Origin of the sequence: Micromonospora sp. DT53 (genome assembly GCF_049841535.1) — a bacterium.
Lineage (GTDB): Bacteria > Actinomycetota > Actinomycetes > Mycobacteriales > Micromonosporaceae > Micromonospora.
Genome location: NZ_JBNCKM010000004.1, coordinates 308,664 through 420,159, shown reverse-complemented (window position 1 = coordinate 420,159; position 111,496 = coordinate 308,664). Strand labels below are relative to the sequence as shown.

111 protein-coding genes and 3 pseudogenes (1 of these 114 running past the window's edge) are annotated in these 111,496 nt (G+C 71.8%); 54 read left to right on the top strand and 60 right to left on the bottom strand.

From position 1 onward, the window contains the following. A protein-coding gene (locus ACLQ3B_RS16175; RefSeq protein ID WP_425781710.1) for a PP2C family protein-serine/threonine phosphatase crosses the window boundary here: on the bottom strand, positions 1 to 399 show its 5' end (the start). 801 nt of this gene lie to the left of the window's left edge; 399 of the gene's 1,200 nt are visible here — the first part of the coding sequence; the start codon lies at positions 397 to 399; its stop codon lies beyond the left edge, outside the window. A 289-nt stretch (positions 400 to 688) separates the two neighbouring features. Between ACLQ3B_RS16175 and ACLQ3B_RS16170 the strand changes: the two genes are divergently transcribed. Then, on the top strand, positions 689 to 3,109 hold the full coding sequence (locus ACLQ3B_RS16170; RefSeq protein WP_425781492.1) for a M28 family peptidase: 2,421 nt from the start codon (positions 689 to 691) through the stop codon (positions 3,107 to 3,109). 60 nt (positions 3,110 to 3,169) lie between these two features. Here ACLQ3B_RS16170 and ACLQ3B_RS16165 read toward each other — a convergent pair whose 3' ends face one another. Beyond that, positions 3,170 to 3,658: a hypothetical protein gene (locus tag ACLQ3B_RS16165; RefSeq protein ID WP_425781490.1), complete on the bottom strand. Its 489-nt coding sequence runs from the start codon at positions 3,656 to 3,658 to the stop codon at positions 3,170 to 3,172. A gap of 281 nt (positions 3,659 to 3,939) precedes the next feature. Between ACLQ3B_RS16165 and ACLQ3B_RS16160 the strand changes: the two genes are divergently transcribed. After that, positions 3,940 to 6,099 (top strand): tetratricopeptide repeat protein, encoded by a 2,160-nt coding sequence (locus ACLQ3B_RS16160; protein WP_425781488.1) that lies wholly within the window; start codon positions 3,940 to 3,942, stop codon positions 6,097 to 6,099. 4 nt (positions 6,100 to 6,103) lie between these two features. Here ACLQ3B_RS16160 and ACLQ3B_RS16155 read toward each other — a convergent pair whose 3' ends face one another. Both ACLQ3B_RS16155 and ACLQ3B_RS16150 read right to left on the bottom strand, forming a co-directional pair. After that, complete coding sequence (locus tag ACLQ3B_RS16155; protein WP_425781486.1) at positions 6,104 to 7,045, bottom strand: threonine/serine dehydratase; 942 nt, start codon at positions 7,043 to 7,045, stop codon at positions 6,104 to 6,106. Positions 7,046 to 7,061: 16 nt separating this feature from the next. After that, positions 7,062 to 7,862, bottom strand: a complete 801-nt coding sequence (locus ACLQ3B_RS16150) for an L-gamma-glutamyl-L-propargylglycine hydroxylase BesE (RefSeq protein ID WP_425781484.1) — start codon at positions 7,860 to 7,862, stop codon at positions 7,062 to 7,064. 192 nt (positions 7,863 to 8,054) lie between these two features. On the opposite strand from ACLQ3B_RS16150, the gene ACLQ3B_RS16145 reads away from it, so the two are divergent. Continuing rightward, a complete protein-coding gene (locus tag ACLQ3B_RS16145) occupies positions 8,055 to 8,303 on the top strand; it encodes a hypothetical protein (protein WP_425781482.1) in 249 nt (82 codons plus the stop codon). Between the two features lie 149 nt (positions 8,304 to 8,452). After that, positions 8,453 to 9,079: a hypothetical protein gene (locus tag ACLQ3B_RS16140; RefSeq protein ID WP_425781481.1), complete on the top strand. Its 627-nt coding sequence runs from the start codon at positions 8,453 to 8,455 to the stop codon at positions 9,077 to 9,079. Positions 9,080 to 9,115: 36 nt separating this feature from the next. On the opposite strand, the gene ACLQ3B_RS16135 is transcribed toward ACLQ3B_RS16140, so the two are convergent. Then, positions 9,116 to 10,264: an ATP-binding protein gene (locus tag ACLQ3B_RS16135; RefSeq protein WP_425781479.1), complete on the bottom strand. Its 1,149-nt coding sequence runs from the start codon at positions 10,262 to 10,264 to the stop codon at positions 9,116 to 9,118. A 126-nt stretch (positions 10,265 to 10,390) separates the two neighbouring features. Continuing rightward, complete coding sequence (locus ACLQ3B_RS16130) at positions 10,391 to 10,888, bottom strand: NUDIX hydrolase (protein ID WP_425781477.1); 498 nt, start codon at positions 10,886 to 10,888, stop codon at positions 10,391 to 10,393. A 134-nt stretch (positions 10,889 to 11,022) separates the two neighbouring features. Here ACLQ3B_RS16130 and ACLQ3B_RS16125 point away from each other — a divergent pair, with 134 nt between their 5' ends. The 3 genes from ACLQ3B_RS16125 to ACLQ3B_RS16115 are packed head-to-tail and all read left to right on the top strand — an operon-like array spanning position 11,023 to position 12,774. Continuing rightward, positions 11,023 to 11,625, top strand: coding sequence for a DinB family protein (locus ACLQ3B_RS16125; RefSeq protein ID WP_425781475.1), 603 nt, complete (start codon positions 11,023 to 11,025; stop codon positions 11,623 to 11,625). Next, a complete protein-coding gene (locus tag ACLQ3B_RS16120; RefSeq protein ID WP_425781473.1) occupies positions 11,622 to 12,248 on the top strand; it encodes a class I SAM-dependent methyltransferase in 627 nt (208 codons plus the stop codon). Before ACLQ3B_RS16125 ends, ACLQ3B_RS16120 begins: the two co-directional genes overlap by 4 nt. Positions 12,249 to 12,279: 31 nt before the next feature. Further along, complete coding sequence (locus ACLQ3B_RS16115) at positions 12,280 to 12,774, top strand: GNAT family N-acetyltransferase (protein ID WP_425781471.1); 495 nt, start codon at positions 12,280 to 12,282, stop codon at positions 12,772 to 12,774. A gap of 526 nt (positions 12,775 to 13,300) precedes the next feature. Here ACLQ3B_RS16115 and ACLQ3B_RS16110 read toward each other — a convergent pair. The 3 genes from ACLQ3B_RS16110 to ACLQ3B_RS16100 all read right to left on the bottom strand — a co-directional run bounded on the left by ACLQ3B_RS16110 (position 13,301) and on the right by ACLQ3B_RS16100 (position 15,008). Further along, on the bottom strand, positions 13,301 to 13,555 hold the full coding sequence (locus ACLQ3B_RS16110) for a Smr/MutS family protein (RefSeq protein ID WP_007465523.1): 255 nt from the start codon (positions 13,553 to 13,555) through the stop codon (positions 13,301 to 13,303). 155 nt (positions 13,556 to 13,710) lie between these two features. Continuing rightward, a complete protein-coding gene (locus ACLQ3B_RS16105) occupies positions 13,711 to 14,079 on the bottom strand; it encodes a tetratricopeptide repeat protein (RefSeq protein ID WP_354973982.1) in 369 nt (122 codons plus the stop codon). 158 nt (positions 14,080 to 14,237) lie between these two features. Then, entirely contained in the window at positions 14,238 to 15,008 is a 771-nt protein-coding gene (locus ACLQ3B_RS16100) for an ROK family protein (RefSeq protein WP_425781469.1), read from the bottom strand. Positions 15,009 to 15,070: 62 nt separating this feature from the next. Here ACLQ3B_RS16100 and ACLQ3B_RS16095 point away from each other — a divergent pair, with 62 nt between their 5' ends. The 3 genes from ACLQ3B_RS16095 to ACLQ3B_RS16085 all read left to right on the top strand — a co-directional run bounded on the left by ACLQ3B_RS16095 (position 15,071) and on the right by ACLQ3B_RS16085 (position 17,882). Beyond that, positions 15,071 to 16,708 carry an ABC-F family ATP-binding cassette domain-containing protein gene (locus ACLQ3B_RS16095; protein WP_425781467.1) on the top strand — a complete coding sequence of 546 codons (1,638 nt, stop codon included), beginning with the start codon at positions 15,071 to 15,073 and terminating at the stop codon, positions 16,706 to 16,708. Positions 16,709 to 16,746: 38 nt separating this feature from the next. Beyond that, positions 16,747 to 17,055, top strand: a complete 309-nt coding sequence (locus ACLQ3B_RS16090) for a hypothetical protein (protein WP_425781465.1) — start codon at positions 16,747 to 16,749, stop codon at positions 17,053 to 17,055. A 101-nt stretch (positions 17,056 to 17,156) separates the two neighbouring features. Then, a complete protein-coding gene (locus ACLQ3B_RS16085) occupies positions 17,157 to 17,882 on the top strand; it encodes a methyltransferase domain-containing protein (protein ID WP_425781463.1) in 726 nt (241 codons plus the stop codon). 185 nt (positions 17,883 to 18,067) lie between these two features. On the opposite strand, the gene ACLQ3B_RS16080 is transcribed toward ACLQ3B_RS16085, so the two are convergent. Continuing rightward, on the bottom strand, positions 18,068 to 19,570 hold the full coding sequence (locus ACLQ3B_RS16080; protein ID WP_425781461.1) for an amino acid permease: 1,503 nt from the start codon (positions 19,568 to 19,570) through the stop codon (positions 18,068 to 18,070). Between the two features lie 202 nt (positions 19,571 to 19,772). Here ACLQ3B_RS16080 and ACLQ3B_RS16075 point away from each other — a divergent pair, with 202 nt between their 5' ends. Both ACLQ3B_RS16075 and ACLQ3B_RS16070 read left to right on the top strand, forming a co-directional pair. Beyond that, positions 19,773 to 21,434 carry a family 10 glycosylhydrolase gene (locus ACLQ3B_RS16075; RefSeq protein ID WP_425781459.1) on the top strand — a complete coding sequence of 554 codons (1,662 nt, stop codon included), beginning with the start codon at positions 19,773 to 19,775 and terminating at the stop codon, positions 21,432 to 21,434. 176 nt (positions 21,435 to 21,610) lie between these two features. After that, positions 21,611 to 22,147: a phospholipase gene (locus ACLQ3B_RS16070; RefSeq protein WP_425781457.1), complete on the top strand. Its 537-nt coding sequence runs from the start codon at positions 21,611 to 21,613 to the stop codon at positions 22,145 to 22,147. A gap of 155 nt (positions 22,148 to 22,302) precedes the next feature. On the opposite strand, the gene ACLQ3B_RS16065 is transcribed toward ACLQ3B_RS16070, so the two are convergent. Continuing rightward, positions 22,303 to 25,143 (bottom strand): ATP-binding protein, encoded by a 2,841-nt coding sequence (locus tag ACLQ3B_RS16065; protein WP_425781455.1) that lies wholly within the window; start codon positions 25,141 to 25,143, stop codon positions 22,303 to 22,305. A gap of 152 nt (positions 25,144 to 25,295) precedes the next feature. Further along, positions 25,296 to 25,502, bottom strand: coding sequence for an FmdB family zinc ribbon protein (locus ACLQ3B_RS16060; RefSeq protein ID WP_425781454.1), 207 nt, complete (start codon positions 25,500 to 25,502; stop codon positions 25,296 to 25,298). A 55-nt stretch (positions 25,503 to 25,557) separates the two neighbouring features. Here ACLQ3B_RS16060 and ACLQ3B_RS16055 point away from each other — a divergent pair, with 55 nt between their 5' ends. The 3 genes from ACLQ3B_RS16055 (at position 25,558) to ACLQ3B_RS16045 (ending at position 31,451) form a co-directional block, all read left to right on the top strand. Further along, positions 25,558 to 26,991: a lytic murein transglycosylase gene (locus tag ACLQ3B_RS16055; protein ID WP_425781708.1), complete on the top strand. Its 1,434-nt coding sequence runs from the start codon at positions 25,558 to 25,560 to the stop codon at positions 26,989 to 26,991. Between the two features lie 72 nt (positions 26,992 to 27,063). Beyond that, positions 27,064 to 28,080, top strand: a complete 1,017-nt coding sequence (locus tag ACLQ3B_RS16050; RefSeq protein WP_425781706.1) for a GNAT family N-acetyltransferase — start codon at positions 27,064 to 27,066, stop codon at positions 28,078 to 28,080. Positions 28,081 to 28,172: 92 nt separating this feature from the next. Further along, complete coding sequence (locus tag ACLQ3B_RS16045) at positions 28,173 to 31,451, top strand: lamin tail domain-containing protein (protein ID WP_425781452.1); 3,279 nt, start codon at positions 28,173 to 28,175, stop codon at positions 31,449 to 31,451. 228 nt (positions 31,452 to 31,679) lie between these two features. Here the strand turns inward: ACLQ3B_RS16045 and ACLQ3B_RS16040 are convergent. The 6 genes and pseudogenes from ACLQ3B_RS16040 to ACLQ3B_RS16015 form a co-directional block, all read right to left on the bottom strand. Further along, positions 31,680 to 31,883 (bottom strand): annotated as a pseudogene (locus ACLQ3B_RS16040) (helix-turn-helix domain-containing protein); the annotation flags it as partial. A gap of 268 nt (positions 31,884 to 32,151) precedes the next feature. After that, positions 32,152 to 33,135, bottom strand: a complete 984-nt coding sequence (gene hemB, locus ACLQ3B_RS16035; RefSeq protein WP_425781450.1) for a porphobilinogen synthase — start codon at positions 33,133 to 33,135, stop codon at positions 32,152 to 32,154. A 21-nt stretch (positions 33,136 to 33,156) separates the two neighbouring features. Then, complete coding sequence (locus tag ACLQ3B_RS16030) at positions 33,157 to 34,737, bottom strand: uroporphyrinogen-III synthase (RefSeq protein ID WP_425781448.1); 1,581 nt, start codon at positions 34,735 to 34,737, stop codon at positions 33,157 to 33,159. Next, positions 34,734 to 35,702 carry a hydroxymethylbilane synthase gene (gene hemC / locus ACLQ3B_RS16025; protein ID WP_425781447.1) on the bottom strand — a complete coding sequence of 323 codons (969 nt, stop codon included), beginning with the start codon at positions 35,700 to 35,702 and terminating at the stop codon, positions 34,734 to 34,736. The genes ACLQ3B_RS16030 and hemC overlap by 4 nt, the downstream gene beginning before the upstream one ends. Then, a complete protein-coding gene (locus ACLQ3B_RS16020; protein WP_425781445.1) occupies positions 35,699 to 37,096 on the bottom strand; it encodes a glutamyl-tRNA reductase in 1,398 nt (465 codons plus the stop codon). Before ACLQ3B_RS16020 ends, hemC begins: the two co-directional genes overlap by 4 nt. Next, positions 37,093 to 37,863 carry a redox-sensing transcriptional repressor Rex gene (locus ACLQ3B_RS16015; protein WP_425781443.1) on the bottom strand — a complete coding sequence of 257 codons (771 nt, stop codon included), beginning with the start codon at positions 37,861 to 37,863 and terminating at the stop codon, positions 37,093 to 37,095. Before ACLQ3B_RS16015 ends, ACLQ3B_RS16020 begins: the two co-directional genes overlap by 4 nt. A 368-nt stretch (positions 37,864 to 38,231) precedes the next feature. Here ACLQ3B_RS16015 and ACLQ3B_RS16010 point away from each other — a divergent pair, with 368 nt between their 5' ends. Both ACLQ3B_RS16010 and ACLQ3B_RS16005 read left to right on the top strand, forming a co-directional pair. Beyond that, entirely contained in the window at positions 38,232 to 39,536 is a 1,305-nt protein-coding gene (locus ACLQ3B_RS16010; RefSeq protein ID WP_425781442.1) for a sensor histidine kinase, read from the top strand. Between the two features lie 117 nt (positions 39,537 to 39,653). Further along, the gene (locus ACLQ3B_RS16005) at positions 39,654 to 40,307 is read left to right on the top strand and encodes a response regulator transcription factor (protein ID WP_030329744.1); all 654 of its coding nucleotides are present in this window, start codon (positions 39,654 to 39,656) and stop codon (positions 40,305 to 40,307) included. Here ACLQ3B_RS16005 and ACLQ3B_RS16000 read toward each other — a convergent pair. The 3 genes from ACLQ3B_RS16000 to ACLQ3B_RS15990 are packed head-to-tail and all read right to left on the bottom strand — an operon-like array spanning position 40,288 to position 42,909. Beyond that, complete coding sequence (locus tag ACLQ3B_RS16000; RefSeq protein WP_327042033.1) at positions 40,288 to 40,950, bottom strand: HAD family hydrolase; 663 nt, start codon at positions 40,948 to 40,950, stop codon at positions 40,288 to 40,290. The genes ACLQ3B_RS16005 and ACLQ3B_RS16000 overlap by 20 nt on opposite strands. Positions 40,951 to 40,970: 20 nt before the next feature. Beyond that, a complete protein-coding gene (locus tag ACLQ3B_RS15995; protein ID WP_030329740.1) occupies positions 40,971 to 41,225 on the bottom strand; it encodes a glutaredoxin family protein in 255 nt (84 codons plus the stop codon). Next, positions 41,215 to 42,909 carry an AMP-binding protein gene (locus tag ACLQ3B_RS15990; protein ID WP_425781440.1) on the bottom strand — a complete coding sequence of 565 codons (1,695 nt, stop codon included), beginning with the start codon at positions 42,907 to 42,909 and terminating at the stop codon, positions 41,215 to 41,217. The genes ACLQ3B_RS15995 and ACLQ3B_RS15990 overlap by 11 nt, the downstream gene beginning before the upstream one ends. A gap of 499 nt (positions 42,910 to 43,408) precedes the next feature. On the opposite strand from ACLQ3B_RS15990, the gene ACLQ3B_RS15985 reads away from it, so the two are divergent. From ACLQ3B_RS15985 to ACLQ3B_RS15975, 3 genes are all read left to right on the top strand, one after another. After that, complete coding sequence (locus ACLQ3B_RS15985; protein ID WP_425781439.1) at positions 43,409 to 44,365, top strand: ECF subfamily RNA polymerase sigma factor, BldN family; 957 nt, start codon at positions 43,409 to 43,411, stop codon at positions 44,363 to 44,365. 289 nt (positions 44,366 to 44,654) lie between these two features. Continuing rightward, positions 44,655 to 45,524, top strand: coding sequence for a DUF5667 domain-containing protein (locus ACLQ3B_RS15980; RefSeq protein ID WP_425781437.1), 870 nt, complete (start codon positions 44,655 to 44,657; stop codon positions 45,522 to 45,524). A gap of 126 nt (positions 45,525 to 45,650) precedes the next feature. Further along, complete coding sequence (locus ACLQ3B_RS15975) at positions 45,651 to 46,520, top strand: HAD family hydrolase (protein WP_425781435.1); 870 nt, start codon at positions 45,651 to 45,653, stop codon at positions 46,518 to 46,520. A 31-nt stretch (positions 46,521 to 46,551) separates the two neighbouring features. Here ACLQ3B_RS15975 and ACLQ3B_RS15970 read toward each other — a convergent pair whose 3' ends face one another. From ACLQ3B_RS15970 to ACLQ3B_RS15920, 11 genes are all read right to left on the bottom strand, one after another. Next, a complete protein-coding gene (locus ACLQ3B_RS15970; protein WP_425781704.1) occupies positions 46,552 to 47,433 on the bottom strand; it encodes a lysophospholipid acyltransferase family protein in 882 nt (293 codons plus the stop codon). A 188-nt stretch (positions 47,434 to 47,621) separates the two neighbouring features. Continuing rightward, entirely contained in the window at positions 47,622 to 48,698 is a 1,077-nt protein-coding gene (locus tag ACLQ3B_RS15965) for an NAD-dependent epimerase/dehydratase family protein (RefSeq protein WP_425781433.1), read from the bottom strand. Positions 48,699 to 48,820: 122 nt separating this feature from the next. Continuing rightward, on the bottom strand, positions 48,821 to 48,922 hold the full coding sequence (locus ACLQ3B_RS15960; protein ID WP_007465623.1) for a 30S ribosomal protein bS22: 102 nt from the start codon (positions 48,920 to 48,922) through the stop codon (positions 48,821 to 48,823). A 270-nt stretch (positions 48,923 to 49,192) separates the two neighbouring features. Further along, on the bottom strand, positions 49,193 to 49,402 hold the full coding sequence (locus tag ACLQ3B_RS15955; RefSeq protein WP_007465625.1) for a helix-turn-helix domain-containing protein: 210 nt from the start codon (positions 49,400 to 49,402) through the stop codon (positions 49,193 to 49,195). 211 nt (positions 49,403 to 49,613) lie between these two features. Beyond that, positions 49,614 to 50,798 (bottom strand): ABC transporter permease, encoded by a 1,185-nt coding sequence (locus ACLQ3B_RS15950; RefSeq protein WP_425781431.1) that lies wholly within the window; start codon positions 50,796 to 50,798, stop codon positions 49,614 to 49,616. Further along, positions 50,795 to 51,742, bottom strand: a complete 948-nt coding sequence (locus ACLQ3B_RS15945; protein WP_425781429.1) for an ABC transporter ATP-binding protein — start codon at positions 51,740 to 51,742, stop codon at positions 50,795 to 50,797. Before ACLQ3B_RS15945 ends, ACLQ3B_RS15950 begins: the two co-directional genes overlap by 4 nt. Continuing rightward, entirely contained in the window at positions 51,739 to 53,130 is a 1,392-nt protein-coding gene (locus tag ACLQ3B_RS15940) for an efflux RND transporter periplasmic adaptor subunit (RefSeq protein ID WP_425781427.1), read from the bottom strand. The genes ACLQ3B_RS15945 and ACLQ3B_RS15940 overlap by 4 nt, the downstream gene beginning before the upstream one ends. A gap of 40 nt (positions 53,131 to 53,170) precedes the next feature. Continuing rightward, positions 53,171 to 54,460 carry a hypothetical protein gene (locus tag ACLQ3B_RS15935; RefSeq protein ID WP_425781425.1) on the bottom strand — a complete coding sequence of 430 codons (1,290 nt, stop codon included), beginning with the start codon at positions 54,458 to 54,460 and terminating at the stop codon, positions 53,171 to 53,173. A gap of 69 nt (positions 54,461 to 54,529) precedes the next feature. Continuing rightward, a complete protein-coding gene (locus ACLQ3B_RS15930; RefSeq protein WP_425781423.1) occupies positions 54,530 to 55,105 on the bottom strand; it encodes a TetR/AcrR family transcriptional regulator in 576 nt (191 codons plus the stop codon). Continuing rightward, entirely contained in the window at positions 55,098 to 55,898 is an 801-nt protein-coding gene (locus ACLQ3B_RS15925) for an alpha/beta fold hydrolase (protein WP_425781421.1), read from the bottom strand. Before ACLQ3B_RS15925 ends, ACLQ3B_RS15930 begins: the two co-directional genes overlap by 8 nt. 106 nt (positions 55,899 to 56,004) lie before the next feature. After that, positions 56,005 to 56,925 carry a proline dehydrogenase family protein gene (locus tag ACLQ3B_RS15920; protein ID WP_327033823.1) on the bottom strand — a complete coding sequence of 307 codons (921 nt, stop codon included), beginning with the start codon at positions 56,923 to 56,925 and terminating at the stop codon, positions 56,005 to 56,007. A 106-nt stretch (positions 56,926 to 57,031) separates the two neighbouring features. On the opposite strand from ACLQ3B_RS15920, the gene ACLQ3B_RS15915 reads away from it, so the two are divergent. Genes ACLQ3B_RS15915 through ACLQ3B_RS15905 form a run of 3 tightly spaced genes read left to right on the top strand, consistent with a single transcriptional unit; the run spans position 57,032 to position 59,078 of the window. Next, positions 57,032 to 57,304 carry a hypothetical protein gene (locus tag ACLQ3B_RS15915; protein WP_307788271.1) on the top strand — a complete coding sequence of 91 codons (273 nt, stop codon included), beginning with the start codon at positions 57,032 to 57,034 and terminating at the stop codon, positions 57,302 to 57,304. A 1-nt stretch (position 57,305) separates the two neighbouring features. Further along, entirely contained in the window at positions 57,306 to 58,472 is a 1,167-nt protein-coding gene (locus ACLQ3B_RS15910; RefSeq protein ID WP_425781418.1) for a glutathionylspermidine synthase family protein, read from the top strand. Positions 58,473 to 58,490: 18 nt separating this feature from the next. After that, complete coding sequence (locus tag ACLQ3B_RS15905) at positions 58,491 to 59,078, top strand: CGNR zinc finger domain-containing protein (RefSeq protein WP_327042044.1); 588 nt, start codon at positions 58,491 to 58,493, stop codon at positions 59,076 to 59,078. Positions 59,079 to 59,109: 31 nt separating this feature from the next. Here ACLQ3B_RS15905 and ACLQ3B_RS15900 read toward each other — a convergent pair whose 3' ends face one another. Beyond that, a complete protein-coding gene (locus ACLQ3B_RS15900) occupies positions 59,110 to 59,916 on the bottom strand; it encodes a sugar phosphate isomerase/epimerase family protein (RefSeq protein ID WP_425781417.1) in 807 nt (268 codons plus the stop codon). A 75-nt stretch (positions 59,917 to 59,991) separates the two neighbouring features. After that, on the bottom strand, positions 59,992 to 60,936 hold the full coding sequence (locus ACLQ3B_RS15895) for a Ppx/GppA phosphatase family protein (RefSeq protein WP_425781415.1): 945 nt from the start codon (positions 60,934 to 60,936) through the stop codon (positions 59,992 to 59,994). Between the two features lie 79 nt (positions 60,937 to 61,015). Here ACLQ3B_RS15895 and ACLQ3B_RS15890 point away from each other — a divergent pair, with 79 nt between their 5' ends. Both ACLQ3B_RS15890 and ACLQ3B_RS15885 read left to right on the top strand, forming a co-directional pair. Continuing rightward, positions 61,016 to 61,813: a hypothetical protein gene (locus tag ACLQ3B_RS15890; RefSeq protein ID WP_425781702.1), complete on the top strand. Its 798-nt coding sequence runs from the start codon at positions 61,016 to 61,018 to the stop codon at positions 61,811 to 61,813. A 21-nt stretch (positions 61,814 to 61,834) separates the two neighbouring features. Beyond that, complete coding sequence (locus tag ACLQ3B_RS15885) at positions 61,835 to 61,960, top strand: hypothetical protein (RefSeq protein WP_425781413.1); 126 nt, start codon at positions 61,835 to 61,837, stop codon at positions 61,958 to 61,960. A gap of 293 nt (positions 61,961 to 62,253) precedes the next feature. On the opposite strand, the gene ACLQ3B_RS15880 is transcribed toward ACLQ3B_RS15885, so the two are convergent. Continuing rightward, complete coding sequence (locus ACLQ3B_RS15880) at positions 62,254 to 62,937, bottom strand: response regulator transcription factor (RefSeq protein WP_030329696.1); 684 nt, start codon at positions 62,935 to 62,937, stop codon at positions 62,254 to 62,256. Positions 62,938 to 62,961: 24 nt separating this feature from the next. Continuing rightward, positions 62,962 to 64,245, bottom strand: coding sequence for a sensor histidine kinase (locus ACLQ3B_RS15875; protein ID WP_425781411.1), 1,284 nt, complete (start codon positions 64,243 to 64,245; stop codon positions 62,962 to 62,964). 203 nt (positions 64,246 to 64,448) lie between these two features. On the opposite strand from ACLQ3B_RS15875, the gene phoU reads away from it, so the two are divergent. Then, positions 64,449 to 65,102, top strand: coding sequence for a phosphate signaling complex protein PhoU (gene phoU, locus ACLQ3B_RS15870; RefSeq protein ID WP_425781409.1), 654 nt, complete (start codon positions 64,449 to 64,451; stop codon positions 65,100 to 65,102). Positions 65,103 to 65,165: 63 nt separating this feature from the next. On the opposite strand, the gene ACLQ3B_RS15865 is transcribed toward phoU, so the two are convergent. Then, on the bottom strand, positions 65,166 to 65,933 hold the full coding sequence (locus tag ACLQ3B_RS15865) for a phosphoglyceromutase (protein ID WP_425781407.1): 768 nt from the start codon (positions 65,931 to 65,933) through the stop codon (positions 65,166 to 65,168). 152 nt (positions 65,934 to 66,085) lie between these two features. Here ACLQ3B_RS15865 and ACLQ3B_RS15860 point away from each other — a divergent pair, with 152 nt between their 5' ends. Both ACLQ3B_RS15860 and ACLQ3B_RS15855 read left to right on the top strand, forming a co-directional pair. After that, a complete protein-coding gene (locus tag ACLQ3B_RS15860; protein ID WP_425781405.1) occupies positions 66,086 to 67,366 on the top strand; it encodes an MDR family MFS transporter in 1,281 nt (426 codons plus the stop codon). A 74-nt stretch (positions 67,367 to 67,440) separates the two neighbouring features. Further along, entirely contained in the window at positions 67,441 to 68,733 is a 1,293-nt protein-coding gene (locus tag ACLQ3B_RS15855) for an MFS transporter (protein WP_425781403.1), read from the top strand. A 365-nt stretch (positions 68,734 to 69,098) separates the two neighbouring features. Here ACLQ3B_RS15855 and ACLQ3B_RS15850 read toward each other — a convergent pair. After that, positions 69,099 to 69,494: pseudogene (locus ACLQ3B_RS15850) on the bottom strand (hypothetical protein); the annotation flags it as partial. On the opposite strand from ACLQ3B_RS15850, the gene ACLQ3B_RS15845 reads away from it, so the two are divergent. Next, a complete protein-coding gene (locus ACLQ3B_RS15845) occupies positions 69,406 to 70,332 on the top strand; it encodes a hypothetical protein (protein WP_425781714.1) in 927 nt (308 codons plus the stop codon). The pseudogene ACLQ3B_RS15850 and the gene ACLQ3B_RS15845 overlap by 89 nt on opposite strands. 147 nt (positions 70,333 to 70,479) lie before the next feature. On the opposite strand, the gene ACLQ3B_RS15840 is transcribed toward ACLQ3B_RS15845, so the two are convergent. Next, positions 70,480 to 70,995, bottom strand: coding sequence for a YbjN domain-containing protein (locus tag ACLQ3B_RS15840; protein WP_425781401.1), 516 nt, complete (start codon positions 70,993 to 70,995; stop codon positions 70,480 to 70,482). Between the two features lie 57 nt (positions 70,996 to 71,052). Next, entirely contained in the window at positions 71,053 to 72,417 is a 1,365-nt protein-coding gene (gene mshA / locus ACLQ3B_RS15835) for a D-inositol-3-phosphate glycosyltransferase (RefSeq protein WP_425781399.1), read from the bottom strand. A gap of 193 nt (positions 72,418 to 72,610) precedes the next feature. Here mshA and ACLQ3B_RS15830 point away from each other — a divergent pair, with 193 nt between their 5' ends. After that, complete coding sequence (locus ACLQ3B_RS15830) at positions 72,611 to 73,378, top strand: SDR family oxidoreductase (protein WP_425781397.1); 768 nt, start codon at positions 72,611 to 72,613, stop codon at positions 73,376 to 73,378. A 64-nt stretch (positions 73,379 to 73,442) separates the two neighbouring features. Then, entirely contained in the window at positions 73,443 to 74,231 is a 789-nt protein-coding gene (locus ACLQ3B_RS15825) for a class I SAM-dependent methyltransferase (protein ID WP_425781395.1), read from the top strand. Positions 74,232 to 74,394: 163 nt separating this feature from the next. Here ACLQ3B_RS15825 and ACLQ3B_RS15820 read toward each other — a convergent pair whose 3' ends face one another. Beyond that, positions 74,395 to 75,477 carry a UDP-N-acetylmuramate dehydrogenase gene (locus ACLQ3B_RS15820; RefSeq protein ID WP_425781393.1) on the bottom strand — a complete coding sequence of 361 codons (1,083 nt, stop codon included), beginning with the start codon at positions 75,475 to 75,477 and terminating at the stop codon, positions 74,395 to 74,397. Positions 75,478 to 75,546: 69 nt separating this feature from the next. Between ACLQ3B_RS15820 and ACLQ3B_RS15815 the strand changes: the two genes are divergently transcribed. From ACLQ3B_RS15815 to ACLQ3B_RS15790, 6 genes and pseudogenes are all read left to right on the top strand, one after another. Further along, positions 75,547 to 76,305 carry a maleylpyruvate isomerase family mycothiol-dependent enzyme gene (locus tag ACLQ3B_RS15815; RefSeq protein ID WP_425781391.1) on the top strand — a complete coding sequence of 253 codons (759 nt, stop codon included), beginning with the start codon at positions 75,547 to 75,549 and terminating at the stop codon, positions 76,303 to 76,305. 144 nt (positions 76,306 to 76,449) lie between these two features. Then, positions 76,450 to 76,536: pseudogene (locus tag ACLQ3B_RS15810) on the top strand (carbohydrate ABC transporter permease); the annotation flags it as partial. Continuing rightward, positions 76,533 to 77,945, top strand: a complete 1,413-nt coding sequence (locus tag ACLQ3B_RS15805; protein WP_425781389.1) for a GH1 family beta-glucosidase — start codon at positions 76,533 to 76,535, stop codon at positions 77,943 to 77,945. The pseudogene ACLQ3B_RS15810 and the gene ACLQ3B_RS15805, both read left to right, overlap by 4 nt. A gap of 19 nt (positions 77,946 to 77,964) precedes the next feature. Then, on the top strand, positions 77,965 to 78,972 hold the full coding sequence (locus ACLQ3B_RS15800; RefSeq protein WP_425781387.1) for a LacI family DNA-binding transcriptional regulator: 1,008 nt from the start codon (positions 77,965 to 77,967) through the stop codon (positions 78,970 to 78,972). Between the two features lie 341 nt (positions 78,973 to 79,313). Beyond that, positions 79,314 to 79,727 (top strand): RidA family protein, encoded by a 414-nt coding sequence (locus tag ACLQ3B_RS15795; RefSeq protein ID WP_425781385.1) that lies wholly within the window; start codon positions 79,314 to 79,316, stop codon positions 79,725 to 79,727. Position 79,728: 1 nt separating this feature from the next. Further along, entirely contained in the window at positions 79,729 to 80,625 is an 897-nt protein-coding gene (locus ACLQ3B_RS15790; protein WP_425781383.1) for a GNAT family N-acetyltransferase, read from the top strand. Positions 80,626 to 80,771: 146 nt separating this feature from the next. Here the strand turns inward: ACLQ3B_RS15790 and ACLQ3B_RS15785 are convergent, their stop codons facing one another. Then, on the bottom strand, positions 80,772 to 81,563 hold the full coding sequence (locus ACLQ3B_RS15785) for an EI24 domain-containing protein (RefSeq protein ID WP_425781381.1): 792 nt from the start codon (positions 81,561 to 81,563) through the stop codon (positions 80,772 to 80,774). A 200-nt stretch (positions 81,564 to 81,763) separates the two neighbouring features. Here ACLQ3B_RS15785 and ACLQ3B_RS15780 point away from each other — a divergent pair, with 200 nt between their 5' ends. Genes ACLQ3B_RS15780 through ACLQ3B_RS15760 form a run of 5 tightly spaced genes read left to right on the top strand, consistent with a single transcriptional unit; the run spans position 81,764 to position 86,329 of the window. Continuing rightward, positions 81,764 to 82,672 (top strand): ABC transporter ATP-binding protein, encoded by a 909-nt coding sequence (locus ACLQ3B_RS15780; RefSeq protein ID WP_425781379.1) that lies wholly within the window; start codon positions 81,764 to 81,766, stop codon positions 82,670 to 82,672. Positions 82,673 to 82,684: 12 nt separating this feature from the next. Continuing rightward, positions 82,685 to 83,419: an ABC transporter permease gene (locus ACLQ3B_RS15775; protein ID WP_425781377.1), complete on the top strand. Its 735-nt coding sequence runs from the start codon at positions 82,685 to 82,687 to the stop codon at positions 83,417 to 83,419. 11 nt (positions 83,420 to 83,430) lie between these two features. Beyond that, entirely contained in the window at positions 83,431 to 84,699 is a 1,269-nt protein-coding gene (locus tag ACLQ3B_RS15770) for a sensor histidine kinase (RefSeq protein ID WP_425781375.1), read from the top strand. Beyond that, the gene (locus ACLQ3B_RS15765) at positions 84,696 to 85,337 is read left to right on the top strand and encodes a response regulator (RefSeq protein ID WP_091402812.1); all 642 of its coding nucleotides are present in this window, start codon (positions 84,696 to 84,698) and stop codon (positions 85,335 to 85,337) included. The genes ACLQ3B_RS15770 and ACLQ3B_RS15765 overlap by 4 nt, the downstream gene beginning before the upstream one ends. Positions 85,338 to 85,360: 23 nt before the next feature. Beyond that, on the top strand, positions 85,361 to 86,329 hold the full coding sequence (locus tag ACLQ3B_RS15760; protein ID WP_425781373.1) for a helix-turn-helix transcriptional regulator: 969 nt from the start codon (positions 85,361 to 85,363) through the stop codon (positions 86,327 to 86,329). Here ACLQ3B_RS15760 and ACLQ3B_RS15755 read toward each other — a convergent pair. From ACLQ3B_RS15755 to ACLQ3B_RS15735, 5 genes are all read right to left on the bottom strand, one after another. Beyond that, positions 86,320 to 87,234 carry an SDR family oxidoreductase gene (locus tag ACLQ3B_RS15755; protein ID WP_425781371.1) on the bottom strand — a complete coding sequence of 305 codons (915 nt, stop codon included), beginning with the start codon at positions 87,232 to 87,234 and terminating at the stop codon, positions 86,320 to 86,322. The genes ACLQ3B_RS15760 and ACLQ3B_RS15755 overlap by 10 nt on opposite strands. A 66-nt stretch (positions 87,235 to 87,300) precedes the next feature. Continuing rightward, positions 87,301 to 88,188: an alpha/beta fold hydrolase gene (locus ACLQ3B_RS15750; protein WP_425781369.1), complete on the bottom strand. Its 888-nt coding sequence runs from the start codon at positions 88,186 to 88,188 to the stop codon at positions 87,301 to 87,303. After that, a complete protein-coding gene (locus ACLQ3B_RS15745; RefSeq protein WP_425781367.1) occupies positions 88,185 to 88,499 on the bottom strand; it encodes a DUF2516 family protein in 315 nt (104 codons plus the stop codon). Before ACLQ3B_RS15745 ends, ACLQ3B_RS15750 begins: the two co-directional genes overlap by 4 nt. Before the next feature lie 71 nt (positions 88,500 to 88,570). Next, positions 88,571 to 89,209: a hypothetical protein gene (locus tag ACLQ3B_RS15740; protein ID WP_425781365.1), complete on the bottom strand. Its 639-nt coding sequence runs from the start codon at positions 89,207 to 89,209 to the stop codon at positions 88,571 to 88,573. Then, positions 89,206 to 89,817 (bottom strand): helix-turn-helix domain-containing protein, encoded by a 612-nt coding sequence (locus tag ACLQ3B_RS15735; RefSeq protein WP_425781364.1) that lies wholly within the window; start codon positions 89,815 to 89,817, stop codon positions 89,206 to 89,208. Before ACLQ3B_RS15735 ends, ACLQ3B_RS15740 begins: the two co-directional genes overlap by 4 nt. A 112-nt stretch (positions 89,818 to 89,929) precedes the next feature. On the opposite strand from ACLQ3B_RS15735, the gene ACLQ3B_RS15730 reads away from it, so the two are divergent. Next, positions 89,930 to 90,727, top strand: a complete 798-nt coding sequence (locus ACLQ3B_RS15730) for an alpha/beta fold hydrolase (RefSeq protein ID WP_425781362.1) — start codon at positions 89,930 to 89,932, stop codon at positions 90,725 to 90,727. A 7-nt stretch (positions 90,728 to 90,734) separates the two neighbouring features. Here the strand turns inward: ACLQ3B_RS15730 and ACLQ3B_RS15725 are convergent, their stop codons facing one another. The 4 genes from ACLQ3B_RS15725 to ACLQ3B_RS15710 all read right to left on the bottom strand — a co-directional run bounded on the left by ACLQ3B_RS15725 (position 90,735) and on the right by ACLQ3B_RS15710 (position 94,177). Continuing rightward, positions 90,735 to 91,694, bottom strand: coding sequence for an asparaginase (locus tag ACLQ3B_RS15725; RefSeq protein ID WP_425781360.1), 960 nt, complete (start codon positions 91,692 to 91,694; stop codon positions 90,735 to 90,737). A gap of 94 nt (positions 91,695 to 91,788) precedes the next feature. Beyond that, complete coding sequence (locus tag ACLQ3B_RS15720) at positions 91,789 to 92,616, bottom strand: 3-keto-5-aminohexanoate cleavage protein (protein ID WP_425781358.1); 828 nt, start codon at positions 92,614 to 92,616, stop codon at positions 91,789 to 91,791. 23 nt (positions 92,617 to 92,639) lie between these two features. Next, positions 92,640 to 93,752, bottom strand: coding sequence for a YgfZ/GcvT domain-containing protein (locus ACLQ3B_RS15715; RefSeq protein ID WP_425781356.1), 1,113 nt, complete (start codon positions 93,750 to 93,752; stop codon positions 92,640 to 92,642). After that, positions 93,749 to 94,177 carry a Fur family transcriptional regulator gene (locus tag ACLQ3B_RS15710; protein WP_091402843.1) on the bottom strand — a complete coding sequence of 143 codons (429 nt, stop codon included), beginning with the start codon at positions 94,175 to 94,177 and terminating at the stop codon, positions 93,749 to 93,751. The genes ACLQ3B_RS15715 and ACLQ3B_RS15710 overlap by 4 nt, the downstream gene beginning before the upstream one ends. Positions 94,178 to 94,246: 69 nt before the next feature. Between ACLQ3B_RS15710 and ACLQ3B_RS15705 the strand changes: the two genes are divergently transcribed. Continuing rightward, positions 94,247 to 95,125 (top strand): aminotransferase class IV, encoded by an 879-nt coding sequence (locus tag ACLQ3B_RS15705; RefSeq protein ID WP_425781354.1) that lies wholly within the window; start codon positions 94,247 to 94,249, stop codon positions 95,123 to 95,125. Positions 95,126 to 95,148: 23 nt separating this feature from the next. On the opposite strand, the gene ACLQ3B_RS15700 is transcribed toward ACLQ3B_RS15705, so the two are convergent. Beyond that, positions 95,149 to 95,736 (bottom strand): FABP family protein, encoded by a 588-nt coding sequence (locus ACLQ3B_RS15700; protein WP_425781352.1) that lies wholly within the window; start codon positions 95,734 to 95,736, stop codon positions 95,149 to 95,151. Between the two features lie 114 nt (positions 95,737 to 95,850). Continuing rightward, positions 95,851 to 95,955: a small membrane protein MtfM gene (gene mtfM, locus ACLQ3B_RS15695; protein WP_030327764.1), complete on the bottom strand. Its 105-nt coding sequence runs from the start codon at positions 95,953 to 95,955 to the stop codon at positions 95,851 to 95,853. Between the two features lie 12 nt (positions 95,956 to 95,967). On the opposite strand from mtfM, the gene ACLQ3B_RS15690 reads away from it, so the two are divergent. The 3 genes from ACLQ3B_RS15690 to ACLQ3B_RS15680 all read left to right on the top strand — a co-directional run bounded on the left by ACLQ3B_RS15690 (position 95,968) and on the right by ACLQ3B_RS15680 (position 98,853). Next, a complete protein-coding gene (locus ACLQ3B_RS15690; protein WP_124820325.1) occupies positions 95,968 to 96,342 on the top strand; it encodes a DsrE family protein in 375 nt (124 codons plus the stop codon). Between the two features lie 79 nt (positions 96,343 to 96,421). Continuing rightward, a complete protein-coding gene (locus ACLQ3B_RS15685) occupies positions 96,422 to 96,802 on the top strand; it encodes a hypothetical protein (RefSeq protein ID WP_425781350.1) in 381 nt (126 codons plus the stop codon). Next, positions 96,799 to 98,853: a glycogen debranching N-terminal domain-containing protein gene (locus tag ACLQ3B_RS15680; RefSeq protein ID WP_425781348.1), complete on the top strand. Its 2,055-nt coding sequence runs from the start codon at positions 96,799 to 96,801 to the stop codon at positions 98,851 to 98,853. Before ACLQ3B_RS15685 ends, ACLQ3B_RS15680 begins: the two co-directional genes overlap by 4 nt. A gap of 19 nt (positions 98,854 to 98,872) precedes the next feature. Here ACLQ3B_RS15680 and ACLQ3B_RS15675 read toward each other — a convergent pair whose 3' ends face one another. The 7 genes from ACLQ3B_RS15675 to ACLQ3B_RS15645 form a co-directional block, all read right to left on the bottom strand. Continuing rightward, complete coding sequence (locus ACLQ3B_RS15675; RefSeq protein ID WP_425781346.1) at positions 98,873 to 99,736, bottom strand: hypothetical protein; 864 nt, start codon at positions 99,734 to 99,736, stop codon at positions 98,873 to 98,875. Between the two features lie 79 nt (positions 99,737 to 99,815). Further along, positions 99,816 to 100,286 carry a winged helix-turn-helix domain-containing protein gene (locus ACLQ3B_RS15670; protein WP_425781344.1) on the bottom strand — a complete coding sequence of 157 codons (471 nt, stop codon included), beginning with the start codon at positions 100,284 to 100,286 and terminating at the stop codon, positions 99,816 to 99,818. Between the two features lie 169 nt (positions 100,287 to 100,455). Then, complete coding sequence (locus tag ACLQ3B_RS15665; protein WP_124820321.1) at positions 100,456 to 100,776, bottom strand: DUF1416 domain-containing protein; 321 nt, start codon at positions 100,774 to 100,776, stop codon at positions 100,456 to 100,458. A 2-nt stretch (positions 100,777 to 100,778) separates the two neighbouring features. Beyond that, positions 100,779 to 101,627, bottom strand: a complete 849-nt coding sequence (locus ACLQ3B_RS15660) for a sulfurtransferase (RefSeq protein ID WP_425781342.1) — start codon at positions 101,625 to 101,627, stop codon at positions 100,779 to 100,781. A gap of 206 nt (positions 101,628 to 101,833) precedes the next feature. Next, positions 101,834 to 101,911, bottom strand: a complete 78-nt coding sequence (locus ACLQ3B_RS15655) for an Ms5788A family Cys-rich leader peptide (protein ID WP_310503780.1) — start codon at positions 101,909 to 101,911, stop codon at positions 101,834 to 101,836. A gap of 105 nt (positions 101,912 to 102,016) precedes the next feature. Next, positions 102,017 to 102,805: a DUF2993 domain-containing protein gene (locus ACLQ3B_RS15650; protein ID WP_425781341.1), complete on the bottom strand. Its 789-nt coding sequence runs from the start codon at positions 102,803 to 102,805 to the stop codon at positions 102,017 to 102,019. Positions 102,806 to 102,909: 104 nt separating this feature from the next. Beyond that, complete coding sequence (locus ACLQ3B_RS15645; protein WP_425781339.1) at positions 102,910 to 103,968, bottom strand: hypothetical protein; 1,059 nt, start codon at positions 103,966 to 103,968, stop codon at positions 102,910 to 102,912. 241 nt (positions 103,969 to 104,209) lie between these two features. On the opposite strand from ACLQ3B_RS15645, the gene ACLQ3B_RS15640 reads away from it, so the two are divergent. The 7 genes from ACLQ3B_RS15640 (at position 104,210) to pstB (ending at position 111,344) form a co-directional block, all read left to right on the top strand. Continuing rightward, positions 104,210 to 104,929 carry a winged helix-turn-helix transcriptional regulator gene (locus ACLQ3B_RS15640; protein ID WP_357808010.1) on the top strand — a complete coding sequence of 240 codons (720 nt, stop codon included), beginning with the start codon at positions 104,210 to 104,212 and terminating at the stop codon, positions 104,927 to 104,929. Positions 104,930 to 105,083: 154 nt separating this feature from the next. Next, complete coding sequence (locus ACLQ3B_RS15635) at positions 105,084 to 105,953, top strand: polysaccharide deacetylase family protein (RefSeq protein WP_425781337.1); 870 nt, start codon at positions 105,084 to 105,086, stop codon at positions 105,951 to 105,953. 58 nt (positions 105,954 to 106,011) lie between these two features. Continuing rightward, positions 106,012 to 106,938, top strand: coding sequence for a mycothiol synthase (mshD, locus tag ACLQ3B_RS15630; RefSeq protein ID WP_425781335.1), 927 nt, complete (start codon positions 106,012 to 106,014; stop codon positions 106,936 to 106,938). 290 nt (positions 106,939 to 107,228) lie between these two features. Continuing rightward, on the top strand, positions 107,229 to 108,335 hold the full coding sequence (pstS, locus tag ACLQ3B_RS15625) for a phosphate ABC transporter substrate-binding protein PstS (protein WP_425781333.1): 1,107 nt from the start codon (positions 107,229 to 107,231) through the stop codon (positions 108,333 to 108,335). A gap of 38 nt (positions 108,336 to 108,373) precedes the next feature. Next, complete coding sequence (pstC, locus tag ACLQ3B_RS15620; protein ID WP_425781331.1) at positions 108,374 to 109,465, top strand: phosphate ABC transporter permease subunit PstC; 1,092 nt, start codon at positions 108,374 to 108,376, stop codon at positions 109,463 to 109,465. Next, on the top strand, positions 109,462 to 110,550 hold the full coding sequence (pstA, locus tag ACLQ3B_RS15615) for a phosphate ABC transporter permease PstA (protein WP_425781329.1): 1,089 nt from the start codon (positions 109,462 to 109,464) through the stop codon (positions 110,548 to 110,550). The genes pstC and pstA overlap by 4 nt, the downstream gene beginning before the upstream one ends. Before the next feature lie 17 nt (positions 110,551 to 110,567). Next, positions 110,568 to 111,344, top strand: coding sequence for a phosphate ABC transporter ATP-binding protein PstB (gene pstB, locus ACLQ3B_RS15610; RefSeq protein ID WP_112584183.1), 777 nt, complete (start codon positions 110,568 to 110,570; stop codon positions 111,342 to 111,344). Positions 111,345 to 111,496: the final 152 nt, after the last annotated feature.

Here is a 111,496-nt window from a genome sequence, read left to right as displayed (position 1 = left end):
GCGCAGCGCCCGGGTCAGCAGCACCCCGTCCACCTGGCCCTTGACCAGGTAGTCCTGTGCACCCTCGGCGACCGCCACGACGCCCAGGTGCTCGTCCGTGCGGCCGGTCAGCACGCAGACCGCGGCGCCGCTGGACATCTCCAGCACCTGGCGCAGCCCGTCCAGCCCCTGCGCGTCGGGCAGGCCCAGGTCGAGCAGGACGCAGTCGACGTCGCTGATCCGCTGCCGCGCCTCCCGGAGGCTGGTGGCGACCAGCAGGTCGATCATCGAGTTCGTCTCGGCCAACAGCTCACCGACCAGGAAGGCGTCGCCCTCGTCGTCCTCCACCAGCAGCACCCGCAACCGCTCACCCGGCGGCAGGTTGGCGTGCCGCGCCAGGCCACCGTGCGGGTACGGCACAACTGGGGAACCGGCCAAGCCGGCCCCCCGGTGCGGCCGGGTCACCGCCGCGAGACGCGGGAAGTCGCTGGTGATGTCGGGCTCCTTTCGAGTGCCCTGCTGATCCTGTATTAGACAACGGTCGCACACAACACGATGCCTTCGGCGCGGGCGGGGATGGGCCGCATCACTGCCCGCCCGATGACAAACCGGGCGGCTGGTGGACGCGGTGCGGACCGGCCATCCCATCCGTGGCCGCTGCCGGGCAGGATGATCCCACCCCAGGCCCCACCACCCCCGAGGAGTTCCCGTGGGCGCACCCACCACCCCGGCCACGACGGGCAAGCCGCCTCGTCCGATTCCCGGCGTACCCCCTGCCGACCGCGCGCTGACCCGGCCGCGTCGGCGGCTCGTGGCCGCCGCGGCGGCTCTGGTCGCGCTGGCCGCGGTCGGCGCCGGCAGTCTCCTCGACCTGCGCACCCCGGCCCCGAAGCCGGCCGACGCGCCGGTGGGCGCGTTCAGCGCCGGCCGGGCGTACGAGGACGTCCAGGTGATCGCCGCCCGGTCGCACGTGGCCGGCAGCCCGGCCAACGAGCAGGTCCAAGCGCACCTCGAGCAGCAGTTGCGGGGGCTGGGCCTGGAGACCCAGGTGCAGGACACCGTGGCACCGGAGGCCGGTCAGCTCAGCGGGGCGGCGGGCGGGGCGACGCTTGCCCGGGTCCGCAACGTGGTGGCCCGGCTGCCCGGCACCGACTCGACGGGGCGGGTCTTCCTGGTCGCCCACTACGACTCGGTGCAGACCGGGCCGGGCGGCAACGACGACGCGGCCGGCACGTCGACCATCCTGGAGGTGGCCCGCGCGCTGACCACCGGCCCCCGGCCGCGCAACGACATCGTCTTCGTGCTGACCGACGCCGAGGAGGCGTGCCTCTGCGGCGCGTCCGCGTTCGCCGCCAGCCACCCGCTGGCCGCCGACGGCGGTGTGGTGCTCAACCTGGAGGCGCGGGGCTCCACCGGGCCGGTGATCATGTTCGAGACGTCCCGGAACAACGCGAAGCTGGTGGACATCTTCGGCCGGGCCGCCCCGCACCCGGTCGGCACCTCGTTCGCGGTGGAGATCTACCGTGCGCTGCCCAACGACACCGACTTCACCGCCTTCCCCGATCGCAAGTTCGTCGGGCTGAACTCGGCGTACATCGACGGTGGGGCGATCTACCACACGCCGTTGGACACTCCGGCCGCCATGGACCGGGGCAGCCTCCAGCAGCACGGGGACAACGCGTTGGGCCTGGCCCGGGCGTTCGGTGGCACCGACCTGACCGACCTGCGCTCCGGGCACGACGCCACCTACTTCCCCGTCCCCGGTGGGCTGGTCCGTTACCCGGGCTGGCTCACCCTCCCGCTGGCCCTGCTCGCGGTGGCCGCGGTGGCCGCCCTGGGCTGGCTGACCCGCCGGAGCGGCCGGGCCAGCACCGGCCGGCTGACCGCCGGCTTCGCGCTGGGCCTGGTGCCGATCGTGGTCGCGCCGGTCGCCGCCCAACTGCTGTGGCTGGCGATCACCAGGATCCGACCGGGGTACGCGGAGCTGCTCGACCCGTACCGACCGATCTGGTACCGGCTGGCCGTCCTGGCGCTCGCCACCGCCATCCTGTTCACCTGGTACGCGCTGACCCGCCGCCGGATCGGCCCGGCCGCGCTCGCCGTCGGCGGGCTGGCCTGGCTGGCCCTGCTCGGGGTGCTGCTCGCCGTGGCGGTGCCGGGTGGGGCGTACCTCACCACCCTGCCGGCGCTGGCCGGTGCCCTCGGCGGGCTGGTCGCGCTGCGTACCCGGCAGACCGGACCGTGGCCGGTGGTGGCGGTGACGGCCGCCGCGGCCGTGGGTGTGGTCATCCTGCTGCCCACCGTGGTGCTGCTCTTCCCCGCGCTGGGGATGGCCATGGGCGGGGTGGCCGCGCTGGTCGCGGTGCTGCTCGGCCTGACCGCCCTGCCGGTGGTGGACCTGCTGCACCCGCAGGCCGGCGGCCAGCGCGGCCTGGTCGCGCTGCGGGCCCGACGACTCGCGGTGCTGCCGGCCGGCGCGGCCGCCGTGGCGGCGGTGGTGCTCGCCGGGGTCGGGCTGGGTGTCGACCGGTTCGACGCCGCCCACCCCGCGCCCACCCACCTGATGTACGCCATGGACGCCGACACCGGCCAGGCCCGTTGGCTCAGCCACGAGAGCGACCCGCAGCCGTGGACGGACGGCTACGTGGACGGGGTGACCGACGTCGGCGACGAGTTCCCCGGGCTCGGCGGCGGGGAGCTGCGGGCCGGCCCGGCGCAGGCGGCGAACCTGCCGGCGCCGAAGCTGGAGGTGGTGGCCGACGCCACCGCCGGCGGTGAACGCACCCTGCGGGTGCGGCTCACCCCGCAGCGGGCGGTCCGGCTCACCACCCTGCACGTCGACACGTCGACCGCGACCGTGCTGCGCGCCGAGGTGGCGGGGCGGTCGGTGCCGGTGGAGCCCCGGGCCGGGAAGTGGGGTTTCGGGCTGGTCTTCCACGCCCCGCCGGCCGAGGGTGTCGAGGTCACGTTGACCCTGCGGCCCATCGCCGGGCAGGTGGCGCTGCGGGTGATGGACGCCAGTGACGGGTTGGACGCGCTGCCCGGCTTCCGCCCCCGGCCACCGGCCGTCGGCGTCGTCGGGTCGCACAGCTCGGAGATGCTCGCCGTCGCCCGCACCTACCCCATCTGAGCGAAACGGTGGTCCGGTGGAGCGGACCTTCCCGCCGGACCACCGTTGCACGTCTTCCGGTCAGCCCGCCGGCTCTGGCTGGCCGGCACCGACCCGGTGCCAGCGATTACCGTCGTGGTCGGTGAAGGTGAGGTCCACCAGGACGGTGTCGGCCGTGCGTAGCCGGTGCTCCGCCGCGACGGTGACGAAGAGGTCGTGCGAGTCGCGGCCCGGTATCCGACGGACCTGTTTCGCCGCGGCCAGCCCGACCGGCGGGCCGTCCGGGTCGTCGGACGGGACGAGTCGAGTCAGCACCACCACGTCCAGCACCGGGGCGTCGCTCTCGTTGGCCACGGCTACCCGCAACACCGAGGTGCCGCGAATCTCGGCCACCGCCGAGACCAACCGGGCCTGGGTGGCGCGGATTCGCAGATCGTCGTTGCGGCGAGACCGAATTTCCCGCCGCAATCCGAGGTAGACGAAGAGCACGCTGGCGATGGAGCCGACCGCCCCGAACCAATCCGGTACGGAACCCCAGTCGACGACGTCCTGGATTGGCGACCAGTTCATGCGTCCATCGTGGATGCACCTGTCCAGCGTCGCGCACGGCGGATCGGCTGGAATCAACCGCGAATTGGGAATTCTGGCACCGATTCCGGTCAGTCGGGCGGCCTAAACGGAGAGTGTGCAACCCAGCACGGGGATGGATACGCTTGCGGTCGACATGGCGCGGGCGGCAATCCCTCCGACTGTCCACCAGATGGACAGGATCTTTCGCCGCCGGCCCATTTCGAATTCGCCACCGAAGGGGGACCGCATTGACTGCGGACGTTCCACCCGAGGATGGCGGCGTGCCTCGGCCGGCGTACGACAGGCCGAGTCGCGTCTCCGTCGATCCACCACTCGGACGACTGGACAGCCCGTTGCACGGGCGCGACGACCTGATCGACGAGATCGTGCGACCGGGGGAGGTCGCCGATGGCCAGCCGTCGGTGCACATCCTGTGCGGAATGGGCGGCTCCGGCAAGAGCCACGTCGCGTTGGAGATCGCCCGCCGGGCCCGGGCCGACGGCCGGACGGTCTGGTGGGTGCAGGCCGGGCGGCTCAACTCCGGAATGCGGGAGGTGGTCAGCCAACTCGGTGCGTCGGAGACCCAGGTCGACCAGGCCTGGGCCGGCATGATCAGCGCAACCGACCTGGTGTGGCGCTACCTCAACCAGGCCGCGCAGCCCTGGCTGTTGATCTTCGACAGCGCGGACGAGCCCGCCACCCTGGGCCCCACCGACGGGGTGCTCGCCGACGGCACCGGCTGGCTACGCAGCCCGGAGGCCGACGACGGCACCGTCATCGTGACCAGCCGGGATGGCAACCGGGCCACCTGGGGCACCTGGGGCACCTGGTCGAGGCTGCACCAGGTGCGCCCGCTCGACGCCGACGCCGGCGCGCAGGTGCTCATCGACCGGGCCGGCGCCCAGGCCGGGGGCCTGGCCGACGCCCGAGAGCTCGCCCGGGAGCTGGGCGGGTTGCCCCTCGCCCTGCGCGCCGCCGGTAACTACCTGCGGTCGGTGAACGCCAGCCCGGTCTGGCGCGGCTCATCCACCATCACCACCTTCGCCGACTACCGGGTGGCCGTGCAGCGCCGGTTCCGCTCACCGCGCGACGCCGCCGACGTCGACCTCGACGAGTCCCTCGGCCTGGAGATCGTCCGCGAGGTCGACGACATCTCACTGGACCTGCTGGCCCGCCGCCAGCTCCAACAGAGCCGACCACTGCTCAACGTGCTGGCCTGTCTGAGCATCTCCCCGGTGCCCTACGAGGTGGTGCTCAAGCCGGCCATCCTGGCCGAGTCGCCACTCTTCAAAGGGCTCACCGGCCGGCAGCGGGTCAAGGTGCTGGAGGGCATCGGCAACCTCGCCCTTGTCGACTTCGACGTCCGGGAGGAGGTCACCGACCCGGCGTTCGCGCACGTGCTGTCGCTGCACCCACTCGTGCACGCCATGTTCCGCGACCGCGACGAGGTCCGCGAGCAGATCGCCGAATACCACAAGCTGGTCATGAAGCTGCTGCTCGCCGCCACCGAGGGGCAGAACCCGGACGACTCGGCGGCCTGGACCAACTGGGACGTGCTGGTGCCACACCTGGTCGAGGCCGTGCGGGAATACCTGGTGCCGCAGAAACACAAGCACGACCCCGAAACGGTACGCCGGGCGCTGGAGCTGACCCGACTCACCGCCCGCTACCTCATCGCGATCGGCCTACCCGGGTCGGCCTTCGACATCCTCGACCCGATCGTGCGCGGTTGTGCCGCGTACGACCACGACCTGGACCGGCCGCAGATCCTGGCGCTGCGTCACGAGTTGGGCCGCACCTGGCTGGAGCGCAACCAGCCGGAGATGGCCGACCGGGTGCTCCGCGAGGTGATCGCGGACCGCACCAGGGTGCTGGGCAGCGACGACGCCGACACCCTCGCCAGCCGGCACAAGCTCACCAAGGCGATCATGGCGCAGCGCCAGTGGCCGGAGGCCGAGTTGGAGCTGCGGCAGATCGTCGCCGCCGAGGACCAGGTCCGCGGCCCGGAACACTGGGACACCATGATCGTGCGGCACAGCCTGGCGCTGGCGGTGCTCGCCCAACAACGGTCGCCCGAGGCCGAGGAGATGCTGCACGCCATCCTGGAGGTCCGCTACCGGTTGTGGCCGCTCAACCAACCGGAGACCTGGCAGGCCCGGCACACGCTGGCCCGTTGCATGCAGGCGCAGGGCCGGCTCGCCGAGGCGGAAGCCGAACTGCGGGCCACCTTGGCCACCGTGGAACCCCGGCACGCCGACCGCAGCGAGGTGCTCGCCATCCGGTCCACCCTGGGCCTGGTGCTGCTGCTGGAGGAGCAGGTCGACACGGCGATCGAGGTGTACGAACAGTTGCTGGCCGACCGTCGGCGACTCCTCGGAGACACCCACCTGGACACCCTCCAGGTGGAGCACGCGCTGCGCCGGCTGCGGGACGGCGCCTGAACGGTCAGTGCGGCGCGACCGGGCCCAGGTCACTCGGGTCGGTGTTGCCACCACAGATGATCACTGCGACCCGCTCCCCCGGCTGCGGCACGTACGCGCCACCGACAAGCGCGGCCAGCGCGGCGGCACCACCCAACTCGGCCGCGACCCGCAGCTCCGACCAGAGCAACCGGCGCGCCCGCATCAGATCCTCGTCCCGGACCAGCACGGACACCACAGCGGTCCGGCGGGCGGTGTCGAAGGCGATCTCGCCGATCCGCCGGGCACCCAGCGAATCGGTGGCGATGCCACCCACCTCGATGTCCACCGGCCGGCCCGCCTTGAGAGCCGAGTGCAGGGTGGGGATCTGCTCGGGCTCGACCGCGACGACGCGTACCGACCCGCCGAACCAACTGGCGATACCGGACACCAACCCGCCACCACCGACCGCCACCAGCACGGTGTCGATCCCGTCCACCTGCCGTTCCAGCTCCCGGCCGACCGTGCCCTGACCGGCCACCACCTCCGGCTGGTCGTACGCGTGCACGACCAACGCGCCGGTCTCCCCGGCCCGCTGGGTGCTCGCCGCCAACGCCTCGGCGTAGTGCTGGCCCACCTGGCGCACCTGGGCGCCCAGCCCGGCCAACCGCTGCACCTTCACCGGCGACGCGGTGACCGGCACGAAGACCTCCGCCGGCACGCCCAGCGACCGGGCCGCGTACGCGACGGCGAGACCATGGTTGCCACCCGATGCGGCGATAACCCCGGCCGAGGGCAACGACCCCTGGAGCATCCGGTTGAACGCGCCACGCGGCTTGAACGAGCCGGTGTGCTGGTGCAACTCCAACTTGAGGCTGAGCTGCCCGGGCACACCCAGATCGGCACCGTCGACAGCGATGACCGGGGTTTCCCGGACCCGCCCCTGGACAAGGGCCGCGGCCGCCTCGACGTCGCTTCTGTCCACCATGGGGAAACGCCCTTCACTACGACCAGAGGGCCAGTCGACCATCGTCGGTGAGCCCGACGAAACATCCTATGGAGATCCGTCGGCCATCCGACGCCTGACGCACCGTGTGATAGTGCCGCGGATCAAACAGAAAGCCCTCCCCGAGGGTGGGGCGCAACGTCAACGACTGCGTGTCGGCGACCACCGCCTCCTGGAAGCCGTACCCGCCGGGAACCCGCAGCGCCTCGTCGTCGGGCTGCCAGCGCCGCCGCCACAACACGGTCTCCCCACCGGCCGGCGGCACCCGGATGTAGATGTTGAACGCCAACTGCGCCACCACCTCGCCGTCGAGCAGCCGGCCCGCGTACTCCCGGACCGCGTCGTCGAAGTGCACCTGGAGCCCCGCGTTGATCTCGCGGACGATGCCGACGTGCATCTCCCGACGCTGCCGCCGCCCGGGTGCGACGTCCGGCCAGGCGTCTCGGAACGCGGCCAGGCACAGCTCCCGGGGCGAATCCGACAGACCCAGCGTCGACCAGCACTTCTCGGCCGCGCGGGCGGCGTCCCAGTAGTCCTCGCGGAGCTCACCGCCGGACCGGTGGTCGTTGATGGCCGGGCCGAACTTGGCGACGACGGGAAAGACCCGACTCTCGTCGTAGCGGTCCATCGGCGCGTTGGCGAGGGCAGCGGTGATCACCTGACAGCGGGCCGCGGAGAGCATCCCCGGCACCCGAACGGCGGCCAGCCGCCCCGCGGCGAGCCCGGCGACATCCGCACGGGTGATCGACTCTGCTTGGACGGCGACGAACAAGGGGTCGATCCTGCTCGAATTCTGCACGGCGGTCCTCCCGTAACGAAGATCCCTCACCGGACTTGTCGCGCCCCCGATCCGCGCACCGTGCAATGTACAAACCGCAGGCAAGTGAGGTATCCGCAGTTCCGCGCGGCGTGGCGCGGCCACCGCTACCATCGGCGCAACCGGGATACGCGGCCCCGAGCCGTACGGCGGAAGCTTTCCACCGATCGGGGAATGGTGACGATTCTCGGCGTGACGCATGATGCGACTAGTTCGAACACTGACAAGGAGTTCGAGATGGCAGGCGCCGGCCCGACGGATCTTGACATGCACGTCGACCGCCTGGAAATGGCGCGTCGAATAGCCCGGGAAATGATCGAGTCCGACCATCAGGCCCTGGATCTCGCCGTCCGCCAGCGCCCACAGTGCTGGTCCCGCCGCCCGACCGGTCACGCCGCCCGCGCCGAAGCCCTCGCGGGCTGACGCTCCACACAGCTGCCCCCGGCGCCTCGACAGCGCTGTTAGCCTGGCGCGTCGCGACAAGCCAGCACGGGGGACGGTGCAGCGTGAACTGCTCGAACTGCGGGAGCCAACTCGACCATCCTGGGCAGGGACACACCTGCCTCGGCGGCGTGGCGACGCCACCCCGGCCACCCGCGCACTGGCAAGCAGCCCAGTGGGTGCTGGTGACGCTGGCGGCGGTCTTCGCAGGGCTCTCGTTGATCCGCGCCGCGATCACCGCCGACCTGCTGACGCTGCCGAGCGGAGACGTCATCGACGTCCTGTCGATCGCCGGGCCGCTGGCCCTCTTCGCCGCCTTCCTCACCTGGTCGAATGTCACCAAGCGCGTCATCGACGCCCATTCGATCGCTGCCGCGACGGTGCGGCACTGGGCGATCGGAGCGGGTGCTCTGCTCCTCTTCCTGTCGTACCTCCTGCCGGTGAAGACCCCGACCGCCTTTCACGTCGTCCGGGCGGCCGCCGCGATCCTGCTCGGCATCGGCGCCCTGATCACCCACGGCAGAGCCACCCGCCGGCTCGCTGAGCCGTCCACCCCCGCAGACCAGAACGACGCCACCGGTACGGGCACCGCGCCACAGTGGGTGGACGAAGCTCGGCCGGGACAGGTGGGGAGCCAGCCCGCCCGGTTGGCGCTCGACATCGAGACGCAGCCGGAGGACTGGAACGCGTCCCTGTGGGATCCCGAGGTCCAGCAGGACATCGAGCGCCGGCGCCGCCAGCAGGCACCACCCGCCTGATGCTCCACCCCGGGCGCCCGGCACCGCTCGACAACCTCAGGCGGACCATGCCTGGAGGATGTCGTCGGGTCCCCAGACAAGGTCCACGGCCCCGTCCGGGAGGTCAGCTCCGGAGCGGCTGACGACGACCAGGCCGCTGGTGCCGGGCTGAAAACCCGGGATTAGCGGGGCGTGGCGCCGGAGTTCGTCGAGGTGGTGCCGGTCGAACGGGCCGTCCTGCCACTCGATGGAGCCGGCGAACGCGATGCGGGAGGCGATCGGAGCGCGGTCGGCTCCGACCAGATCGATCTCCGGGTTGGATTGCCGGTTCCACCAACCACCGACTTCCCACGCGTCAGCCCAGGGCAGAACTCCGGCACCGGCGGAGATGGCGAGCGCATCGCGGATGATCGGCTCGACGGCGTTACCCCGCCAACTCGACCACCGACTATCGAGGATGGCGCGAGCGGCCGCTGACCGATCGCGCAGAACCAGTTGATGCACATCGCGCATGATGGCCAGGTACAGGCGCAGATTACTGTCAGCGATCCGGTACTGAGCCAGTTTGCTGGGCTTGGTGGACAGCGGCTTGTCGACAGCGAGGATCTGTTTCTCCTCGACGAGCCGGTGAAGCAGCGGGGACAGCGTGCCGGAACTGACCGGGCCGCCGCGGTCCCCGGCGGCAGCGGCGATGTTGCTGAACGTGCGGCTACCCGCTCCACCGACAGCTTCCAAGATGCGGCGGGCAGTGTCGGGGGCGGGAAACTCCGATGCCAGGGACTGCTCGGGGACGGTGAACAACGCCGAAGTCTTGTTGGAGATCTCCTGACTCAGGAAATCGACCGGGGGCGTTCCCGGGGACCACTCCAGAGCGATACCCGGCAAGCCACCGGTGATCAGGTGTGCATCGATCGCGTCCGCGCCGCTCAACCCGGTCACGGCGGCGGTTTCGGCAAGATTGAACGGGCCGAGGACCATGTTCGTGGCCCTGCAGTAAAAGGGTCGGTCGTACTCGGTGAACCGCTGCATTATGTGCAGATCACTGCCGAGCAGCAGCATCAGCACTGGCCTGCTGGAGATGAGCCGATCCCAGGCGACCTGCAGGTGTCCGTCGAACGTCGGGTCCTGCTCAGAGATCCACGGCAGTTCGTCGAGGACGACCACACTCGGCATGTCGGGCAAGACACCAGCCAACACCCGCAGCATGTCTCCCCAGCCACCGGCCGGCGGCTGGGACGGCAAAAGATCACGACCGCCAGCGGTAAGCAGCGACGAGTCGCGCAATGCCCCGAGAAAGTAACTGACCGCTTCGATGCTCGACGCGCCCTCGGTTTAGAGGCCGAGCGCGACGGGTTGGGGTGGTACTCCGTCAGCGATCAACGCGGCCAACGGTGTGGCGAGGTCGCGGGGCGAGAACAGTTCCGGACCGCGGTGTTCCCTGATCTCTGACAGCGACCACCAGCGCCAGCCGATGACGTGCTCGGCGGCGAGCTCCTCATCGCTCATCGCACCCCGCGGCGTGAACGACGCGGTCCGAACGAGGAAGTAGTCGTTCACGACGCCGTCGTGGCCGGGTGCGAAGCCGGCGGCGACTATCTCCTGTCGCCAAACCTGAGGCGGATCGACGCCGAGAGCAAGACCGACCTCTTCGCGCAACTCTCGCCGCAGGGCGGCCAGTGGCGTCTCACCGTCTTCGACGCCACCCCCGGGAGTGATCCACACGGCGATCGTGCCAGCCGGGTCGGGAATGGCTAGTCGGAGCAGCAGAACGCGGTCGTCCTCATCGACGACGACCGCCCGCGCCGATCGCCGCAGGTTCACCGTCGACATCAGGACACCCTATGGGTCACCGAATACCGTCGACACCCTTCACGGCACAGCGGCTTGATGCGCCGGCAGCCCACGGTCGGCGACGGCGTCCGCGAGGGTCACAGGAAGGTCTCCGCTGTAGGTACCGTGCGGAAATGACGAGGAGCGAGCGGATCGCGGACCAGCTGGACCGGCACTGGCACAAGAACCTGCGACCACGGCTGGACGGTCTTGCCGATGAGGAGTATTTCTGGGAGCCGGTGCATGGCTGCTGGAGCATCCGCCCACGTGGCACGTCGACCGCGCCGATGTCGGCAGGTTCGGGGGAATGGACGATGGACTTCGCGTCCCTCGCCCCGGTGCCGGCGCCGGTGACCACGATTGCCTGGCGGCTGGCGCACATCATCGTCGATTGCCTGGGCTATCGGGTCGGATGGCACTTCGGCGGCCAGGACGTCGACTCCCAGACATTCGCCTACGCGGGGACCGCTGACGAGGCGCTGAAACAGCTCGATGAGATGTACGGGAGGTGGAACGCGGGGGTCCGCGAACTCTCGGACGCCGACCTGGAAAATCCGCCCACGGTAGGTCCCGAGCGGTTTCCCATGGAAGGCATCGTCCTGCACATCAACAGGGAACTGATCCATCACGGCGCCGAGATTTCCCTGCTGCGCGACCTCTACCGCTGGCAGGACGAAGCCGTACCGCGATCAATGAGTCGGCAAGCGGCACCGAGCCTCGTAGCGTTCCCGGAATGAGCAGGAGCGATGAGCGCGACATGGTCCGACGCGGCTACGACGCGCTCTCCTACCACTATCGATCCGACGACGCTGACGACGGTCGGTACGCTCCCTGGCTCGCCGGCCTACACCAGCGCCTACCTGCCTCAGCAGCAGTCCTCGACCTCGGGTGCGGCTGTGGGGTGCCGGTCGCCCGCTCCCTCGCCAACGCGGGACACCACGTCACAGGCGTTGACATCAGCGACGTGCAGATTGGGCGGGCGCGTCGCCTGGTGCCCGACGGCACCTTTCTCCGCGCCGACGCCACCCGGCTCGACCTGCCGCCGGCCTCGTTCGACGCCGTGGTGTGCCTGTACGCCTTCATCCACATGCCCCTGGCCGACCAGCCGCAGCTCATCAAGAGCATCGCCACCTGGTTACGCCCCGGCGGCTGGCTGCTCACCACCGTGGGCAACACCGCCTGGACAGGCACCGAGGACAACTGGCTCGATGGCCCCGCCACCATGTGGTGGAGCCACGCCGACGCCGCTGGTTACCGCTCGTGGCTGCGACAGGCGGGGCTGACGATCACCGCCGAGGATCTCGTCCCGGAAGGCAGCAGCGGGCACGCCCTCTTCTGGGCACAGCGCCCACAGGGCTGACCTGGTCCGAGCCGTGTGCGAGGCTTCGTCGGTGACCGACCTCGGCATCCGCGCAGCCACCTCGGCTGATTCCGATTTCCTGGTTGACATGCTCGTGGAGGCCGTGAACTGGCTGCCTGAGCGCAACTGGTCTCGCGAGCAGATCCTGGCGAATCCCGCGCTGGCTCACTATGTCACCGGGTGGATGCAGCCAAACGATTTTGGCCTGGTTGCGGTGGACCCGGCTGATCGGCCAGTCGGCGCGGCCTGGTTCCGATACCTGACCGTCGCTGATCCGGGCTACGGGTACGTGAGTGACGACGTGCCAGAGCTGACTATCGGGGTGGTGGAAACCTCAAGGGGGCGGGGTGTGGGCCGGGCGCTTTTGCGCGCTGTTCTGGACGCCGCACGAGACCGTGGCATCCGCACGGTGTCGCTGAGCGTGGAGCGGGCGAACTTCGCTGCGAGGCTGTACGCCGCGGAAGGGTTCCGCACGGTCGAGTCGTTCGAGGACGCGGACACGATGGTCGCTGATATCGACGCCTGAGGTCAGAAGCGGTGGCGTCGCTGTTTCCAGCGGTATTGATCTAGGCGAAGGCAGACGGACAAGTGCTTCGCTGCTGCGACATCTCAGCGGGCTGATCCGAGCAGGTCGATGCGCCGGATCGTGGGTGGCGTCGACCCGATTAGGCTCCGGTGGAGGTGTCCGATCCGAATGCGGCGTCAGACATTGTCTTCGCGTCCCCACCGCGCCCTTCACCCCGGATCGTGCCCTTGTTGGAACGCCGATGATGGTCTTGCATCTCGGCCATGGCTCGCTGTGCGTTCCGCATGACGGGGTCACGGGTGAACGATGCGCGGGCCACCCGGCGACGTCGCACAATGACAACGGTCGACGTAACGACAAGCAGCAGAGCTACGCCGCCCACTGCGGTCCAGAGCCAGAACATCGTCATGGTCCTACTCCAATCGGCCGCTGCCCTGGTTCCCTCAGCATGACCCACCAGCGCGAGCGATCTGCCGCCGCTAGATCGCTGGAGCCTGTCGCAGATCACCCGACAGAGATGCCGTCGCTACTTCCAGCGGAAGTGCACGAAGAGGCGGCCGAAGTTCTTCGAGTCCTTCTCCACGCGGTGGTAGAGCTGCTTGACGTCCTTCTGGTCGAGGAACCGCAGCACCCGCTTCTTGAGCTGGCCGGACCCCTTGCCGGGGATGATCTCGACGAGGGTGGCCTTCTTCGCCACCGCCTCGTCCATGATCCCGCGCAACGCGCGGTCGATGTCCTGGCCCTTGTTGAAGATCTCGTGCAGGTCCAGCTTGAGCTTCATGCCGCAGCCCTCGGCCGGTCAGGTCCCATGTCCGCCATCCTAGGGCGTGTGCCGAAGCCCCTGGCCGGCCTGCGGCGGGCCCAGACGATGGCCGGCCGCCGGGCGACGGAAGGGGCGGCCCCGAAGGACCGCCCCTGCCACGTAACGCCGCACGCTCAGCGCCGGCCGCCCAGTCGGGTCTCCACCCGCTCCAGCGCCGTCCGGTAGTCGTCGTTGGCCGCGTACATCGCGGCGGCGATCCGCAGGTGCCGCAGCGCGTCGGTGTGTCGGTTCAGCCGTTCCAGCGTCCGACCGAGCACGTGGTGCGCGTAGTGGTCGCTCGGATCCCGCTCGATCAGCTCGCGCAGGTGCTCCTCGGCCCGGTTGAGCTGGGCCGACTGGAAGTACGCCCGGGCCAGCAACTGCCGGACGGCCGCGTTGCCGGGCTCGGCGTCGATGATCGGCTCCAGCAGTCGGGCCGCTCCGCTGGGGTCACCGGTTTCGAAGAACATGGTCGCCCGCCGGTAGTCCGCCAGAAGATCCATCTGCCACCTCCTCGGGTCGCACCGTCACCTGTTCCGACGCTGGCACAACACCGGCCGTTTGGCGACTGTTCCCGCGGTCGAGATCGGGTCACTTCCGGCCGCCGAACGCCGCCAACGGGTGCCGAACGCCGCCAACGCCGCCGACGGGTGCCGACGGGTCAGGTGCGGGCGTTCCGGCGTCCGGCGGCGAGTTCCCAGGCGCGGACACCGCCGACAATTCCGGCGGTGTTCGGCACCACCACCACGTCGTCGCCCATCCGGGCCAGTTGCTCGGGCCGGATCAGCCGGGAGTTGCCCCCGCCCAGGTAGAGCCGGTCCCAGCGGAACACCGGGCGGAGCCCGTCCACCACCTGCCGGATCCGACGGGACCAGAAGGCGTCGCCGAGCCGCCGCCGTTCCGGCTCGCCGACGTACGTGTCGTAGGTGGTCCCCCAGCGCACCGGCGCGTGCGACAGCTCCAGGTGCGGTGCGAGCACACCGCCGTCGAAGAGCGCGCTGCCCAGCCCCGTCCCCAGGGTGAGTACCAGCTCACAGCCGGTGCCGGCGACCACTCCGGCGCCGTGCACCTCGGCGTCGTTGAGCACCAGCGCCGGCACCCCGAACGCGTCGGCCAACGCGCCGCGCGCGTCCCAGCCGGACCACTCGGCTTGCAGGTCCGGGTCGACCCGGCTGCGCGGGCCGCTGCGGGTCACGTAGTGCGGCGTGCTCACGACCACTCCGTGCCGGATCATCCCGGGTACGCCGACCGTGAGCCGGTCCGCCGTTGGCAGGCGTCCGCCCAGATCCACCAGGGTCCGGACAAACAACGCGGGCGGCAACGGGTACGGGGTCGGCACCCGCAACGGTCGGGCCCGCATCGTTCCCGCCTCGTCGAGCACGGACGCCTTGATGCCCCCGCCGCCACAGTCGATCGCCAGTGTGGTCACCACGTCGTTGAGTCTGCCCGCTGCCGGCCGGTCGTATGCGCGGGGCCGGATAGGCTGCCGTCCTGATGAGCGCCACGATGATCGTCAAGGACCTGGCCGCCGGGCACGGCGACCGCCCGCTCTTCGCCGGATTGGACCTGGTGGTCGCCCCCGGCGACGTGGTCGGGCTGGTCGGGCCGAACGGGGCCGGCAAGTCGACGCTGCTGCGTACCCTCGCCGGGTTGTTGCCGGTCGAGGCCGGCAGCGTGCGGCTCAGCCCGCCCACCGCGAGCGTCGGACACCTGCCGCAGGAGCCGGAACGGCGACCGGGCGAGACGGTACGGGACTTCCTGGCCCGCAGGACCGGGGTGACCGCCGCGCAGGCGGCGTTGGACGCGGCTACCGAGGCGCTGACCGCAGGGGCGGCCGGTGCCGACGACGCGTACGGCGACGCGCTGGAGCGCTGGCTCGCCCTGGGCGGCGCGGACCTGGACGAACGCGCCGAGCAGGTGAGTGCCGACCTGGGGCTCGCGGTCGACCTGGATCATCCGACGACCGGGCTCTCCGGCGGCCAGGCGGCCCGGGCCGGGCTGGCGTCGCTGCTGCTCAGCCGGTACGACGTGTTCCTGCTCGACGAGCCGACCAACGACCTGGACCTGGCCGGGTTGGAACGGCTGGAGGAGTTCGTCACCGGGTTGCGCGCCGGCACGGTGCTGGTCAGCCACGATCGGGAGTTCCTCACCCGCACGGTGACCCGGGTGCTGGAGCTGGACCTGGCGCAGCAGCAGGTGCACCACTACGGCGGCGGCTACGCGGCCTACCTGGAGGAGCGCGAGGTGGCCCGCCGGCACGCCCGCGCGGAATTCGAGGAGTACGCCGACACCAAGGCCGGGCTGGAGGCGCGGGCCCGCACCCAGCGTGGGTGGATGGAGAAGGGCGTGAAGAACGCCCGCCGCAAGGCCACCGACAACGACAAGATCGGCCGCAAGTTCCGCGCCGAGGCGAGCGAGAAGCAGGCCGCCAAGGCCAAGCAGACCGATCGGCTGATCGAGCGGCTCGACGTGGTCGAGGAGCCCCGCAAGGAGTGGGAGCTGCGGATGGAGATCGCCGCCGCGCCCCGCGCCGGCGCCGTCGTGGCCACGCTGCGCGGAGCTGTGGTACGCCGGGGTGGCTTCACCCTCGGTCCGATCGATCTCCAGATCGACTGGGCGGACCGGGTGGCGGTGACCGGGGCGAACGGTTCGGGCAAGTCCACCCTGTTGGCCGCGCTGCTGGGCCGGCTGCCGTTGGACTCCGGCACCGCCTCGCTCGGGCCCGGCGTGGTGGTCGGCGAGGTGGACCAGGCCCGCGGGCTGTTCCTCGGCGACGTGCCGCTGATCGACGCGTTCGAGGCGGCCGTACCCCACATGTCGCCGGCGGACGCGCGGACCCTGCTGGCCAAGTTCGGGCTGCGTGCGGCGCACGTGCCGCGACCGGCGGCCACCCTCTCCCCCGGTGAGCGGACCCGGGCGGCGCTGGCCCTGCTCCAGGGCCGTGGGGTCAACCTGCTGGTACTGGACGAGCCCACCAACCACCTGGACCTGCCCGCCATCGAGCAGCTTGAGGCCGCGCTGGCCAGCTACCCCGGCACCCTGCTGCTGGTCACCCACGACCGGCGGATGCTGGCCGCCATCGAGACGAACCGGCGGCTCCGCGTCGACGGCGGGCGGATCGCCGAGGATTGATCCGTGCCCGGGGGCCGGCGCGGGGTGAGAATGACGCCATGCTCAAGTGGGAGTACGCCCTGCTGGTCCGCCGCCGCCAGGCGGCGACCAACGACCTCGGCTGGGAGGTCGTCTTCGTCTGGTACGGCCCGGACGGCTCGATGGTCGACGTGACGCCGTACGGCGACACCTCGCTGGCCCACCTGAACCGGGCTGGCGACCAGGGCTGGGAGTTGGTCGCGATGAGCGAGGACCCGTCCCTACCCGGCAACCACGAACTGCACCGCTACCACCTCAAGCGGCCGAAGCCCGCCGACCCGCCACCGCGTCAGCGGATACGTGGGGGCCGCCGCACCTTCTCCGGCTGACCCGGCACGCCAGCGGTCGGCCCGTCGGCAGAGGCGACCCGGTGGACGACCGGGGCATAACGGGCGCGATTGCGGGTAACGCGCGGCGGGAGGTGGCCCGAATGGTCGCTTTGGCACAGACTCCGCCCTCGGCCGACCGGCTGCGGGCGATCGACGAATTCCTCGCTCAGGCGTGGGCGGACCAGGTCCGCCACGACGATCGGTTGCGGGACCTGGCGGTCGAGGTGCGGTTCGACCGGGGGGTGGCCCACCTGAGCGGCGACGTGGCCGAGCCCGCCCAGCTACGGCTGGTGCGGAGCCTGGTGGGGCAACTGGCCGGTGTCTACGGCGTCTGGTGCCGGGTCGGCATCGGCGGGCGGGCGCCGGTGGTCGTGGACCTCGGTTGTGGGCCGACCAAGCAGTGGTCGAGCAACCTGGGGCTGGACATCTACCCGGCGCCCGGCGTGGACGCCGTCGCGGACCTGTCCGGCTCACTGCCGCTCGCGGACAACTCGGTGGACGTCCTCTTCGCGGTGCACATCCTGGAGCACCTGATCGACTTCCTGCCGCTTGTCGACGAGTGTCATCGCGTGCTCCGCCCCGGCGGCGTGCTGCACGTGATGAGCCCCTGGTGGGGGCATGTGAACGCGGTGGCCGACCCGACCCACGTCCGGCTGATGGACGTGCAGACGTTCAAGGGGATCTGCCAGCTCCGGCCACCGGGCGCGCCGCGATGGTACCCACTGCACGCCGGCTGCGACGGCGCCTCGATCTTCGCCGACCTGACCCCCCTCCCCCCGGACGCCAACCCGGCCCCCCAGTCCCACCTAGCCCGCTTCTTCGACTAACCCCACCACCACCACCCACCCACCCACCCACGCACCCACGCACCCACGCACCCACGCCGCCACGCCTCGTTGATCATGAAGTTATTGCGGCGACACGCCGTCATTCATGGCAATAACTTCATGATCAACGCGCGGGGTGGGGTGGGTGGGGTGGGGTGGGGTGGGGTGGGGTGGGGGGTGGGGGGTCAGCTGTCGGCGGTTGGCTCGCGGGGGGTCGGGGCGACGGCGGGCTCGTGTTGGGCCAGTCGGTTGCGGCGGTAGCCGTAGCCGAAGTAGATGACCGCGCCGAGCAACATCCAGGCCAGGAACCGCAGCCAGGTCTCCACCGACAGGTTGAGCATCAGGTAGAAGCAGGCAAGCGCCGAGACGATCGGCAGCACCGGTGAGAACGGCACCCGGAACGGCCGCTCCAGGTCCGGGCGCTTGCGGCGCAGGATCGGCACCGCCACCGACACCAGCACGAACGCGCAGAGAGCGCCGATGCTGACCAGGTCGGCCAGCGCGGACAGCGGCAGGAAGCCGGCCAGCAGCGCGACCGCCACCGTCATGATCGCCGAGATGCGGTACGGGGTGCCCCAGCGCGGGTGCACCTTCGCGATCGAGGGCGGGATCAACCCGTCCCGGGCGATGGCGAACCCGATCCGGCCCATCGCCACCAGGTCGACCAGGATGACGCTGGTCAGGCCCGCGACCGCGGCGATGGAGACCAGCACGGCCGCCCAGCCCGCGCCGACCGACTCGAAGGCCGAGGCGATCGGGGCGCCCCGGTCGATCTCGGTGTACGGCACCATCCCGACCACCACCAGCGAGACGCCGATGTAGAGCACTGTGGAGATCAGCAGCGTGCCGAGCAGACCCAGGGTGAGGTCCCGCTTGGGCTTCTTCGTCTCCTCGCCCAGGTTGGCCACGGCCTCGAAGCCGGTGTACGCGAAGAAGACCACTGCGGCGGCGCTGAGCACCCCGACGAAGCCGAAGACCGACGGCTCCAGCCCGAAGAGCGCCTGCGTGACGGGTTGCTTGATGCCGTCGTCGCCGCTTCCGGCGGGCTCGGCCGGCGGGATGAACGGGGTGAGGTTCGCGGCCTTGACGAAGAACAGCCCGGCTACCACCACGAAGACGCAGATGGCCACCTTGACCAGCACCAGCAGGTTGGTGATCCGGGCGGATTCCCGGATGCCGACGATCGCCACGATGCCGAGGATCAGCACGATGGCGATGGCGCCCACGTTGACCGTGCTGCCCTCCTCGCCGAACCACCGGGTCGGCAGGTCGAGCAGTTCGGCGAGGTAGCCGGACCAGCCTCGGGCCACCACTGCTGCGCCGAGTGCGAACTCCAGCAGCAGGTCCCAACCGATGATCCAGGCGACGATCTCGCCCATCGTGGCGTACGCGTAGGTGTAGGCGCTGCCGGCGGTCGGCACGCTGGAGGCCAGTTCGGCGTAGCAGAGGGCGGCGAGCAGGGCCACCACGCCGGCGATGGCGAAGGAGATCACCACGCCCGGCCCGGCGCTGTCCCGGGCCTCGATCCCGGTGAGGGTGAAGATGCCGGTGCCGATCACGATGCCGATACCGAAGCCGGTGAGGTCGATCGCGCCGAGCCGTCTCTTCAGCCCCAGTTGGCCGTCGCTGCCGTCCGCCTCACCCTGGGCCATCACGTCCTTGATTGGTTTTGTGCGCAGCACGGACACCCGGTCACCCCTCCCACCGCGCGACCACCTCCGTGGCGGCCGGTGACCGCCGTTGCTACCCAGCGGCGTGATTGGTCAACCACGAACTCTTGCGGCAGTGGCCAGACTGTGAAAATTTCCTACCAGCAACGCGGACATCAGCGGCGAATCTTGCCGCGCGCCGCGTGAAACATCCGGGAGCCCCAACGAAGGGACACACCGCATGAAAGCCACACGACTCGGAGTCGCCGGACTGGTCGCAGCCCTGCTCGGCACGTTCGTCACTGCCACCCCCGCGAGCGCCGCAGCCAGCGCGGCCGACACCACCACCACCGCCACCTGCGCCACCGATCCGGCCACCCCGAAGCGGCAGTTCCGGGCCATGTGGATCTCGTCGGTGGTCAACATCGACTGGCCCAGCAAGGCGTCCCAGACCAACCCGGACCGGATCGCGGCCCAGCAGGCCGAGTACCGCGAGCTGCTCGACCTGGCCGGGCGACTGCGTCACAACGCGGTCGTGGTGCAGGTCCGGCCGACCGCCGACGCGCTCTGGCCCTCACCGTACGAACCCTGGTCGGAATACCTGACCGGCGTACGCGGCCAGGACCCGGGCTGGGACCCGCTGGCCTTCCTGGTCGACGAGTCGCACAAGCGGAACCTGGAGTTCCACGCCTGGTTCAACCCGTACCGCGTGTCCATGCCGGCCCCCGGCGGTGCCGGCGCCGACCTGGCCCAACTCGCCCCCGGCCACCCGGCCCAGCAGCACCCCGACTGGACCTTCGCCTACCCACCGGCGGGCGTGGCGGGCAGCCGGCTCTACTACAACCCCGGAATCCCCGAGGTCCGCGAGTTCGTCCAGACCGCCATGATGGACGCGGTCAAGCGGTACGACATCGACGGAGTGCACTTCGACGACTACTTCTACCCTTACCCCAGCGGCACCTACCAGGTGCCCGACGACGCGACCTTCGCGGCCCACAACCGGGGCTTCACCGACCGGGCCGACTGGCGGCGGGACAACATCAACCTGCTGATCCAGGAGATGAACGGCAAGATCAAGGCTGCGAAGCCGTGGGTTAAGTTCGGCGTCAGCCCATTCGGCATCTGGCGCAACAAGGCCGCCGACCCGCTCGGCTCCGACACCACCGGCAGCCAGTCGTACGACATCATCTCCGCCGACACCCGCACGTGGGTCAAGCAGGAGTGGATCGACTACGTGGTGCCCCAGCTCTACTGGTACATCGGCCAGTACCCGGCGGCGGACTACGCGCGCCTGGTGCCGTGGTGGGCCGAGACGGTGCGCGGCACCCGCGTGCAGCTCTACATCGGCCAGGCCGACTACAAGAGCGGCGACCCGGCGTACGGGCCGTACTGGCAGAACCCGCGTGAGCTGTCCGACCACCTGGCGCTCAACCGGTCGTACCCGGAGGTGCAGGGCAACGTGCACTTCTCCGCGGTGCAGGTGCGTGCAAACCGGCTCGGCGCCACCGACATCTACGCGGGCGAGCACTACTCCCGCCCGGCGCTGGTGCCGACCATGCCCCACCTGCCGGCCCGGCCGCTGCTCTTCCCGGTGGTCACCAAGGCGACGCGGCAGGCCGACGGCGTCCGGCTCACCTGGCGGCAGCCGGCCGACGGCGTCGGCCCGCTCGGCACCGCCACCTCGTACGCGATCTACCGGTTCGACGGCACCACGCTGCCCGGCAGGTGCGCCACGGCCGACGCCGCGCATCTGGTCGGCACCGTCCGAGCCACCCCCGGCGCCGCCCAGTCCTGGGTGGACGCCTCGGCCGAGCCCGGTCGGCACTACACCTACCAACTGACCGCCCTGGACCGGTCGGCCAACGAGAGCCCCGCGAGCCCGCCGGCATTCGTCAGGCGCTGACCGCTCTCCAGATGCCCCGGACGCCTCGCGCGTCCGGGGCATTGGTCTGTTTCAACGTATGTCACGAATAGTTGGCGATGCACATACCGCCCGGTTGATGAGCCAATCGACACTTATCGACATCCGGTAACCCGCCGGTAACATCCGCACCACCCGCTCACCCGCGGAGGTAAACCGTGCCCCGACGTCTCGCAACCCTGATCAGCTCGGGCGCGTTAGCGCTGCTCGCCACCCTCGCCATCGCCTCCCCCGCCGCCGCCGTCACCCCCTCCCAACGGCTCTCCGTGCTGTCCAGTTGGACCCAGACCAGCGCGTCCAGCTACAACTCGTGGAACAGCGCCCGGGTCAACCGGGCGCCCTGGGCCGAGTACAACTTCAACTGGTCCACCGACTACTGCTCGTCCAGCCCGGACAACCCGCTCGGCTTCACCTTCACCCTGGGCTGCTACCGGCACGACTTCGGCTACCGCAACTACAAGGCCGTCGGCCAGTTCTCCGCCAACAAGTCCCGCCTCGACAGCGCCTTCTACGCGGACCTGAAGCGCGTCTGCGCCACGTACAACTCGGTCGTCCGGCCCGCCTGCTACAGCCTGGCCTGGACCTACTACCAGGCGGTCAACCTCTTCGGCTCGGTAGCAGCCGTCCAACAAGCCGACATAGACCGCGCCGCCCAGTTGAAGGCAAAAGCCGAAGCCAACGCCGCAACCCACTAACCCCACCCCCACCCCCACCCACCCACCCTCCCCACCCCACCACCCGCGTTGATCAAGAGGTTTCGGTCATCGGAAGCGCGTTTCCTGACGCATACCTCTTGATCAACAAGGGTGGGAGGGGTGGGCAGGGCGGGGGTGGGTGGGTGGGGCGGGGGTTAGGCGCGTTCGGTTCGGGTGGCTGGGTGGCGGTCGGGGTCGGCGGGACGGCGGGGCGTTGGTTGGGACAGGCCGGTGCTGAAGCGGGTCGAGTCCGCAGCCAGGTCCGGGTGTTCCACGTCGAGTGCCAGCGCCGCGGCCTCGTCCAGCCCCAGTTCGGCACCCTCGCCGTACGCGTCGTCGAAGGCCGCGTCACCCAGCACCGCACGCAACTCGGCCTGCTGTTCGGCCCAGTAACCGCCGTAGATGCCCGGGGTGGCACGCATGCTCGCCCGGGTGGCCTGCGCGGCCCCGAACAGTCGGGCTGCCGTCACCCGCTCCCCGCCGATCGCGCAGCGCACCGCGACCGCGTTCAAGGTGTCGCACGCCCGCCCGTGGTAGCCGTGACCCATCCGGGAGCGCAGTGCCACCAGCAGATGCTCGTGCGCGGCGATCACGTCGCCCCGGGCCAACGCGACCATTCCTAGCAGCATGTCCACCGAGCGCCGGCCGCGTTCCACGGGCCGGGCCGCCTCCACCGGACGTACCGCCCCCAGCAGCTCCGCCGCCTCCTCCAGGGCGCCTCGCCGCCAGAGCAGCTCGGCCAGACTGAACACCGCGAACAGCGCCTCGCCGACCACTTCCTGCCCGTGCGCCCAGTCGATGACCTCCCGGCACACCCGCTCGGCCTCGACGAACTGCCCCATGTCCACAAGCGGCGCGGCCCGGCCGGCGAGCACCCGGGCCAGCAACCCGGCGTCGCCGGCCTGCCGGGCCGCCGCCTCGGCCCGTTGGGAGTAACGCAGCTCCTCGGCGAACTCGCCGTCGGCGCTGGCATGCAGCGAGTGCATATGGTACGCCGCCGCCAGTTCGGCCTCCGGGATCCGCTCTCCCGTCTCCGCGATCCGCCCGTACAGCCGGAACAGCCACAGTCGGCCCTCGCGCGCCAGACCCCGCTCCAGCCACCACTGGTCCAGCCCGCCTGCCAGACCGAGACCGGCACGGGCGCTGCCGCCGGTGGCGCACCACCGCAGTGCGGCGCGCAGCTCCCCGGCCAGTGGGTCGAGGGCATACAACGACAGCGTCACCGGACGGCCGTCCTGGCCCAGGTGGGCTCGGTCCAACGCGTGCGCCGACCAGGCCACGTGCCGGTCCCGAGCGGCCTGCTCCTCACCCGCCTCGGCCAGCCGCCGCGCCGCGTACGCCCGGATCGGGTCGAGCATCCGGTAGGTGCTGCCAGCGGCCCGCGGCTCGGCCAACACCATCGACTTGTCCACCAGGACCGAGAGCGGGTCCAGCGGATCGTCACCCAGCAGCCACTCCACCGTCTCCAGATCCACCGGGCCGGCGAAGACCGCCAGCCACCGCAGCAGGCGGGCAGCCCGGGGGCCCAGCGTCCGGTACGACCAGGTGACGGTGGCCTGCATGGTCAGATGCCGTTCGGTGGCCGAGCGGTGCACAGCCCGACTCGCCGGGGTGGGCGGCGACGCCCCCGCGGCCGCCGCTACCAGGTCCACGGTGTCCTGCTGGTTGCCCGACCAGCCCCGCTCCACCGGAGGCGGATCCGGGTCCTCGCGGCCGGCATCCAGGGTGCCGAGGACATCGTCCAGCCGCTCGGCGAGCTGGCCCACGGAGAGCACCCGCAGCCGGGCGGCCGCCAACTCGATGGCGAGCGGCAGACCGTCCAACCGCTGCACGACCCGGCGCAGATCGGCCGACTCGGCCGGGTCGGGTTGCCGACCACCGCGCGCGGCCGCCGTACGGTCCAGCAGCAGGGCCACCGCGTCGCTCTCCGCGCCGTCCGCACGCGGGTCGACCGAGAGCGGCGGGATCCGCCACACCACCTCGCCGGGAAGGCTGAACGACTCACGACTGGTCGCCACCACCCGTACGCCGCCCCCGCCGGACAGCAACCGCGCGATCACCTCCGCGCAGGCGGCCGGTTGGGTGTCGCAGGTGTCCAGTACGACGAGCATCCGGCGGCCGGCCGCGTACTCGACGAGGGTGTCCAGCATCGGCCGGCCGGGCTCGGGTCGTAGGCCGAGCACGGCGGCGATGGCGAACGCCACCAACCCCGGGTCGGTCACCGAGGCGATGTCGACGAACCAGACCCCGTCCGGGTACGCCTCGACAACTCCGCTGGCCAACTCCACAGCGAGCCGGGTCTTGCCCGCGCCGCCCGCCCCGAGCACGGTGACCAGGCGGTGCTGTCGCACCAGCAGGCCCAGCTCGATGCGCTCGGCCTGCCGGCCGACGAACGAGGTGACCTGGGTGGGCAGGTTGTGCGCCACCGCGTCGGCGGTGCGGGGCCGGGGGAACTGGCGCTCCAGACCGGGGGCGACCAGTTGGAACAGTCGTTCCCGGTCGTCGAAGCCGCGCAGGCGGTGCAGGCCCAGGTCGAGCAGTGTCGCACCGGGCGGCATCGGCTCGGCCCGACGTGCGGTGGACGCCGTGCAGAGCACCTGCCCGCCGTGGGCGGCGGCGGCCACCCGGGCGGCCCGGTGCACCTCGGGGCTGGCATACTCGCCGTCGCGGGGCTCGGCATAGCCGGTGTGCAGGCCCATCCGTACCCGGGGCGCGGCTTCGGAGGTGGGCCAGTCGTGGCTGGACAGTGCGCGCTGGGCGGTCAGGCACGCGGTCATCGCCGCGGTCGCTTCCTCGAAGGCCAGGAAGAACGAGTCGCCCTCGGTCAGCAGCTCCGCGCCACCCGTGCTGGCAAGCGTGCGGCGCAGCAACCGTCGATGCTCGGCGAGCACCGGGCGGTAGTCCGGGCCGAGCAGCTGGGCCAGCCGGGTCGAGCCCTCGATATCGGTGAACACGAAGGTCACCCAACCGCTCGGGAGCTGGATCCGTGGCGACATGCGAGAAACCTCCGCCCGTGACGTCGGGTTCATGCTGCCTGAGTCCGGACGATCACACATCGTGAGAACGGCCGGGCAAGTGCCGCCTCAACGTGCCACTCGGACCCGTTCCCGGCAAGACCGGCCCACCAGGCGGCGGCGAATTGATCCGATCAGCAGCCGCAGGCACCGCCGCAGCAACCACCAGCGGCGGGCGCCGGGGCGCCACCACCCCGGCCGGTGACCGCGACCGCGGAAAGAAGCTTGACCGTGTCGGCGTGTCCCTGTGGGCAGCTGGCCGGCTCACCGGCCGCCGCCATCGAACGGTTGACCTCGAAGGTGTCGCCGCAGGCGCGGCAGCGGAACTCGTACCGGGGCATGCCACCCAGGGTACGTGGATCTGGCGGTTGGCGGAGCATGAGTGATACTCGAGAGGTGGTGGACGGCGAGGACGACAAGCGTGTGCAACCGTTACGACCGGCCGCGCCGCTGGACGGGCCGCTGGAAGGCTCGGGAGCAGCGCCCGATCCGGTACGCAGGGTGCCCCGACCCCGCCGCCCCTGGCTGAGCGGGCGTTCGGCCGGCGCGCCGACCACGCCACCGACGACCGCGCCAGCCGAGGCACCCAAGCCCGAGGCCGCCAAGACCGAGGCCACCAAGACCGAGGCCACCAAGACCGAGGCCACAAAGACCGAGGCCACAAAGACCGAGGCCACCAAGACCGAGGACAAGAAGGCCGACTCTCCCAAGACCGAGGCCACGAAGGGCGCGGACCCGAAGGCGGACGGCAGCGCCGGTGATCCGGCAGCGCCGAAGCCGACTGGCGGGTCGAGCGCCGACACGCCGGCTGACGAGGCGAAGACCGCCGCCACGGATCCGGCCAAGACCACTGTGGATGAGATTCCGGTCGTGCCGGCGTCCGACCCGGCCCGTCGGCGGCGGGTTCAGTTCGCGCACGCGGTACGTCTGCCGCCGCGCCGGGTAGCGGCCTCCGCGGCCCGGGCGACACGCGCCTGGTCTCGCCGACCGAGTGGTCGGCTGACCCTGCCCGGCGTCTTCCTGCTGGCGCTGGTGGCCGCGACCGCCGCGGCGGGGGCACTGCTCGTGCCGGCCGCTATCCGCGCACCGCGTCCGGTCGCGGTTGACGCCTCGGCCGCGCCGAACGGTGTCGCGCCGACAGCGGTACCGTCCGGCCTGCCCACCGGCCCGCTGCCCACCGGGCCGCTGCCGACCCTCCCACTGCCCACCGGCGGGTTGCCCGGCAACGGGCTGCCGACCGGGTCGGTGATCGGTGGCCGACCGTCGGACGCCCTGGCCGGCTGGGCGCAGCAGGTCGGGGCCAAGGTCGGTGTCCCGGCGGTCGCAATGCAGGCGTACGGCTACGCCGAGTTGGCGCTCGCCCAGACCAACCGCAGCTGCGCGCTGAGCTGGACCACGCTGGCCGCGATCGGCCAGGTCGAATCGGGGCACGGCTCGGCCAACGGCGCGCGGTTGGGGCAGGACGGCAAGGCGGTGCCCAACATCATCGGGCTGCCGCTGGACGGGAACGGGGGTCGGATGCGGATCATCGACACCGACGACGGGGCGCTCGACGGGGACACGACCCTCGACCGGGCCATCGGGCCGATGCAGTTCATCCCGACCACCTGGCAGGAGATCGGCGCGGACGCCGACAACGACGGCCGCAAGGACCCGCACGACCTGGACGACGCGGCCCTGGCGGCGGGGAACTACCTCTGCAAGGGTGGCCGGAACCTGAGCATCGCGGGCGACTGGTGGAACGCGATCCTCTCCTACAACGATGTCCGGCGGTACGCCCAGGACGTCTACGACACCGCGAACCGGTACGGACGGACCAGTCGGTCATGAAGTGATCGTCTCGATACGTTGGAGAACTGGACACTTCCCCCCGGCCTCTGTTAGCGGCAAGCTAGACGGGTGATGGTGCGCGAGTGGGACCCCAGGACCGCGTCGTCCGCCGAGATCGCGTCGCTGTTGGCCACGCTGAACGCGGTCCTGGCTGCCGATCTGCCGCAGGACCCGCCCTGGCGGGAGACTTCGCTGCGGGAATACCTCGCCGAGGTGATGCCCGGCGAGCGGCGGATCTCCTGGATCGCCCAGGCCGAGCCGACCGCCCCGGGCGACACGGGCGCGGTGCTCGGCCAGGTGCACGTACTCCTTCTGGGTGACATCGGTGTGCTCGAGGTGCTGGTGCACCCGTCCGTGCGGCGCGACGGCCTCGGCCGTGACCTGGTGTTGCGTGCCGCGCGTCGGGTCTACCAGGAGGGCTTCCGGTCGATCGGGGTCGAGGTCGTCGGCGACACGCCCGCGGTCGGGTTCTACGAGTCGCTCGGCTTCAACCGGGAGTACGTGGAGACGCGCAGCGTGCTCGACCTGACCGCGGTGGACTGGGCCGAGCTGGCCGAGATGGCCACCGGCATCGGGTCGGGCTACCAGCTGGAGTTCTTCCCGGGCGGGCCGCCGGACGACCTGATCGAGGCGTACGCGCGGGCCAAGGCCGAGGTGCGCGACGTCGACGACGGTGAGTTGCGCCCCAGCTCCTACGACCCGGAGCGGCTGCGCGACAGCCTCGACACGCTGCACCGGCGGGGCATGCAGCCGTACATCGTGTTGGCCCGGCACGAGCAGAGCGGTGAGGTGGCCGGCCTGACCGAGGTGGTGGTGCCGGCGCAGCACCCGACCCGCGCCGACCAGTACGACACGATCGTCGCGCAGGATCACCGGGGCTACGGCATCGATCGGGCGATCAAGGCCCGGATGCTGCTGGAGCTGCGCTCCGCCGAGCCGGAGCTGATCGAGGTGCAGACCTGGAACGCGCAGGCCAACGAGGCGATGCTCAAGGTCAACGCGGAGCTGGGCTACCGGCCCGACCGGGACTGGTGCGAATACAGCGTGGACGTCGCTGAGCTGGTGCACCGCCTCGATCCGCCGCGCTGAGGAATTCACGAAACTGTCCACTAGGGGATGGACGCTGGACAGTCGGGCACCTTAACGTGCGTTGACTCCCATCCACCCATCGTGGAGGCCCTATGCGCCCGCGCCGCTCAATCGCCGCGCTCGCGACCGCCACCGCCGCCGTGACCGTCACGGCGCTCGGCGTCGCACCCACCGCGGCCAGCGCCGCGCCCACCGACCTGTTCATCTCGGAGTACGTCGAGGGTTCGTCGAACAACAAGGCGATCGAGCTGTTCAACGGCACGGGCGCCGCCGTCGACCTGACGGGCGGCGGCTACCAGTTGCAGCTCTACTTCAACGGCTCCACCACGGCGACCACGATCGCCCTGACCGGCAGCGTGGCCGCCGGCGACGCGTTCGTGTTCGCCAGCGCCTCGGCCGGGGCGGCCATCCTCGCCCAGGCCGACCAGACCACCGGGGCGAGCCTCTTCAACGGTGACGATGCGATCGTGCTGCGCCGGGGCACCACAGTGCTCGACTCGATCGGTCAGGTGGGCGTCGACCCGGGCACCGAGTGGGGTGCCGGCGGCACCAGCACCGCGGACAACACCCTGCGCCGACTGCCGAACGTGGCCGCCGGTGACACCGACCCGTCGGACGCCTTCGACCCCGCCACGCAGTGGGCCGGCTTCCCCGTCGACACGTTCGACGGGCTGGGCACGCACACCGTGGACGGCGGCGGCCCGGTCGACGTGCCGGCCACGCTGACCTGTGGTGGGCCGCTGGTCACCGCCGCCGGCACCGCCGCGAGCCGCGAGGTGATCGCCGCCGACCCCGACGACACGATCGTCGACCTGGCGGTGACCGCGATCAGCCCGAGCCCGGCCTCCGGCTCGATCACCCGGACCGCCTTCATCCCGGCCGACGGGGTGGGCGGCACCGCCCGCGCCACGGTCGGTGTGAGCGCCGACCTCGCCGCCGGGGCGTACACCGTCACCCTCACCGCGACCGACGCGGGCGGTGGCGCCGCGAGCTGCGCGTTGGCCGTGCAGGTCACCCGGGAGCTGACCGTCGGCGAGGTGCAGGGCCCGACCACCGACGCCGAGTCCGGTCCGACCGACCGGTCGCCGCTCGCACCGGCGAGCGGCAACGGCACGAGCAGCACGCTGTACGACGTACGCGGCGTGATCACCCAGTTGACCCTGGCCCGCACCTCGGCCGGGGCGGAGCAACACGGGTTCTTCCTGCAGAGCCGCGTCGGTGACACCGACGGCGACTCGACCAGCTCCGACGGCATCTTCGTGTTCATGGGAACGTTCACCTCGCTGATCGGCGGTTACGTGCCGACGGTCGGCGACGAGGTCGTGCTGCGGGCCCGGGTGTCCGAGTACTACAACTTCACCCAGCTCTCCGGCGCGTCGCTGGTGCGCCGGATCGGCGGCGGGCTGGCCGTGGACACCTCGGTCGCGGTGGCCGACGCGGTGCCACCGGCCGTGCTGACCGACGCGCAACGCTTCTGGGAGCGGCACGAGGGTTCCCGGATGCGGGTTCGCGCGGGCAGCGGCGCGGTGAGCGGCCGGGATGTCTTCTCCTCCACCGCCGACGCGGAGCTGTGGGTGGTCGACCGCGACGACCCGCTGCTGGACCGCGCCGACCCGTACTCTCGGCGGGTCTTCCGCGATTCGCACCCGCTGGACAACGACCCGACCCGCCGCTTCGACGACGGCAACGGTCAGCGGACGCTGCTCGGCAGCATGGGCGTGAAGGCCACCGCCGGGGACAGCGCCGCGCTGCTCCCGCCGGCGCACACCTTCGACACGTTGCGGGCGGACGCGGTGGGCGGGGTCTACTACTCGTTCGAGAAGTACGGCGTCCAGGTCGAGCGGGCGGAGTTCGCCGCCGGGGCCGACCCGTCGAAGAACAACCCGCCCAGGCCGGCCGACCGGTCGCAGGAGGTGGCCGTGGCCACCTACAACGTGGAGAACCTGTACGACTACCGCGACGACCCGTTCGACGGTTGCGATTTCGCCGGTAACACCGGCTGCGTGGGCGTCGACCCGCCGTTCGACTATGTCCCGGGCAGCGATTCGGAATACCGCGAGCAGCTGGCGGCGCTCGCCGACCAGATCGTCAAGGACCTGCACGCACCGGACCTGATCCTCGTGCAGGAGGCCGAGGACCAGGACATCTGCACGGTCTCCGGGGCTGCGCTGAGCTGCGGCGACACCAACAACGCCGATGGCGCTCCGGACAGCATCCAGGAGTTGGCGCTCACGGTGGCGGCAGCCGGTGGGCCCGCGTACACCGCCGCCTATGACCGGACCGGCGCGGACGCCCGCGGTATCACCGCCGCCTTCCTGTACCGCACGGACCGGGTGTCGCTGGCGGCCCCGACGGCGAACGACCCGCTGCTCGGCTCGGCACCGACAGTCCAGTACCGGGCGCCGGGGCTGCCGGCCAACGCCGACGTGCAGAACCCGAAGGCCCTCAACGCGGTGTTGCCGTCGGATGTGGACACCTCGACCGGTCGGGACGGGAACAACGTCTTCACCCGTGCTCCGCAGTTGGGCAAGTTCAGCGTGGCGGCGGCACCCGGCTCGACCGAGCGATTCACCCTGTACGCGCTCAGCAACCACTACTCCTCGGGCCCGGACGGTCGGGTCGGGCAGCGGCGGGAGCAGGCGCGTTACGGTGCGGCGATCGTCACCGCGATCGAGGCGGCCGACCAGACCGCCCGGGTGGTCTACGGCGGGGACCTGAACGTCTTCCCCCGCCCGGACGATCCCATCGCCACCGGCGACCAGCCCACGCCGTCGGACCAGCTCGCGCCGCTCTATGAGGCGGGACTGCACAATCTGTGGGACAACCTCGTCGCGGACGTGCCGGCCTCGGCCTACTCGTACAGTTTCGAGGGGCAGGCGCAGACTCTCGACCACCTGTTCGTCAACGACGCGTTCTACGGCGACCTGGTGCAGGTGCGGGCGGCCCACATCAACGCCGACTGGCCGGCGGAGTTCGCCGGCGACGGGTCACGGGGTTCCAGTGACCACGACCCGCAGGTGGCCCGGTTCCGGTCCCGTGCGTCGTTGACCGTGGCCGACGCGACGGTGGCCGAGGGCAACCAGGGCACCCGGCAGCTCACCTTCAGCGCCACCGTGTCCCGGCCACTGTCGCAGTCGGTGCTGCTCTGCGCCGCCACCGTCGGCCTCACGGCGCAGGCGGGCTCGGACTTCGACCCGTACGCCGGCTGCAAGCTGTTGTCCGCCGGGCAGACGTCGGTGGCGTTCCCGGTGGCGGTGCGCGGTGACCGCAAGCGGGAGGCGGACGAGAAGCTGACGCTGCTGGTGGCCGGCGTGCCCGGTCTGCGGCTGGCCGATCCGCTCGCGACCGGAACGATCACCAACGACGACTGATCCGCCAGGCGCCGTGTCAGCGGCCCGTCGTCCAGACTCCGGACGGCGGGCCGCTCGCCGTTCATCTGGTTGATCCCCCCACCATTCCCCCTCCTCCGGGTCGAGGATCGTGTCGAGGTGCGAGGGATAACGGCGACCCGCGCCGTCATGAACGTCCTCCCGGTCGGCCATCGGCTGGACGATCCGGCCCTCCTGGTCCACCACGACCAGGAAGAGCCCGGCCGCGCCGAGTAGGCGCTCCAGCACGGCCAGGCTCGGCGACAGGCTGCCCGCTTCGACCCGACCTACTGTCGAGGGCGCGACCTTGGCGAAGCGGGCCATCTGATGCTGGCTCAGCCGGACGATGCGGCGTGCCCGGCGTACCAGACCGGCGATGGGAAACCGCCCGACGGTGGGGCCGGGGGGTTGAGGAGGATCGAGCGCCGAGGCCACCCGACCACCATTCCTGCCGCGCCGCCCAGGCTCAATCCCTGTGGATAAACCTGTGGACGTCCGTCATCGTCCGGCGAGGGCGAGGCGAGGGCGAGGGCACGGTTCGCGTCCTTTGCTCTGCTTCAATCGGCGCAACGGGGCGGACCGAAAGTGTTGCGCGGGTTGAAGCAGAGCAAAGGTGGCGCGAGGGACACCGGGGTCCATCGAAGCTGCTCGGAAGCGTCGCGCGGAGCGTCAGATTCTGACCCTGCGGCTCTTCGCGGGCCCGTCAGTAGCGCTGGCGGAGCAGGCCGGCGGCCTCGACGGCCCAGTAGGTGAGGATGACCTGCGCGCCGGCCCGCTTGATCGAGGTGAGCGTCTCCAGCATCACCCGTTCCCGGTCGATCCAGCCGTTCGCGGCGGCCGCCTCGACCATCGCGTACTCGCCGGAGACCTGGTAGGCGGCGACCGGGACGTCCACCGCGGCCCGCACCGCCGACACCACGTCGAGGTAGGGCAGCGCCGGCTTGACCATCACCAGGTCGGCGCCCTCGGCGACGTCGAGCGCGACCTCGCGCAGCGACTCACGCAGATTTGCCGGGTCCTGCTGGTAGGTGCGCCGGTCGCCCTCCAGCGCCGACTCCACCGCCTCCCGGAACGGGCCGTAGAAGGCGGAGGCGTACTTCACGGCGTACGCCAGCACGGAGACGTCCTGGTAGCCGGCGGCGTCGAGCGCCCGGCGTACCACGCCGACCTGGCCGTCCATCATCCCGGACGGCCCGACCATGCCGACCCCGGCGGCCGCCTGGGCCACCGCCATCTCGGCGTACGCGGCCAGGGTGGAGTCGTTGTCGACCTCACCATCGGGGGTGAGCACCCCACAGTGCCCGTGCGAGGTGAACTCGTCGAGGCACAGGTCGCTCATCACCACCGTGGCGTCACCCACCTCGGCCACCACGTCGCGGATCGCGACGTTGAGGATGCCGTTCGGGTCGATGCCACCGGAGCCGGTCGGGTCCCGCTGCTCCGGCACACCGAAGAGCATGATCCCGCCGACACCGGCCTGGACCGCCTCGACCGCCGCCTTGCGCAGCGAGTCCCGGGAGTGCTGAAGCACCCCCGGGAGCGACCCGATGGCCCGGGGCTCGGTCAGCCCCTCCTTGACGAACATCGGCACGACCAGCTCGGCCGGGTCGACGCGGGTCTCGGAGACCAGCCGCCGCACGGCCGCGTTACGGCGCAGCCGGCGGGGCCGGATCTCGGGGTACGACATGAGGGGCCTCCTCGGAGAGGACTACCGGAAGCGCAGAGCGGTCGGGCCCTGCACCTTCGAGCCACGGCGCTGCTTGGCCGGCATGGCGGCCAGCTTCTCGCGCAACTCGACGGCGTAGGCGGCGAGCGCCTCCACCAGGTCGGGCACCGAGGCGTGCGGCGGCTGGACGTCGACCCGCAGGCCGAACTCCGTCGCGGTCTCCGCGGTCTTGGGCCCAATGACCGCAACAACGGTCCGCGCGTGCGGCTTCCCGGCGATGCCGACCAGGTTGCGCACGGTGGAGGACGAGGTGAAGAGCACCGCGTCGAAGCCGCCCGACTTGATCGCGTCGCGGATCTCGGCGGGCGGCGGAGCAGCCCGCACCGTCCGGTACGCGGTCACGTCGTCGACCTCCCAGCCGCGCTCGGTGAGCCCGGCGGCGAGCGTCTCGGTGGCGATGTCGGCACGCGGCAGCAGCACCCGGCCCACCGGGTCGAGGATCTCGTCGTGCGGCGAGAACTCGGCCAGCAGACCCTCGGAGGACTGCTCCCCGGCGGGGATCAGCTCCGGCTGGATGCCGAACGCGCGGACCGCGTCGGCCGTGGTCTCACCGATGCAGGCGATCTTGACGCCGCCGAAGTGCCGGGCGTCCAGGCCGTGCTCGGCGAACTTCTCCCAGACCGCGCGGACGGCGTTCACCGACGTGAAGATCACCCAGGCGTACCGGCCGTCGACCAGGCCCTTGACCGCGCGCTCCATCTGCGCCGGGGTACGCGGCGGCTCGACCGCGATGGTCGGCACCTCGCACGGGATCGCCCCGTACGCGCGCAGCCGGGCACTCATCGCGCCGGCCTGTTCCTTGGTCCGGGGTACGAGCACCTTCCAGCCGTACAGCGGGCGGTTCTCCCACCAGCTCAGCTTGTCGCGCTGCCCCACGCCGACACCGACGGTGAGCACCACCCGGCCGGTGAAGCCGAGCGCGGCGGCCACGAAGCTGTCCACGGTCGACGTGGTCGTGTACTGGGTCTCGCCGGTGCCGTCGCCGGTCACCCCGACGCCTGTGGTGCCGTCGACCCCGGCGGCGAGCAGCCCGTCCCGGACGGCGGCGAGGTCACCGGCGTCCACGGCGAGCGCGAGCGAGCCCCGGCCGACGGCCGTGGCCAGCGCCTCGAAGTCAAGTGCGCTGACGTCCTCGACGTCGGCGGCCGTACGCACACCCGGCAGCGGGACCCCGGCGTAGGTGGCCACACCCTCGGCCTGGCCGACGCCGGGCACCACCTCGAAGTGGGCGGCGGTGCGGGCCACGGCCTGCACCTCCTTGACCACCGAGTCGTGGCCGAACGGGTCGCCGGCGACCAGGTGCACCGCGTTCAGCCCGGAGCGGGCCGCGGAGATCAGCACCTTCGCCACGTCCCCCGGCGCGCCCTCGGCAGGGGTGAACTCGGCATCGTCCCTGGCCTCGGCGCGGACGACGGTGAGCAACGACTCCGGGACTCCCCGGTCGTAGATCACCTGGTCGGCGTCGACCAGTGCGTCGTGGGCCCGACGGGTCAGCAGGCCCGGGTCACCGGGGCCAGCCCCGACGAACGCGATACGGCCGACGGGCTTACGGGTGCGGGTCATTCTGTGCTCCCAAATTGCTGGGTCCCCGGGCCGGTGTGTCCTTCGTGGCCGAGGATCGAGTCGGCGCCGAGCTCGAGGAGTTCGGCGGCGAGTGCCTTACCGATCTCCGCCGCGTCGGCGGGCGTTCCGGTGCGGGACAGCCGGAGGTCACGAGTGCCGTCCGGGCTGATCACCGCCCCGCGCAGGTAGATCTCATCGCCGGTCTCGCCTTCGGCGAGTTCGGCGTAGGCGGCGACGGGTGCGCTGCACCCGGCCTCCAGGGTTGCCAGAAACGCGCGTTCCGCGGTGACCGCGGCACGCGACGGTGCGTGGTCGAGCACCGCGAGCAGCTCGACCAGGTCCTGGTCGTCGACCCGGCACTCCACGGCCAGCGCGCCCTGGGCGGGCGCGGGCAGCATCAGCATCGGGTCCAGCGATTCGGTGATCACGTCGAGCCGGCCGAGTCGGGCCAGACCGGCCCGGGCCAGGACGACGGCGTCCAGGTCGGCCTCGGGGCCGAGCACCCGCGCCAGGCGGGTGTCGACGTTGCCGCGGATCGGGGTGACCTCCAGTTGCAGCCCGAGGGCGTGCAACTGGGCGATCCGGCGCAGCGCGCCGGTGCCCACGGTGGCCCCGGGCGGCAGCTCGGCGAGCGTCCGGCCGTCGCGGGCCACCAACGCGTCGCGCGGGTCCTGCCGGGCCGGCACCGCCGCGATGTGCAGCCCGCCGGCGGCAGCCGTGGGCAGATCCTTGTACGAGTGCACCGCGAAGTCGATCGTCCCGGCGGTCAGCGCGTCGCGCAGCGCGGAGACGAACACCCCGACGCCCAGCCGGTGCACCGGCGCGCTGGAGCGGTCGCCCGCGGTGATCACCTCGACCAGCTCGACGGGGCGGCCGGTGGCGGCGGTCACCGCCTCGGCGACCTGGCCGGACTGGGCCATCGCCAGGGCGCTGGCCCGGGTGCCGAGGCGCAGGGTGGCGGTCATCGCGCACCTCCGGTGGGTGGGGTCGGTTCGGTGGCGTCGGCTCCGGACACCGGGTCGGTGCCGGGGAGCGCCAGGCCGAGGTCGGGGGTCAGCACGTCCGGGACGGTGTCGACAGGTGAGGTCTGCGGCACCTCGAGGTCGAACAGCTCGCGCAGCAGCGCCGCGTACTGGTCGCCGCCAGGCTCCGCGGCCAACTGACGGACCTTGACGGTGGGCTGGTGCAGCAGCCGCTGCACGACCCGGTGCACCGTGCGGGCCACCTCGGCCCGCAGGTCGTCGCCGAGGTCGGGGCGACGCTGGGCCAGTCGGCGCAGCTCGGCGGTGACCACGTCGTCGGCCCGGCCCCGCAGCGCGGCCACGGTGGGTGCCACGTCGGCGCCGCGCAGCCAGGTGAGGAAGCCCTCCACCTCGCCGAGCACGATGCGTTCGACGGCTGCGGCGTCGGCGGCCGCCGGACCGTCGGCGAGCAGCGTCGCCATCCGGTCGATGTCGATCACCTCGACGCCGGGCAGCTCGGCGACGCCCTCCTCGACGTCGCGCGGAACGGCCAGGTCGAGCAGGACCAGCGGGCCCTGGGCCGGGTCGCGTCGGGCCAGCGCCGCGGTGACCACCGCCCGGGTGAGGACCGGTTCGGTGGACGCGGTGGCGGCCACTACGATGTCCACTGTGGAGAGGGTGTCGGCCAGCTCGGTCATCGGCGCGGCACTCGCCCCGTACGACTCGGCGAGCCGGACGGCCCGGTCGGCGCCCCGGTTGCTGACGGTGAGCGGCCCGGCGCCCAGCCGGGACAGCGTGGCCACCCCGAGCGAACCCATCGCGCCCGCGCCGACCACCAGGGCCGGGTGGCCGACGAGGTCCCCGTCGAGGTGCCCGGCGGCCAGCTCCAGCGCGGCGGTGACGACACTCTGGCCGGCCCGGTCGATGCCGGTCTCGGCGTGGGCCCGCTTACCGACCCGCAGCGCCTGCTGCATGAGCTCGTGCAGCAGCCGGCCGGCCGAGTCGGCGCCGGTGGCCCAGTGGTACGCGTCGCGCAGCTGGCCGAGGATCTGCGCCTCGCCCACCACCATCGAGTCCAGACCCGTGGCGACCCGGAAGACGTGGTCGACGGCAGCGTTGTCGTAGTGCACGTACAGGTGGCTGGCGAGCGCGGTCGGCGAGCTGCCGGCCTGCTCGGCCAGCACGGCGCAGACGTCGCCGAGCCCACCGTGGAAACCGGACACGGCGGCGTACACCTCCACCCGGTTGCAGGTGGAGACGATCACCGCCTCGGCCACGTACGGCTGGGCGACCAGGCGGTCCAGTGTGCGGGTGAGGTCGGCGGGGGGCACGGCCAGCTGCTCCAGCGTGGCGACCGGGGCGGTCCGGTAGGACGCGCCGACGACGAGCAGTTTCACGTGCCGATCGCCTCCTGGGTGTCGGTGGCCGCGAACCCGCCCGGCAGGGCGGTGAGAGCGGACCCGCCGGTGGCGGGCAGCGCGGTCAGCGACGCCTTGCGGTGCTCGTGGAAGGACAGAATTTGCAGCTCGATGGCGAGGTCGACCTTGCGCACGTCGACCCCCTCCGGAACCGAGAGTACGCACGGCGCGAAGTTGAGGATGCTCGTCACGCCGACGGAGACCAGTTGGTCGGCGACCTGCTGGGCGGCGGCGGCCGGGGTCGCGATCACGCCGATCGCGAGGGATTCCTCCGCGGCGACCGTCGGCAGGTCGTCGACATGCCGGACGATCAGGCCGTTGATCTCCTCGCCGACCCGGGAGGGATCGGCGTCGAGCAGTGCGGCGATCCGGAAGCCCCGGCTGGCGAAGCCGTCGTAGCCGGCCAGGGCGTGACCGAGATTACCCACGCCGACCAGGGCGACCGCCCGGCGTTGGGTGAGCCCGAGCACATACTCGATCTGCTCGATCAGCAGCGCGACGTCGTAGCCGACGCCCCGGGTGCCGTACGAGCCGAGGTGCGAGAGGTCCTTGCGGAGCTTGGCGGAGTTGACCCCGGCGGCGGCGGAGAGGCCCTCGCTGGAGACGGTCTCGTGCCCGGTGTCGGCGAGGTTGTGCAGCGCGCGCAGGTACTCCGGGAGCCGAGCGACGGTCGCCTCGGGCAGATCCGGGAGCGCTGGTACGGCACCGGCGCGGCCGGGCGCGCCTGGGTGACGGTGCTGACTCATGAGACTCCGTGCGGTGCGATCCTCGGCCAACTCCGCTGGTCGGCCGTTTTTGGACTCCCGCTGGCGACCGAGGTTGCCGGCTGTGCTAGCAGGGCGCGTCGGAGTCACAGCGTAGGCGCTTGTGAAGACGTGCACAAATCGCGATCTTGCCGCTGCGTGGCGCGACCTCACCAGCCCCTCCATTCACAAGATCGATTGAATGCCCAGGTCCACCCACGGCCCCGGGCGATTATTGCTCAATCCCGACTTCTCTGACCAATCCCGCGCCGGGCTGGTCAGGGCCCTCCTGCCGGGGTAGGGGCAGCACTACGGAGGAGAGGCGGGGTTTCGGGATGGGGACGCCGAGCCCAGGTGCCTAGCCTTTGAGCATGACCGCCGTTGCCGCCACCAGCGACCGACCGACGCTGGCACCGAGCATCCCCCGCCAACTCTTCGTCGACTCCGGGTACGTGCTGCTCGGCCTGCCCCTGGCGCTGGCCAGCTTCGTCGTCCTCATCGTCGGCCTCGCGGTCGGCATCGGCCTGGTGGTCACGGTGATCGGCCTGCCGATCCTCAGCGGCACCCTGTACGCCGCCCGTGGGCTGGCCGACATCGAGCGGCTGCGGCTGCCCGCGGTGCTCCACCAACCCCGGATCCGGCCGCACTACCGGCTGCCCGAGGCGGGCGCCAACGCCTGGCGGCGGATCTTCGTGCCGATGCGGGACGCGCAGTCCTGGCTCGACCTGGCGCACGGCATCCTGCGGCTGATCGCGGCGGCTGGCACCTTCGTGGTGACGGTGTCCTGGTGGGCCGCGGCGATCGCCGGCTCGTTCTACTGGGCCTACGACTGGGCCCTGCCCCGGGCCGACGGCGAGGGTGACCAGGACCTGGCGCAGTTGCTCGGCCTGGGCGACTCGACCACCGCAAGGATCGGCCTGTACACCGCGCTCGGGGTGTTCTTCCTGATCACCCTGCCGATCGTGGTGCGGGGCTGCGCGCTGCTCCAGGCCAGCTTCGCCAAGGCGATGCTGACCGGGGTGGCCGAGATGCGTGACCGGATCACCGTGCTGGAGGAGCAGAAGCGGGCCGCCGTGTCCGCCGAGGCCTCCGCGCTGCGCCGGTTGGAACGTGACATCCACGACGGCCCCCAGCAGCGCCTGGTTCGGCTGGCGATGGACCTCAGCCGGGCCCGGATGCAGCTCGCCTCGGACCCGGAGGCGGCCGGCCGCACCATCGACGAGGCGGTCACCCAGACCCGGGACACGCTGGCCGAGCTGCGGGCGCTGTCCCGGGGCATCGCCCCGCCGATCCTGGTCGACCGGGGCCTGCCCAGCGCCCTGGCCGCGATCGCCGGCCGCGGGCTGATCCCGATCGAGCTCCAGGTTGACCCGCAGCTCGGCACCCCGGCCGGGCGACTCGACCCGGCGGTGGAGAACACCGCGTACTTCGTGGTGTCCGAGGCGCTCACCAACGTCGCCAAGCACAGCCGGGCGACCGAGGCCACCGTGGCCGTGGCGCGGCAGGACACCCACCTGCAGGTGCGGGTGGGCGACGACGGGCAGGGCGGCGCGCACCTGGCGAAGGGGCACGGGCTGGCCGGCATCGCCGACCGGGTCCGGGCCGCCGGTGGCGAACTGGCGGTGGACAGCCCGACCGGCGGCCCCACCGAGATCCGCGCCGAGCTTCCCCTGTGAGCGCGAGGAGTGAGCCGGGTCTGCGAGCCCCGCAGTCGCGAACTAAGGAGACGCCGTGAGCGGTCCCGCACCGCGCCGAGCCCGCCTGACGGGCCGGACGTGGTAGACAACACAGCCATGCGCATCGTGATCGCCGACGACGCCGTCCTGCTCCGGGAGGGGCTGGTCCGGCTACTGACCGAGAGCGGGCACCAGGTGGTGGCCGCCGTCGGGGACGGTGACGCCCTGGTCGAGGCGGTGGTCGAGCACCGGCCCGACGTGTCGATCGTCGACGTCCGGATGCCGCCGTCGCACACCGACGAAGGGCTGCGGGCCGCGGTGGAGGCACGCCGGCTGGTGCCGCGTACCCCGATCCTGGTGCTCTCCCAGTATGTCGAGGTGTCGTACGCCGATGATCTGCTCGCCACCACCGGCGGCGCCGGCGGCGGGATCGGCTACCTGCTCAAGGACCGGGTGGCCGCGATCGACGAGTTCCTGGACGCGCTGCGGCGGGTGGCGGGCGGCGGCACGGTGCTCGACCCGGAGGTGGTCGGTCAGCTCTTCGCCCGACGTCGCCGGGACGACCCGCTGCGTGAGCTGACCCCCCGCGAGCGCGAGGTGCTCGCCCTGATGGCCGAGGGGCGCTCGAACACCGCCATCGCGCGCGCCCTGGTGGTCAGCGACGGCGCGGTGGAGAAGCACGTGCGCAACATCTTCACCAAGCTCACCCTTCCGCCGGACACCGAACAGCACAGGCGGGTGCTGGCCGTCCTCACCTATCTGCGGAACTGACCTCCCGGGCCAGGGCCACCGCGTCGGTGAGGGTGTCGGCCACCGGGTGACCGGAGGCGCGCAGGCGGGCCGGGTCGGTGAACCCGCCGGTGTAGAGCACGGCACGGCCGCCCACCGCGAGCGCCGCGTCCGCGTCGTCGATGGAGTCGCCGATCAGCACCACCGAGGCGCCGTCCACGCCCAACTCGGCCAGGTGCAGCTGGAGCGACTCCGCCTTGCGGCCGCCGCCGACCGTGGCCCGCAGCCCGTCGACGCGGGTGAAGTGGCTGGTCAAGCCGTACGTGTGCACGGTCGGGACCAACTCCTCGTGGAACCACATGGACAGCAGACTCTGGCTGCCCGGCCAGGCCGCCATCGCGGCGCGCGCGTCGGCGGCCAGCTCACAGGTGGTCAACCCGGTGCGGTACGCGTCGTGGAAGATCTTGTCCAGTCGGCCGAACTCGTCGTCGTCGACGGCCTGCCCGAGCACCTCGGCGTAGTACTCGGCGATCGGCCGGCGGAACCGCACCCGGTGCTCGTCCGGGGTGACCGTCGGCCCGCCCAGGCTCGCGAACACGACATTGGTGGCGGACACCACCAGGCTGAGGTCGTTGAGCAGGGTGCCGTTCCAGTCCCAGACGAGGTGCGGGGGCGCAGAGGTCATCGGAGCACCATAGGCACTTCTCAGAGCTGCGGCGTGGTCAGGTCCCGCAGCAGCCGGTCCTCCTCGACCCGCCAGTACCCGTGCTCCTTGCCGTCGAGCATCACCACCGGCAGCCGGTCGCCGTACTCCCGTTCCAGCCCTTCGTCGCCTGTGACGTCCCACTCGACCCACTTGTCGCCGGTGACCGCGACCACCCGGTCGAGCGCCGCCTTGGCGTCGTCGCACAGGTGGCAGCCGGGTCGGGTGATCAGGGCGAGTCGGGCGTCAGTGGCCATCGGTTACCTCCGTGCGGTCGGTCGGCGTCGCCGACCGGAGCTGGGTCTTGCGTACCTTGCCGATCGCCGAGTGCGGCAGGGCGTCGACGAACTCGACAGCGGTCGGGCACTTGAACCGGGCCAGGTTCCGCGCGCAGTGGGCGAGCAGCTCCTCGCTGGTCACCGGCTGACCCTGCGCCGGCACCACGTACGCCCGCACAGTCTCGCCGGTCCGCGGGTGCGGCACACCCAGTACCGCCGACTCGACCACGCCGGGGTGCCCGGCAAGCACCAGCTCGACCTCGTGCGGATAGACGTTGAACCCGTTGACCAGGATCAACTCGCCGAGCCGGTCGACCAGGAAGAGGTCGCCGTCGTCGTCGGCGTACGCGATGTCACCGGTGCCCCACCAACCGTCGGTGTCCGGGCCGCCCCGGCCGTCGGGCCAGTAGCCGGTGAAGAGGTTGGGGCCGGACACGACGATCTGCCCCGGGTCGGTGCCCGGCGTCACGTCGGAGATGTCCAGCTCATCCGGGTCGTCGTCGGGGACGGCCTGCCCGTCGCGCCACAGGTCCACCCCGTCCGCGCCGACCAGGCGTAGCCGCACCCCGGGCAGCGGCCGGCCGATCGAGCCCGGCTTGGCGACGCCGCCGACCAGGGTGGAGGTGAGCACCGGCGCGGTCTCGGTGAGGCCGTACCCGATGTGCACCTGATGCCCGGTGACCTCCGTGAAGCGCGCCGCGACCGCGGGTTCGAGCGGCGCCGCGCCGCAGACCGCGACCCGCACCGACGCGGTCGCCGCGCGGGCCGTGGCCGTCCCGCCCCAGGTCAGAAACATCGACGGTACGCCGACCAGCACGCTGACCCGGTGCCGCGCGACCTCGTCCAGCCCTGCCGTCGGGTCCGGCTCGTCGAGCAGCACGCCTGTCGCGCCGTGGTGCACGACCGCGCCGAGCCCGGAGTTGAGCCCGTACGCGTGGAACAGCGGCAACGCGAGGAGAACAGTGTCCGCGGGTCCGACCACCGGCGGATCGATCTCCGCGACCTGTTCGTGGTTCGCGAGCAGCGCCTGGTGCGAGAGCATCGCGCCCTTGGGCCGCCCCTCGGTGCCGGAGGTGTAGAGCAGTACAGCCAGGTCGGCGCCGCCTCGTCGAGGGCGTGGCGCCGGTCCGGGCGCCTCGGCGGTCGGTGGCGCGCCGTGCACGGAGGCGAGCGCGGGCAGCTCGGCGGCCACGCCGGCGACCAGGTCCCGAACGCGGTCGGTGGCGATGAGCAGCGACGCGCCGGAGTCGGCCAGCACGTGCCGCAGCTCCGGGGCGGTGAAGCCGGGGTTGACCGGCACGGCGACCAGCCCGGCGCGGAGGGCGCCGAGCCAGGCGATCACGAAGTCCGGCGTGTTGGGCAGTGCGATGGCGACGCGTGGCGGCGTACCGGTGGGGTCGGTGGGTGGCGCGGCGGCGGACAGGCCGCGGGCGGCGGCGTCCACCGCGGCGTCCAGTTCGGACCAGCTGAGGGTGTGCTCACGCCAGTGCAGCGCGGGCCGGTCGGAGCGGTCGAGAGCCACCCGGCGGAGCCGGTCGGCGAGGTTCGGCGCGGGGTTTTCCGAGTCGTCCTGCACGGTGATCGATTCTGGCACAGCGGACGGCGACGGGCCACGCCCGACGGCCGGGACCACGCCCCGGGGGCGGCAGATCGACAGTCCCATGCACGGGACTGTCCGGTGTGCCACCGGCGATCTGATCGGGTCCTGTCGATGGGACGTGCGACCCCGGCCGCGGGCAGTTCGGCCGCCCTCGTCCGACCGGCCGGCGGGCCGGGTCAGCCGAACGGGTCGCACGCCTCCGACCTGGGCATCCACCCTGGAACACCGGGCCGACGGAAAGTCAATCGCACACGACGGACAACCGGTCCGGCGTCGGTGCGACGGAGCGGGAAATACTTCCGCCTTGTGTAACGGACTTGCCACGCGCGGGTGACGTTGGCCCTATCATCACACGGGTCGGGTCACCCCATTTGCCGTGAGTCGACACCCCTCAGCCCGAGGAGGCCCCCGTGCCTGTGAGCGCATTGGACCAGCACCTCCAGGGGAATTGCCGCCCGTCGGCAACTCCCGCGACCGTCCGACCCGACCGGTCACCCGGTCGGTCCGCCCCGACGAGACCCAGACCGGCCCGCCGCGCGACCGACGGGACGGGGGCAACACGGTGACCACCTTCGGTTACGCGGAACGCCCGGTCGGCCTGACCGGTCAACCGGCCCGCTCCCATGTCAACGAGCGACCAGCGGCCCGTGCCCCGATGGACGAGCAGCACGGCGGCGTCGCGCGGGGTGACGGCGCGGCGCAGCGGACCCGCAGCCGGCCACACCATAACGAGCCACCGCCGCGGCCCGCGGTGCCCGGCGGAAACGCCAAACCGGCCGGCGGCCGGGTCGCCGTACCTGCCCGACCCACCATGCCCGTGCAGGGTCGTCGGGTAAGCGACACACCGGCGGTCACCACCGACCCGGCGGCGGGTGAGACAGCGGTGATCCCGGCGGTGCCGGCCACCACCGCCACCACGCCTACCGGTTTCCCGAGCCGCCCGGACCCGTCCGACCCGGCAACCGAGGTCTGGAAGCTGATCGAGCGGGCCCAGGCCGGCGAGTCCGCGGCGTTCGGTCTGATCTACGACAGGTACGTGGACACCGTCTTCCGGTTCGTCTACTTCCGGGTCGGCAACCGACAGCTGGCCGAGGATCTCACCTCGGACACCTTCCTGCGCGCGCTCAAGCGGATCGGCAGCTTCACCTGGCAGGGCCGCGACCTCGGTGCCTGGTTGGTGACCATCGCCCGCAACCTCGTCGCGGACCACTTCAAGTCGGGCCGGTACCGGCTGGAGGTCACCACCGGCGACGTGCTCGACGCCGACCGGGAGGACCGGGGCCCGGAGGGCAGCCCGGAGGCGGCGGTGGTGGAGCACATCACAAACGTCGCGCTCCTCACCGCAGTGAAGCAGCTCAACCCCGAGCAGCAGGAGTGCATCGTGCTCCGCTTCCTCCAGGGCTTCTCGGTCGCCGAGACGGCCCGCGCGATGGGCAAGAACGAGGGAGCCATCAAGGCCCTCCAGTACCGCGCTGTCCGCGCCCTGGCCCGGCTCCTGCCGGACGGCTTCCAGCCGTAGTTTGTTACGGCGGGACCGACGGGCGTCGATCAACGTCCGCGCAGCTCAGAGTCGGTCCCGCCCGGTGATGACCATCACTTTCTGTAATTTCGGCTCCGCCGGGCCCGTAACCCGTGCCCGGTCCGCCGCGTTTCTCCGGGTGCGACCGGTGGATGTCCCGGCAGGCCCGGGTCACCGAGGTCCGACCGGCACGCCGGCGGCACCTCACCTCCGTGGTGTCACACTGCCGCCCGGTCGCTGGCAACGACGGCGGCCGACCGGCCGTGACCAGCGAGAGGAGGTGCCTGCGGTGGACAGCACCCTCTTCTCCCGCCGGCGCGCGGAGCGCTTCGCGCAGCTTCTCGACGAGGCCAACGGCGCTCGGCGACACCACGTGCGATCTCGCGTGGACGGTCAACTCGCACCGCTCGTCGCAGTGGGTCAGCGGCTCAGCGTCGACCCCCCGGCTGTCGAGGTGGACCAGGACTTCCGCACCGGCCTGCGAGCGATGCTGCTCGCGACCGCCGAGCGGGAAGGGCTGGGCACCACACCAGCGGCGGTCAGCGAGCCAGCCGCCACGACCACCCGCGGGCGGCTACTGCCGGCGGCAACCGCCCGGCGGGCCCGAGCTCGGGGCGCGATCCTGGTCGGCATCGCCGCCGGGGCCATCGCCGTCTCCGGGATCTCCGCCGCCAGCGAGAACGCGGTGCCCGGTGACGCACTGTACGGCATGAAGCGCTCCACCGAACGGGCACAGCTCGCCCTGGCCAGCTCGGACATCAGCCGAGGCCAGCTCTTCCTGGACTTCGCCCGGACCCGACTCGGCGAAGCCGCCAAGCTGCGCGGTGACCGGATCGGCTACAGCGCGGTCCTCGACGACATGGACGCCGACACCCGGCAGGGAGTTCGCCTGCTGACCTCGGCCGCGGTGCAGCGAGCCGAGCCGGGCAGCCTGGACACTCTCAACGCCTTCGTGTCGAGCCAGCGCCGGGTCGTACGCGGTCTGCTCGACGGGAGCACCCGCGTCGACCGGGACCGGACCCAGCGGTCGCTGTTGCTGCTGGACGACATCCGGGAACGCTCGGACGGCCTACGGGCGGCGATCGCCTGCGGGCTGCCGGCACCGACCGCCAGCGACGCCCTCGGCCCGGCCCCGAGCGCCTGCCCCGGGGCTCGCTGACCCGCGCCCCCATACCGCACGTCCGACCGGCCGCGCCACAGTTCGCTGTGTGCCCGGCCGGTCGACCGTCTGCGGCGGATACCCTCGCAAGGGAGCATCCGTCGTACCGGTGAGGAAGGGAATCGTGTGGCGCGTAGCCGTAAGGTGACGGTGAGCACCGACACCGAGGGGCACACCGCGGGCTGGGCGGAAACCGACCTGGCCCCGGTCAGCGCACCCGACCCGACCGCCGCGGCGTTCTTCGACGTGGACAACACAATGATGCAGGGCGCGTCGATCTACTGGTTCGCCCGTGGGCTCGCCTCCCGGAACTACGTGACCACCGCCGACCTGGCCCGATTCGCCTGGCAGCAGCTCCGCTTCCGGCTGCTGGCCCGGGAGCACGCCGGTGACATGTCTCTCGCCAAGGAGGCGGCGCTGGCCTTCGTCCAGGGCTGGCGGGTCAACGAGGTCGAACACCTCGCCGAGGAGATCTTCGACGAGATGATGGCCCCCCGGATCTGGGTCGGCACCCACCAGCTCGCTCAGCGTCACCTGGACGCCGGTCAGCGGGTCTGGCTGGTCAGCGCCGCCCCCGTCGAGATCGGCCGGGTGATCGCTGCCCGGCTCGGCCTGACCGGTGCCATCGGCACCGTCGCCGAGGTGGTGGACGGGGCGTACACCGGGCGGTTGGTGGGGGACCTGATGCACGGACCGGCCAAGGCCGAGGCGGTCACCCAACTCGCCGCGGTGGAAGGGCTCGACCTGGCCCGCTGCGCGGCCTACAGCGACTCGGCGAACGACCTGCCGCTGCTCCGCGCGGTGGGCCGGGCGGTGGCCGTCAACCCGGACGGCGCCCTGCTGCGGCAGGCCCGCCAGCACGGCTGGGAGGTGCGGGACTTCCGCACCGGCCGCCGAGCGGTCAAGATCGCCGTACCGTCGACCGCGGCGGCCGGGCTCGTCGCCGGCGCGGTCACCGCCGGCCTGGCCCTGCAGCGCCGCCGCCGCACCGGCTGAGGCGTCCCAGCCGCCGCGCCGACTGGACGCCCTAGGGGCCGAACGGGTCGGGCCGTCGTTCCAGCAGCGTGTGCAGGGTCTGCTGGATGGTTTCCCGCACCTGGTCGGCGAGGTTGAAGACCACCAGCGGGTCGTCCGCCGAGTCGGTCAGGTGGGCGGTGGGGATCGGCGGGCAGAACTCGATCAGCCACTTGCTGGGCAGCGGCACCATGCCCAGCGGGCCGAGCAGCGGGAACGTCGGCGTGACCGGGAAGTAGGGCAACTTCAGCAGCCGCGCCAGCGGCTTGATGTCGGCGAGCATCGGGTAGATCTCCTCGCCGCCGACGATGGCGACCGGCACGATCGGGGTGCCAGTGCGCAGCGCCGCCGAGACGAACCCGCCCCGCCCGAAGCGTTGCAGCTTGTAGCGGTCGGCGTAGAGCTTGCCGACGCCCTTGAAGCCCTCCGGGAAGACACCGACCAGATCGCCGCCGCCGAGCAGCCGCTCGGCGTCCGGGTTGCAGGCCACCGTGCCGCCGGTCTTGCGGGCCAACTCGGAGACCACAGGCATCCGGAAGACCAGGTCGGCGCCGAGCAGCCGCAGGTAGCGGTGGGCCGGGTGTTTGTCGTGCAGCGCCGCCGAGAGGATCAGGGCGTCCAGTGCCACTGTCCCGGAGTGGTTGCCGACCACCAGGGCGGGGCCGTCCAGGGGCACGTGCTCCACCCCACTGACCTCGGTGCGGAACCAGTCCCGGTAGAGCAACCGCAGCAGCGGGTGGAAGACCGCGTCGGTCAACTCGGAGTCGAAGCCGAACTCGTCGACCTCGTAGTCACCGGAGAGCCGTCGGCGCAGAAACGCCAACCCGTTCGCGACCTTGCGGTCCCAGTGGTCCCCGGGCCGGTCCGCGACCGCCGGCTCGGTGCCACCGGGCATCCCGGCGTCGACCTCGTCGGCCGACGTCGGGGCGGGGGGCGGCGTCGGGGTCGGCGTCGGCGTCGGGGCGGCCTGCGCGGCCGGTCGATGTCCGTTGCGCCGCGCCGGCTCCGCGTCCGGCGCGGGCACCTGCTGGGGTACGTCGAAACGCCCGACCGACTGCGGGTCGCGCCGCTCCTCCGGCCCGCTCATGACTTCCGCTCCCGTACCGCTGAGCGGACCTGCCGGATGCCGTCCAGGACGAGTTGCTCGGCGGTGGCCAACTGATCCCGGGTGACCACCACCCCACCGTGATGGGCGCGGATGAAGTCCTCGAACGCCGCGGCGGTCGACCGGGGCGTGAAGCCGTACTCCTGCTCGAGCCGGCTGGTGTCGACCACCCGGCCGTGCACGAATAGATCGACCTGGTCCAGGCCGTAACGGCCGAAGCCCATGGTGCGGGCCAGCGCGGCGGCCCCGGACAGACCCGGCTCCAGCACCGGCACGGCCACCCGACCCGCGCGCCGGATCGCCTGGGACAGCGACAGCACCCCGGGGCCGGCGACGTTGTACGTGCCGGGATGGTCCTCCACGATCGACCGGTGCAGCACCTCCAACGCGTCGTCGAAGTGCAGGAACTGCAGACGCGGGTCGCGGCCGAACACGGTCGGCACGAACGGCTGCGAGAAGTAGCGGGTCAGCGTGGTGTCGGCGGTCGAGCCGATGAACGGGGCGAAGCGCAGCACCGTGGCGGTCACGTCGGACCGGCGGCGGCGGAAGCCACGGACGTACCCCTCAAGGTCGAGGATGTCGCGGCCGAAACCGCCGCGCGGCACCTCGCGGGGCTCGGTCTCCTCGGTGAAGACCGCCGGATCCCGGAACGACACCCCGTACGCGGCGGTCGACGAGCGGACCACGAGCTTGCGCAGCCGGGGGGCCCGCTGGCAGGCGGCGAGCATCTGCATGCTGCCGATGACGTTCTGGTCCTTCATCGCGGACCGGCCACCGTGCTGCGGGTCGGGTGAGGTGACGAGCGCGAGGTGCACCACCGCGTCGACGTCCAGGTCGGCGAGGAGGCCGCCGAGCGAACCGTTGTCGACGCGGATCCGTTCGACCCGGTCCAGTAGGTCGGTGAACTCGGTGCCGGAGTCCGGTGCGTCGACCCCGATGACCCGTTCGATGCGCGGGTCGGCGGCCAGTCGGGCCGCCACGTGGGCACCCAGGTAACGGCCTACTCCGGTGACGACGACGACCCCCGGGGCACCTGAGGTGCCACCGGGGGTCATCTGACGCACCTACCCCGGCAGGATGGACCGAGCCGGGACGACCACGGCCTGATCACCTGAGCCTCCGGAGGTCGACAGTTTGGCAAGTGACGCCGAACGCCGGGCAGAGAGCCCGGCGGCGATCACTTGCCGAGACGGCGACGCTGGACGCGGGTCTTGCGCAGCAGCTTGCGGTGCTTCTTCTTAGCCATGCGCTTACGGCGCTTCTTGACCACCGAGCCCATACGACAGCCTTTCGATACAACGTGCGGGGCGGACCGGATGACACCACGCAGGTGGCGACGGCGACCGCTTGCGGACAACGGACCGGACCAGTCTGGGCGGCGGGGCGCACCGGTGGGGTCTCGGTCGGGCTCCAGGGTAGCCGGAGGGCGTCAGCCGGACCAACGCGCCCCCGTCGCGGCTGCCTTCGGCTCGCGACTGCGGCGCGCGCAAGCCCACTCCCTACGCCCACCGATGCCGGTCAGCCGGCAATCGGAGGGCGGTGTGGTGGCTCAGGCGGTCTCCTGAAAGGCGCCCCGGAGATATTCGTGCACCGCATGCTCGGGCACCCGGAATGACCGGCCGACCCGGACGGCGGTGAGTTCACCGCTGTGCACCAGGCGATAGACAGTCATCTTTGACACCCGCATGACCGTCGCCACTTCCGCGACGGTCAGGAACTTGACCTCCGACAGCCGTCCGTCGGACTGTGACCCGGCCATGGCTCACCGACCCATCCCATGCCCGGCGCGTGCCAACCCGACGGATGCTCCGGGCCGAGCCGGCGACGCGCGTGTTATCAGTACGGTAGCGGGACGGTTGTGACCGGCGCGATCCCTTCCTGCAACTGATCATGTTTCGGTGGTCGGTTCACCCGATCCGTGCTCCCGGTATCCGCCCGTCCGCGTCCGTCGTCCGGTTGTCCGGCGGTGCTCATTCGGTGCGCAACGCGACCACCGGGTCGAGACGGCCGGCGCGCTGGGCGGGAACCACCCCGAAGACGATGCCCACCACCGCCGACACGCCGAAGGCGAGCGCCAGCGACCACCAGGTGATCGCGGCCGGAATGGGCGACAGCGCGTCGACAAGCAGTGCGGTTCCCACGCCCAGCGCCATTCCGGTGAGCCCGCCGATCGTGGTGAGGAGTACCGCTTCCAGCAGGAACTGCACGCCGATGTCGCGGGGACGCGCGCCGACGGCCTTGCGCAGCCCGATCTCCCGGGTCCGTTCCCGCACGCTGACCAGCATGATGTTGGAGACGCCGACGCCACCGACGAGCAGCGAGATGCCGGCGATGGCGGCCAGCACGCCGGTGAGGACACCGAGGATGTCGCCGAGCACGCCGAGGATCTGCTGCTGGGTGACGGCGCTGAACTCGGTGTCCGGGTGACGGCGGTTCAGCTCGGCGACGATCCGTTCGCCCAACTCGTCGATCCGCTCCCGGTCCGGTGCCTTCACCGCGATGCCGTCGACCCGCTGGGTGCCCCAGAGACGCTGCGCGGCGGTCACCGGCACGTGCACCTCGTCGTCCCGGTCGACGCCGAGGCTCTGCCCGAGGGGCGCGAACACACCGATCACCCGGAACCGCACCCCGGCCAGCGCCACCTGCTGGCCGAGCGGGTCCCGGTCGGGAAAGAGCGCACGGGCGACCGAGTCGCCGAGCACCGCCACCCGTCGGCTGGTGTCCACGTCGGCGCCTGTGAGATAGCGTCCCCGCGCCAGCGACCGGGTGAACACCACCGGGGTCGTCTCCAGGACGCCCTGCACAGTGGTGAAGTCGGAGCGGGCGCCGGCCCGTGCGGTCGCCCCGGAGGCGACGGTGACCGCCACCCGGTCGGGGTCGCCGACCACCCGGGTGACGGCGTCCACGTCCTTGAGGGTCAGCGGCGAGACGACAGGCGCGTTGCCCACCTCGATCCGGCCGGGGACGATAAGCAGCAGGTTCGAGCCGAGGCCCTCGACCTGTTGCTCGACCTTCTGCTTGGTGCCGGTGCCGATGGCCACCAGCAGGACCACCGACGCCACCCCGATGATCACCCCGAGCATGGTCAGCGCGCTGCGCAGCCGGTTGGCCCGTAGGGCGTCCAGCGCCACCCGCCACGCCTCGGCGATCCTCACGCCGTACCTCCGGGTCGCTCGACCTCGTGCGGAAGGCGCCCGGTGGCTCCGGCGGCGCCACCGGAGCCACCGGACGGGTGCCCCGGACCGCTTCCGGACGCGGACCGGGGCTCCGCGCTGGGAGCGGGGACCAGTGTCGCAGGTCGACCGTGATCAACGGACAGCGGTCGATCATGGGCGGAGCGCGGGTCGGCGTCGTCCGCGCTCGCCGGGTCTGCGCTCGCGGCGCTGTCCGCCACGACCACCCCGTCGCGCATGGTGATCCGGCGGTGGGCGCGGGCCGCCACCTCCTGGTCGTGGGTGACCATCACCAGCGCGACCCCGGACTCCGCGTTCAACTGCTCCAACAGCTCCAGCACGGCGGCGCCGGTGACGCTGTCCAGGTTGCCGGTTGGTTCGTCGGCCAGCAGCACCGTCGGCTCGGTGACCAGCGCGCGGGCGATCGCCACCCGCTGCTGCTCACCGCCGGACATCTGGTTGGGCCGGTGGTCGAGCCGGTGCCCGAGGCCGACCCGGCCGAGCATCGCCGCCGCCCGCTCCCGCCGCTGCCGGGCCGACACCCCCCGATAGACCAGGGGCAACGCCACGTTCTCCACCGCCGACGTACGCGGCAGCAGGTGGAACGCCTGGAAGACGAAGCCGATCGTCTCGTTGCGCAGGGTCGCCATCTCCGGCGGGGCGAGGGCGTTGACGTCCCGCCCGCCGATCACCAGCCGACCACCGGTGGGCCGGTCCAGGCCACCGAGGAGGTGCATGAGTGTCGACTTTCCCGAGCCGGACGGGCCGACCAGGGCCACGTAGTCCCCCGGCTGCACGGTCAGCGACACCCCGCGCAGCGCCTCCACCGACACCCCGTCGAGCTGGTACGTCCGGGACACGTCCACCGCCTCGATGGCCGGAACCCGCTCCCCTGCCGGCGGATCTGCGACGGCGGATTCGCTCACTGGACTTCCTGGCCGTCGCGGACCTGGTCGGCGCCGCGCACCACGATCTGGTCGCCGGGCTGCACGCCGTTGAGGATCTGCACCAGGTCGGACCCCTGGACGCCCACCGTCACCGACGCCCGGCCCGCCTTACCGTCACGGACCACCCAGACGGTGTCCCGGCCGTCGGCGGAGAACACCGCCGAGGCGGGGACGGTCACCGCGTCGACGGCCTCGCGTACCCGTAGGTGCACGATCGCGTTCATGCCGGGGCGGGGCGTCGGGGCCGGCTCGTCCTCGGCCAGCTTCCCGGCACCCAGCGCGAGGCGTACCCGATAGGTGACCCCGCCCTGCGCGGAGCTGGTGGGGAGCACGTCGACCGACCGGACGACGGCGTCGTAGCCGGCGCCGGTCACGGCGTCCAACTCGACAGTGGCCGGCACACCGGCCTTGACCAACAGCACGTCGGTCTCGTCCACCTCGGCGAGCAGACCCAACTGCCCGGTGTCCACCACGGTCAACACCGGCGTGCCGGCGGTGACCTGAGCGCCGACCGCGACCGCGTCGTCCACGCCGGCCGGTGGTCCGCCCTGGCTGGGGGCCAGCACGGACGGGTCGAGGCCGGCCCCACCGGCCTGCTCCAACAGCCCGGCCAGGCCCCCGTTCGCGCCACCAGCGGCCCGGGTGCCGCCGGGCTGCACCACCCCGGCGATCGGAGCACGCAGGGTCAGCGCGTCGACCGTCGCCTTCGCCAGGTCGTACGCCTGCTGGGCCTGTAGCCGCTGCGCCGCGGAGAGCGCGCCGACGGCGGAACTCAACCCGTTGATCCCCCGCTGCACCGCACGAACCGCCTGGTCGGCGCTGCGCGCGGCGGCCGCGTACTGGTGTTGCGCGGACGTCACCTGGGTCAGCAGCGCGTCCCGCAACTGCGGGTCGGCGATCTTCTCGGCGGCCTTGCGGGCCGCGTCGAACGCCTCGTCGGCGGCCTTGTCGGTGCCGCGTCGACTGCTGGTCAGGCTGCCCGCCCCGACGCCTCGGCCGGCCCGCTTCGCGGCGGTCAGCGCCTCCTTCGCCTGCCGGAGGCGCTGTTGCGCGTTCGGTGAGTCGACCACGGCCAGCACCTGACCGCGCTTGACCCGCTGTCCTGGTTGGACGCGCAGGCTGGACAGGGTGCCGTCGGCGGGAGCGGTCAGGGTGGCGGCGGCGCGCGCGGTCACCGTGGCCGGGGCGTCGATCACCTCGGTGACCGGGTTGCGGGCGGCCGACGCCAGCGCGAGATCGGGCTCTTCGTCGCCGCAGGAGGCGGCGGTGGTGGCGGTGAGGACGGTGAGGACGACGACGGCGGTCAGGGCGACGAGCAGGCGGGGCCGCGTGGTGCTCGCGGGCCGTGGTGACTGAGGACGGCGCACCCATCGATGGTACGCACCGGCGCACCGCCCCCGAGCTGCGTCAGGCCGCGGTGGCGCGGACGTACGCGACGCACTCGTCGTGCAGCGTCGACCACTGCTCGCCGAACGCCTTCTCGGAGGCCGCGTCGATGGTCCTGCCGTCGTGCACAACGGTCTTGAAGAACGTCAGCAGCCGCAGCGGCCCGTACCTGTCGACGAGGTGCCGAACGGCCAGGTAGCCGATGCCGTAGCTGGCGGCGACCCGTTCGGCGGAGGCATCGTCGGCGGGGTTGATGCCCTCCAACTTGCCGTCCCAGCCGCCCCGGATCAGCTTGCGGACGTCGGCGATGCCCTCGTACCTGTCGACCGCCTGGCCGCCGGCACCGGCGAACTCGGCCAGGCCCTCCACCAACCACCAGGTGATCTTGCCCGGGTAGCCGCGCTCCGGCAACGACGCCGCGTGGGTCAGCTCGTGTCGGAGCAGGTCGTCGGTGCCGCTGTTGGAGAGCCCCTCGGCGTTGAGCACCACCTCGTGGTGGCCGCCGCCCACGGTCACCGCGTAACCGCCGGTCCATTCTGGGCGCTCCCCGCCGTACCAGCGCTGCCACTCGGTGCGCCCGGCGTAGAAGATCCGGTATCGGTCCGGCGGTGATCCGGTCACCGCGTACCCGTCGGCGACCTTCGCCGCAGCCTCGGCCTGCGCGAGCAGGCCGGGCAGTTTGCCGCGCAGTGCCGGGGTGGTGGCGACGATGGTCCGCGCGCCGATGGCGACCGCCAGGTCGCTGATCTCCCACGGTCGGGTGCCGGTCTCCACCGACTTGGATTCCTCCATGGCGACCATCCGGGGCTGGTCACCGTTCTCCCGCCACCGGGTGCCGATCAGCACCGGGCTGGGCCGGCAGTTCGGTGTGACGAAGCAGTACTGGAAGCGCACCAGCAGCCGCCACTCGCCGGGCTTGCCGATGATCGGCACGGGCAGGCCGCTCGGCTCGGCTCGCCAGCCGGTCACCTTGAGCTCGCGTAGTGCGGCGAAGCGTCGACGCAGGTCGTTGTGGGCGGCGGGATCGGCGACGGCGAGGAACCCGGCGCGGTCGCCGCCGAGCAGTGCCGCGGACTGCCTGTGGAGCTGGGCGGTGATCCGGTCGGACAACCCGCGGGCCACGGCGGTGGCCGGATCGTCGGCCGCCGAGGCGCCAACCCGGCTGACGGTGGGGCGCGCGCCTGTCTCCCGGATCACTCCGACGACGAGCGCTGCCGGCAGGCCGCAGCCCAGCAGCAGGACGACCACCACGAGAACCGTCCACAGCGGCCAGAGCCGCCGTGGTGCTGGCTGCTGCACCTCGTCAGTCACCCGCCGAAGGGTACGACCACTACCTGGATGCGGCGAGGCCGCCCCGGGCCGATCGGTCCGGCCGCCCGCTCACCCGCCGGCAGCCGGCCAGGAGCGGAACGAGATGTCCATGCTCGCGACCAACTGGTGGTACGAGCGGTCGACGTCGCGGGGCAGGCCGAAACCGCCCGCGGCCTCCAGGGTCACGAAGCCGTGCAGGGCGCTGCGCAGAGCGCGGGTAGCGTCCACCGCGTCGTCACCGGTGAGCCCGTACCCGCGCAACACCGCGAAGATGGCGCCGACGGCGCGTTCGCCCGCCTCGACGTGCTCCGGGTCGGCCGGGTCGGGGACCCGCTGGGTCGTCGGGTAGCGGCCCGGATGCCGGTGGGCGTAGTCGCGGTAGGCGGCTGCCATCGCTCGGAGCGCGTCGCCACCGGAGCGGCCGACGGCGGCGGTGGTCATCTCGGTGGCCAGCTCGGCGGTGGCCAGGGCGGCAAGCTTCTGGACCAGTGCGTCGGCCCCCCGCACGTGTTTGTAGAGGCTGGGCAACGCGACGCCGAGCCGGCTGGCGAGCGCGGCGAGGGTCAACTGCTGGAAGCCGACCTCGTCGGCCAGCCGGGCCGCCTCCCGTACGACGGTCTGCTGGTTGAGACCGACCCTAGGCACCGGCGCAGACCGCCAGGAAGCCGAGCAGTTCCTCGGCGGTGCGCTGCGGCTGGTCGGCGTGCGGGTAGTGGCCGGACTCCTCGATCATGCGGGCCTCGGCGGTGCCGAAGAGTCGCCGGGCGGCCCGCGCCTCGGCTCCCGGGTCGGGGAAGTCCGGGTCCTTTGATCCCATCAGCACCAGCACCGGTTGCCGCACCTGCGGGGCGCGGGCGGTCCAGTGCGGCTCGGCCGGTGCGATCACACCGCGCGTCGCGGCCATCCGGCCGGGCTCACGCAGGTTGGCCACCATGGCGCGGCGGTAGGCCGCGTCGTCGGCGGGTCGGTGCGCCGGGAACAGGCTGTTGTGGAACATCCCGAAGAGTCTGGGGCTGTGCAGCACGGACCACATCGCCATCCGCAGCAGCGGCTTGAGCTTCGGCTGACCGACGAACGCGCCGATCTGCACGATGCCGGTGACCAGCTCGGGCGCGTCGGTGGCGGCGAAGACCGCCGCGGCCGCGGCGGACGAGCTGCCGACCAGCACGGCCGGACCGGCGTCGAGGTCGCGGACCACCGCCAGCAGGTCCGCGCCGACCTCCGCCGGGGCGTACGTGGGCCAGCCGGTGCTGGACTCGCCGTGCCCCCGGACGTCGACCGAGGCGACCCGATGACCGGCGGCCACCAGCAGGGGCACGAGGTGCCGGAAGCTCGCCCTGTTCTCGCCCATGCCGTGCACGAGGACCACCAACGGCCCATCGCCCTGCGTCTCGTACGCGATGTGTCCGCCGTCCCGCCGCACCTGGCTAGTTCTCATAGCCTTAAAGCTAAGGTACTTAGCTAGAATTGGCAAGCCGAATACGTGAAACGGGCCGGCGGTGACCCGAGGGGTCGCCGCCGGCCCGTCGGCCGAACCGGAAGAACTACTTCTTGGAGATCAGGGCGCGGCCGAAGAAGACCAGGTTGGCCGGGCGCTCGGCGAGCCGGCGCATCAGGTAGCCGTACCACTCGTCGCCGTACGGGACGTAGGTGCGCACGGTGTAACCCTCGCCGGCCAGCCGGGCCTGCTCCTCGGGACGGATGCCGTAGAGCATCTGGAACTCGAAGCGCTCCGGCCCCCGGTCGAACCACCGCGCCCGGTCCTCACCGATGGCGATCATCCGAGGGTCGTGGGTGGCCAACATCGGGTACCCGTCGCCGGACATCAGGATGTTCATGCAGCGGACGTACGACTTGTCCACCTCACGGGCCGACTGGTACGCCACCGACTCCGGCTCCTTGTAGGCGCCCTTGCACAGCCGCACCCGCGACCCGGCCGAGGAGAGCTCCCGGCAGTCCGACTCGGTCCGACGCAGGTACGCCTGGAGCACCGCGCCGGTCGACGGGAAGTCCTTGCGCAGCCGGCTCAGCACCTCCAGCGTCGAGTCCGTGGTGGTGTGGTCCTCCATGTCCAGGGTGACAGTGGTGCCCGCCGCGTCGGCCGCCGCGCAGATCGCCCGCGCGTTGTCGTACGCCAACTGCTCGTCGAACATCTGGCCGAGGGCGGAAAGCTTCACGCTCACCTCGGCGGCCGGGGTGAGCCCCGCGGCGGCGAGCATCTTCAGCAGTTTCAGGTATTCGTCCCGGGTGGCGGTGGCCTGCTCGGGGCGGACAGTGTCCTCACCGAGGTGGTCGAGGGTGACCGCGAGGCCGTCGTCGACGAGTTCGCGGGTCGCGCGCAACGCGTCGTCGGTGGCGGCGCCGGCGACGAACCGGCGGACGACGTCCCGGGTGTACGGGGCGGTCGCTACGAGCCGCTCGACCTGGGATGACCGGGAGGCGGCGAGGATGACGGAACGGAGCATGAGCCGAGCGTAACGCCCCTGCCAGGGCCCCCGCCGAGGGGCGGCGGGGGCAGTTCGACCCGGGGGCGGGGCGGCGGCGGTGGCGTCGATCGGCTACAACGATGCCGTGGACCAACGCCCCCGCCGCCGGCTCCGGTCGGCCTCCGTGCAACTCGGCGCGCTCACCGCTCTGGCGCTCGCCCTCTCCGGCTGCAACATGACCTCGGACGACGACGATGACGACGACTGCGCCCTCGGGCCGGTCGGCGGCGGCGAAACCGTGGCGCTGGCGATGCGGGTCACCGACCCGGCCGCCGGTCGCACCGCCCCGGAGCCGACCACCGCGGCCCTGCCCGAACGCGGCGGGTTCGGCACCCACCTCGCCGCCTGCGGCGGCTGACGTGCGCCGCGAGACGGTCACGCCGCGCCCCGACTGGGACGCCACCATCCGCTCGCAGGGGCTTGTCTACGTCGACACCGAGCTGCCCGACGGCGGGATCATGTCGTACTGGGACGAGACCGCCGCGTACGTCTTCGACCTGGACGAGGTGCTGCGGCTGGAGGAGGCCACCGAGGAGTTGCACCGGATGTCGGTGGCCGCCGCCGAGCACGTGGTGGCAACGCGCCGGTACGCCGACTTCGGCATCCCGGAGTGGGCGGCCGAGGCGGTGGCCCGGTCGCTACGCGAGGCGCCACCGACCCTGTACGGGCGCTTCGACCTCGCGTACGACGGCACCTGGCCCCCGAAGATGTTGGAGTACAACGCGGACACCCCCACCGCGCTGGTCGAGGCGAGCATCATCCAGTGGTACTGGCTGGAGCAGACCCGGCCGGAGCTGGACCAGTGGAACAGCCTGCACGAGCGGCTGGTCGGCGCCTGGGCCAAGATCGGCGCCGGGCTGCACGACCCCCTGGTGCACGTGCTCTGGTCGAACGAGGAGGAGTCCGGCGAGGACCACATGACCGCCGGCTACCTCGCCGAGACCGCCCGGCAGGCCGGCCTGACCGTCGAACTCCAGCCCATCCAGGAGATCGGCTGGGACGGCCGACGCTTCGTCGACGCCGACGACCGCCCGGTGACCACCTGCTTCAAGCTCTACCCGTGGGAGTGGATGCTGGCCGAGCCGTACGGGCCGGCGGCCCTGGCCCCGGGCACCCCGACCACCTGGATCGAGCCGGCCTGGAAGCTGCTGCTCTCCAACAAGGCGCTGCTCGCGGTCCTCTGGGAGCTGTACCCCGGCCACGAGTACCTGCTCCCGGCGTACCTGGACTCGCCGCGCGGGATGCCGGAGTACGTCGCCAAGCCACTGCTCGGCCGCGAGGGCGGATCGGTACGCATCGTCACCGCCGAGGAGGAGATCACCAACCCGGGGATCTACGGTGACGAGGGCTGGTGCTACCAGGAGTTCCGGGCGTTGCCACAGTTCGCCGGCAACCGGATGGTGCTGGGCAGCTGGATCGTCGACGGCGAGTCGGCGGGCGTCGGTGTGCGGGAGAGCGCGAGTCTGATCACCGACGGCTACGCGCGGTTCCTTCCGCACTACATCGACGCGCCGCGCACCCTCTGAGTCGTCTACCGTTGGGGCGTGAACTTCGACGCGTACGCCCGGACCGGCGTTGACCTGGTCAACGCCCGCCTGGACGACCTCGACGACCTGCGGGCCCTCTTCCCCGACGAGAACGCCTGGATGCGCGACGAGGTCGCGGACCGGGACGTCGCGATTTTCCGCCGGGCGCAGAAACGGCTGCGCGACGTCTTCGAGTACGGCACCTCGGGGCGGGATGGCCAGGCGGTCACCGAGCTGAACGCGCTGCTTGAGGCGTTCCCGGTGCAGCCGCGCATCTCCGGGCACGACTCCAGCGACTGGCACATGCACGTGACCAGTCGGGGCGCCTCGGTCAGTGCCGAATACCTGGCCGGCGCGGTCTGGGGGCTGTCGGTCTGGCTCTGCGAGTATGGCAGCGCCCGGTTCGGGGTCTGCGCCGACGAGCGGTGCGGCAACGTCTACCTGGACACGTCGTCCAACTGCTGCCGGCGGTTCTGCTCGGAGCGCTGCGCCACCCGCTCGCACGTCGCGGCGCACCGGGCCCGCAAGCGGGCGGCGGTCGGCGAGCAGGTGCCGGTCGCCCCGCAGCCGACCTCCGCCGTCGACTCCCTCTCGCCGGTCAGCTGACACCGCCGACCGCCCGTCGTAGGCGGACGGGTCAGGCGTCGACAGGTGACGACGCGGTCAGGTGCTGGCGGGCGAACTCCAGGGCGGTGCGCAGGTCCGCCTCGCGCACGGCGCGGCTCTTCGCGCCCCGGGTGGCGACCTCCACCGCCACCGCCCCGGTGAAACCCCTGCCGGCCAGCGAGGAGAGCAGCTCCCCGCAGGGCTGGGTGCCCCGCCCGGGCACCAGGTGCTCGTCGCGGCCCTCGCCGGTGCCGTCACCGAGGTGCACGTGCGCCAACCCGGCGCCCATCCGGTCGGCCATCTCCAGGGGGTCGCTGTGCGAAGCCGCGCAGTGCGACAGATCCAGGGTGTACGACGGGTAGCCGGCGTCGGTCGGATCCCAGCCGGGCACGTACGGGACGAACTGCCGACCCGCCATCCGCACCGGGTACATGTTCTCCACCGCGAAGCGCAGCCCGCTGAACCGGTCCGCGACCGTGGCCAGACCCTCGGTGAAGTTGCGCGCGTAGTCCCGCTGCCAGGTGAACGGTGGGTGCACCACGACTGTCGGCGCGCCAAGCGTCTCGGCCAGCTCCGCGGCCTTGCGCAGGCGCTGCCACGGGTCCGGGCTCCACACCCGCTGGGTGACCAGCAGGCAGGGCGCGTGCACCGAGAGCACCGGGACGCCGTAGTGCGTGGAGAGGCCGCGGAGCGCGCCGGCGTCCTGGCTGACCACGTCGGTCCAGACCATCACCTCGACGCCGTCGTAGCCGAGCGCCGCGGCCAGTTGGAACGCCGCCGCGGTCGGCTCGGGAAAGACCGACGAGCTGGACAGGAGCACGGGAACGCGGGAAGTCACATCCGCCAGCGTAGCCCGACAGCGCAGTAGGCATCGTGACGAGCGCCGGCAAACCGACCGAAAACGGCGGCCGGGTCAGATCGGTTCGAGTTGATCCAGCCGGCGGAGGATGACGCCCTCCCGCAGCGCCCACGGGCAGATGTCCAGCGAGTCCAGATCCAGGCGGCGCATCACCGCCTCGGCGACCACGGCACCGGCCAGCAACTGGTGGGCCCGACCCGTGCTGACCCCCTCCAGTTCCATCAACTGCGCCGGCGGGATGTGCCGGATGAAGCCGATGACCTGCCGCAGGCCGGCCCGGGTCAGGCTGCGTCGCACCCACAGCCCGGAACCGGACGGGGCCGCCCCGGCCAGTCGAGCCAGGGTGCGGAACGTCTTGGAGGTGGCCACCGCCCGACCCCAGCCCACCTCCGTCATCTGGTCGACGACCTTGTCCAACCGGCCGTCCACGTACTCCCGAAGCTTGTCGACGGCCTCCGCCGACGGCGGTGCCGCACTGCCCGGATCGACCCGCAGCCGCTCGCGGGTCAGCCGACCGGCCCCGAGCGGCAGGGAGACCGCGACGTCCGGGTCCTCGTCGATGCCGGCGGCGATCTCCAACGAGCCACCACCGATGTCCAGCACCAACAGCCGCCCCGCCGACCAGCCGAACCACCGCCGTACGGCCAGGAACGTCATCCGCGCCTCGTCCGCCCCGGAGAGCACCGCCAGGCGTACGCCGGTCTCGTCCCAGACCCGGGCCAGCACCTCGGCCGCGTTGGTGGCGTCACGTACCGCGGACGTGGCGAACGCGATCAGGTCGTCGGCCTCCAGCCCGGCGGCCGCCGCCTTGGCCATGCCCACTGCCTTGACCAGGCCGTCCGCACCCGCCTCGGTCAGCGCGCCGTCGGGGCCGATCTGCTCGGCCAGCCGGAGCACCACCTTCTCGGAATGCGCGGGCCACGGGTGCGCGCCGTGGTGCGCGTCCACCACGAGGAGGTGGACCGTGTTGGATCCGACGTCGAGGACACCCAGTCGCATGGTGAAGACCATAGGGCAACACGTTTGCGCGGCTCACCGGCCTGCGGACGTCACCGCGCGTACGCTGGGCCGGGTGACGATGGAGCTCCGTGTGCTGGTGGACGACCCGGGTGACCCGCGCAGCCGCGAGGTGCCTCTGGACTTCCCTCGGGAGTGGATCGAGTTCAGCGACCCGGCCGACGAGACGCACCTGATCCGGGCCGACCTGACCTGGCTGCTCTCCCGCTGGACCTGCATCTTCGGCAAGGGCTGCCACGGGATCATCGCCGGCCGCGCCGCCGACGGTTGCTGCTCGCACGGGGCGTTCTTCACCGACTCGGACGACGAGAAGCGGGTTCGCAACGCCGTCCGGCGGCTCGCCCCGTCGACCTGGCAGCATTTCCGGCGCGGGTTCAAGAACTGGACCGACGAGGACACCATCGACGGCAAGAGCCCGGCCCGCCGCACCGCCACCCAGGGCGCCGACGGTCCGTGCGTGTTCCTCAACGACGCCGACTTCGCTGGCGGGGGCGGTTGCGCCCTGCACGCGCAGGCGCTGCGCGACGGGGTGCACCCGTTGGAATACAAGCCGGACGTTTGCTGGCAGCTGCCGATCCGCCGAGATCAGGACTGGGTGAAACGGCCGGACGACAGCAAGGTGCTGGTCTCCACCCTGTCCGAGTTCGACAGGCGGGGCTGGGGCGCCGGCGGGCACGACCTGGACTGGTGGTGCACCTCCTCGACGGACGCGCACGTCGGCACCGAGCCGATGTACCTGTCGTACGGGCCGGAGTTGACCGCCCTGATCGGCGCTGCCGCGTACGAGCGGCTGGCCGAGCTGTGCGCCGCCCGGGTGAAGCAGGGCCTGGTCGCCCCGCACCCCGCCGACGAACTCTGACGGATCTTGGTAGCGCGGCCGGTGCACGCCGTCGTCGTCACCGCGATCGACGACTACCTGACCCGGCGCAACGCCAAGGAGCTCGGCGATCTCGCGGACGAGATCATCGAACGCCACGCCACGCCGCTCGCTCGCCTGGCGGAGTGATGACAGTCGTCCGTTATCCCACGCTCGCTGACGTGGCCGGCATCGCCCGCAGGCTCGCCACAATGGATTTCGTGCGTCGGCTGCCGGCATGCCGGCCCATCCCCACTACCTGTAGAGCTGCCCCAACAATGGGGCGCCGAGCGGCGCGCCTCTTCAGCCCTGACGAGCGCCACGCGCTTGCGCCGCCCCACACCCGGGGCAGCTCTACAGGCGGAGGAGGACACACCCCAGCCGCCGTCCGGACAGGCCGGAGGGGGCCTGCGTCGAGCGCAGACCCCCTCCGGGTACGCCGATCACGGCTCGAACTTGTAGCCCAGACCCCGGACCGTCACGATGAAGCGCGGCGCGGACGGCTCCGGCTCGATCTTGGAACGCAGCCGCTTGACGTGCACGTCCAGCGTCTTGGTGTCACCGACATAGTCGGCACCCCAGACCCGGTCGATGAGCTGGCCGCGGGTGAGCACCCGGCCCGCGTTGCGCAGCAGCAGCTCCAGCAGTTCGAATTCCTTCAGCGGCAGCTGCACGGCCCCGCCGTCGACGGTCACCACGTGCCGCTCGATGTCCATCCGCACCGGGCCGGCGGCCAGCGTCGGCGCGCCCGCCTCAGCCACCTCCGGGCTCTGCCGGCGCAGCACCGCCCGGATCCGGGCGACCAGTTCCCGCGGCGAGTACGGCTTCGTGACGTAGTCGTCGGCGCCGATCTCCAGCCCGACCACCTTGTCGATCTCGCTGTCCCGGGCGGTGACCATGATGATCGGCACGGCGGAGCGCTGCCGCAACTGCCGGCAGACCTCGGTTCCCGACATCTCCGGCAACATCAGGTCGAGCAGCACGATGTCGGCGCCGGTCCGGTCGAACTCGGTGAGGGCGTCGGTGCCGGTCGCGGCGACCGAAACCTCAAAGCCCTCCTTACGGAGCATGTACGACAAGGCGTCGGAGAACGACTCCTCGTCCTCGACCACGAGAACGCGGCTCAACGGGGATTTCCTTTCCATTTGCTGTCAGACCTGCCGTAGCCCAGTCGGACCGGAGTCGATCCCAACCGGCGGCAGTGTCGCCAGGAGGTCGTCCGGTGGACTGGCGGGCAGCCGGAGGGTGAACGTCGATCCACCACCAAGAGTGCTCGACACCTCGACCCGTCCGCCATGGTTGCTCGCAATGTGTTTCACGATCGCCAGGCCGAGCCCGGTGCCGCCGGTGGCACGCGAGCGGGCCTGGTCGGCCCGGTAGAACCGCTCGAAGATCCGGTCCACGTCGGTGGGGGCGATACCGATGCCCTGGTCGGCGACGGCGACCTCGACGTGCTCGTCGTCGCCCCGGAGGGTCACCCGCACCGTGGTGTCCTCGCCGGAGTAGTTGATGGCGTTCTCCACCAGGTTCGCCACCGCCGTGGCGAGTTGGGAGTCGCTGCCGTACGCGGTGAGACCACGCTGCCCGTCCACGGCCACCGCGACACCCCGGGCGGAGGCTGTGGTGCGGGTCCGGTCGACCACCTCGGCGATCACCCAGTCCAGCGCGACCGGCTCCGGTGGTGGCTGCGGCTCCGCCCCCTGCAACCGGGTCAGCTCCAGCAACTCCTGCACCAACCGGCCCAACCGGGTCGACTCGTGCTGGATCCGTTCGGCGAACCGGCGGGCCGCCACCAAATCCTCGGAGAGGTCGGGGGCCGCGGCGTCGGCCGGCTCGGTCGCGTCCAGCAACGCCTCGGCGAGCAGTTGCAGGGCCCCGATCGGGGTCTTGAGCTCGTGGCTCACGTTGGCCACGAAGTCGCGTCGTACCCGGGTCAGCCGGTGCGACTCGGTCACGTCGACCGCCTCGACCGCGATGACGCCGTTGCCGAGACCCATCGCCCGCAGGTGCACGCCGAGCGGGTTCTCCCCCGCGCTGTCGCGACCCCGGGGCAGGTCCAGCTCGATCTCGCGCCGCACGCCGGTGCGTCGCACCTGGCCGGCAAGGGTACGGATCAGCGGGTGCGCGGCGATCGAGCCGGGGGTGCTGCCGGTACGCAGGAGCCCCATCGCGCGGGCGGCCGGGTTGATCAGCACGGGGACGTCGTCGTTGTCCAGAACCACGACACCGGCCCGGAGCGAGTCGATCGTCCGGCGGCCGAGCCCGGCCTGCTGCTCGTCGGCTATCGCGGGCCTCCCCCTGCTCCAGCGGAAGCTGACGCTCCCTGTCGACGTGGAGCGACCGTCCCGCCTCGGCAGGAACCGGGGCAGCAGCAGACCGGCGGCCATCCCGGCCACCAACGCCACGGCCACCACGACCGCCATCGCCCACTCCACCCGGCGATCGTAGGGTCATTGTTAACCTGGCTACCACACAGAACGGGACGAACTACCCTCACTTACGGAAGTGTTCACCCCCACGTCTGGCGTCGTTCACCGTGGTTCATCCGGCATCCGCCCGCGCGCCCTACCGTTGGCGTCGCACCTGCTCAACCCCTGCGCCGGCACCCGTCGGCGGCGACCGACCACAGGACGTGATGATGCGCGACGAGTTCCGGGCCGACCTCCAGATCGTCAGCCAACTGCTGGTGGACATGGCGGAGGGCGTCCGCGCCGCCATGCGCCAGGCCACCCGGGCCCTGCTCACCGCCGACCGGCAGGCCGCCGAGACGGTCATCGAGCGGGACGCCGAGATCGACGACCTCTACCGGCACGTCGAGGAGCGGGTCTGTGACCTGCTCGCCCGACAGGCGCCGGTCGCCTCCGACCTCCGGGCGATGATCACCGCGCTGCACGTGGCCGCTGACCTGGAGCGGATGGGCGACCTCGCCGAGCACGTGGCGAAGACCGCGCTGCGCCGGCACCCCTCCCCCGCCGTCCCGGCCGAGCTGCGGACCGTCTTCACCGAGATGTCCGAGATCGCCGACCGGATGGCCGTGAAGATCGGTTCGGTGCTGGCGAAGCCCGACGCCGACCTTGCCGGCGAACTGGACCGCGACGACGACGCCATGGACGAGCTGCACAAGAACCTGTTCGCGGTGCTGCTCGGCGACGACTGGCCGTACGGGGTGGAGACGGCGATCGACGCCACCCTGCTGGGCCGCTTCTACGAGCGCTTCGCCGACCACGCGGTCAACGCCGGCGAGCACGTGATCTACCTGATCACCGGGGAGAGCTCACCCAGCAGCAACTGACCGGCAGGGAAGGGGCCCCTCGCATCGCTGTCCGCGATGACGAGGGGCCCCTTTGCTGGTGGCTCAGCGGCCCTGGTTGGCCACCGCCGCGGCGGCTGCCTTCGCAGCGGTCGGGTCGAGGTAGGTGCCGCCCAGGGTGAGCGGGCGCAGGTGCGGGTCGAGGTCGTAGCGCAGCGGGATGCCCGTCGGGATGTTCAGCTTGGCGATCGCCTCGTCGGAGATCTGGTCGAGGTGCTTGACGAGGGCGCGCAGCGAGTTGCCGTGCGCGGCCACCAGCACCGTCCGGCCGGCCAGGATGTCCGGCACGATCGAGTCGTACCAGTAGGGCAGCATCCGGTCGACGACGTCCTTGAGGCACTCGGTGCGCGGCATCAGCTCGGTCGGCAGCAGCGCGTAGCGCGGGTCACCGACCTGCGACCACTCGTCGTTGTCGTCGATCGGCGGCGGTGGCGTGTCGTACGACCGGCGCCAGAGCATGAACTGCTCCTCGCCGTACTCGTCGAGGGTCTGCTTCTTGTTCTTGCCCTGCAGGGCGCCGTAGTGGCGCTCGTTGAGCCGCCACGACCGGCGCACGGCGATCCAGTGCCGGTCGGCGGCGTTGAGCGCCAGCTCGGCGGTGCGGATGGCACGGCGCATCACGCTGGTGTGCACGACGTCGGGCAGCAGGCTGTGCTCGCGCAGCAGCTCCCCGCCGCGCCGCGCCTCGCCCTCGCCCTTCTCGGTCAGGTCGACGTCCACCCAGCCGGTGAAGAGGTTCTTGGCATTCCAGTCGCTCTCACCGTGTCGCAGCAGGACCAGCGTCCCGACGGTGGGCCCTTCGCTCGCAGTCATGCGGATCATCCTGCCTCAACCGCCCGGCGGACACGCGGGCAGCCGTCGTGACGACCACCACGTGAAAAACCTGATGACCAGCGGATCCGCCCGCCACTAGGGTTGTAAGGCACGTCAGACACATCGGTCATTACTTGCAAGCGGGGCGCCATATGCGGACGATGCGGAGTTGGTTCCGGGACACCACCGGCGGATTGCCGACCACCTTCTGGTACCTGTGGTCCGGCACGCTGATCAACCGGCTCGGCTCGTTCGTTCTCGTCTTCCTCGCCATCTACCTGACCCAGGAACGTGGTTTCTCGGCCTCGCAGGCCGGCCTGGTGATCGGCCTCTGGGGTGTCGGTGGGGCGTTCGGCACGACCGCCGGCGGCGCTCTCGCCGACCGGTGGGGTCGCCGGCCGACGCTGCTCACCGCCCACGTGGGCGCGGCGGCCATGATGCTCGGCCTCGGGCTGGCCCGGGACCTCTGGGCGGTGGCGCTGGGCGCGCTGCTGCTCGGCGTCTTCGCCGAGGCGGCCCGGCCCGCCTTCGGAGCCATGATGATCGACGTGGTGCCGGCGAAGGACCGGCTGCGCGCCTTCTCACTCAACTACTGGGCGATCAACCTGGGCTTCGCCTGCGCCGCCGTCCTCGCCGGCCTCGCCGCCCAGGCCGACTACCTGCTGCTGTTCGTGGTCGACGCGGGCACCATGCTGATCACCGCGCTGATCATCTTCAGGAAGGTGCCGGAGACCCGACAGGCCGGCCCCGCCGTCACCGCCGCGACGGAGGCGAGCCCGCGCGGCGCCCTGCGCACGATCCTCACCGACCGGGTCTACCTCGGCTTCGTGGCCCTCAACCTGTTCGCCGCGCTGGTGTTCCTCCAGCACATCTCGATGCTGCCGATCGCGATGGGCGACGACGGTCTGAGCCCGGCCACCTACGGCTCGGTGATCGCGCTCAACGGCATCCTCATCGTGGTCGGTCAACTCTTCGTACCCCGACTGATCCGGGGACGGAGCCGCTCGCACGTGCTCGCGCTGGCATCCGTGGTGATGGGCGTGGGGTTCGGGCTGACCGCGTTCGCCGGCACCGCCTGGTTCTACGGGCTGACCGTGCTGATCTGGACGGTCGGCGAGATGCTGAACTCGCCGTCCAACTCGACACTGATCGCCGAGCTGTCCCCGGCCGAGTTGCGCGGTCGCTACCAGGGCGTGTTCTCCCTCTCGTGGCAGATCGCCGGGGCCAGCGCGCCGATCCTCGGCGGCCTGGTGCGCGAGCACGCCGGCAACGACACGCTCTGGTACGGCTGCGCCGCGCTCGGCCTGCTGACCGCGGTGGCCCACCTGGTGTCGGGGCCGGCCCGGGAGCGGCGTGCGGCCGCGCTGCGCCGCTCCGGCGAGGCACTGGCACCGACCACCGCCCCCCGGGCGGCACAGCCCGTCGAGGCGTGACGACTGGCGCGACGGTCCCGGAGTTTCTACTGTGCGGTGGAAACAGTTAACAACCTGAACTGTCGGGAGGTCGGGTGCACGCCCTGCGGCGCTGGTGGCACGACACCGCAGGCGGGCTCCCCGCCACCTTCTGGTACCTGTGGGCCGGCCTGCTGATCAACCGGGCCGGCGCCTTCGCCATGCTGTTCCTGTCGCTGTACCTCACCGACGTACGCGGCGCGAGCGAAGCCCTCGCCGGGACCGTCGTCGGCGCGTACGGGGCCGGCGGGGCGGCCGGCGTACTGCTCGGCGGGGTGCTCGCCGACCGGTGGGGCCGCCGGGCCACCCTGCTCGCCGCGCACCTGGCCACTGTCGGCCTGATGGTCGCGCTCGCCTTCACCAAGCCCCTGCTGCTGATCGCGGTGCTCTCCGCGCTGATCGGCGTGGTCCACTCGATGCCCAGCCCGGCGTTCGTGGCGGCGATCGTCGACGTGGTGCCCGCCGAGCGTCGCTCACGCGCGTTCAACCTTCAGTTCTGGGCGTTCAACCTCGGCATGGCGGTCGCCTCGCTACTCGCCGGGGTCCTGGCCGAGGCCAGCTTCACGGCGCTGTTCCTGGTCGACGCGGGCGCCACCCTGACCGCCGCCGTGGTGATCGGCTGGAAGGTGCCCGAAACCCTGCGGCTGGCCCGGTCGACGGCCGACCTCCCGCCGGCCACCCGCCCGCCGAGGTCCGCCCGCGCCCGCCGGCCCGGACTGCACACCGCCCTCACCGACCGCACCTTCCTGGTCTTCGTCGGGCTCACCTTCGTGCTGGCCGTACTCACCATGCAGACGTCGACGATCATGCCGCTGGCCATGCGCGCGGACGGCCTGGGCCCATCGGCGTACGGGCTTGTGGTCGCGCTCGGCGGCGCGCTGATCGTGGTGGGGCAACTGTTCGTGCCCAGGCTGATCGACCGGCACCGCAAGGACGTCGTGCTGGCCGCCTCCACCGCGCTGCTCGCGCTCGGCTTCGGGGCGCTCGCCCTCGCCGACGAGCTGGCCATCTACCTCGGTGCCGCAGTGGTCTGGACGGTCGGCTCGATGCTCGCCGCTCCGCCGAACGCGCAGATCAACGCGGACCTGGCACCACCGCAGCTACGGGCGCGCTACCAGTCGGTCTTCTACCTGACGTTCCCGGCCGCGGCGTTCGTCGCGCCCACCCTCGGCGGGGTGAGCCTCCAGCACCTCGGCGACCGGCACTGGCTGATCGTGGGTGGGCTGGGTCTCCTGGCCGCACTCGGGCACCTGCTCGCCGGACCACCCCGGGAGCGGCACATCGCCGCGCTGCGTCGAGTCGCCGACCCGGAGCCGAAAACCGCCGCAGACCGCGTAGCGACCGGGTGACCCACGCAAAGCGCCCACCACGTCCCTGAGGTCGTGGTGGGCGCCCGCCGGTGGGGCCGGCGGCGGCGGGCAACACTCACCCCCGTAAGCATCGCCCGCTCACGCCGCCGGTCCTAACAGGTGGGCACCGTCCCCCAACGGTTAATCCACCCGTCCCCTCGCGCCTCGTCTGGTGCGCAGATCTGATCGATCCGCCGCTCCCCCGAACGTTTCCAAACGTGGCGCGGTGCAATAAAGCTAGTTCGCCCGGATTCTGGATTCAACCCGGAACGGCTGTCTCGCCGGTCACAACTGGCGAGTATCCGCTGCTCCGGCCTCGTCCGTTGGCAACAGCCGGGTACCCGTCGGCCATTCCCGCAAACACCTCAACCGTCTTCCCGATCGGGTGACTCGGTCCGGAAGAAGCTGCTCTGCCGGCCGTCCCGCAGCTGTTCCTGATAAATCAGATTCAGTCGTCGCAGGTCAAAGGTGTAGAACCACTCATCCCAGGTGATCTCTCGGATCCGGCTGCTTTCCCGGTATCCGGGAATGTTGAAGGTCAACACACCCGCCCGGCCATCCCGCTCGGTGCCGGCGATGGTCGCCGGCCTCGCCCCCCGCTCCCGGGCCCAGCGCTGGATCACCTCGTGGTTCGTCGTGATCAGACTCCGCCCCGGCCGCTCCGGCCGGTCCATGGGCGACGAGATCACCTGCGAACTGCGGACCGACCGGCCGGTGCCCCGTCCGGTCCGGATCCCGCCGGCCGTCGTCCCGCCACCAGTCGACGGCGTCAGCGTGCGCTTGGCCGCCGCCCTCTTCGCCGGCGCCGTGCGCTTGGCCGCCGCCCTCTTGGTCGGTGCCGTGCGCTTGGCCGCCGCGCTCTTGGTCGCCGTCGCGCGCTTCGCCGCCGCGCTCTTGGTCGGTGCCGTGCGCTTCGCCGCCGGACGGGCCGGCGCCTTCTTCGCCGGCGCCTTCTTCGCCGGCGCCGTACGCGCCGTCGCCGTCTTGCGGGCCGCCGTGGTCTTCCGCGCCGCCGCGGTCTTGCGGGCGGCCGTGGTCTTACGGGCCGCCGTGGTCTTACGGGCGGCCGCGGTCTTACGGGCGGCGGTCGTTCTGCTCGCTGCCGTGGTCTTGCGGGCGGCCGTTGGCCTCGCCGCCGCCGTCGTCTTCTTCGCGGCGGTCGCCTTCTTCGCCGGTGCCCTCTTCGCCGCCGCCGTCGACTTCCGCGTGGCGGTCGCCTTCGTCACGGCGGCCCGCTTCGCGGGCGCGCTCTTGTTCGCCGGCGCGGCCTTCGCGCGGCTCGCTGCCGGCCTGGCTGCCGACTTCTTGGTGGCGGCCGCACGACCCGCCGACGCCCGACTGCCGGTGGCCCGGCCCGACGGGCCGGTGCTGCTCCGACCCGCGCCGGCCCGCATCGAGCGCACCAACTGTTTCACCAGGTCCGGCTTGCGCATTGCGGAGATCCCGGAGACCCCGCGTTTGCGCAACTGCCCGCGGATGTCGTCCACCCGCATCCGGGAGATATCCGACTCGGAGACTCCGGGCGTACCCGGTGTCTGGTTGCCGGCCTGTCGCTTGGTCCTGGTCGCAGTCGCGCCGCGACCTGAGCTGTTCCGCTGAGCCATGGGACGCTCCGCTCCTTGGCACTCCGTCATCGGCGCGCGGGGGTCCCTTGCCGCACCGCGCGGTGCGGCATACCCGTCAGGAGCACTCCGAACCACAGTCGACTCGCCAAGGTCATGCTGGATCCAGGATCGAGTGGCTGCGTCAGGCTGGTTCGGGGCCGGTGCCGGAGGGCTCGAAGAGGTGGGCGAAGGCCGCCAGGTTGGCGGTCGACTCGCCCCGCTTGACCCGCCACTCGTACTCACGCCGGATCGAACTGCCGAACCCGATCTCCAGCATCGTGTCGAACGACTCGTCGGCGTACGTGAGCACGGCGCCGAGCAGTCGATCCAACTCGTCGGCGTCCACGCCGGCCGGGTTGACCCGACCGGTCAGGTACACGTCGCCGACCGCGTCGGTGGAGAACGAGACGCCGTACATCCGGGCGTTGCGCTGCAACAACCAGGCCCACAGCTCCTCGCGGCGCTCGTCCGGTTGGCGCATCACGAACGCCTCGACCCGCAGCGCGTGCTCGCCGACGATCAGGTTGCAGATCGTCTTGAGCTTGTGGGTGCCCGGCAGCGTCACCGCGTACGAGCCGGGGCCGGTCGACTCCCAGGCCAGGTCCCGCTCGACGCAGACCGACTCGATCAGGGTCGCAAGATCGCTCTTGGGGCTCACCGGACCCACTCTACGACCGACCCGGCCCGCGCACCGGGTGGCGACCGACGCCCGGGGTCACCAGGAGCAGGAGAGCGCCGGATCGCACGCCAGGTCCGCCGCGAGCCGGGCACGGTGCGCGGCGATCGCCTCGCCGTAGACCCCGAGCAGACCGGCGACCGTACGGTCCCAGGAGAAGTGCCGTGCGTGCTGCTCGGCACCCCGGGCGAGCACCGACCGGAGGGCCCGGTTCGGCAGCAGGTTGCCCAGCGCACGGGCCCAGTCGACCGGGTCGTGACCGTCGATCAGTACGCCGCTGACCTGATCCCGGACGGCGGTGACCAGCCCGCCGACGGCGGCGGCCAGCACCGGCGTACCGCAGGCCTGCGCCTCCAGGGCGACCAGCCCGAACGATTCGTTGTGCGACGGCACCGCGACCAGATCCGCCGCCCGGTACAGGGCCGGAAGGTCGTCCCCGGTGAGCGGCGGCAGGAACCGCACCCCGTCGGTGACCCCGAGCTTGCCGGCCAACTCGATCAGGGCGGTCGGCCGGTCCAGTCCACTGCCGCTGGGCCCACCGCAGATCACCACGGTCACCTGGTCGGCCAGTGCCGGATCGCGCTCCCGCAACGCGGCGATCGCGCGGATCAGCACGTCGGGGGCCTTGAGCGGCTGGATTCGACCGACGAAGGCAACCACGTACCCGTCGACTGGAAGCCCCAGCCGGCGACGGGCCTGGCGGGCGGCCGCGGGCCGGTCGCCCGGCGCGGGTCGGAATCGGGCCAGGTCGACGCCCGGCTGCACGACGGACACCCGGGTCGGGTCGGCGTCGTACCGGTCGAGCAGGTCACTGGCCTCGAACCGGGTGTTGGCGACCAGCCGGTCCGCCTCGGCGACGACCTGCTCCTCGCCGATGACCCGAGCCTTGGGCTCCGGACGGTCACCGGCGGCGAGCTGGGCGTTCTTGACCTTCGCAAGGGTGTGCGCGGTATGCACCAGCGGCACACCCCAGCGCTCCTTGGCCAACCAGCCGACCTGGCCGGAAAGCCAGTAGTGGGAGTGGATCAGGTCGTAGTGGCCGGGCGGACGGGACGCCTCCGCACGCAGCACGCCCGCCGTGAAGGCGCAGAGCTGGCCGGGCAGCTCCTCCTTGGTGAGACCCTCCAGGGGGCCGGAGGTGATGTGTCGGACCTGCACGCCGGGCGCCATCTCGACCACCGGGGGGAGGTCACCGGACGTGGCCCTGGTGAAGATCTCCACCTCCACGTTGGCCTCGGCGAGACGCCTGGCGACTTCGAGGATGTAGACGTTCATTCCGCCGGCATCACCCGTGCCGGGCTGGTGCAGGGGTGAGGTGTGCACCGACAGGGTGGCGATGCGGCGTGGCCGGGGCCACGGTTGGGCACCTCGCTGACGCCCGACACCGGTGTGCATTTCCGCCACATCCGCTCCTTCGTCACGGTTGATGCCGTCTCGCACGACCGGCGCTTCTCGGTCAACCTGTACGCCGGATGTCATCTTCCCCATCGGGCTTCGGAAATTCCCCAGCGCGGCCCCTCGGGGTGACGGACCTCATCAACCGAGCTGCCGTACGCCCGGTCGGGGCGGCTGGTACGGCCGGGGTGACAATGTCGGGATGACCTCAGTCGCCATCGTCACCGGAGCGTCCAGCGGGATCGGCGCGGCCACGGCCCGCCGGCTCGCCGCCGAGGGTTTCCACGTGCTCGCCGCCGCCCGCCGCGCCGATCGGCTCACCGAGCTGGTCGCCGAGATCACCGCTGCCGGCGGGCAGGCCACCGCGGTGACCTGCGACATCACCTCGGACGAGTCGGTGGCCGGGCTGGCCGAGGCCGCCGCCCAGGCGCCCGGGCCGGTCACCCTCCTGGTCAACAACGCCGGCGGCGCGCGGGGGCTGGACCCGGTGGAGTCCGGTTCGGTCGCCGACTGGCAGTGGATGTACGACGTGAACGTGCTCGGCACCCTGCGGGTCACCCAGGCGCTGCTGCCGGCGCTGGAGGCCTCCGGTTCCGGCACCATCGTGGTGGTGTCCTCCACCGCCGGCCTGAGCGTGTACGAGGGCGGGGGCGGCTACACCGCCGCGAAGCACGCGCAGACCGCCATCGCCGGCACGCTCCGCCTGGAGCTGTGCGGTCGACCGCTGCGGGTCATCGAGATCGACCCGGGCATGGTGAAGACCGACGAGTTCGGGTTGGTCCGCTTCGAGGGCGACGCGGAGCGGGCGGCCGCCGTCTACGCCGGGGTGCCGGGGCCACTGGTCGCCGAGGACGTCGCCGACTGCATCGCCTGGTGCGCCACCCGCCCCGAGCACGTCAACGTCGACCGGCTGGTGGTCCGGCCACGGGCGCAGGCCGCCCAGCACAAGGTGCACCGAGTTTCCCAGTGAAGCGCGAAGTGAGCCGGATTTGCGAGCCCCGCAGTCGCGAACGGAGATCGGCCCTGAGGTTGACATGACCCCTGCGGCGCGACGCCGGCCGTTCGGCGTGGTCACGCGCGGCACGACCAACCCGAACCGGCTCCGGCGGGTGGACAACTGGATCGTCGCCACCTGCGCCGACCGGTTGTTGGCGACGGACGACCCGCTGGTGGTCGACCTCGGCTACGGCGCCACCCCGGTGACAGCTGTGGAGTTGCGTGCTCGGCTGGCGGCCGGGGTACGTCGGGACGTACGGCTGGTCGGGTTGGAGATCGACGCGGCCCGGGTGGCGGCCGCGGCGTCGGCCGCCGACCCACCCGGGCTGACGTTCGCCCGAGGTGGGTTCGAGTTGGCCGGGCTCCGGCCGGTGCTGGTCCGCGCGTTCAACGTGCTGCGACAGTACGACGAGAGTGAGGTGGCCGAGGCCTGGCAGACGATGACCGCCGCGCTCGCCCCCGGTGGAGTGCTCGTCGAGGGCACGTGTGACGAGTTGGGGCGGCTCGCCAGTTGGCTGCTGATCGACGCCGACGGCCCCCGGACACTGACCCTGGCCGCGAAGCTCACCACCCTGGGCAGCCCCGCTGAGCTGGCCGAGCGACTGCCCAAGGCGCTGATCCACCGCAACGTCCCCGGTGAGCCGGTGCACGCGCTGATCAGGGCCCTGGACGACGCCTGGCAGGCCGCCGCCCCGTACGCCACCTTCGGTCCCCGCCAACGCTGGCTGCGCGCGGTGACCCGCCTCCGCGAAACCGGCTGGCCCATCCTCAACAACCCCACCCGCTGGCGCCACGGCGAACTAACCCTCCCCTGGCCCCTCCCCTAACCCCACCCCCACCCCCCAGCCCCACCCCACCCCACCCAGCCCCACCCCACCCAGCCCCGTCGATCATGGAGTTGTGGTGGGCGTTTTAGCCCCGAAGGCGGCAAACCTCCCCCACCACAACTCCATGATCGACATGGTGGGGCGGGGGCGGGGGGCGAGGGCTTTAGAGGGTGCAGTTGATGAGGACTGGCTCGGGGTGCAGGGTTACGCCGAAGCGGGCGTGGACCTGGTCGCGGATGGTGCGGGCCAGGGTCAACAGGTCATCGGTGTGGGCGGTGCCGCTGCGGTTGGTCAGAGCCAGGGTGTGCTTGCTGGAGATGGCCACCCCACCCTCGCCGGGATGACCCTTGGCGAAGCCGGCCTTGTCGATCAGCCAGGCGGCGCTGACCTTGACCAGGCCGTCCGCCCCGGGCCAGGCGGGCGGGTCGCCCAGCTCCGCGGAGCGTTCCAGGAGTTGTTCGTACGTCGCCGGGTCGAGCACCGGGTTGGTGAAGAAGGAGCCGACCGAACGAGTGTCCGGGTCGTTGGCGTCGAGCACCATCCCCTTGCCGGCGCGCAACCGCAGCACCGCCGCTCGGGCGTCCGCCAGCGGCACCTGGTCACCCACCTCGACACCGAGGGCCCTGGCCAGCTCCGCGTAGCGCACCGGCCCGGAGAGCGGGGACCTGGCGAGCCGGAAGTCGACCGAGAGCACCACCCAGCGGTCCACGTACTTGAAGATGCTGCCCCGGTAGGCGAAGCCGCAGTCGGCGGCGGGGATGACCTGGCGGGCGCCCGCGACCCGGTCGTACACCTCGACGCCGGTGATCGTCTCGGCGACCTCCTGGCCGTACGCGCCGACGTTCTGGATCGGCGTGGCACCTGTCGAGCCGGGGATGCCGGACAGGCACTCCAGCCCGGACCAGCCGTTGGCGACCGTGGCGGCGACCAGGTCGTCCCACGGCTCGCCGGCGTCGACCCGTACGGTGACCGAGGCGGCGTCCTCGGCGATGACCCGCACTCCACGGGAGCGCACCAGGACGACGGTGCCGGGGAAGCCGGCGTCGCCGATCACCACATTGCTGCCCCCGGCCAGGATCAGGATCGGCTCCGCTGCGGTCCGCACCGCCCGGACGATCTCGTCGGCACTGCCGGCGGCCACGATCCGCTCGGCCGGCCCACCCATTCGTAGGGTGGTGTGGCCGGCGAGTGGACCGGGCATGGCACGATCGGCGTCGGTTGTCGGCTGGGCGGAGGCGTCTGGCACGCCCTTCACCTTAGGCTGACAAGTAGCCGTGGCACCCATTGGTCGCCCGGCACCCCCGGGAGGATGGCGATGAGCAGACTGCAGGGCAGCAAGGATTTCTGGATCGGGGCGCTCCGGACGGAGGGTCCGGCTTTCGCGGCGGCGGTGGCCGAGGCGCCGCCGGAGACACCGGTGCTGTCCTGTCCGGGCTGGACGGTCAACGACCTCACACTGCACATGGCCGGCATCTACCACTGGGTTTCGTCGTTCGCCGGTTCCGGCCAGACCAGCCAACCGCCTCGCCGGGAGAAGGTCGAGGCCGACCCGGGCGTGAACCCGCGCCAGCTGTGGCAGCAGGGGTACGACCGGGTGATGACCCTGTTCGACGGGCTCGACCCGGAGGCCCCGGCGTGGAACTGGGCCCCGCAGCCGAAGAGGGCCGGTTTCTGGCCGCGTCGGATGGCGCACGAGACGGCTGTGCACCGCTGGGACGCCCAGCTCGCCATCGGGGCAGGCGACCCGGTGGAGGCGAAGCTCGCGGCCGACGGGGTGAGCGAGGTTCTGGACACCTGGCTGCCCGCGGGCCGGCGGCAGGTGCCGGGTGACTGGCACGGGGTGGTGCAGCTCTGCGCGACCGATGCGGCCCAGGAGTGGTATCTGCGGCTACGCGGCGAGGGGGTGGCGCTGCTCGACACCGCGACCATCTTCGACCACGACGATCACCACGCCCGCGCCCAGGTCAGTGGCACTGCGAGCGACCTGCTGTTGGCGCTGTGGGGGCGGGTGAGCTTCGAGACGTTGGACGTCGTCGGCGATCGCGCCCTGTTGGACGGTCTGCGCACCGGCTGACCCAACCACCACCAACGAGGGCGTCACCCCCATCCGGGGGTGGCGCCCTCGTGCGCGTCGGGAGACGAGATGTCGGCGGGGGACGGGGCCGGCACGGTGAGAGAGCGCTCTCTTGACACGCCGTTGGCGACCCACCACCCTGACGTGAGAGCGCTGCCCCTGCTACCGGTCTTCGTGTTGTTCGACCGGCAGATCATCGGCGGAATCGTGGAAGGTGCGGTCAAGGCGTGAACGAGCCGAACGAGCCAATCAACCAGCCCAGCAATGAGATCCGGTTTCCCGAGCACTTCCTCTGGGGGACGGCCACCGCCGCGTACCAGATCGAGGGTGCGGCCCGCGACGACGGTCGCGGTCCGTCCATCTGGGACACCTTCAGCCGTACGCCGGGCAAGGTGTACCAGGGCCACACCGGCGACGTCGCCTGCGACCACTACCACCGGTACGCCGACGACGTGGCGCTGATGGCCGAGCTGGGCCTGCGGGCGTACCGGTTCTCGGTCGCCTGGCCGCGTATCCAGCCCGACGGCACCGGCCCCGCCAACCCCCGTGGGCTGGACTTCTACGACCGGCTCACGGACGCGCTGCTCGACAGGGGAATCGACCCGATCGTCACCCTCTACCACTGGGACCTGCCGCAGGCCCTCGGTGACCGGGGTGGCTGGACCAACCGGGACACCGCCGAACACTTCGCCACCTACGCCACCGCGGTGTACGCGCGCCTCGGCGACCGGATCGACGTGTGGACCACGCTCAACGAGCCGTGGTGCTCGGCCTACCTCGGTTACGCCAACGGCCTGCACGCCCCGGGCGAGCAGGATGGGGCTGCGGCCTTCACCGCCGTACACCATCTGCTGTTGGGGCACGGCCTGGCTGCGCGGGCGTTGCGGGCGGCCGGCGCGCGCAGCGTGGGTGTCACCGTCAACCCGGCCGACGTACGCCCGGCCGACCCGCAGAGCGCGGCCGACGCCGCCGCGGTCCGCCTGGTCGACGGCCTGCACAACCGGATCTTCCTCGATCCGCTGCTGGCCGGCGGCTACCCGGACGACGTCCGCGAGCACGTGGCCCGGATCGTCGAGCCGACGTTCATCCGCGACGGCGACGAGAAGCTCATCGCCGCCCCGATCGACCTGCTCGGCATCAACTACTACGCGCCGAGTTACGTGGCCGGCCGGCCCGACGGCGCCGGCAACGGCGCGTACCCGGGCACCGAGGGCGCCGTGCACTTCCTGCCGCCGGCCGGGCCGCTCACCGACATGGGCTGGATGATCGAACCGGCCGGGCTCACCCGCCTGCTGGAGCGGATCGCCGTCGACTACCCCGGGGTGCCGCTGCTGATCACCGAGAACGGTGCCGCGTTCCCCGACAAACCCGGCCCCGACTCGCCCGACGGTCCGACACCTGTGATCGACGCCGATCGCATCGCCTACCTCGACGGGCACCTCCGTGCGGCGCACGAAGCGATCTCCCGGGGCGTGGACCTGCGCGGTTATCTCGTATGGTCATTCCTGGACAACTTCGAGTGGGCGGAGGGTTACCGCAAGCGGTTCGGGATCGTGCACGTCGACTACCTGACCCAGCGGCGCACACCGAAGGCCAGCGCCCGGTGGTACCAGGAGGTGATCTCCCGGAACGGGCTGTGACGAGCGGGGGGAAGGCGCGATGACGACGGCGCAGCGGCCGACGCTCGAAGCGGTGGCAGCGCGGGCCGGTGTTTCCCGCGCCACCGTGTCCCGGGTGGTCAACGGCTCCACCACCGTCGCCGAACCGATCCGCGAGGCCGTCACCCGGGCGGTCGCCGAGTTGGGGTACGTCCCCAACCTCGCCGCCCGCAGCCTGGTCACCCAGCGCACCGACTCGATCGCCCTGGTCATGCCGGAGGCGGCCACCCGGGTCTTCTCCGACGACCAGGTCTTCCCCGGCATCATCCGGGGCGTCAGCCAGGAGCTGGAGGCGGCCGACAAGCAACTGGTGCTGATGCTCGCCGGCTCACCGGCCGGGCACCAACGGGTCGAGCGGTACACCACCGGCCGGCACGTCGACGGCGTGCTCTTCGCGTCCCTGCACGGTGCCGATCCGCTGCCCGGCACACTGGCCCGACTCGGCATCCCGGTGGTGGTCAGCGGCCGGCCGCTCGGCGACGGGCCCGTCCCGTACGTCGACGTCGACCACGTGGGCGGGGTGACCGCGGCCGTCCGGCACATGATCGACAGCGGTCGCCGACGGATCGCGACCATCGCCGGTCCACAGGACATGGTCGCCGGAATCGAACGGCTCAGCGGTTACCGCAGCGCGGTCGCCGACGCGGGCCTGCCCGAGCTGATCGCCATCGGTGACTTCACCCGAGAATCCGGGTCGGCAGCGATGCGCCGCCTGCTCACCGAGCATCCCGACCTCGACGGCGTCTTCGCCGCCTCCGACCTGATGGCGCACGCCGCCCTGCGGACACTGCGCGAGGCCGGCCGGCGGGTGCCCGAGGACGTGGCGGTGGTCGGCTTCGACGACATCGAGACCGCCGCCTACACCGAGCCGCCGCTGACCACGGTCCGGCAGCCGATCGTGGAACTCGGCCGTCGGATGACCCGCCAACTGCTCCGGCTGGCCGCCGGCGAAACCATCGAGCAGGCGATCATGCTCCCCACCGAGCTGATCCGCCGCGCCTCCGCCTAACCCCCCGCCCCGCCGCCGCCCCGCGCCGCGCGCCGCCCCGCGCCGCGCGCCGCCCCGCGCCGCCGCCCCGCGCCGCGCGCCGCCCCGCGCCCCGCGCCGCCCCGCGCCCCGCGCCGCCCCGCGCCCCGCGCCGCCCCGCCCCCCGCCGCGCGCCGCCCCGCGCGCCGCCCCGCGCGCCGCCCCCGCCGCGCAAGATCCGCGCAACTTCAGGGAAGTTGTGGCCTCGCGGCGCTCGGAGGCCACTATTTCCCTGAAGTTGCTGCCTGGTGGCCGGTCGCAGACCGCGGCGGCGCGTGGTTAATGCGTCGCTCGGGCGCGCGATCCTGGTTAGCCTCGCCGACATGCCGGATCATGTCGCGCTGCTGCACGTCCCCGCCCTCTCCGACGCAGCCGAGTACGCGTACGCGGCCACCGTCGAGTCACCTGCCCGGTTGGTGTTCACCGCAGGGGCGTGCCCGCTGGACGCCGAGGGGCGCACGGTTGCGCCGGGCGATCACATTGCGCAGGCCCGGCAGGTGATGACGAACCTGGCGACCGCTCTCGACGCGGCCGGCGCGCGGTTGACCGACGTCGTCAAGACCACGGTCTACGTGGCGTCGTCGCAACAGGCTGACCTGGTGACCGTCTGGGAGGTGGTACGGGACTTCTTCGGCGACCACGACCCGCCCAGCACCCTGCTCGGGGTGGCCGTGCTCGGCTACACCGACCAACTCGTCGAGGTTGAGGCCATCGCCGCCGTACGGATGGGGGCCTGACATGCGGATCCGAGTGGCGCAGCCCGACGACGCCCCGGGCGTGGTGGCGCTGCGGGCGGTCGTCTATCCGTACCAGGTGCGTGGGGTCGAGTCGACCCGGAAGATGATCGCCGAGCCGGTACCGGGCAGGGACTGGGTCGCCTTCGTGGCCGAGGTCGACGCCCAGGTCGTGGGATGGGTGACGGCGCAACGCAACGACTCGACCTCCGCAGCCGGCTTCGGTGACATCTCCCTGCTGCACGTGCACCCCGAACACCGGCGGCGGGGCATCGGCACCGCGCTGCTGACGACCGCGACAGGTCACCTGGCCCCGCTGGGAGTCCACCGGCTCCGCGCCTTCGCCCAGCCGGAGGCGCTGCCGTTCGCCCGTCGGCACGGCTACGAGCCCAGTCGCGAGCTGCGCTTCTCGGCACTCGACCTGAATCCGGCACCCGCGCTGCCGGAGCCGCCCCCGGGCGTACGACTGCGCCAGATCGCGGAACTGGAGCCGCACCGCCTCTACGCGGCGGACGTGGCCGCGGCGCTGGACGAGCCGGGCGACGTACCTGTCGACTCGATCAGCTACGAGGCCTGGCAGTACGACGTCTGGGACAACCTGGGCCTGGACAAGGAGGCCAGCACCGCTGTCGAGGTCGACGGGGAGGTGGCCGCGTTCAGCCTGGTGAAGCGGGACGGGGACCGGATGTGGTCGGACTTCACCGGCAGCCTCCCGGCGTACCGCGGCCGAGGGCTGGCCCGGCTCGCCAAGACGGCGGCGCTGCACCGGGCCGCCGCGAACGGCGTGCGCGTCGCGTACACCTCGAACGACGAGGCGAACGGCCCGATGCTCGCGATCAACACCCGGCTGGGCTACCGCCCGGTGGCAGCCGAGTGGTCCTGCCTGGCCGAACTGACCTGATCAGCAGTCACCGGCGTACCTGACCGGCCCCCGTCGCCCCCGCCCGGTCGATCATGGAGTCATGGTGCCTGATTCCAGGCCATACGGGGGCTTTGTCCCCCACCACAACTCCATGATCGACGAGGCAGTGCGGGGTTGTGGGCTGGTCAGCTCTCCTCGATCGGCTGGCCCATTGAGCGGCGGGCCAGCAGCGTGGCGCCGGCGACCGCCGCCGGCATGATCAGCACGGCGCCGAGCGGGATCAGGAAGCACAGGAAGACGGCCACGCCGAAGCCGAGCGCGGTGGGTCGGTCGGCCTTCAGGATCGTCCGGCGTTGCGGGAGCCGCATCCCCCGTCGGTAGAACGGTGCACCCACCAACTCCACGGCGAGGAACCAGCCGCCCACGGCCGCCCCGATGACCGGGACGACCGTCTGGCCGATCACCGGAATGAAGCCGGCGAGGAAGAGCGGGATGCCGACCAGCGCCGTGAGCGCCACCAGGCGTACCGAGTCGGCGAGGCTGCGGCGCAGCGACGACCAGAAGGGCACGTCCACCGCGCCCGGCGTGCCGCCGTACCGCTGCTCGACCTGCTCGGAGATCTTCTCGTAGAACGGGTCGCCGATGACCAGGGTGACCGCGGTGAAGGTCAGCACGCCCAGCAGGCCGCCAAGCCCCAGGAAGGCCAACCCGGCGATCACCCGGACCAGGCTGCGGCCGGTGCTCGACCAGTCGTCGGCGAACGGGGTGACAAGCGCGGCGAGGTCGTCCACGAAGTACACGAGGGTGGCCAGCGCGGCCAGGAAGAGTGCGCCGGAGATCAGCGCCGGCACGATGCCGAGCAGCATCAACCCCGGGCTGCGGACGTAGAGGCCCAACCCGCGCAGGAGCAGCCCCGCCCCGGCGAGGAAACGTCCGACGACCCCGGTCACCGGGCTGGCGATTCTGCTGGCATCCACGATCGAGCAGCCTAACCAGCCGTGATCGGATCCGCCGGGCGGAGCGCTAGCAGCGAGCCGTCGCGTATGCATCAACCGGTTGACGGACGGCAGCGGTCCACCGGGGACGCCGCGGTTCGTCGCCGACCGGTCGATTCGCCGCCGGGTCACCCCGACAACCCTTGAGGGGTACGAAGTCAGCGGCGGCGGAGGGCGGCACGATGTCGGTCATCGAGGTGACCCACCTGAAGAAGCGGTACGGCGACCTGGTGGCGGTGGACGACGTGTCGCTCGCCGTGGAGGCCGGGGAGATCTTTGGCGTCCTCGGTCCGAACGGCGCCGGCAAGACCACCACCGTGGAGTGTGTGGCCGGGCTGCGTGTCCCCGACGGGGGCGGGGTGTCGGTCCTCGGGCTCGACCCCCGCCGGGACGCGGCCCAGCTACGCCAGCGGGTCGGGGTGCAACTCCAGGAGAGTCAACTGCCGGACCGGCTCCGGGTGGCCGAGGCGCTGGAGCTGTACGCCTCGTTCTACCGCAACCCGGCCGACCCGGCCGAGCTGATCGACAAGCTGGGCCTCGGCGACAAGCGGAACACCGCGTACAAGAAGCTCTCCGGCGGTCAGAAGCAGCGGCTCTCCATCGCGCTTGCCCTGGTGGGCAACCCGGAGATTGCCATCCTCGACGAGCTGACCACGGGGCTGGACCCGCAGGCCCGCCGGGACACCTGGGGCCTCATCGAACAGGTCCGCGACAGCGGGGTGACGATCGTGCTGGTCACCCACTTCATGGAAGAGGCCGAGCGGCTCTGCGACCGGGTCGCGGTGATCGACCGGGGCCGGGTCGTCGCGCTGGACAGCCCGGCGGGCCTGGTGTCGACGGTGGCTCCGGAGCAGCGGATCCGGTTCCGGCCCTCGGCTCCGGTCGACGACCGACTCCTCACCGACCTGCCCGAGGTGTCCGCCGTACAGCGAACCGGCAGTCAGGTGGTGGTGACCGGCACCGGTGAGTTGCTGCACGCCGTCACCTCGGTGCTCGCCCGTCACCAGATCGTCGCCGCGGACCTGCGGCTGGAGCAGTCCACACTCGACGACGCCTTCGTCGAGCTGACCGGGCACCGACCCGCCAACTGAGAGGGAGCCAGCATGCACGCCTTCCGCAACATCCTGCGAATCGAGGCGCGGCTCTACCTGCGGGACCTGCCGACGCTGCTCACCACCGTCGGGCTGCCCACTCTAATCCTTACGGTGCTCGGGCTGGTCCCCGCGCTCCGCAAGCCGGACCCGACCTTCGACGGGCAGACCTTCGTCAGCTACTTCGCACCGTCGTTGCTGGTGATGACTCTCGTCGTGGTCGGGGTGAACATCCTGCCCTCCGTGCTGGCCACCTACCGGGAACGCGGCGTGCTGCGCCGGTTGGCGACCACCCCGGCGCACCCGGCGGCTCTGCTCGCCGCCCAACTGGTGCTGGCCCTGGCCGGGATCCTGGCCGGCGCGCTGCTGCTCATCCTCGTCGCGCGGCTGGCGTTCGGGGTGCCACTCCCCCGGCACCCGCTCGGCTTCGCGCTGGCGTTCGTCCTCGGCACGGCGGCGCTGCTGGCGCTCGGCCTGCTTGTCGCCGCCGTGGCCCGGACGACGAAGGCGGCCCAGGCCCTGGCCGTGCCGCTGTTCCTGGTCACCATGTTCTTCGGCGGGGTCTACCTCCCCCGGTTCCTGCTCCCGGACGTCGTGGCGCGGATCGGCGACTACACGCCACCCGGGGTGCAGGCGCTTCTCGACGCCTGGACCGGCACCCCGCCGCAGCCGCTGCACCTGGGGATAATGGCGGTGATCGCCGTGGCGGCCGGCGCGGGCGCGGCGAAACTGTTCCGCTGGGAGTGAGCGGAGATGCGATGACCTGCAACGGTGGGCACGACCGTCTGGCCAGTTGGCGGGAGCGCGAAGCGGGCCTCTATCGCGTGTTTCCCTATGGCGGGCTGGCCCTGGGCACAGTGTTGGCCCTCGTCGCACCGGCACCCCGGGCCCTCGCCACCGCGCCCACCCTCGCCATCGCCCTGGCGGCCGGGTGCTGGGTCGCCTGGTTCATCACAGTGCACCCCGGCTGGCAGAGCCGGCGCGGGCTGATGGCGGTCTACTACGCCGGGCTGCTCGCGTTCGCGGCCGTGCTGGTGGCCGCTAATCCGTGGTACGGCTTTTTCGCCTGGGTCGGTTACACCCACGCCTTTCCGGTGCTCCGCACTCGCTGGCGGATCGCCGGTGTGGTCGCCACGGCCACCCTGGTCGCCACGTCGCAGGGCGGCGGTCTGTCGGTGGTGACGTCGCACCTGCTGCTCTGGCTCGTGCTGGTGCTCTTCAACCTGGTGGTGGCCGGCTCGTTGAGCTGGTTCGCGATGGTCGCCGAACAGGAGGACGCCAAACGCAAACGGTTGGTGGCGGAACTCGGCGAGACCAACCGCCAACTCACCGAGACGGTCAGTGAGAACGCCGGGCTGCACGCCCAACTGCTCACCCAGGCCCGGGAGGCCGGCGTGCTGGACGAACGGCAACGGATGGCGCGCGAGATCCACGACACGCTGGCGCAGGGGTTGACAGGCATCATCACCCAACTGGAGGCGGCCGAGCAGACCCGCGACCGGTCCGCCGACTGGCGCCGGCACGTCGACAACGCGCTCGCCCTGGCCCGGGAGAGCCTCACCGAGGCCCGCCGCTCGGTGCAGGCGGTCCGCCCCGAACCGTTGGAGACGGCCCGGCTACCCGACGCCCTGGTCGAGCTGGGCGGGCGCTGGTCGGCCCTGAACGGGGTACGGGCCGACGTGGCCACCACCGGCACCCCCCGCCCGCTGCACCCGGAGGTCGAGGTGACCCTGTTGCGGGCCGCCCAGGAGGCGCTGTCCAATGTGGCCCGGCACGCCGCCGCGTCGCGGGTCGGGCTGACCCTGTCGTACATGGCGGACGTGGTCACGCTCGACGTCCGCGACGACGGGACGGGTTTCGACCTCACCGACCAGCCGCTGCCCCGTGAGCCGGGCGGCGGGTACGGGCTGACCGCCATGCGGCAGCGGGTGACGAGGGTCGGTGGCGAGTTGGCAGTCGAATCCGAGCCGGGTAGCGGCACCGCCATCTCGGCGTCCGTCCCCGCACTACCCGGAGGTGCCGGTTGACCGCCCCGGTACGACTGCTGATCGTCGACGACCATCCGGTGGTGCGCGACGGCCTGCGGGGCATGTTCACCGGCGACCCCGATTTCGAGGTGGTGGGCGAGGCCGCGGACGGCTCGGAGGCGTTGGTCCTGGTCGCGACGCTGCGGCCGGACGTGGTGCTGATGGACCTACGGATGCCCGGAATGGACGGGGTGACCGCCATCGGCAGGCTGGCTCGCGCCGGCAGCGCCGCCCGGGTGCTGGTGCTCACCACCTACGACACGGACGCGGACGTGCTGCCGGCGATCGAGGCAGGTGCTACCGGTTACCTGCTCAAGGACACCCCTCGGGAAGATCTGGTTCGGGCGGTCCGGGCCGCCGCACGGGGTGAGTCGGTGCTCGCGCCGAGCGTCGCCGGTCGGCTGATGGGCCGGCTGCGCGCGCCCGCGGAGGAGCCCCTCAGTCAACGGGAGCTTGAGGTGCTCACCCTGGTCGCCAGGGGTGCCTCCAACCGGGAGGCGGCGACCCGCCTGTTCATCAGCGAGGCCACCGTCAAGACGCACCTGCTGCACCTGTACGCCAAGCTCGGGGTCAACGACCGGGCCGCCGCGGTGGCCACCGCGTACGACCGGGGGTTGCTGACGCCCGGCGGGCGGTGAGCGGCACCGGGCAGGATGGGCGGATGCGCGCGTCCCGACTGATCTCGTTGCTGTTGCTGTTGCAGTCGCGCGGGTCGATGACCGCGAGCGAGCTGGCGCAGGAGTTGGAGGTTTCCGAGCGGACCGTCTACCGGGACGTCCTGGCGCTCTCCGCGGCGGGTGTGCCGGTCTACGCCGACCGGGGGCGGGCCGGTGGTTATCGCCTGCTCGGCGGGTACCGCACCCGACTGACCGGGTTGACCCGGGACGAGGCGGAGGCGCTCTTCCTCACCGGGCTGCCCGGGCCGGCCGGCGAGATGGGGCTCGCCGACGCGGTCGCGTCCGCCGAGCTGAAGGTGCTCGCCGCGTTGCCGCCCGCCCTGCGCGACGCGCCGGCCCGTGCCGGGCAGCGGTTCCACCTGGACGTGCCGGGCTGGTTCCGGGAGACCGCGCCACCGCCCTGGTTGCCCGAGCTGGCGCGGGCGGTCTGGGCGGACCGGGTGGTGGAGCTGCGCTACCGACGCGGCGACCGGGAGGTGGCCCGCCGGGTCCAGCCGTACGGCCTGGTGCTCAAGAGCGGGGTATGGTATCTGGTCGGCCGGGTCGGCGACGACGTGCGCACCTACCGGGTGGACCGGGTCACCGGGGTCGAGGTGGGCGACGAGCAGTTCGACCGCGACGAGGGCTTCGACCTGGCCGGGCACTGGCGCGAGCAGGCCGGGTCGTTCCTGCGGACCATGCTGCGGGCCGAGGTCGCCGTCCGGCTGAGCCCCGCCGGCCTGCGCCAGCTCCGGCACCAGGTCGATGCCCCCTTCGTGTACGACGAGATGGTCGCCGCCGCCAGCCCACCCGACGGGCAGGGCTGGGTGGTGGCACGGCTGCCCGTCGAGTCGGTCCAGGTGGCGTACCACCAACTGCTGGGGCTCGGCCCCGAGGTGGAGGTCCTCGGCCCACCCGAGCTGCGGCAGTTGTTCGCGGAGAGCGCCGACCGGCTCGGTGCGCTCTACCGGTAGCCGGTGACGTCCGCCGGTTTGCCCGCGTCGACCACCTCGGTGATGTACCGGAAGCCCTCGGGTTGGCTGCCGTCCAGGTCGGTGAACCCGTACACCTTGGACAGCGTGCCGGCGTCGACGGACCTGCCGCTCCAGCGGGCCTTCTCCTCGTCGGCGGCGAGCGCCGTCACCGCCCGGCCGACGAAGGCCGGGGTTTCCGAGATGAGGAAGTTCGGGTCGGTGGCGGCCCCGTCGCGCCAGTTCTCCTCGGTCACGCCGAAGTGCTCCAGCATCGCCTCGGAACGGATCCAGCCGGGGGTGAGCGCCACGGCCGTGCAGCCGTGCGGCTTCAACTCGTGCGCCTGGCTGAAGGCGAGCCGGTTCACCGACACCTTGGCCAGGTCGTAGAAGACCGACAGTCGGTAGTTCTCGTCGTTGTACGCCTTGGTGCCGTCGCCCATCTCCACCACCAGTCCGCCGGGCTTGCGGATCAGCAACGGCAGGGCGAAGTGGCTGGTGATGATGTGCGTGTCGACGGCCAGTCGCAGGGTACGGAAGCCGGCGTCGAGCGGCTGCTCCCAGACCGGCTTGTTCCAGGTGACCAGCGGGTCGCCGCCCCAGATGTCGTTCACCAGCACGTCGAGTTGGCCCTGCTCGGCGTCGATCCGGGCGACCAGGTCGCGGACCTGCTCGGGCAGCAGGTGGTCGACCTGAACGGCGATGCCGGTGCCGCCGGCCGCGCTGACCAGCTCGGCGGTCTCCTCGATGGTTTCCGGTCGGTCCATCTCGGAGCGGCTGGCCCGGCTGCTGCGACCGGTGGCGTAGACCGTGGCACCTGCCGCGCCGAGCTGGACGGCGATCTGCCGCCCGGCACCACGGGTGGCGCCGGCGACGAGCGCGATCTTTCCTGTGAGCGGTTGTGTCATGCCTGCGACGTTGTCAGGAATACCTGACAACCGACGTCCGAATTGCTACGCGATCTGATCCACGCGTTACTCGTTCAGGAAACCGGAGATGCGGTCCCGCAGATCGGCGCGTTCCGACCAGAGCATGCCGGGCCGGTCGTACACGTGCAGGCTGGCCTGGGGCAGCGCGACGGCGAGCCGCTCGGCGACCTCGACCGGGTGCAGGTCGTCGCCCGCGCAACCGATCACCAGCGCCGGCGCGGTGACCGCCGTCAGGTCACCGATCTGGCGCAGCGGTGTCTGGTCGGTGAGCGTGGCCAGACCGTCGGCCAGACCGTCGCGGAGCAGTTGGTCGAGCCGTTGTCGCAGGTAGGCCCAGCCGGCCGGGGTGTTGCGCACCGCCGGGGGCAACTCCAGCGTGACGACGTCGGCGACCGCCGAGGCGTCCCCGCTCTCCACCGCCTCCAGCAGGTCGGTGACGCGTTCCCGGGCCAGCGGCCCGCGTGGCTCGTCGAGGACCGCCGGCAGGAAGAAGACCAGCTTGTCGAAACGCTCCGGGCTCTCCACGAGGAGTCGGCAGAGGGCACCCGCGCCGAGGCTCGCGCCGAACGCCCGGCTGGCGCCGCCGAGGTCGGCGATCGCCCGCAGGTCGCGGGCCAGGTCAAGGTAGTCCCATGGCCCGTCCGGGGCCTCGGAACGGCCGTGCCCGCGGAACTGGAAGAACACCTTGCGCCCGTTCACCCCACTGCCGAACGGGCGGGTGGTGGCGATGCCGTGGCCCAGCCCGTGCGCGAACACGGTGACCGGATCACCGGTGCCGGTGACCAGCCGCTCCAGCCGTACGCCGTGCGGGGTGTCGACCAGCTCGGTCTCCGGCTCCGGCAGCGCCGGCCGGCCGGTACGCGGACCACCCGGCCCAGGCCCCCAGGTGCGGGGCCCGCTGTCGGGTGGGGGCGGCCAGCGAAAACCTCTCACCAGAACCCTTTGCCGTCGGTCAGGTCGCGCAGACCGACCCGGACGTCGAGTAGATAGATGAGTGCGGCGGCAATGCCGATCAGTCCGAAGAGACTGATCGGACCGAAGCCGAGCAGGGTGAGCACGAGGCAGACCGCCAGGATGGCGATCCAGCCGCCCTTGGGCAGCGTCCCGATGGCGGGGAAGGCGTCGGAGCGCTGCGTGACGGCGTGCACCAGGGCGACACCCTGAACGATCAGCGCGAAGACGAGCAGGATCAGCTCAATCACGTCACGGACGGCATAGGCGAAGATCGGCGCGGCGTTGGCCATGTCGGCAAGTTTATGTCCACGACCCCGGCTACGTCCGACAAGGACGCCGCCGAGGTCGTGGACACGACGAGCTACTCGGCGGCCGGGCGGGTCCGCTTGGTGGCCCGGGGAAGCTTCGCCGACGGGGTCTCGGCCTGCTTGGCAGCCTTCGGCGCGCGGGCGACCTTCTTGACCGCGGCCGGCTTGGCCTCGGCGATCTCGGCCACGTCGGCCGGGGTCGGCACGTCGGCGGGGGCCACGGCCGGGGCGGTCGTGGTGGTGGCGGTGGCGGTGGCCGGCGTCACGGCCTCGGTGGCCTCGATGTCGGCGTTTACCGTCTCGGCGGCCTCCAGCACGCCGGCGCCGACGACCCGCTCGCCCCGGGCGACGAGCGCGCCGTACGCGGCGAACGCGCGCTCCTGGGCGACCTGGGCGCCCGCGACCAAGTTGGCGGCGTTGCGGGTCGCGGCGGCGCGCAGCTTGTCGATGTCGGCCACCTCGCGCAGCTTCGCCAGGTCGGCGGTCTCGTTTGCGGTGCGCAGCGTCTCGGTGGCCTTCTGCTTCAGCTCGAAGCCGGTCAGCACGGCCCGGCCACCCAGGTCGGCGACGACCCGGGTGCTGAGGACGCCGACCACGGCCGGCAGCTTCCGCAGCTGCTCGATGGCCAGCTCACCGGCACCGGCTGCGGCGTAGATCGGGGCGGGGATGCGGTTGGTCTTCGGCTCGCTCATGACGTCTCCTCTTCGGCCGCCTCGGCGGCCTTCTTCTTCTGGGGGATGCTGGTGCTGCCCGGGGCGGGGGCGGTGCCCGCCTCGGTGACGGCGACCGATTCGAGCACTGCCTCGGTCGGGGTGCCGCCTGCGGTGGTGGGGCCGGTGGCGGCCACGTTGGCCAGGTCCGCGGCCTGGCTGGCGGGCTGACTCTCGGGCGGCCTGGCGGCCGAGCCGGCGGGCTGGTCGACCCGAGCCACCTCGGCTTCGGCCTGGGTCTCGGCCAGCCGGGTGTTCTCCCGGCGGAACGTCTCGTAGATCTGACTGAGCGACTGCTTCTGCGCCATCGTCAGGTCGGCGTCCACGGCGATGGCGGCGAGCACCCCGTGGCCTTCCTTGTCGTCGAGCAGCCCGGCGCGCAGGTACATCGCCGGCGTGGAGACCCGCAGCGCGCTCGCCAGTTGCTGGAGCACCTCGGCGCTGGGTTTGCGCAGGCCGCGCTCGATCTGGCTGAGGTACGGGTTGCTGACCCCGGCCTGCTCGGCGAGCTGCCGTAGCGAGATCTTGGCGTTGCGCCGCAGATCGCGGATGAACCCGCCGACGTCGGGAAGGTCCTTGGGTGTGGCCATGACAGGGACGCTAACCGGCCGCGCTAGCTCTTGCAAGCAAAACGCTAACCATAGTTAGCAAGGTCTCAGCATCCCGTTTGCGCGTGGCTCGGCCGATCCGTACGGTCCGTCCGTGCACAAGATCACAGTCAATGGAGCAAGCATCGCGTACGACGAGGCCGGCACCGGTTCGCCCGTCGTCCTGCTGCACGCCGGAATCGCCGACCGGCGGATGTGGCGGGGGCAGGTGTCCGCGCTCGCGGCCCGGCACCGGGTGATCGTCCCGGACCTGCGTGGCTACGGCGACTCCGAGCTGCCCCCGGCGCCGTTCGCACACCACGACGACGTGGCCGGGCTGCTGGACGCGCTCGACCTGCCCCGGGCCGCCCTGGTCGGCTGCTCCTTCGGCGGGGCGGTCGCCATCGACACCGCGCTGGCCCACCCCGGCCGGGTGAGCGCGCTCGCGCTGTTCGACACGGCGGTCTCCGGCAACGAGTGGTCCGACGAGGCGAACGACCTCTGGGACGACCTGGTCGGCGAGGTCGACCCCGACGACTTCGTCGCCGGCGCGGCCGGTGAGGTGCGGTTCTGGGTGGTCGGCCCGGGCCGCCAGCCGGCCGACGTCGACCCCGAGTTGGTCGCGTTCGCGCAGGAGATGGATCAGCGCGCCCTCGCGGCCGAACTGGCGCTCGGCGCGGTCGAGGTGGGAGAGCTGACGCCACCGGCGATCGGCCGCCTCGGCGAGCTGACGATCCCCGTGCTGGTCACCGCCGGTGCCGCCGACGTGCCGGACATCAGTCGGCTCGCCGACCGGATCGCCGCCGAGGTCCCCAACGCGGTCCGACTGCCCGACGTGCCGGACGCCGCGCACCTGCTGCCGCTGGAGCGTCCGGAGCCGGTCAACGCCGCCCTGCTCGACTTCCTGAGCTAGAGCACGGTCACCAGAGCGGGCGGACCGCCCCGACCGGCACACCACCACCGAAGAGCGGCACCTCCGCGAACTCGGTGAGCACCGGCGCATCCACGCCGAGCCGGCGCAGCGCGGAGACCAGCACCGGCATCCGGGCCCGGTCGGCGCCGTCGTCGATCTTCAGGGCGACGGCGCCGACGCCCGGCAGCGCCACGGCGATCACGCCCTCGGCACCGACCTTGGCCAGCAGGCCCGGGACACCCCGCATCAGCCGGGTGTCGTCGGCCTGGGTGCCACCCACGATCTCCGGGTGGGCCCGCATCGCGTCGGCCACCGTGCGCGGCACCGAGCCGGGCTCGGCGTCGACCAGCCGGAGGTACGCCCCGGCCAGGCCGGTCAGCGACACCGCGAGCACCGGGGCACCGCAGCCGTCCACCCCCACCGCCGCCGCCTGCTCGCCTGTGAACTCCTCGATGGCAGCCCGCAACCGCTGCTGCAGCGGGTGCTCCGGCCGCCAGTAGCCCTCACGCGACCAACTGGCGGCCTCGCAGGTCAGCAGCATCCCGCTGTGCTTGCCGGAGCAGTTCATCTGCACCCTGCTCGGGCCGCCACCGGCGCGGAGCACCGCCTCCCGGGCCGCGGCGCCGACCGGCAGGTCGGGCGGGCAGTGCAGCGCCGACGCGTCCAGCCCGGCACGCTCCAGCAGGGCGCCGACCCGGGCCAGGTGGAACTCCTCGCCCGCGTGACTCGCCGAGACCAGCGCCACGTCGGCCGGGTCGGTCAGGGCCAGGCCGGCCCGGAGCATCCCGATCGCCTGCATCGGCTTGCTGGCCGAGCGGGGGAAGATCGGCGAGGTCACGTCCCCGGCGGACGCCACCGCCACACCGGCGGCGTCCAGCACCACCACCGAACCGCGGTGCGCACCCTCCACGAACCCGGACCGGACCACCTCGGCGAGCGGCGCGCCGCCCTCGTACGTCTTCGTCACGCGCTGGACGGTACCGACGGTCCGGGGGTGCCCGGCGGCGGGGTGACCAGGAGGTCCATCGCCCGGGTGACAGGAGCGCGGGACAGACCCGGCCTTACAGCCCGAGCAGCGAGCGGGCCTCGGTCGTGGTCAACGGCGGACGCTGAGCGAGCTGGGCGAAACCCACCGCGCGGGCGACCAACTGCATGTTGGACTCCACCGGCCGGCCCTTCGCGTACGTCACGGTGTCCTCCATGCCGACCCGCAGGTGCCCGCCGGTCGACAGCGAGGCCAGCAGCACCGGGATGGTGCTCCGGCCGACGCCGGTGGCCGAGAAGGTGGTGCCCTCGGGCAGGTCCCGCAGCATCCGGTGGGCCGCGACAAACGTTTCGGTGGTGCCCGGCATGCCGCCCGGCACGCCCATCACGAAGTCGACGTGCACGTGCCCGCCGGCCGGCAGCCCGTACTTGCCGAGCAACCGCTGCAACGCGGTGAGGTGGCCGAGGTCGAAGATCTCGTACTCCGGCACGATCCCGCGTTCCTGCATGCGGGTGTGCAGGTCGACGATGAACTCCCAGCGGTTGAGGAACACGTCGTCGCCGAAGTTGACAGTGCCCATGGTGCAGGAGGCCATGTCCGGGCGGGCGTCGAGCACGGCGAGCCGGGCGGCCTCCGGGTCGGTCACCGCGCCGCCGGAGGAGAGCTGCACGATCAGGTCGGTGCTGTCCCGCAGCGCCGCCACCGTGTCGGCCAGACGCACCGGGTCGAGCGACGGTCGGGCCTCGTCGTCGCGGATGTGGACGTGGATCACGGCGGCACCGAGCGCCTCGCACTCCTTGGCGGTGAGCAGCAACTCGTCGAGTGTCACCGGCAGCGCCGGCACCTCGGCCTTGGCCGACTCAGCGCCGGTCGGGGCCACCGTGATCAACGTCCCTGTCGTCATGCCGGCGATCCTAGACGGCATGCTCAGGACGGGTCGATCGCCGCCGCGGTCTCGCCGATCCGCAACGCGGCGTCGTCCGGGACGTTCCGCTTCAGCACCGCGAGAGCCACCTGACCCAGCTCGTGGTGCAGCACGGCGGTGCCGACGAAGCCGACCGCCCGGCCGTCGAGGGTCACCGGCGTACCGGCCACCGGCGGCTGGTCGGTGGTCACCCCGTCCAGATGCAGCAGTACGAGGCGACGCGGCGGCCGGCCCATGTTGTGCACCCGCGCCACCGTCTCCTGCCCCCGGTAGCAACCCTTGTCCAGGTGCACCGCCGGGGCGATCAGGTCGACCTCGGCCGGAATGGTCCGGTGGTCGGTGTCCACCCCGACCCGGGGCTGCCGGGCGGCCACCCGGATCGCCTCGTACGCCCACAGCCCCGCGACCGGCACGCCGGCGCCGCGCAGCTCCGCCACCACCTGGTCCATCGCCGACCGGGGCACCAGCAGGTCGACCCCGAGCGGACCACGTCGGGCCCAGCCGCCGATCGGCAGCGGTCGTACGTCGTACCGCGCGCTCGCCCGGAGTGGCACGGCACCGTGCGGGAACTTCGGACCCGGCACCGCGACCACGTCCGGTGCGGCGAGCCCGGTCACGCCGAGCGTGCCGAGCGCCTCCATGGCCGCCGGCCCGACAAGCGACAACAGCGCGCGCTCGGCCGTGGCGTCGCGTGGTTCGACCTTGCTGAAGAACCGCATCTTCTCCAGGTAGGTCAACAGGCCCTGGGTCGCACCGGGCTCGGTGTCCAGCCAGGCGGTCTCGCCGTCCTCGGCGACCATGGCGTGCTGCTCGATGTGGCCGTGCGGCGACAGCACCAGCAACTCGGTGCCCTCGCCCGCGGCGAGCGCGCTCAGATGCTGCGAGGTGACCGTGTGCAGCCAGCTGGCCCGTTCCTCCCCGGCCACCGCGATGATCCCGCGATGCGACCGGTCGACCAGACCGACAGCGGTGTCGAGGGTGCGCTGCTCGCGCAGCGGGTCGCCGTAGTGCGCGGCCACCCCCCGTACGCCGGCCGCGACGTGCGCCGGATCCGGCTGGTCACGGCTGGCCTCGTCGATGCCCTCGACGGCCACCGCACCCGCGATGTCGATCATTTCTCGTCCCCGTTCTCGCAGCGTACGCAGACGCCGAAGAGTGACACGTGCCCGATGTCCACCCGGAACCCGCGCTGCGCGGCCAACTGGTCGGCGAGGGGGCGGAGCAGCTCCGGATCGATCTCGTCGATCGCGCCACACTCCCGGCAGACCAGGTGGACGTGTTGGTGTTCACCGGCGGCGTGATAGGTCGGTGAGCCGTGCGACAGGTGCGTGTGGGTGACCAGACCGAGCCGTTCCAGCAGCTCAAGCGTGCGGTAGATGGTGGTGATGTTGACGCCGGCGGCTACCTCCCGGACCGCGGTGTGCACCTGCTCCGGTGTGGCGTGGCCCAGATCGAGCACCGCCTGGAGGACGAGCTGCCGCTGGGCCGTCAACCGCAGCCCACGGGCCCGCAGCATTTCCGCGAGGGAGGATTCGGACACGCTCCGATCATAGTTCGGCCACCGGGCTGTTCCCCGTCCCGCGATCGATCACCACTAGGCTCGACGGTCATGGTGCGGTCGTCGGTCGGGAAGAACGCGGCCGACCCGACCGCGCGGATCGCCGTTCTGGGGCGCGGCCCGGTGCCGCCCGGCGACCCGGTGCTGCGCGCCGACGACCTCGGGGTGCTGCACGGCGACGGCCTCTTCGAGACCATGCACCTGCGGGACGGCCAGCCGTGGCTGCGCGACGAACACCTGACCCGCCTGGCCACGGCGGCCAGCGCCGTCGAGCTGGCCCTGCCCCCCACCGCCGCACTGATCGACCTGCTGGACGACGTGCGGACAGGCTGGCCAGCGCCCGTGGAAGGCGCACTTCGGCTGGTCTGCACCCGAGGCCCGGAGGCCGGCGGCCCGCCCACGGTCTACGCCACGCTGACCGAGGTGCCGGCGCCCACCCGGGCCTCCCGGCGGGACGGGATCACCGTGGCCACCCTGCCGCTGGGGCTGCCCGCCGCCGCCCGGAACGGGCTGAGCTGGCTGCCGGCCGGCATCAAGTCCACGTCGTACGCGGTCAACAGCGCCGCCCGCCGCTGGGCCCGCCGGGTCGGCGTGGACGACGTGCTCTGGATCTCCTCCGACGGGTACGCACTGGAGGGCCCCACCGCAAATGTGGTGTGGCTCACCGACGACACGCTCTGCACGGTGCCCGCCGCCACCACAGGCATCCTCGGCGGCACCACCGCCGAGTGGCTGCTCGCCCACGCGACCGAGCTCGGCCTGAGCGCCGCCGAGCGGATGATCACCACCGCCGAACTGCACGCGGCGGACGGCGTGTGGCTCACCTCGTCCCTGCGTGGAGCCGCCGAGGTCCACACCCTGGACGGGGCACGTCGGGCTCGCTGCCCGCGCACCCCCGCCCTACAGGCCCTACTGGGTTTCCCCGTCTAGACGGGCGCCGACCCCAGTGGAGGTCAGCCGCCGACCCGGACGAGTCGGGCCGAGAGGTGTGGGCTGAGCGCGTGCCCCATGGCGGCCATCTCCTGGGCGTAGAGCAGCGCACCCTCGACGATGCCGAAGAGCCGGTGCCCGCCGGTGACCTCCTTCGCGGTGGGAGTCCGGATCACCGCGTCGGTGGCGAACTCGAGCTGCGTGCCGGTGCGCTTGCCCAGGTGCAGCTCCATCACCCCGGTCGGGGTGGTCAGCAGCGCCTCCAGCTCGTCGGTCGCCCGCCCATCCACAAGCACCGGCCGCCACCAACCGACCTCGCGACCGGCCGGACGGACCGGCTTGCTCTGCTCGTCGAGGATCCAGGCACGCGACTCGTAGTGCAGGAACGGTCGGCCGTCGTGGCTGATCCGGATCTCCTGCGCGTAGTCGAAATCGTCGATGGTGGGGAAGCCGCCCTTGCCCCGACCTCGCCACAGACCGACGTACGGCAGCAGGCCATCCAGCGCGGGGTGCAGCTTCGGCCCGACCCGCAGGTCGTGACTCTCCTCGAACGGGTACTCCTCGACCGGCGGCGCGTTCAGCCACGGTGGCTGCAGCGGGTTCTCGCTCACAGGATCACCTTCGTTCGCGACTGCGGGGCTCGCAGACCCGGCTCACTCCTCGCGCTCACAGGATCACCTTCGTTCGCGACTGCGGGGCTCGCAGACCCGGCTCACTCCTCGCGCTCACCAGCGTCCTCTCGAAATGCGTACGGCTAGGTAGACCAGGCCACCGGCGAGCCCGCCCAGGCCAGCGACCAGCAGGCTGACAAACCCGATCTCGGTAACCATCCCGGCCATCCTATGCTGGGCCACATGGCCCGCAATCTCGTCGTCAAGGCCACCGCTGGGGCGGACGCCCCGGAGCGGTGCGCACAGGCATTCACCGTCGCCGCGACGGCGGTGGCGGCCGGGGTGGACGTCTCGCTCTGGCTGACCGGTGAGTCGACCTGGTTCGCGTTGCCCGGTCGCGCCCAGCAGTTCGATCTGCCGCACTCCGCCCCGCTGGCCGAGTTGTTGCACGTCATCCTGACCAGCGGCCGGGTGACCGCTTGCACGCAGTGCGCGGCCCGACGGGAGATCGGCCCGGACGACGTACTCCCCGGGGTTCGGATCGCCGGTGCCGCGGTCTTCGTCGAGGAGGCGTTGGCCGAGGGCGCGCAGGCGCTCGTCTACTGACCGCACGGCGGCGGTGGGTCGATACGAGCGGAGTGCCGATACCGACCCGACATCTCGGACAGCTGCCTACGATTCGGATGTGACCGAGGCGGCGGAGAGGTTCTTCGAAGCACTGCCGTCGCGCGCCCCCGACGTCCTGGGCGGCCTGGCCGACGGCACCCTCCAGATCGACCTCGGCGACGACCACCGGACCGAACACTGGCTGGTCCGGATGCGGCCCGGGTTCGTCCAGGTCAGCCGTGGGCGTGGCCCAGCCGACGCCATCTGGTACAGCAGCGCCGCCCTCTTCGACCGGCTGATCGCCGGCGAGGCCCAAGGGGTCGCGGCGGTGCTGCGCAACGAGAGCACGTTCAGCGGAAACGTGGTGCTCTTCCTCGCCTTCCGCCGGTTCTTTCCGGACCCGCCCGGCACGCGCGACCCCCGTGAAACGGCCCGTCGAGCAGCCGGGCGACTCGGGTGAAGGACCTCGTCAGCATTCTGGACGGCAACACCTTCCTGGTCAGCGACCGGCGTGGGGACATCGAGCCGTCCTACGACTTCCCCACCGGGCTGTTCTCCTTCGACACCCGCTTCCTGTCCACGTGGGTGCTCACCCTGGACGGCCAACGGCTGCACGCCCTCTCCGTCGACGACGCCGAGTCGTACCGCACCAAGTTCTTCCTTGCCCCCGGGGAACCCACGCACTATCTGGACGCCAAGGCGTCGGTGATCCGCAGCCGGGCCATCGTGGGTAGCTTCGAGGAGGAGCTGACCGTGCTGAACCACCTCGGCACCGAGGTCGAGTGCACCCTCCGGATCGAGATCGGGGCCGACTTCGCCGACCTGTTCGAGATCAAGAATTCTCGGCAGAAGCGGGGCCAGACCACGGTCACGGCCACCGAGAACGAGCTGCGGCTGAGCTACCGGCGGGAGGCGTTCCACCGGGAGACGGTGGTCAGCACCAGCGCGCCGGCACAGGTCGACGACACCGGGATGACCTTCCGGGTCCGGATAGCCCGCAACGGCAGGTGGACCACTCGGCTGCACGTGTCCAGCGTCGTCTACGGCGCCCGTGGCGAGGACATCCGGGCCACCCTCCCGTACGGCGGCAGCCGCAGCGCGGACGCCATCCGGGCCGAGCAGCAGGAGCTGATCGACCGGGCGCCGAAGCTCGGCTGCGACTGCGAGCCGCTGGCCGGGGCGTACCGGCGCAGCCTCAACGACCTGGCCGCGCTGCGCTACGAGTCGATCGCGCTGGGCGTGCGGTTGATCGCCGCGGGGCTGCCCTGGTTCATGACCCTGTTCGGCCGGGACAGCATCATCACCTCGTTGCAGGTGCTGCCGTTCCTGCCGGAGCTGGTCCCGCCGACCCTCCTGATGCTGGCCGGGTTGCAGGGGCACCGGGTGGACGACTTCCGGGACGAGGAACCCGGCAAGATCCTGCACGAGCTGCGGTACGGCGAGACCGCCGGCTTCGAGGAGCAGCCACACTCGCCGTACTACGGGTCGGCCGACTCGACGCCCCTGTTCATCATCCTGATCGACGAGTACGAGCGGTGGACCGGTGACGCCGCACTCGTCCGCCGGTTGGAGCCGCAGGTCCGCGCGGCGTTGCAGTGGATCGACACCTACGGTGACCTGCTTGGCACCGGCTACCTCTGGTACCAGACCCGCAACCCGGAGAGCGGTCTGCAGAACCAGTGCTGGAAGGACTCCTGGGACGCCATCTCGTACGCCGACGGCCAGTTGCCCGGCTTCCCCCGGGCCACCTGTGAGTTGCAGGGCTACGCGTACGACGCGAAGGTCCGGGCCGCCCGAATGGCCCGGAAGTTCTGGAACGACCCGGAGTTCGCCGACGAGCTGGAGCGACAGGCCGCCGACCTCAAACGGCGGTTCGACCGCGACTTCTGGATCGCCGACCGCGAGTACTACGCGCTCGCGTTGGACGCCGACGGGCGGCAGGTGGACGCGCTGACCTCGAACATCGGGCACCTGTTGTGGAGCGGCATCGTGGACGAGTCGCGCGCCGGCAAGGTGGTCGAGCACCTGCTCGGGCCGCGGCTGTTCTCCGGCTGGGGGGTGCGGACGCTCGCCACCGACGAGGGCAGGTACAACCCGATCGGCTACCACGTGGGCACGGTCTGGCCGTTCGACAACTCGATCATCGCCTGGGGGTTGTGGCGGTACGGCTTCCGGGAGGAGGCCGGGTTGCTCTGCGACACGATGCTGGCGGCGTCCCGGTACTTCGAGGGACGGCTGCCGGAGGCGTTCGCCGGCTACGCCCGGGACCTCACCGACTACCCGGTGGAGTACCCGACCGCATGCAGCCCACAGGCGTGGTCGACAGGCACCCCGCTGCTGCTGCTGCGGGTGATGCTGGGGTTGGAGCCGCAGGGCGAGCACCTGATCATCGACCCGGCCGTGCCACCGGGGATGGGCCGGGTCGAGCTGCTGGACATCCCCGGCCGGTGGGGCATGGTCGACGCGTTGGGCCGCAGCCGTGGCCCGGAGGATCAGCCGAGCGACAGGTGACCCGAGCGGGCGGCCCGGCTCAGCCCGGGCAGCCGACGGTGGCGGCCAGCCGGGTGGCGTCCTCGCCGATCTCGGCCAGCACCGTGACGGCACCGCTGCGGTACGCGTACACCGGGGGTTGGTCCAGCAGTGGGGTGTTGCCGGCCAGCGTGGCGAGCGCGCCCGTCGAGGCCGCCGGGCCGGGACCGTCGGCGGACCGGGCGGTGCGGGCGAACCCGCCGCCCGGGCAGGGAGCGGTGACCAGCTCCGGAGCGGTATCACCCGGCCGGTCGAGTGCCCGCAGCGCGGCGGTCAGCGCGGCGGCCTCCGGGCCGACAGTGGTGGCCGGTGCCGGCGTGTAGCCGGCGCCGACCGGCCGGCAACCGGTGTCCACGACCAGTCGCACCCGGCCGTCGATGGTCGGTCGCCCCTCGACGGCCACGAACTCTCCGGCGTCGGCGCGCAGTTCGGGGCCGTCCACCCCGGGCCCGACCCCGGCCCGCCAGCTCGCCGGCAGCCGCTCGGCGATGCCGGCCAGCACGGCCTGCCCGTCACCGGTGGCCGCGAGCACACCGACGTCGCGCCGCAGCCTCGCCCCGTCGGCGAACGGGGTGACCCGACAACCGGACGCGATCCGGGCCGGGCCCAACTCCAGCAGACCGGCGGCACCAGCCGCGCGAGCCAACTCGCCGACCGCCCGATCGACCACCGGGCCGGCCTGATCGAGGGAGCGCTGTTCGCGAACGGTCGGCGGGTCGTCTCGCACCGACACCCAGGTGAGCCCGCCCAGCAACACGGCCCAGGCCACGGTCACGGCCAGCAGCCAACGCCGCCGCGGCCCGGCCGGTGCCGGCGCGGCGGGGCCGGCCGAAGAGGCCCAACCCGTCTGGACAGCACCGCTCACCCGGCCATGGTGTCACGCTCCCGCCGCCGGGGCGGAGGCGGTCGGCAGTGCGGCGGAGCGACTGTGGGTCAGTGACCGTTCAGCCGGTCGGCGGGTCGAGTCGATAGCCGACCCCCCGCACGGTGTGCACCTGCGGCCCGCCCGGCAAGCCCCGCAACCTGCGGCGAAGCCGTCTGATGGCGGACTGCAGCGCCGCGGTGTCGACGCCACCCGGCACGGAGGCGCAGAGCTGTTCGTAGCTCCACACCACAAGCGGCGGGCCGATGAGCAGGGCGAGCAACTCCCATTCGGTCGGGGTCAGCGGGAGCGGGTCACCGCCCCAGGTGACCCGGTGGCCGGCCCGGTCGACGACCAGCTCACCCCACTCGACCAGACCCTGCGCCTCGGGGAGCGGAAGCACTGTGGGATTGACCGGCGCCAGGCCCGTCGGCGACGACAGCAACTCGCGCAACTCGGTCAGGTCGGCGCAGCTCAGCACCGGGGCGAGCCCGTCGAGTTGGCTTCGCACCCGCTCCCGCATCGGCGTGTCCGTGCCTACGCAGAGGACCATGGGGACCCCTTCGTCGGACACGCCACTTTCATCCCTGAATTCCACCAGTAGATAGTGACGTATGCCGATGGATTTCGGCACCCGGCGTGCCGACGCCGCAGGGAGACGACACGACCGGGGCCGGTCACCCCGGGAAGGGTGACCGGCCCCGGTCGATCAGAGCGGTGGGTCAGGCGACGGTGACGGCGACCTCGTTGACACCACGGCCGGCAGTGACCGCAGTGTCGCCGTTGCCGTGCCGGGACAACGCCCGCAGCGTCCAGGAACCCGGCGCGGCGAAGAACCGGAACTGCCCGGCAGCCGACGTGACCACCTCGGCGGTGAACTCACCCGTCGAGTCGAGCAGACGGACGTACGCGCCCGGCACCGGCTCGGCCTCGGCGGAGCGGACGATGCCGGTGATGACGGTTTCCTTCTCCAAGTCCAGGCTGGCCGGCAGCGGCGCGGCCTGGTCCGGTGCGGCGCAACTCGCGGCGGTGGGGAGAGTCATGATCAGGCCTCCCCGGGTTCGTCACCGAGCGCGACCGGCACACCGATCAGCGAGCCGTACTCGGTCCAGGAGCCGTCGTAGTTCTTGACGTTGCGGTGACCCAGCAGCTCCTGGAGCACGAACCAGGTGTGCGACGAACGCTCACCGATCCGGCAGTAGGCGATGGTCTCCTTGCCGTCGTCGAGCCCCGCGTCGCCGTAGATCTTGCGCAGGTCGTCGTCGGATCGGAAGGTGCCGTCCTCGTTGGCCGCCTTGGACCACGGCACGCTGATCGCGGTGGGGATGTGGCCGGCCCGCTGCGCCTGCTCCTGCGGCAGGTGGGCGGGGGCGAGCAGGCGACCGGCGAACTCGTCGGGGCTGCGCACGTCGACCAGGTTCTTGGTGCCGATCGCGGCGACGACCTCGTCGCGGAACGCCCGGATGGAGGTGTCCGGCTCCTGCGCGACGTATTGGGTCGCCGGGCGGGACACCGCGTCGGCGACGAGCGGACGGGCGTCCAGTTCCCACTTCTTACGACCGCCGTCGAGCAGCTTCACATCGCGGTGGCCGTAGAGCTTGAAGTACCAGTAGGCGTAGGCGGCGAACCAGTTGTTGTTGCCGCCGTACAGGATGACGGTGTCGTCGTTGCTGATGCCCCGCTCGGAGAGCAGCGCCTCGAACTGCGTCTTGTTGACGAAGTCCCGACGGACCGGGTCCTGGAGGTCGGCCTTCCAGTCAATCTTGATGGCGCCGGCGAGGTGGCCGGTGTCGTAGACCGAGGTGTCCTCGTCGACCTCGACGAAGACGACGCCCGGGGCGTCGAGGTTCTTCTCGGCCCACTCGGCCGAAACGAGTGCGGTGTCGCGACTCATCGAATCACTCCCTGGTGAGGATGGATGGTGAGCCAACGCGCGCGAATCGATGGATGCATCTGTCGCCACACGCGCGGGACCCAGCGGAAGGACGGGATCACGGGTTCGTGCGACGGCGCCGCTGCCGGGCGTTCGGTGGGATAACCGGAGGGTGTGAGAACCCTGTGCCGGTGGCCGCCGTCAGGCGGCCGGAGACAGCCCCGCCGTCAGATGACGGGGCGACACAGGCAGGTGGCCACGCGGCACAGGTCGACCGCGCGCCGTTTGGTGAGGTGGGTCCCCATGGCCAGGGAGCCTACCAGCCAGTGACCGTGCTGCCACTCAGCCGACCACCATCCGGGAATCGCCGGGGACGCCGAGGATGTCGGCGTCCCACCGCGCCTCCGGCCTCAGCCAGCGGAGTTGATCGGCACGTTCTTCGCGTCGGCGGTGACCGCCAGCCCTTCCGGCAGTGGACGGACCTCGCGGACCGCGAGTTGGAACGGCAACTCCGGGAGGGGCACGTCGATGGAGATGCTCTTGGCGTAGTTGCTCAGGAAGGCACGGGCCAGCGGCAGGTTCGGCAGACCGGCGGCGTCCAGGTCGTTGAAACGCAGGGCGACCGCGCCGTTGTCGGCGACTGTGACGTCGGCGGTGCCGCTGATGGTGAGCTTCTGACCGAGGATGTCGGCCGGGGCCGTGACGGTGAGCTTGCCGTTCTGCTCGCCGAGGGCGAGCCCCGGGCGGTTCAGCAGCGCGGCCAGACTCTCGTAGCTGATCGTGCCGGCGCCGTTGACGGTGTCCGCCACGACGTCACCCTGGCCGGTGCGCAGGGTGTCCAGTGAGGCCCGAACGTTGCGGGCGGTCACGTCGAGCACCGGCAGTCGGACGGCGTCGCCCTCGACCGAGGCCTGCACGTCCCGCAGGTTGATGGTGATCCGCTGGTAACGGCCATCCAGCACCTGGGTGAGGAACGGAGTGCCGCCCACCTCCACCTTGGGCGCGGCGGACTGCGCTCCCTGCCTGGCGACCTCCTGACGCACGCGGTCGGCGATCATCCGCTCGGCGACCCCGACCGCCACCCGGTCGGCGACCACCAGCAACCCCGCCAGCAGCAGGAGCAGAACGAACAGCCCGATGAGCAGCTTGCGGCCACGCCGTCGGGGTCGCGCCTCGTCCACCGGATAGTCCTGCGCCACGCCGCCTCCTGTCTCCGCCCGTCGCGCCGCGACGGGTCGTTCGTACCGACGCCGCAGGGCGGCGCACCCGTAGGTACCCGACCGGCTCAGCGCTCAACCGTGACTCAGAGGAAGAGCATGCACATGGCGTACGCGGCGGGCGCCGCCAGGGCGAAGCCGCCGAGTGGACCCTGCATGTGCCGGGCCACCCACATCGTGGGGGGTTCACCGGCCATCAACCGGCCCGCCTCGGCGTACCCCACGGCGAGGTCGGCGAGGACGGCGGTGACCGCCGCGACCAGGCCGATCACGGCGGCCCGGGTCGGCGTGAAGGGAGCCACCAGGTAGCTGCCGAGGAGGGCGCTGGTCAACGTGCCGACCATCGCGCCGGCCACCACGCCGGCGGCGCCTCGGGGCACCTGCGGGGCCAGCCGGGGCCAGGGCAGCACGGCGTCGGTGAGCCGGGCGACGGTGAGCGCGACACCGCTCGCGGTGAGACAGACGGTGATCGCCTGGGTGCCGGCCGGGATCCGACTGAGCACGATGAGGGTGCCGAAGGCCACCACCCCGACCACGATGAGCAGCGTGGCGCCGAGGGAGTCGGTGACCCGAACCCGGTCGACCCGACGAACCAACTGGCCGAGCACCGCGGCGAGGAACCCGCCGGCGGCCAGGTAGCCCAGCGGCGCCAGGCCGGCGACGTCGGTCTGCACCGCGGCGATGTCGGCCAGCGCCGCGACCGCGGCGCTGATCCCGGCGACCACCAGCAACGCGGGCGGACGCATGGCCATCGTCCAGGCGAGCACGAACAGCAGTTGGACGCCGAAGATGATGAAGGCGAACGGGAGCCGGTGACCGGGGCCTGAGGTCTGCGCGCCGAGCACCAGGCCGACACCGAGCAGCGCGGCGAAGCCGGCGATGGTCAGCGCCAACTGGCGGTGCACCTCGACCGGGGGTATGACCTCCTCTTCCGGCTCGTCGATCTCGTCTTCGGATCGGCGGGCCGGCTCGCCGGCGCGACGGGCACGACGAGGCCCACCCCGTTCGCGGTGATCGCCATCGGTGGTGGCCGGGCCGGTACGCGGCGCGGGCGGTTGGGCGCGCGTCGGTGCGGCGGCCGGGCCCGGTTGGGGCCCGGCGGGCCACGATTCGCGGCCGGCCTCGGGCGAGGTGGAGGGAAACACGACCCGATCGTGCCAGACCGACCGCCCGACGCGGTGGTCATGGGTTTCAGCGACGTTAAAATCCGCGCCACGATCAGGGGCAAGATAGACAAACGGGAAATGGCCTGACGGCGCGGCCGAGGCGATCGGTTACGCTCAACGCGTTACCCGCCCGTCAGCGACGCCGGGACCACGCAATTTCTCAGCGCACTCCTCGATGAGTGCGACTGGTCGCGTGCGGCCTCGTGCCGCCGGGACGGAGGTGATCGTGGAGATCCTGCTGCTGGTGACCGCACGCGCAGGGGAACCGTCGGCTGTGCTGCCGGCACTCGACCTGCTGCCGCACTCGGTTCGCACCGCGCCACGCGATGTTCGCACGCTGGTCGCGGGCCCGAGTCCGGACGCGGTGATGGTGGACGCCCGATCGGAGTTGAGCGAGGCCCGGGCGACCTGCCGCATGTTGCACGCCACCGGGCTCGGCGTGCCACTGGTCGCGGTGGTGACCGAGGCCGGTCTGATCGCGCTCAACGCCGACTGGGGTGTCGATGACGTCATCCTCGCCTCGGCCGGCCCGGCCGAGGTCGAGGCACGGCTGCGGCTGGCGGTCGGTCGGCTCAGCAACGCGACCGCCGGCGCTGGCGGCTCGATCCGGGCCGGCGAGCTGAACATCGACCCGGACACCTACGCGGCCAAGCTCAAGGGCCGCCCGCTCGACCTCACCTACAAGGAGTTCGAGCTGCTGAAGTTCCTGGCCCAGCACCCGGGCCGGGTGTTCACCCGGGACCAGCTCCTGCGCGAGGTCTGGGGCTACGACTACTTCGGCGGCACCCGCACGGTGGACGTGCACGTCCGGCGACTGCGCGCCAAGCTCGGCTCGGAGTACGAGTCGATGATCGGCACCGTCCGCCAGGTCGGCTACAAGTTCGTCGTTCCGCCGTCGCGGTCACTTCCCGAGGCGGAGCACGCGCCCCTGCCGGTCTGATCGGCGGACCTTCCTGGCCGATTTCCCATATGCCCTTTTTGTGCGGCTTGGCAGTCCTATTCTGACTGCCGGGTTTGCCGGAGAAAGGGGCGATGGTGCGCGCACTGAACACGGGGGCGACGGGCCGGCGTGACCGGCGAGCCAGGCGGAAGTCGTGACGCGGGGCAGCTCCACCGCGCGGGCCGTGGGGATCGTGACGCTTGTGGTGGCGGGGCTGCTCGGCTCGGCGTACGTGCTGGGCCGCAGCCTCGTTCCGGACCAGACGCCTCGGCATTCCACAGGTGCCACCACAAGCGCCGACGGGCCGTACTACGCCGATCAACCCAGCGCTGGCAAGCCGGGCGCAACCCCGAGCGCCAGCGCCAGCGCCGGCCCGGTCGAGACCGGCCAGGACGGGTCCGGACGAGACGCCGGAGGCGACAACCTGTTCGGCGCGCACGCCACGACCGGCACCCCGCGGCTCGCGCTGACCTTCGACGACGGGCCGGACCCGCGCTATACCCCGCAGGTCCTCGCCCTGCTGCGTGAGTACGACGTGCACGCCACGTTCTGCGTGGTCGGCGAGAACGCGCAGAACCACCCCGACCTGGTCCAGTCGATCGTGAACGAGGGGCACACCCTCTGCAACCACTCCTGGCACCACGACGTCGGCCTGGGCGCCCGGTCGGCCGACGCGATCCGCTCCGACCTCCTGCGCACCAACGCGGCGATCCGGGCGGCGGTCCCGAACGCCCCGATCGTCTGGTACCGCCAGCCGGGCGGGGCCTGGACGTACCCGGTGGTGTCGGTGGCGCGGCAGCTCGGCATGACCCCGCTGCACTGGTCGGTGGATCCGTCGGACTGGGACCTGCCCGGCGCCAGCAAGATCACCGCGACGGTGGTGAGCCAGGCCCAACCGGGCTCGGTGGTGCTGCTGCACGACGCCGGTGGGGACCGGCAGGGCACGGTCGACGCGCTACGCCGGATCCTGCCCGACCTGACCGCCCGCTTCGAGTTGGAGGCGCTCCCCACCGATCCGACGTGAGTCGCTGCTTTGGGGCGACGGTCCGGGCGTCACGACAGGCAGCGGATACGGTGGCGGAATGAGTAGCGCGGAGCCGACCAGCGACCAGGTGACCCGGAGCGACCGGCTGGCATCGGCGGAGATCGCCGACGTACTGGCTCTCGCCAGCGCCGCGGGTGACACCGACGGAGCGGACCCTCTCGACGAGCACGTCCTGCTCCGACTCCGCGACGCCGACGCCCCCGCCGTGCATCTGATCGCCCGCGCCGACGACGGCACCCTCACCGGGTACGCGCACCTGGACACCACCGACCCGGTCGGCGGGATCGGGGTCGAGTTGGTGGTGCACCCCGCGTACCGGCGACGGGGCACCGGGCGGGCCCTCGCCCGGGGCGTACTCGCCTCGGCCACCGGGCCGCTGCGGGCGTGGGCGCACGGCGACCATCCCTCGGCCGCCGCGCTCGCCGTCGACCTCGGCTTCACCCGCGCCCGGGTGCTCTGGCAGTTGCGCCGGCCGTTGGCCGCCCCGCTGGGTGAGCCGCGCCTGCCCGACGGGGTGGTGCTGCGCGCGTTCCGACCCGGGGCGGACGACGCGGCCTGGCTGACCCTCAACGCACGGGCCTTCGCCGAGCACCCTGAGCAGGGCCGGTGGACGTCGGACGACCTGCGGGTCCGCCTCGCCGAGCCGTGGTTCGACCCGGCGGGTTTCCTGCTCGCCGAGGAGACCGCGACCGGCCGGCTACTCGGTTTCCACTGGACCAAGGTGCACGAGCGGCCGGGGTCCGCCCGGATCGGCGAGGTGTACGTCCTGGGTGTGGAGCCGACCGCGCACGGCGGCGGGCTCGGCCGGGCCCTCACCACCGCCGGGCTGACACACCTGCGGGACAAGCGCGGCCTGGACCGGGTGATGCTCTACGTGGACGACTCGAACACCGGGGCCGTGGCGCTCTACGAACGGCTGGGCTTCGCCCGCTGGTCCGCGCACATCAACTACCACCTGGGCTGACCGGCGGCGTCGCCCCGACCGGGTCACCGGTGGGTAACGGCCGGGCGTCGGCAACATAACGGCGAACCGGAAATATGCCCATACTTCCGACAGGTGTACCCGGGTTCACTTAACGGACAACTCGCCCTCGGCAAGCGGTCACCTGAGCGGCCGCACGTGTTCACCTTGCGTTCACTTGCGACCGGCGAACCGGCTACCTGGCACTTCTAACTTTCGTGTCAGCCGGTCAGTGCCGGTCCTCGGGCCCCGGGATCGGGGCGCCAAGTCAGACGCGAAGGGAAACCCCTCAGGTGAAGCTCCAGCGGTACGGCACTATTGCCTGCCTCGCTCTTGCCGCGACGCTCGGCCTCAGTGCATGCGGCTCGGACAACAACGAGCCCGCCTCCGGCGCGAACGCTTCGGGCTCGGCCGCCGCGGTCGACTGCGCTACCGGCACGCTGAACGCCCAGGGCTCGTCGGCGCAGAAGAACGCCATGGCCGAGTGGATCAAGGCGTACCAGCAGAAGTGCCAGGGCACCACGATCAACTACGAGGCTTCCGGCTCGGGCGCCGGCATCCAGGCGTTCATCGCCGGGACCGCCGACTTCGCCGGTTCCGACTCCGCGCTCAAGCCGGAGGAGCAGCCCCAGGCGGACGCCAAGTGCGTCGGCGGCAAGGCCATCCACCTGCCGATGGTGATCGGCCCGGTGGCCGTCGCCTACAACGTCAGCGGCGTGGACAACCTCCAGCTCAAGCCGGCCACCCTGGCGAAGATCTTCGCCGGCACGGTCACCAAGTGGGACGACGCCACGATCAAGGCCGACAACCCGGACGCCAAGCTCCCGGCGACCACGATCCAGACCGTCCACCGTTCGGACGAGTCGGGCACCACCGACAACTTCACCAAGTACCTCTCGAAGACCGCCGAGAGCGACTGGACCCTGGGCAACGCCAAGGCGTGGAAGGCCCCGGGCGGCACCGGCGCCAAGGGCTCGGACGGCGTGGCCAGCCGGGTCAAGGGCGCGGACGGCACCATCGGCTACATGGAGTGGTCGTTCGCCGAGAACGCCGGTCTGAAGATGTCGAAGATCGGCAACGGCAACGGTGAGTTCGCCGCGCTGACCGCCGAGGCGGCCGGCAAGACCATCGCCGGCGCTGCCGTCGAGGGTCAGGGCGACGACCTCAAGCTGAAGATCGACTACAACACCAAGGAGGCCGGGGCCTACCCGATCGTCCTGGCGACGTACGAGATCGTCTGCAGCAAGGGCCTCGCGGCCGACAAGCTGAAGCTGGTCAAGGGCCTGCTGGGCCACGCCGCCAGCGCCGAGGGCCAGGCCTCTCTCACCGAGCTGGGCTACGCCCCGCTGCCGGAGACGGTCCGCACCAAGGTCGAGGCCGCGGTCAAGAACCTCTCCTGACCCGATTCCACACCTCCGCAACCGAATCGAGCGAGCAGATGGGTGAAACCCCTCACCGCTCGGCCGACGCCGGCACCGGCGGGACGCGCGTGACCCAGAGTCACGAGTGGCCCGCCGGTGCCTCGGCGCGTGTGGCCGAGGCACCAGTCAGCACCCGTTCCCCGGGCGGCACCGGGCTGGGCGGCGGCGGCGCGCTGCCGCGCAGCCGCAAGTTCGGCGCCGAGCGGGCCTTCCGCGGTCTCACCCTGGCCGCCGGCACCGCCGTTCTGGTCATCATCGCCGCCATCGCGATCTTCCTGGTCGCCAAGGCGGTGCCGGCCCTACGCGCCAACACCGAAAACTTCTGGTCCTACGAGGGCTGGTCCCCCAACGAAACAGAGCCGAAGTTCGGCATCGGTGCGCTCGCCTTCGGCACCGTGCTCAGCTCGGCGCTCGCACTGCTCATCGCGGTGCCGGTGGCGCTCGGCATCGCGCTCTACCTGTCGCACTACGCGCCGCGCCGGTTGGGCACCGCGCTCGGCTTCCTGGTCGACCTGCTGGCCGCCGTGCCGAGCGTGGTCTTCGGCCTCTGGGGACGGGACGTCTTCAGCAGCCCGGTCCGGGACTTCTCGGTCTGGCTGAACCACCACTTCGGCTGGATCCCGCTCTTCGGCGGCGACGGCCCCTTCGGGGCGTCCGTCATGCTGGGCGCCCTGGTGCTCGCGATCATGGTGTTGCCGATCATCACCTCGCTCTCCCGCGAGGTGTTCCTCCAGACACCGACCGCCAACGAGGAGGCCGCCCTCGCCCTGGGCGCCACCCGCTGGGAGATGCTCCGCACCGCGGTGCTCCCCTACGGCCGGCCCGGCATCATCGCCGCGATGATGCTCGGCCTCGGCCGGGCGCTCGGCGAGACCATCGCCCTGGCGCTGACCCTCGGCATCACCTTCGGCATCTCGTTCAACCTGATCGAGAGCGGCGGCAACACCATCGCCGCCAACATCGCCAACGCGTTCGGCGAGGCGAACGAGACCGGCCGGGGCGCGCTCATCGCCTCCGGTCTGGTGCTGTTCACCATCACGCTGATCGTCAACATCACGGCGCGGGCGATCATCTACCGCCGCCGGGAGTTCACGGAGTCGGCCGCATGACCACAACCGTCACCTCCCACCGCACCCGGCCGCCGGCCCAGCCCGACTCGCTGCGGACCAAACGGCTGCCCTGGTACGCCGCCCCGGCCATCGCCGTCGCGGCCCTGGCGCTCTCCGCCGCGATCGTCTACGGCACCGGCATCGGCGGCCCGGTCCTCGTGATCGCCCTCGGCGCGATCCTCTACCTGGTCGGGCTCTTCGCCGCCGGCAACGCGGTCGAGGGACGCCGATCGGCCCGCAACCGCACCTGGAGCGCACTGATCCACTCCGCCTTCGTGCTGGCGGTGCTGCCGCTCGTGTCGGTGGTCTGGACGCTTGTCAGCAAGGGCGCCGACCGGCTGGACGCCAACTTCTTCCAGACCTCGATGAACAACATCGGGGCCCGGGACGCCAACGGCGGCGCGTACCACGCGATCGTCGGCACGCTGGAGCAGGTCGGCATCGCCACCCTGATCACCGTCCCGCTCGGCGTTCTCTGCGCGATCTACATCGTCGAGTACGGCCGGGGCAAGTTCGCCTTCGCGATCCGGTTCTTCGTGGACGTGATGACCGGCATCCCGTCGATCGTCTCCGGCCTCTTCGTGCTGGCGTTCTGGGTGCTGATCGTGTCGCCGTGGTTCAACGACGGCCGGCCCAGCTTCTCCGGCTTCGCCGCCGCGCTCGCGCTGAGCGTGCTCATGCTGCCCACCATCGTCCGGTCCACCGAGGAGATGCTCCGCCTCGTACCGGCGCCACTGCGCGAGGGCGCGTACGCGCTCGGCGTACCCAAGTGGAAGACGATCCTGCGGGTGGTGCTGCCGACGGCGCTGCCCGGCATCGTCACCGGCGTCATGCTCGCCGTCGCCCGCGCGGCCGGCGAGACCGCGCCGGTGCTGCTGGTCGCCGGCGGCGGCGCCGCGATCAACACCAACCCCTTCGAGAACAACCAGTCGTCGCTCTCCCTGTTCGTCTACCAGCAGGCCGGTGACGCGTCGAAGTACGCCCCGGCACGGGCGTGGACCGCGGCACTGACCCTGGTCGCCCTCGTGCTCATCCTGACGATCGCGGCGAAGCTGCTGGCCCGTCGCAACAGGCTCAGCCGATGAACCCCGGAGGTACCACCATGGCCAAGCGCGTCTCCGCCTCGAACGTCACCGCGTACTACGGCGGCTTCAAAGCGATCGAGAACATCAACCTGACGGTCGAGCCGAAGACGGTCACCGCTCTCATCGGGCCGTCCGGCTGCGGCAAGTCGACGTTCCTGCGGTCGATCAACCGGATGCACGAGGTGCTTCCGGGGGCCCGGGTCGAGGGCAGCCTCACCATCGACGACCAGGACATCTACGACCGGGACGTGGACGTCACCGCGGTCCGGCGCACCATCGGCATGGTCTTCCAGCGGCCGAACCCGTTCCCCACCATGAGCATCTTCGAGAACGTGGTGGCCGGGCTGAAGCTCAACGGGGTCCGCAAGAAGTCGATCCTGGAGGACGCGGCCGAGAAGGCCCTGCGCGCCGCGAACCTGTGGGGCGAGGTCAAGGACCGGCTGGGCAAGCCCGGTGCGGGCCTCTCCGGCGGTCAGCAGCAGCGGCTCTGCATCGCCCGGACCATCGCGGTCGAGCCGCAGGTCGTCCTGATGGACGAGCCGTGCTCCGCCCTGGACCCGATCTCCACGCTGGCGATCGAGGACCTGATGTTCCAGCTCAAGGACAAGTTCACGATCATCATCGTGACGCACAACATGCAGCAGGCAGCGCGGGTGTCGGACCGTACCGCCTTCTTCTCGATCGAGAAGACCGGTGACCCGGGCCGGCTGATCGAGTACGACAACACCCAGAAGATCTTCAGCAACCCGAGCGTGAAGAAGACCGAGGACTACATCACCGGCCGCTTCGGCTGAGCCGCTGACTCCCGGTCCGGGAGGGGCGTCGGTCGACCTGACCGGCGCCCCTCACGCGTACCCCGACACGTTTCCCGGCCCGGCCCGGCGCGGCCCGGCCCGGCGCGGCCCGGCCCGGCGCGGCCCGGCCCGGCGCGGCCCGGCCCGGCGCG

Excerpts from the sequence above, each read along its gene's own strand:
- ACLQ3B_RS16165 (WP_425781490.1), bottom strand. The coding sequence starts at position 3,658 with ATGAACTGGTCGCCAATCCAGGACGTCGTCGACTGGGGTTCCGTACCG.
- ACLQ3B_RS16155 (WP_425781486.1), bottom strand. The coding sequence starts at position 7,045 with ATGGTGGACAGAAGCGACGTCGAGGCGGCCGCGGCCCTTGTCCAGGGG.
- ACLQ3B_RS16145 (WP_425781482.1), top strand. The coding sequence starts at position 8,055 with ATGGTGACGATTCTCGGCGTGACGCATGATGCGACTAGTTCGAACACT.
- ACLQ3B_RS16135 (WP_425781479.1), bottom strand. The coding sequence starts at position 10,264 with ATGCTGCGGGTGTTGGCTGGTGTCTTGCCCGACATGCCGAGTGTGGTC.
- ACLQ3B_RS16130 (WP_425781477.1), bottom strand. The coding sequence starts at position 10,888 with ATGTCGACGGTGAACCTGCGGCGATCGGCGCGGGCGGTCGTCGTCGAT.
- ACLQ3B_RS16125 (WP_425781475.1), top strand. The coding sequence starts at position 11,023 with ATGACGAGGAGCGAGCGGATCGCGGACCAGCTGGACCGGCACTGGCAC.
- ACLQ3B_RS16120 (WP_425781473.1), top strand. The coding sequence starts at position 11,622 with ATGAGCAGGAGCGATGAGCGCGACATGGTCCGACGCGGCTACGACGCG.
- ACLQ3B_RS16110 (WP_007465523.1), bottom strand. The coding sequence starts at position 13,555 with ATGAAGCTCAAGCTGGACCTGCACGAGATCTTCAACAAGGGCCAGGAC.
- ACLQ3B_RS16105 (WP_354973982.1), bottom strand. The coding sequence starts at position 14,079 with ATGGATCTTCTGGCGGACTACCGGCGGGCGACCATGTTCTTCGAAACC.
- ACLQ3B_RS16095 (WP_425781467.1), top strand. The coding sequence starts at position 15,071 with ATGAGCGCCACGATGATCGTCAAGGACCTGGCCGCCGGGCACGGCGAC.
- ACLQ3B_RS16090 (WP_425781465.1), top strand. The coding sequence starts at position 16,747 with ATGCTCAAGTGGGAGTACGCCCTGCTGGTCCGCCGCCGCCAGGCGGCG.
- ACLQ3B_RS16085 (WP_425781463.1), top strand. The coding sequence starts at position 17,157 with ATGGTCGCTTTGGCACAGACTCCGCCCTCGGCCGACCGGCTGCGGGCG.
- ACLQ3B_RS16075 (WP_425781459.1), top strand. The coding sequence starts at position 19,773 with ATGAAAGCCACACGACTCGGAGTCGCCGGACTGGTCGCAGCCCTGCTC.
- ACLQ3B_RS16065 (WP_425781455.1), bottom strand. The coding sequence starts at position 25,143 with ATGTCGCCACGGATCCAGCTCCCGAGCGGTTGGGTGACCTTCGTGTTC.
- ACLQ3B_RS16060 (WP_425781454.1), bottom strand. The coding sequence starts at position 25,502 with ATGCCCCGGTACGAGTTCCGCTGCCGCGCCTGCGGCGACACCTTCGAG.
- ACLQ3B_RS16050 (WP_425781706.1), top strand. The coding sequence starts at position 27,064 with ATGGTGCGCGAGTGGGACCCCAGGACCGCGTCGTCCGCCGAGATCGCG.
- ACLQ3B_RS16045 (WP_425781452.1), top strand. The coding sequence starts at position 28,173 with ATGCGCCCGCGCCGCTCAATCGCCGCGCTCGCGACCGCCACCGCCGCC.
- hemB (WP_425781450.1), bottom strand. The coding sequence starts at position 33,135 with ATGTCGTACCCCGAGATCCGGCCCCGCCGGCTGCGCCGTAACGCGGCC.
- ACLQ3B_RS16030 (WP_425781448.1), bottom strand. The coding sequence starts at position 34,737 with ATGACCCGCACCCGTAAGCCCGTCGGCCGTATCGCGTTCGTCGGGGCT.
- hemC (WP_425781447.1), bottom strand. The coding sequence starts at position 35,702 with ATGACCGCCACCCTGCGCCTCGGCACCCGGGCCAGCGCCCTGGCGATG.
- ACLQ3B_RS16015 (WP_425781443.1), bottom strand. The coding sequence starts at position 37,863 with ATGAGTCAGCACCGTCACCCAGGCGCGCCCGGCCGCGCCGGTGCCGTA.
- ACLQ3B_RS16010 (WP_425781442.1), top strand. The coding sequence starts at position 38,232 with ATGACCGCCGTTGCCGCCACCAGCGACCGACCGACGCTGGCACCGAGC.
- ACLQ3B_RS16005 (WP_030329744.1), top strand. The coding sequence starts at position 39,654 with ATGCGCATCGTGATCGCCGACGACGCCGTCCTGCTCCGGGAGGGGCTG.
- ACLQ3B_RS16000 (WP_327042033.1), bottom strand. The coding sequence starts at position 40,950 with ATGACCTCTGCGCCCCCGCACCTCGTCTGGGACTGGAACGGCACCCTG.
- ACLQ3B_RS15995 (WP_030329740.1), bottom strand. The coding sequence starts at position 41,225 with ATGGCCACTGACGCCCGACTCGCCCTGATCACCCGACCCGGCTGCCAC.
- ACLQ3B_RS15990 (WP_425781440.1), bottom strand. The coding sequence starts at position 42,909 with ATGGGACTGTCGATCTGCCGCCCCCGGGGCGTGGTCCCGGCCGTCGGG.
- ACLQ3B_RS15970 (WP_425781704.1), bottom strand. The coding sequence starts at position 47,433 with ATGCCCGGTGGCACCGAGCCGGCGGTCGCGGACCGGCCCGGGGACCAC.
- ACLQ3B_RS15965 (WP_425781433.1), bottom strand. The coding sequence starts at position 48,698 with ATGACCCCCGGTGGCACCTCAGGTGCCCCGGGGGTCGTCGTCGTCACC.
- ACLQ3B_RS15960 (WP_007465623.1), bottom strand. The coding sequence starts at position 48,922 with ATGGGCTCGGTGGTCAAGAAGCGCCGTAAGCGCATGGCTAAGAAGAAG.
- ACLQ3B_RS15955 (WP_007465625.1), bottom strand. The coding sequence starts at position 49,402 with ATGGCCGGGTCACAGTCCGACGGACGGCTGTCGGAGGTCAAGTTCCTG.
- ACLQ3B_RS15925 (WP_425781421.1), bottom strand. The coding sequence starts at position 55,898 with ATGAGAACTAGCCAGGTGCGGCGGGACGGCGGACACATCGCGTACGAG.
- ACLQ3B_RS15920 (WP_327033823.1), bottom strand. The coding sequence starts at position 56,925 with ATGCTCCGTTCCGTCATCCTCGCCGCCTCCCGGTCATCCCAGGTCGAG.
- ACLQ3B_RS15895 (WP_425781415.1), bottom strand. The coding sequence starts at position 60,936 with ATGCGACTGGGTGTCCTCGACGTCGGATCCAACACGGTCCACCTCCTC.
- ACLQ3B_RS15890 (WP_425781702.1), top strand. The coding sequence starts at position 61,016 with ATGGAGCTCCGTGTGCTGGTGGACGACCCGGGTGACCCGCGCAGCCGC.
- phoU (WP_425781409.1), top strand. The coding sequence starts at position 64,449 with ATGCGCGACGAGTTCCGGGCCGACCTCCAGATCGTCAGCCAACTGCTG.
- ACLQ3B_RS15865 (WP_425781407.1), bottom strand. The coding sequence starts at position 65,933 with ATGACTGCGAGCGAAGGGCCCACCGTCGGGACGCTGGTCCTGCTGCGA.
- ACLQ3B_RS15860 (WP_425781405.1), top strand. The coding sequence starts at position 66,086 with ATGCGGACGATGCGGAGTTGGTTCCGGGACACCACCGGCGGATTGCCG.
- ACLQ3B_RS15845 (WP_425781714.1), top strand. The coding sequence starts at position 69,406 with ATGGGCGACGAGATCACCTGCGAACTGCGGACCGACCGGCCGGTGCCC.
- ACLQ3B_RS15830 (WP_425781397.1), top strand. The coding sequence starts at position 72,611 with ATGACCTCAGTCGCCATCGTCACCGGAGCGTCCAGCGGGATCGGCGCG.
- ACLQ3B_RS15825 (WP_425781395.1), top strand. The coding sequence starts at position 73,443 with ATGACCCCTGCGGCGCGACGCCGGCCGTTCGGCGTGGTCACGCGCGGC.
- ACLQ3B_RS15815 (WP_425781391.1), top strand. The coding sequence starts at position 75,547 with ATGAGCAGACTGCAGGGCAGCAAGGATTTCTGGATCGGGGCGCTCCGG.
- ACLQ3B_RS15800 (WP_425781387.1), top strand. The coding sequence starts at position 77,965 with ATGACGACGGCGCAGCGGCCGACGCTCGAAGCGGTGGCAGCGCGGGCC.
- ACLQ3B_RS15795 (WP_425781385.1), top strand. The coding sequence starts at position 79,314 with ATGCCGGATCATGTCGCGCTGCTGCACGTCCCCGCCCTCTCCGACGCA.
- ACLQ3B_RS15790 (WP_425781383.1), top strand. The coding sequence starts at position 79,729 with ATGCGGATCCGAGTGGCGCAGCCCGACGACGCCCCGGGCGTGGTGGCG.
- ACLQ3B_RS15780 (WP_425781379.1), top strand. The coding sequence starts at position 81,764 with ATGTCGGTCATCGAGGTGACCCACCTGAAGAAGCGGTACGGCGACCTG.
- ACLQ3B_RS15775 (WP_425781377.1), top strand. The coding sequence starts at position 82,685 with ATGCACGCCTTCCGCAACATCCTGCGAATCGAGGCGCGGCTCTACCTG.
- ACLQ3B_RS15770 (WP_425781375.1), top strand. The coding sequence starts at position 83,431 with ATGACCTGCAACGGTGGGCACGACCGTCTGGCCAGTTGGCGGGAGCGC.
- ACLQ3B_RS15760 (WP_425781373.1), top strand. The coding sequence starts at position 85,361 with ATGCGCGCGTCCCGACTGATCTCGTTGCTGTTGCTGTTGCAGTCGCGC.
- ACLQ3B_RS15755 (WP_425781371.1), bottom strand. The coding sequence starts at position 87,234 with ATGACACAACCGCTCACAGGAAAGATCGCGCTCGTCGCCGGCGCCACC.
- ACLQ3B_RS15745 (WP_425781367.1), bottom strand. The coding sequence starts at position 88,499 with ATGGCCAACGCCGCGCCGATCTTCGCCTATGCCGTCCGTGACGTGATT.
- ACLQ3B_RS15740 (WP_425781365.1), bottom strand. The coding sequence starts at position 89,209 with ATGAGCGAGCCGAAGACCAACCGCATCCCCGCCCCGATCTACGCCGCA.
- ACLQ3B_RS15735 (WP_425781364.1), bottom strand. The coding sequence starts at position 89,817 with ATGGCCACACCCAAGGACCTTCCCGACGTCGGCGGGTTCATCCGCGAT.
- ACLQ3B_RS15720 (WP_425781358.1), bottom strand. The coding sequence starts at position 92,616 with ATGACGACAGGGACGTTGATCACGGTGGCCCCGACCGGCGCTGAGTCG.
- ACLQ3B_RS15715 (WP_425781356.1), bottom strand. The coding sequence starts at position 93,752 with ATGATCGACATCGCGGGTGCGGTGGCCGTCGAGGGCATCGACGAGGCC.
- ACLQ3B_RS15705 (WP_425781354.1), top strand. The coding sequence starts at position 94,247 with ATGGTGCGGTCGTCGGTCGGGAAGAACGCGGCCGACCCGACCGCGCGG.
- mtfM (WP_030327764.1), bottom strand. The coding sequence starts at position 95,955 with ATGGTTACCGAGATCGGGTTTGTCAGCCTGCTGGTCGCTGGCCTGGGC.
- ACLQ3B_RS15690 (WP_124820325.1), top strand. The coding sequence starts at position 95,968 with ATGCTGGGCCACATGGCCCGCAATCTCGTCGTCAAGGCCACCGCTGGG.
- ACLQ3B_RS15670 (WP_425781344.1), bottom strand. The coding sequence starts at position 100,286 with ATGGTCCTCTGCGTAGGCACGGACACGCCGATGCGGGAGCGGGTGCGA.
- ACLQ3B_RS15665 (WP_124820321.1), bottom strand. The coding sequence starts at position 100,776 with ATGACTCTCCCCACCGCCGCGAGTTGCGCCGCACCGGACCAGGCCGCG.
- ACLQ3B_RS15660 (WP_425781342.1), bottom strand. The coding sequence starts at position 101,627 with ATGAGTCGCGACACCGCACTCGTTTCGGCCGAGTGGGCCGAGAAGAAC.
- ACLQ3B_RS15655 (WP_310503780.1), bottom strand. The coding sequence starts at position 101,911 with ATGGGGACCCACCTCACCAAACGGCGCGCGGTCGACCTGTGCCGCGTG.
- mshD (WP_425781335.1), top strand. The coding sequence starts at position 106,012 with ATGAGTAGCGCGGAGCCGACCAGCGACCAGGTGACCCGGAGCGACCGG.
- pstC (WP_425781331.1), top strand. The coding sequence starts at position 108,374 with ATGGGTGAAACCCCTCACCGCTCGGCCGACGCCGGCACCGGCGGGACG.
- pstA (WP_425781329.1), top strand. The coding sequence starts at position 109,462 with ATGACCACAACCGTCACCTCCCACCGCACCCGGCCGCCGGCCCAGCCC.
- pstB (WP_112584183.1), top strand. The coding sequence starts at position 110,568 with ATGGCCAAGCGCGTCTCCGCCTCGAACGTCACCGCGTACTACGGCGGC.